Source organism: Snodgrassella sp. B3088 (assembly GCF_026535815.1).
In the GTDB taxonomy this organism is placed as follows: Bacteria; Pseudomonadota; Gammaproteobacteria; order Burkholderiales; family Neisseriaceae; genus Snodgrassella; species Snodgrassella alvi_E.
The window spans coordinates 173,015-280,487 of the sequence record NZ_JAFNPG010000004.1; the positions used below are offsets into that span (position 1 = coordinate 173,015).

The window sequence follows — 107,473 nt, forward strand, 5'->3', positions numbered from 1 at the left end:
ACCATAAAAAAATAAACTCAATTCGAGCATAAAAAACACAAAAACCTACAATCAATACTGTCCGCTCCAGACTATAGGTTTCACCAAACCACAAATAAAATTCAGCTTCAGCACAGTCAGAAATTAGGTAAAATCACCACTCAGATCACAGTCAAGCTTACGGCCAGCTCCAGATAAACCACAGTAATACAGCACATCATGAATAACCAGCCTCATTCCGCAACCCATTCTTCCACAACCCAGAAACGTCCGCGCCAGTTGAAACAGCGCATACTTAAATTAATATTATTCTGTGGTTTCTGTATTCTGTATATCTTTATCCTAGCCACAATAGATAGCCGCACTGCCAGCAACCACAAACCGTGGCATTCTGATTTAACCATTGCTGCATTTAATCCAGATGGTTCATTTCTAGCCTTACCCTATTCCTATATTCAGCAGCACCCATTGGCCGGCACATCTTTTTTGGCCAAAAACACAGAAGGCAGCAAACAGAAAAATGACAACGATACCTTCAAATACACAATCATCGAGCAATCAGCCCAACATCAGCAGATACGCACTAGCCTGCGTACCAACCGCAGCATGACCATTGCAATCTATCAAGCAACAGCACATACCGTTACACCCATCAAATCCATCAGCTACAATATAGAACAGATATCCATGGCAGCCGTAATGGCTCTTATCAGCGTTTTAATTCTTCAATTTGCATACCGCTTGCTAGGCCGCCGTACTGCTAAAAAGCAGACAAGATAAACATACATTTTCTTCATACAAAACAAATTCCATAAAAAAGCCACCTGCAACAGGTGGCTTTTTGCAATTATGGCGAAGTCATTCCGGCTGGATTAAATTATTAGATGGCATAATCTCAGTTACAGCCTCATCTGAATCCTGTAACTCTGCTTGTAATTTATGCCGCGTATCCAGATACCGCTGAATAGTCTGCACTAACTCCTGAGTGCCCTGATGTGCCAAAGCACTGATTTCAAATACCCGCGGCACAGACAGGTCAAATTCATACTCATCATCCGGCTGCGGATAATCCCAGCCAATATCAGCAAGAAATTGCGCCACCCGTGCTGACCGTTCATCTTCAGCCAGCATATCGATTTTATTCAACACCAGCCAGCGCGGCTTATCATGCAATGCTTCATCAAAACGGCGCAGCTCTTCTACAATCGCCAGCGCTTCGGCTGCTGGATTCACTCCATCATCAAATGGAGCCAGATCCACCACGTGCAGCAACAAACCAGTACGCGAGAGATGTTTCAAAAAACGGTGGCCCAGACCAGCCCCCTCAGCCGCACCTTCAATCAAACCTGGAATATCAGCCATCACAAAACTATGATTATCATCACTACGCACCACGCCCAGATTCGGATGTAATGTAGTAAATGGATAATCGGCTACCTTCGGACGCGCTGCTGAAACCGCACTGATTAAAGTGGATTTACCCGCATTGGGCATACCCAGCAAGCCCACATCAGCCAGCACTTTCAATTCCAGCAGCAAACTGCGTGCCTCACCCTCTTCCCCCGGCGTCGCCTGCTTTGGCGCACGGTTAACTGAAGATTTGAAATGAATATTTCCTAAGCCACCTTTACCCCCTTTAGCTAGGCATACCCTTTGGCCATGATGAGTTAAATCAGCCACCACCTGCTCCGTATCCGCATCACGAATCAGCGTTCCCACCGGCATTTTTAGCTCAATATCATCGGCACCACGCCCATAACGGTCAGAACCATGGCCTTTTTCACCATTTTTAGCCTGATAGCGTTTAACAAAACGATATTCAACCAGCGTATTGATATTCTCATCTGCCACAGCCCAGACGCTACCGCCTTTACCGCCATCACCACCATCCGGTCCACCCTTAGGCACAAATTTTTCGCGCCGGAAGCTGGCTGCACCATTGCCGCCACGGCCGGCAACTACCTCAATTTTTGCTTCATCAATAAACTTCATAACGTTCTCAGTCTGCAATATTTATGCTCAGGCCAAAACCACATGTCTCAGGGCTAGCGTCGTCACACGATTATAACCAAACTCCAGCAGAATAGCGCTAGCTGTAAATCCCCTGCTGCGTCCCAACAAAAAAGCCCTGCCAGACAGGCAGGGCTTGATAGCTGTAAAAACTTACTCGTCTGCGCCAGTATAAGGACGCACACTTACGGTTTTACGGTTCAACGCGCCTTTCACAGCAAATTCCACATAACCATCCACTTTCGCGAATAGAGTGTGATCTTTGCCCATACCTACGTTTTCACCGGCGTGAAAACGAGTACCACGCTGACGAACAATAATAGAACCAGCCGGAATCAGCTCATTACCAAAGGCTTTAACGCCCAAGCGTTTGGCTTCTGAATCACGACCGTTGCGGGAGCTACCGCCTGCTTTTTTGTGTGCCATTCTGTTATTCCTTCACTCAATTAGGCAATCGCCACGATTTCAATCTGGGTAAAATTCTGGCGGTGGCCCTGACGTTTCTGATAGTGTTTACGACGACGCATCTTGAAAATGCGTACTTTATCGTGACGGCCATGTGCAACCACTTTAGCGGTTACTTTAGCGCCTTCAATAAAAGGCGTACCCACCTTCACCGCTTCACCGTCAGCAATCATCAAAACTTCATTCAGTTCGATCTGGCTGTCGAGTTCTGCTGGTATCTGTTCTACTTTTAATTTTTCGCCAACGGAAACTTTATACTGTTTACCGCCGGTTTTTACGACCGCGTACATACTCAACTCCAATAGGAATTCAATTAAAAAACAAAAACTAAATTTCCGCACAAAACGGAATTGGCGATTATAACAACCACGGAATTAACTGTCAAAACAATAACAACGTTGTATAAGCGCAGAAGATGGCTACCGCAGCAGGTTTCAGTAAACCATAATACATAGTATTACCAATCATAAAGCAGTGACAAAAACCAGCAACCGTTATTAACTAAAATTTTAAAAGAAATAAACACCAACTGAATAAACAAGCACCTAAAGCAACCGCAAAAAGATTGCTTTTAAAATGAATTATAAGCAATTGAGTAAAACTAAATTCTTTTATTCTTAAAGCCTTGATTAATCACCGCACAGCAAACTATGTTAGCTCAGAATTTCATAGCAAAATGGTCAAAAGAAACGTCAGTTGGCCCTCGTTAAACCTATCGATACCTACAGAAAAACTGCTGTAAGCACAGAAGAAACAAAAAATACATCTTTCCAATCAAAAAGAAAGATGTATTTAAGATTTCAATTTCTAAAAATTTATGCCACCGACAAAATTAATAGGCCACAGGCGGCTGAGGTTCCAGAGGGTCGATAACTTTTGTCGGACCATTTTTGAAAGCACACCAATTAACTCTCAATAAATCACATGGCAGCCACTTTGAAGGCGGTAATTTAACAATCGGATTAGCGATAGAAGGTGATTTAAACAAACTGATATGCACACCACCCTTGTCAGGTGGATTACCTGCATAACAAGAAAAAGAAGCAACACTTAAACTTAAAATACCCAAAACAGTTAACACAGATTTTTTCACAATGATACTCCTTTGGCTAAAGTAAAGAGTTTAAATAAACTCATTGATTACAATACATTTTTTAATATATGTTGTAAACTTTTTATTTAAAGAAACAAAAAAATTGTCTGATTAACACAACCATAAAAAATCCAACCAGCCAGCCCGTAATTTAAAAAAATTTATATATTCCACGTAGCCAACCAATACCAAAAACATAAAATCAATAAAAAGCTTCCTTTCCTTCACGCCAGCATAAAACAAAACCTAATACAAAAACGTTCAAACTACATATACAAAAGATATACAGTCCTATAGCAAGATTGATTTATCTAATCTCACTCACAACCAAAGCCAACAAAAAATATTCAGCGTTGAAATAAATTAATTTTAATCACAACTCACAAATCCTATTACTTTCTTAGGAAAACAGATAGATAAATGAAAACTCTACTCAGAAAATAATTAATAAACATACCCTGATTGATCTAGACAGCATTAGCTGGCTTCAGTTCCAGCCCAATTTATCCGAATTCTCCCTAAGCAAGAAATCATCAGAATTTACCCAATCTAACTTTTCTATCCCCAAAATTAATTTCAAGTATAATACTAAGCAATAGTGCTCAGTAGCAAACAGCACATTTCGATTAAAACACACCACCAAAATACGTTGCAGAAACACATACACATGCTCGAAAACCTGCCCTATTTCCAAAAACACCTACCTGAAGACCTAAGCCGCGTTAACGCTGTCATCAACCGTGCAGTCGAATCCGAAGTCGTACTTATCTCCCAAATTGGCCAGTATATAATTAGCGCCGGCGGCAAACGCTTGCGGCCGATTATCACCATTTTGTCCGGCAAGGCACTGGGCTATGATAAAGACCCACTATTTTCCCTTGCTGCCATGGTGGAATTTATTCACACTTCTACCCTGCTGCACGACGATGTAGTAGATGAAAGCGATCTGCGCCGCGGCCGTGAAACTGCCAACAATCTTTTTGGCAATGCCGCCGCCGTACTGGTAGGCGACTTTCTCTATACCCGCGCCTTTCAGCTGATGGTAGGTTCCGGTAGCCTGCGTATACTGGAAGTCATGGCTGAAGCCACCAACATCATCGCCGAAGGTGAAGTGATGCAGCTGATGAATATCGGCAATATTGACGTCACCGAAGAGCAGTATATTCAAGTAATTGAATACAAAACCGCCAAATTGTTTCAGGCGGCAGCACAAGTGGGCGCCATATTGGCCGGCGCCAGCGCTAAACAAGAATCGGCACTAAAAAACTACGGTACCTATCTGGGCACTGCCTTCCAGATTATTGATGATGTACTGGATTACACCGGTGATGTAGACACCATCGGCAAAAATGTCGGCGATGATCTGGCCGAAGGTAAACCTACCCTACCCCTGATTTACCTGCTCAACCAAGGCAGCCCTGCTGCCGCAGCCGATGTGCGCCACGCACTGGAACATGCCGACCGCAGCTACTTCGACAAAATTCACGACCATGTACTGAATTCAGATGCGCTGGCCTATTGCACTGCGCAAGCCAAAAAAGCGATAGATAAAGCCGTAAGCTGCCTAAATGATTTACCGGCTAATGAAACCACGCAAGCTATGCGCGATTTAGCATTGGCATCTTTAGCCCGAATCTCATAAAATAGCGGGCTATAGCCGCTTTTGACTATAGCCCTTCATTGTACAAGTCTCGCCGTAGTTCAACGGATAGAACACATGCCTCCTAAGCGTGCGATACAGGTTCGATTCCTGTCGGCGGGACCAAATTTATTCAAATTTTATAAATTTATTAAATACTTAGCAAGTAGAATTATATCTTTTACCGTTTTCTATACCGCTAAAAACATTATAAGAAACCCAGCAAAGCAGCAACGTCACTAATTTTTTTAAGCATCAGTTTTCTTCCTGATAATAAATTTTGTAAAATTTACGTCCATCGTCATCTCGTCCTTTTTCAATCATATCCTTACCACCGTGTATATAGATATGAAAGTTTTTATCCAGCTTCACTACACTTTTAAAATATTTCTCCTGCTTTTTTACAGCTTTCGGAGAAATATCAAAGTTTCTGACGGGTTCCAACTGATTTTCCTGCGCATAATTCTGACTAAAATCCTGATATTTTTGAATCAAATCATCTTGCGCAAATACCTCCTGCTCAAATTGCTGCAAATCGAACTGTTCATTATTTTTAAAATAATCAACAGACCTATTCAGCAATCCGATTTTTTCTGATTTACTGGCCTCATCATCAGCATCTATGGTTTGAGCAATAAATTGCTTAGCTGATTCCATAATATGAGTTGTCTGATGATAGTCGTTGTTAATGGGTCTAATACTTAGAAAATCATCAGTCCAGTATTTGGCTTCCGCACGCCGGTTGGTGTTATCCACAATAGCTACCAGATAACCCTGCTCTTTATGCAAATTAAAAATCAGACACCCCTTATCTAGCTTATGAATACTTAACCCCTCAATATCCGCCAAATCATAACCAGTCTGTTTGTCCTCAACCTTCAGAATTTTCTGTTTGTTTTCTGATTTAAAAATACCGATACAATCGACTATTTCATCATCAACCGTACAATCAGCGAGATTAAATACACTCAATTCTCCGGCCTTAATTTGCGGATGGTTACTTTTTTCATACAAATAACGCCCCATATTTTTAGACTGATTAATAAAATCATCAATATCAGTATACTCAAACATGGCTTTGATAATGGTATAAACCGGATTGAGCGCCAAATCGGGAAAAAAATGAAACTGATACAATTCATCAAATTTAAAATTGGAAGTGATTAACTTATTAAGTGTTTCTTCCACATTTTCATAATTACTTAACTCATCACACAGCCGCACACCGTCTGCAGTACTTTTATTGCCTATACTGTGTATTATTAATCTGCTGATATTTCCAAGAACAAATTTCGGCATAGATTTAACCATTTTTATAAGAGCTCATTTGGTATAAGAGCATTTCCATCAATAAATTCAGCAATTAATTTAAAATTCGGTAATTTATCCCAATCACTTGCTAGTGCATGATCAGTCAAAATTATTTGAAACGAATTTTTATTTTCATTAACCATTATATCAATAAAAGAATTAAGTACCTTAAATATTATGTTCAACATTTTTTGATCTTTTTCATAACGTAAAAAAGGAGTGCTAGGTTGATCAATAAATATAATTTGTGGAACATAATGAAGATTCATTTTGGCCATATGCATATGCAATGCCAAAAACATGCATAAATGCAAAAACACATAATTAGCCTGACTTCCTATTTCGCTTATAGGCAAAAATGCTGACATATTTGGTGGAAAAATATCTAACATCAAGTTTTCTTCATTTAAAGCTACACAATATCCTTTGTATTCAGTATCTTTATTAAGCTGATCATACACTTTTTGTGCAGTTTCATTAAATGATTTTATTTTTTCCAATTTTATACATTCAAATTGAACAGTATCAGATTGTGAAGATAATGTTTTTTTCTGTTCATTTAATATTTTTAATCGATTTGAGCTATCAATTAATTCACTTTCAATTTTTTTAATTTCTTCAGCTGTTAAAATAGATTTTAATCTACCTTCTATATTACCAATATTGATATAATTAGTATGATTAAACTGAAATTTATCTGCTGATTCATTTTTTTCTGTAATTTCTTTATTTATTTTGATTAATTGCTCATCAAATTTCTTTAAATCCTCAGAAACATCTAAGGGTGAAATTTGCTGATTTATATTATTTTTAATAGAGTAAAAAGAATCTCGTAAAGTTTGTAAAAATTTTTGTGTTTCATGAGATTGGACTAGTTGATTTGATAAATTCTCATATAAAAACTTAATAGGCTGCAAACTATCTGCTGATTTTTTTAAGTTTTCTTGATACCGATTATATTCACGCTTATATCTTTTCAACTTCGCTATTTCTAGTTCAATATCATTCTTTTGTTGATTAAGCTTTTCATTTTCTTCATTAAATATATACTTACCCTCTGCCATATTTTTGGCGGTACTAATAACTTGCTCAATAAATAATATTGCTTCATCTTCATTTTCAAACGATTGTGACAAATCAATAAAATTATATTTTTTTGATTCTTCTATTAAAAATTTAACTTTAGCTTTAAAATCTATAATTTTTTTCTCCCTTTCTTGAATGTCGGCTTTAATTTGCTTAATTTCTCTTGCTATTCCTTTTCCAGCTTTATTTGTTGCTTTTATTTCAGTGTTATCAGCACCTATGATTAATTCAAATATTTGATTTAACATTTTACCGGTAGTACTGTTTTTAAAATCATCTTTAAAAAAATGTAGATCAAAATATCTATCTGGTTGAGCAATGACTTTTTCTGTTAAAGAGCAGAAAATTAAAAAATGCCTATAACATAATAAATTGTTATAAGCTTGTTTTAATTCACCAGAAAAATTAAATAATTTATTCAAGCGTGATTTAACTTGTGAAATAGTCTGATTACTCGACGGCATTTCAGGCAAAGGGCCTAACCCAAAATATACATCTTGAGAAACTATACTTTTTTCAGGAGAACCTCGAGCTATTGAAATTTCTTGCTCATTGATGATAAAAGTAATACCAAACCATGAGACAGCATTAGCAATTTTATCTGCAATTTGTGTTATACCAGATAGTAAACAATAATCAACAATGCGCCAGATAGTTGATTTACCTGTGCTTGAAGCTCCAGTTATAACATTAACTTTATTTTTTTCAAAAAAATAGCTTTTCGGTTCTGAAGTGTCATTTTTAAACCAAAGTTTAATTTCGAGTAGTATAAAGTTCATAATTGTATTCTAAATATAAAATATAAATCAGAAAGGGAATAATTTTTAATCAATGCAACAAATTTAGGTATAACATGTTCAATTTTTGTGAATCTTAATCCTAATTCATTAACATTAAATTCAAATTCTTTATTGATTGTTATCGAATCTGTTATATTAATGACATTACTTTTTTGAAGAATCATTAACGAATTAACAGTAACAGGCAACAATGAGAGAAATCTGTTATTAAACGAAGTAAAATATAAACGTTTAGATTGGATAAATTGTTCTATATTTTCATAGTTAGCTTCATCTTTTAATAAATGATTAACAATGCGATTATCTAACAAAAATGGTAAAACTAAAGGGGCTGAAGCAATATCCATGCGTTTTAACTTGTTAATAACAGACATTAAAACCGTGGTAGCAATAGCTTCATTATTATAAATGTAATATAATTTTTTCATAAATTTTTATACCTATTTTTCCAGTCATAATGCCAACCTATTTTTAATTCATCTGAAAGTAAATATAAATAACCATTACTTGTATAAATACTAAGAGGAAAAGTATTACCTGGTACAGTCATTTGTTTTTTTCTTAATTCATCAAGAATACCAATCGCTAAAGACTTAATATCTTCTTCTAAATCTTTTATTAAACATCCTTCATTAATCTTTTTTTTAATTTCCCTATATTTTTCTTTAGAGACGTTTCTCCAAGTACCCATAATATTTTCTTCAAACATATCCAAATCAAATTGGTATATTTCTTTATTTTCAATCCAATCTGATAATATATTTATTGTATGAAGTTTTTGGAATGTAAAGTCTCTTATTTCGTCAGAATCATCTTGATAAATATCTCCTATATCCAGTAATTGTTGAATAAATATCTGGCTTTCTAAATTGTCTAGAAGATCCATTTCCAATCTTCTTTCAGGTAATGGACAGTTTTTATACATTATTCTCATACACTGACCAAAATCTTTTAAAAAATCATTAAAACTTATTTCATATTTTCCTTCAGAACAAATTTGACTATATTTTTTCTCTTGAAGTTGAGAACAAAAGGAATTAAAAATAGTTTCAGTATATTTATCATTCATGCATTTTTTTAAGATTTCATCTTTTATTTTTTTTATTACATCATTATTTCCAGTTTCAATATTCAAATTATTAAGAAATAGTCTTAAATTGCTTGATGATAATTTTTTAAATTCCGTAATACAATTTGCTATTTCTGGGTTATTTGTAGAAATAGAACTAATCTTGTTTAAAAATATTTGTGTATCGTTATCTTCTTTTGATTTAAAAGCCTTTAAGGCATCTTGAAATTTATTTTCTTTTTCTTCCTTATTTGTTATCAAAATAAATTTACACTTTTCAAGATTTTCAAAATTTGGTAATTGGATTAGATTTAACCAATTTAATAATGTTTTCCATAAGTCCTTATCAAGGGTAGTAAGATTAACTGAATTTCCTTGTGCCGCTTTTTGTATTGTATGTTTGATTTGAATAAATTCAGTAGTACCATCTGCTTTTTGAATATGTATATCTTCTTTAACTTCGAATCCAATTTTTTCCCCAACTTCCATTCTCAGTAAAAGCAATAAAAAATAGTAAGAATGATAACTCTGGGCTGCATCTTGAGCACCAGCCCCATGATTTTTATAAAATTTTTCAACGTCATTCATGCTAATTTACTCTAATTTTTTTACATTTGAATCATTAATTTACAAAAAAAGTTAGTAAATTTTGAAATTACAAATTTGCTTTTGTTTAATCTTAAAATATTTTATATATTTGTACATAAATATTAATAATAATTTACTGATTATAATATTAGAAATTATTATGATGAAAAAATACAATTGCAAATTAAATACTTACATAAAACTTCAGTAATTCAACCAAATTTAGAGTGGTATTTAAACCACATATTTTTTTCGCGCAAACGTCTTTTAGATTTTATTCAAAATAAATTGCAAAATTTATAACTAAATTTTAATGTAACCTATATTAACTGTTTTACAATTGTATACTTACTATATATTTACATAAATAGCTTATCGTCACGTCAATAAGCATTAATTTAAATTGTTCTCAAATTTTTAGGAATATAAGAATGACTGCATCTCTACTCCCGATTACCGAAGTCGCCCGCAACTGTGGTATCCCCGAACAATACCTGATTCCTTACGGCCGTGAAGTGGCCAAGGTAGATTTGGGGGTGATTCAGCCGCAAGCTAAACAGGGCAAGCTGGTATTGGTGTCGGCAATTACGCCTACGCCGCTGGGAGAAGGTAAAACGGTAACCACCATTGGGTTAAGTCAGGGGCTCAATTTTATCGGGCAGAAAGCAATAGCCTGTATCCGCCAGCCTAGTCTGGGGCCAGTGTTTGGGGTAAAAGGCGGTGCGGCTGGCGGTGGCAAGGCGCAGGTGTTGCCGATGGAAAAGCTGAATCTGCATTTAACCGGTGATATTCACGCGATTACCGCTGCGCATGATCTGGCTTCGGCAGCTTTGGACGCGCGTTTATACCATGAAGAACATCTGGGTGAAGATTTTACGGCACAAACTAAGCTGCCACGGCTGAATATTGATAAAAACCGTATAGTCTGGAAACGGGTGATTGACCATAACGACCGTGCTTTGCGGCGGATTAAGGTTGGCCTAGGTGGCGGCGCCAATGGGGTGGAACGCGAAGACGGATTTGAAATTTCAGCCGCTTCGGAGCTGATGGCGATTCTGGCACTGGCGACAGATTTACAGGATATGCGCCAACGTATCGGCCGCATTATTCTGGCTTATGATACCCAAGGCAAGCCAATTACGGCGGAGCAACTCGAGGTAGCCGGTGCAATGACGGTGCTGCTGAAAGATGCTATTAATCCGAATCTGATGCAGACGGCAGAGCAGACACCGGTGCTGATTCATGCTGGCCCGTTTGCCAATATTGCCCATGGTAATTCTTCGGTACTGGCAGATAAGGTGGGCTTACAGCTAGCTGATTATGTGGTTACCGAGGCAGGGTTTGGTTCGGATATGGGTATGGAGAAATTCTTCAATATCAAATATCGTCAGACGGGTGTAGCCCCATCCTGTGTGGTGCTGGTAGCCACAGTACGCAGTCTGAAATCCAATAGTGGGCGCTTTAATATTAAGCCGGGTCAGCCTTTGCCGGATGAAGTTAGCCAATGCAATGTGGCGCTCTTGGCAGAAGGCAGTGCCAATCTGGGCTGGCATATCCGCAATGCGAAAAGCTATGGTCTGCCGGTAATTGTGGCAATTAATCGTTTCCCTTATGACCATGAAGAAGAGCTGGAATATGTGCGCCAGTATGCACTGGAACAAGGTGCCAGTGCCTGTGAAATCAGTGAAGCATTTACTCAGGGTGGAGCGGGTACGCAAGCTTTAGCCCGCCACGTGGTGGCGGCATGCGCACAGAATAATACAGTTACCCTGCCCTACGCGGACAGTATGCCGCTGGAAGAAAAAATTCAAACTATGGCGAAGAAATATGGAGCACGGCAAGCAAATCTGTCGGAGCGGGCTCAACAGAATATGGCGGAAATCCGTCAACTCGGACTGGATCATTTGCCTTTGTGCATGGTGAAAACGCCGTTGTCTATCAGTGCTGACCCAAATCTAAAAAATGTGCCTATTGATTTTGATATTGATATTGCGCGCTTGCAGGTATCAGCCGGTGCAGGTTTTATTCGTGTATATGCGGGTAATGTGATGACGATGCCGGGTCTGGGTACTTTACCGGCTTACCGTCAGATTGATATTGATGCTGAGGGTAATATAGTTGGTTTGCATTAATGTTGTCTTAGTCGAATAATATTCAGTTGTTTGATTAATGTTATCAAAGCCATAATGGTTACTATGCTGTTGTGGCTTTTTAATTTGCAACTAATAAACAATAGGATGGTATTGTGCAGATAAATCTGAGTGAGGATTTCATCTTTTGTATCAAATAAGTATAAATTTTTAGATGTATTTATATTTAAAGATGGAATAAACATAACAGATACAGTTTGGCCAATGACAAATCTGTCCTGTTATGTTTTCAAATCAATGCTTAAGCCAGTGGTTGTAATAAAGCGTCAAAGGCATCAACAAATTGCTGCAAGCCTTCCTGTTGCAATCTGCTGGCAAGTGATTCGAGGTTGATACCTAGTTGTTCGATTTCAATCAGTACGCTTTTGGCCTGTTGTACTTCCTGAGTAAGGGTAGCTGCTGCGCGGCCGTGGTCAATAAATGCTTTCAGGGTATTGGCTGGTACTGTATTGATGGTATCTGCTCCGATAATGTTCTCTATATAGCAGACATCTGAATAAGCCGGATTTTTGGTGCCAGTAGAGGCCCAGAGCAATCGCAATGGCGCAGCCTGCTGTGCCGCCAGATCGGTAAATTCACGGCTTTGAATAAATTCCTGCCATTCGGCATAAGCGGTTTTAGCCAGTGCAATAGCGGTTTTTCCCTGTAAGGAAGCTGGCAAAGTGATATCCAGTGCACTATCAATGCGTGATAGGAAGAAGCTGGCCACTACTTGAATGCGGTTAACAGGCAAATTCTGTGCCAGTCGCTGGCGCAGGCCTGCTGCGTGTGCCTGCCATGCTTTCTGTAGCTGATCTTTGGAGAAAAGCAGGGTCAGGTTGACATTGATACCTTGTGCCACAAGTGTGGGTAAGGCTTGTATGCCGCTATCAGTAGCAGGTACTTTTATCATGACATTGGGGCGATCAAGCTGCTGCCAGAGGCGTACGGCTTCAGTAATGGTGGCCTGTGCATCATCGGCCAGATCGGGCGCCACTTCCAGACTGACCAATCCAGCTTTGCTATGACTACGTTCATACAGTGGCAGGCAAACATCACAGGTAGCCTGCACATCCGCCACTGCCAGCTGCTCGTAGCGCTGTTTTGGGGTGAGCGCTTGTTGTTTGAGGTGGTCGATGTCGCTCTGATACAGGCGGTCACCCGCGAAAGCTTTCTGAAAAATGGCCGGATTGGAAGTCACGCCACTGATACCGCTTTCCAGCATTTGTGCTAGCTCTCCCGACTGAATCAGACTCCTGGAAAGATTGTCCAGCCAAATCTGCTGTCCCAGTGTGTTGACTTGTGCTAATACGGCCATATTTATTCCTTGTGGTAAATATCTGTTAGATATGTTTTGTTAAGGTTAATCAATTGATTGAACCAGTTACGTTTACGTTGAGGTTTACTCTAACGAGGCTTGGCTATTTTGACAAGTTTCTGATGCAAACAAAATGACCGTTATCAGGTTATAATCAGGTTAAATTTGTTGTGTCTTTGTTTGCGTTTTTCTGCTGCAGATGGTGTTATGAACATTCAGGATAAATATTTGGACTGGGGCAAAGAAGTATTTGCTATTGAAGAACAGGCTGTACGCGAAGTTGCAGCCAGTCTGGATGAGCATTTTACTGCGGCTGTGGCCACGATTCTGGATTGTCGTGGCCGTGTGATTGTCACCGGTATGGGTAAAAGTGGCCATATTGGGCGCAAAATTGCTGCTTCGATGGCATCTACGGGTACGCCTGCTTATTTTGTTCATCCGGCCGAGGCGGGACATGGCGATCTGGGTATGATTGTAGATGGCGATGTGTTGATTGCACTGTCCAACTCTGGTGAAAGTGAAGAAATCCTTGCTTTGATACCGGCAATCAAACGCAAACATGTACAGCTCATTTGCATCACCGGCAGAAATGATTCGAGTATGGCCAGACTTGCTGATATACATGTGTGCGCTCATGTCTCACAGGAGGCTTGTCCATTGGGGCTGGCTCCAACGTCTAGCACAACAGCGGTAATGGTATTAGGGGACGCTTTGACGGTAGCTCTGCTACGGGCGCGCCAGTTTACGCCGGAAGATTTTGCACTGAGCCATCCGGCCGGTAGTCTGGGTAAACGGCTATTGTTGACAGTGGCAGACGTGATGCATGCTGGTTCGGAAATGCCGCTCGTTCAGGAAAATACTCTGTTGCGACAGGCAATCGTAACCATGAGCGAAAAAGGCTTGGGTATGCTGATTGTGGTAGATGGTAACGGGCAACTTAGTGGTTTGTTTACAGATGGCGATTTACGCCGTCTGTTTCAAAGCAATCAGCAATTGCAAGACTGGGTGATGGCCGATGTGATGGGCCACGCACCAAAAACCATTACGGCGGATCGGCTAGCGACGGAAGCTTTAAAAACCATGCAGACAAACAAAGTTAATGGTCTGGTGGTGATTGATGAACTGAATCACCCTGTAGGCGCGCTGAATATGCATGATTTATTGCAGGCACGTATTGTTTAGGCGCGTTGAGGAGTGATATTAAGGGTATGTTGATGAATGCAATGATGTCGGCTACTGCACGATTACAGGCTGCAAAGCAGATCAGGCTGTTTATTATGGATGTAGACGGTGTACTCACTGATGGCCGTATCTTTATCAGAGATAACGGAGAAGAAATCAAAGCATTCCATACTCTAGACGGGCATGGGCTGAAAATGCTGCACCGGCACGGAATTCAGACCGCTATTATAACCGGACGCGATGCCCCCTCGGTGGGCATTCGTGTCCAGCAACTGGGTATTAAGCATTACTTTAAAGGAATTTCTGATAAGCGCAGTTGTTATCAGCAACTGCTGGAACAACTGCAACTTTCAGAACAGCAATGCGCCTACATTGGAGATGATGTAGTGGATTTACCGGTGATGAAACACTGTGGTTTGGCTGTGGCTGTGCCAAATGCACATACACTGGTATTACAGCATGCTGACTATGTCACTGAGGCTGCCGGCGGTGCTGGGGCAGTACGTGAAGTATGTGATTTACTGCTGGATGCACAAGGATTTATGGCAGCGGAAATGGCGGAGTATCTGGCATGAGTGTGCTTCGCAGCCGCGGTAACTGGGCGTTTCCACTGATACTGGCAGTGGCGCTTGGCGGTGTAAGTTTCTGGCTTGACCGCATTACTGAAGTTAAGACAGTGGAAATCCCGCTCAATCCGAAAGAACCGAAATACGTTATCAATACTATCCACGGTGAAAGATTTGATGATAACGGCCAGCTGAGTGAATCCATCCAAGCCTCTGCTGCACGGCAGTTTCCTCAGCAGACGGTGATTTATATCGATAATCCCGATATGAGTCTGTACAAAAATGGTACTGAGTTGTACCGGATTCAAGCCAAGAGCGGCCAATATTACACCGACAGCCGTAAAGTAGATTTGCTTGGTCAAGTAAACTGGCTCAAACACCAAGTGGGTGATGAACCGGAAGGACATCTGCAAACGAGTATTTTACATGTAGATACTCAGACTCAGGTAATTAAAACTGATGCGCCGGTTGCGTACCGGTATGGTATGTCAAGTGGGACATCACAAGGTTTTGAATATGACAAACAGCGTGGTTTTTTAAATCTTCCCGCGCGTGTAAGGGCTATTATTTATGATCCGCATTCACATTAGTGGTAAAGTTCTAGCAGCCATGATGCTGCTGACTGGCAGCATGCCCCTCTGGGCTCTGGACAGTGACCGGCAACAACCAATACAGATTGAGGCTGATCAGGGCTCTCTGGACAAACAGAATCAGACAACGGTATTCACTGGTAATGTTAAGATGCGTCAGGGCACGATGTATATGAATGCTGCCCGTGTTACCGCCCACAAAGATAATGCCGGCAACCAAACCATCATTGCAGACGGCAAACCGGCAACTTTTGGTCAGCAGCTGGAAAAAGATGGCATGGTATTTGGTCACGGCGATAATGTCCATTACGAAAGCCAGAGTGGCATTGTTACTATTACAGGCAACGCTCAGGTAAACCGCGGGGGAGATATGGCTCGTGGTGCTGTGATTGTTTATAACACCAATACCGAGGTTTATACGGTGAAAAGCGCGCCTAAAGGGCGGGTACACGTGATTATCCAACCGCAACAGAAAAAGAAATAAGCCAATCCCATGAATGAAACTCCTACTGCGCCGCAAAGCCAGCTATGTGTCAGCGGCCTGAAAAAAAGTTTTAAACAGCGACAAGTAGTCAACGATGTTGCTTTGGAAGTAAACAGTGGTGAGGTAATCGGCTTACTGGGACCAAATGGTGCCGGTAAAACCACTAGCTTCTATATGATTGTGGGACTGATTGCAGCTGATGGTGGCTGCATCACACTGGATGGTCAGGACATAACTCATCGGCCGATTTACGAGCGTGCCCGTTTGGGTCTGGGTTATCTGCCGCAGGAAGCTTCGATTTTCCGTAAGATGACGGTAGCACAGAATATCAATGCAATTCTGGAAATCAGCTATCCGCCGGAAAAACGTGCAGAACAGCTGGAATTACTACTGGCAGACCTGCACATAGAACATTTACGTAATAATACTGCTCTTTCGCTGTCTGGTGGTGAACGCCGCCGTGCAGAGATTGCACGGGTGTTGGCGATGAATCCGCGCTTTATTCTGCTGGATGAACCATTCGCCGGAGTAGACCCAATTGCACTGATAGATATTCAGAATCTGATTTCTTTCCTGAAACAACGCGGTATCGGCACCCTGATTACCGACCACAATGTACGTGAAACACTACGTATCTGTGACCGAGCTTATATTATCAATCAGGGTAGCGTTCTGGCTTCCGGCGTACCGGAGGAGCTGGTTAATAATGAGCAGGTACGCGCTGTTTATTTAGGTGAGCATTTCGAGTATTAGGTGCGTATGCAAAAGCCTGCCGCTCAACTCAAACTCAATCTTACCAATCGTCTTAGCCCCAGACTGCAACAGTCGTTACAGGTGTTGCAATTATCTGCACTGGAATTACAGGAACTGGTATCAGGCTGGTTGGCTGATAACCCTTTTCTGGAAGAAATTGAAAATTCAGCTGAAGATATTAGCCCTCAGACTCAATATGTACAGCCACCTCAACATGGCTTTATACAAAATGAAAGCGATATCTGGGAAACGCTGGCGGATGAACCCGATATGTATACGCTGCTGCGCCGGCAGGTATGCGAATTTGATTTAGATGTAGACACAGCAGCACAAGTTTATTTTTTGATTGATAATTTAAATGAACAGGGATATCTGGATTGCAGTCTAACTGACCTTGTAGAAAATTCACCACTGGAATGGCGGCTGGATGAAACCGAGCTTGCTCATGCTCTTTCTATTCTGCAACAGTTTGAACCAGCCGGTGTGGGCGCACGTAATTTGCAGGAATCACTACTATTGCAGGTGGATAACCTGCCAGACTCCCACGATGCAAATAAAAAAAACATTCAAAACTGTGCACGGTTACTAATCAGCGACTATTTCGGACAATGGCTAAGTACCCATCAATTCAAACAGCTATGCCGGCAACTACCACAGTTTTCTACCGCCACACTCGAAGCAGCCTGCAAACTGATTGGCTGCCTCAACCCTTTCCCCTGTTATGGTTTACCAGACGGCCACGGTATTCTCGCAATACGCCCAGATATGGAAGTATTTACTGATAACAATGGCTGCTGGCAGATTCGTATTTTGCGTAATGCGTTTCCTCAATTGCGGATTGAGCCAGCTGCGGAAGATTTGTTACAACAGCCGCATCCGGAAATAGATACCATGTGTAAAAACAAGTGGCAGGAAGCTCAAACTTGTCTACATAGTCTGCAGATGCGCAAAAACACCCTGCAACGTCTGGGAGAATGGATTGTGCAGCAACAGCAGGATTTTTTCAGTTTCGGTTCGCTGGCTTTGGTTCCGTTAACCATTAAGGAAACGGCACAGACACTTGAGCTTGCAGAAAGTACCATTTCCCGCGCCATTAATCAGAAATACCTTACTTGCTCTCAGGGTGTTTTTCCTCTGCGGTATTTTTTCAGCCAATCTGTAGCCGCAACGGATGATGGTGCAGGCAACAGCCAAACAGCAATTAAATCTTTGCTGCAAAGCATGATAAACGAAGAAGATGCAAAGCATCCCTATTCTGACGCCTATCTGGTCAGCCAGCTAGCCAAGCAAGGAATTAAACTGGCGCGGCGTACAGTGGCAAAATATCGTGAGGCCTTGAAAATTCCGCCGGCGCACCAACGTAAAGTAAAGTTTAAGAATTACTAATTAACTGTTTACCTTCTTTAAAATTTGTTTGGTCTTCACTAAAACCCTTTTATTAAAAGGAGTCAGGCTATGAATCTTAAATTTGTTGGACAGAATCTGGATGTAACCCCTGCTTTAAAGGATTACACACTAAACAAGCTAGAACGCATTAGCCGCCACGCGGATCAGGTAATCAGTGCCACCGTTACATTTTCAGTACTAAAAGTTCAGAAAAAAGCAGAAATCAATTTACATCTTTCTGGCAAGGACATTCATATTGATTGTGTAGACAATGATATGTATGCAGCTATTGACTGTCTTATGGATAAACTAGATCGCGCCGTGATTAAATATAAGGAGAAAAAGCAGCCTTCCCGTGAGACACCAGAAATCGTGGCTGACACTATTAAAGAAACAGACTAGCTGGACGCCACTTTTTCTATATCAGAAAACTGCATTATTTTTAATAATGCAGTTTTTCCACCAGACTATCTTCTCACTGATATAATTAACACAGTAATAATATATTGTTGACTTTCTATACATTCGCCAGCAATATAGCAATATAATGAAGAGTTAATACACACGATAAATCTATTTTCTTACAAAGAGGCATATATATGAAATCCAAAATGAAGACATTAGCTGTAATAGCCGCAGTAGCAGCATCTCTTTCTGCCTGTGCAGATATGACTCCGGCTCAGCGTCACACTGCCGAAGGTGCAGTAGTGGGTGGTATAGCTGGTAACCTGATGGGTAAAGACACAGGTGCCACCTTAGGTGGTGCTGCATTGGGCGGCGTAATTGGCAGCCAGATTAAATAAGCAAGTACGAAATGAATAAAGCCTGCTGTACTAGCAGGCTTTTTTTATATTCTGATAAATTCAGATTATTCTGATTCAGGAAGTTCAATTTTGCTGATGCGTACTCTTTCCAGCCGATGTCCGTCCTTACTTAAAACCTCAAAACGATAACCAGCATAATCAATGGTATCCCCCACATCCGGAATATCCTGCATTTCTTCCATTATCAGTCCGGCTACTGTGTGATATTCGGCATCTTCCGGCAAAGTTGGCAAATGCAGATGCTGAGCCAATATTGCATATTCAAGGCTGCCATCTACCGTGACACTTTTGTCAGCATTTTGCTGAATACTTGGCGCATCAGCACGCTCATACTCTTCTGGAAAATCACCGGCAATGGTTTCCATTAAATCCTTCATGCTCACAAGTCCGAGTACGGCACCAAATTCATCCACCACCAGTGCAATATCGGCACTGCGTGAGCGGAACAATTCCATGGCATCCAGCACAGTACTGCTGTCTGGTAAAACCAGTGGTTGACGCAGTGCGGCCTGTATATTCAGTGCTTCACCTTTGAGTAGCTGATTCAGAAGATCTTTTTTATTAACAAAACCCAGCGGTTCATCAATACCGGCTTTGCCAACCACCACCAGTCTTGAAAAAGGTGTGTCTTGTAACTGCTGATGCTGCTGCTCACGCGTTTGCGATAAATCCAGCCGCTCGATATCACTGCGCGGCGTCATCACACCCATGATGGGGCGCTCGGCCAGCGTCAGCACACTCCGAATCATGGATTTCTCATTTTCTTCGAAATGCTCATCATCTTCGGTTGGGGTACCATTCTTGGCCAGCTCCTTTTCACGCAGCCCCATCATACCCAGCACACTGTCTGCGGTACGGTAGCGCCACGAACGGCCGATCATATCGTTACGACGGGTATTTCGCGTAGAAATCTGGTTGAAAATCTCAATTAGTATGGAGAAAGCAATGGCTGCATACAAATAGCCTTTGGGAATTTCAAAATGTAGACCTTCTGCAATCAGACTGAAGCCAATCATCAGCAAAAAACCAAGACATAACATCACCACAGTAGGATGGCGGTTTACAAACTCGGTAAGCGGACCACTAGCCCATATCATCATCCCCATCGCGATTATTACAGCCATCATAGCCACAGTGATATGTTGTACCATCGCGACAGCAGTAATCACAGAATCAAGTGAAAAGACTGCGTCCAGTACCACTATTTGTAAAACCACACTCCAGAAACTGGCATAGACAGCCACATTGGTAATCGAAGCCATAGCGGTATGGCCTTCAAGGCGTTCATGTAATTCAGTGGTGGCCTTGTAAAGCAAAAACAATCCACCGCCGAACATAATCAAGTCCTTAACCGATATACCAAAACCTCCGATATGCACAAACGGCTTCGTCAGGGTGATGATAAATGACATCAGTGCCAGCATCACAATCCGTATCAGTACGGCTAGAGTAAGGCCGGCGATACGAGCATGGTCGCGCTGTTTCGGACTGGCTTTATTTGCCAAAATAGCCACAAATACCAGGTTGTCGACACCTAAAACAATTTCCAGAATTACCAGGGTAATTAGTCCCACCCACGTGGCCGGTTCTCCCAACCAGCTAAAATCCATTTTCTTTTCCTATACGTTAAACGGAAACAGGCAGCCTGCTGCACGAGCAAAGCTGCCTGAAAATCAGAGAAAACCAGTCTACACGCACACTCTTGCGGCCCGAGACCCCGTCTTTCATCTGAACATTTCCTAAAAATAAACTTCTTATCAGTTTAGCAGTATGCAACAAAAAATCAAGTACCACACCATTAATCCGGCGTTAACATCTGTTTTCGAAGCCGAATCAGACTTAAAAACATGGTATGCTACAGCCTTATTTTCATATTTTGTTACTCATGAATCTGTTTCGTCACGCCCGTTTCTATACTACTGTTAATCATTTAAAAGACCTGCCAGACACACGTGCAGAAATTGCTTTTGTTGGCCGAAGTAATGCAGGCAAATCCAGCGCCATTAATACCCTCACTAACCACACGCGTCTGGCCTACGTTTCCAAAACGCCAGGGCGTACCCAACACATAAACTTTTTCGAACTGACAAACGGCGGGTATATGGTAGATTTACCCGGCTACGGTTATGCTCAGGTGCCAGAAGCAGTACGCAGACACTGGGTCAGTTTACTGGGAGATTATCTACAGACACGGACTCAGCTTATTGGGCTAATTCTAATTATGGATGCACGCCATCCTCTGAAAGAGCTAGACAAACAGATGCTGGATTTTTTCGCTGTAACCAATCGTCCCTTGCATATTCTTTTATCCAAGGCTGATAAATTATCCAAAAATGAGCAAATTAAAACTTTAGCCTGTGTCAGAAAAGCGTTACAACCATACATTGTTCGCCAGCAAGTTTCGGTACAACTTTTTTCCAGCCTAAAAAAGCAAGGTATGGAGGAAGTTAATCAGATTGCTGCAAGCTGGTTTGCTCAGAATGCTACCCTGCCAGCAATTGAAACCGAAACACCTGCCTCCAAGGCAGGCAAGTAATTGATGTGCTTCAAGACAAACTTACACTAAAGCTAGAAAATTCTTCAGCTCAACCAGAAATATTAAGCAATTAGACACAAAGCCGGATAAAGACTGTTACTTTATCCGGCTTAATTTTTCAGTAATATATTATCAACTCTTATTCTTCTGTCGATTCCGGTTTCTACTTGGTGTAAATTTAGGCAGCAAAAAATGCATACTCAGGCCTTTTGGCTGTTGATTATCTGCGTATATCTTGCCATGGTGGCGATCAATAATATGTTTGGTTAGAGCCAGACCAAGCCCCGTTCCTGGCTTATTGGCACTGCTGTCCGCCCGATAAAAAGCAGTAAAAATATGCGGCAGCTGGTTTTCAGCAACCCCCGGACCATTATCACTAATATCCACCTGCCATTGCTGCTTACCGCCCTCATGCAGATGAATTTTGATTTCACTACCATCTGGGCTGTAATTTATTGCATTACGAACAACATTATCAAAGGCGCGGTACAAATAGCTTTCGTTTGCCTTCACCATTGCCGTATCCGGAATATCACACTGCCAAGATAAAGTCTGTTGATGTTGCATAGCTACCGCCTGATTGTCTTCAACAATCTGCTTGATAACTGGCACCAAGGCTAGCGGTTCCAGCGTTATAGGTAAATCAGACGTTTCCAGTCGAGACAGAGTGAGTAGTTCACCAACCAGCAAATCCATACGTCCAAGTTCACTTTCCAGCCGCTGTAAATGCTGTTCTTGCTTCTGTGGCTGTACCTGTATCAAGCCAATAATTGCCTGCATGCGAGCCAGTGGCGAACGCATTTCATGCGAAACGTGATGCAGCAAATGGCGTTCTTTTTCCACCAGCTTTTGCAATTTATCCGCCATATTGTCAAATTGCACTGCCAATGAATAAAGTTCATCACGTCGTTCTGATAGCTGATGTGACACACGTGTCTGTAGATTGCCATGAGCCAGCCGATCCATACCCCGCCACAACACACGAATTGGCTGGGTAATATTATTGGCCAAAATATATGCCGTAAGCAGACCAACAATAATAATAAAGCTGAGAATTATAAATTCGTGCCAAACCGGTGCAATCGGCAAACCGGGAATAAAAAACGGGCTAGGCGGACGTGGTGTACGCTCATGATTCCAGCCGCGAATCATAAACAGATATTCCTCGCCAAGAGAATTATAGGATATCTGCACCAGTTTTGAATTAGGATGCGACAAGGCAAACTCATGAGCCTTATCAATGTCCTCAGGGTCTATAGGACGGCCAAGAATATCATTTTTGTTATCACCGGTAATAACATAAAGATTTTCACCGCCCGGACTGTTTCCCCATTCCAACAATTGCTCACGAATACCGGCATCACCACGTGCTTGAAAGGCATTCATGGTACTGCTGAGCAAATTTTCTTCAAAATTTCGCTGTTGCTTGAAGCGGGTCTCAGCAAGCGTATTCTGCACCAGCCAAAAAGAAGAGCTGGCCACAAAAATCGCACAAACAATCACTGCGCAGAATGTAGCAAATATACGGGGAAACAGTTTCATAATTTAAAACAGGCTGTTTAACAACAGCCTGTATTCTGGTTCAGTTTTTAACAAACAGATAACCCAGACCACGTACAGTCTGAATCAGACTAGCATTGCCCAGCTTATGCCGGATACTAGAAATATGTACATCAATACTGCGGTCAAATTTGGCCAGTTTTCGATCCAGCGCTTCCAAAGACAAAGTTTCCTTACTTACCACTTGTCCTGCGTGGCGCATTAGTACTTCAAGCAGATTGAATTCTGTGCTGGTCAGCTCTAGTGGTTCTTCATCAATGGTAACCTGACGTTTGGCCGGATACAGCACCACCCCACTGGCTGAAATACTGTTAGGAATTCCATTCTGATCATTGTCTTGACTCTGGTGTGTACGACGTAAAATGGCATTGATTCGAGCCAATAATTCGCGAGGCTGGCAGGGTTTTGGTACATAATCGTCTGCACCCATTTCCAGACCTATAATTCGATCAATATCGTCGCCTTTAGCAGTCAACATAATAATTGGAATCTTACTTTGTACACGTACCGTTTTCAGCACATCCAAACCGTTCATTTTCGGCATCATGGAATCCAATACCACCACATCGTACTGACCGGTTAAAATTTCTTTCACACCTGCTTCGCCATCGGCAACACGACTCACTTCCAGCCCTTCAGCTGTCAAATATTCAGTGAGTAACTCTGTCAACAAATTATCGTCATCTATTAATAACACACGATTCATATCATCCTCCTAAATGGAAGTGCACATTCTGTATTGACTACAGACGTATTTACTATATTTACACTTGATATCTTAACATGTAGGTTGGAATTATCTTTACAATAGCAAGGCTTTTGCTCACTTTTTCATTAAAAACCACAATGTTAAATATCTGTCTGAACACTACATACAATTCATTTTCAGCGCACTTTGCTGCTGATATTTCAGGCAATCCTGCTGCATTTGTTGTATTGCTGCGACGGAATATGGTTGATTTCTGATTCTGCTTATAAAACTAGGAATCATTCCGGGATAGTAATGACTTACCTCTGTAAACCAGTCATGAGCAGCCGTTTTTTGCTGTGCCTGCTCAAGGTAAAGTCCACGTATGAATGTGTTGCTGTAAGGTCGATATCTTCCCGCCAACAATGCCGCTTGTTTACCCCATAATGGTAAAAAAGAATCAGTAACATTCAGTTTTTCGATAACAGCCATGTCAACATAATAACGCATAAAGTACATATGCTTACGCAAATTATGCAATCTGCTCATTTGCTCAGCCTGCGCTATCTGACCATTAGCACGAACTTTTAAAAATTGTTGATACAGCAGCATTTGCCAGATCATCATCAACATGGCGATTAAAGCCAGAATCGCTCCAGCCTGATTGGAGAACTTAGAAACAGGCCGACAGGATTTTGTTAATTGAGCGCTCGTAATCGGTGTCAATGCCATAAATAGAACAAATATAGCAAGAAAATAGCTATACCAAAGCGGATATTCCAACATACTGTGGCATAAAGAAACCAATATCATACTTACTAAAACAATTGAAGCCGGATTAAATCCCTTGCGTAGATGTGGCCAGATCACCAAAGCAAAACAAGCCAACACAATTAACAGACCAGTAATACCGGTTTCTGCCAATAGCTGTAACACCAGATTGTGGCAGTGTGTAAATAGCACCGTGTTTTCATATTGGCGGAAACCATTCGGATACACATCTGCAATTGCAAATCCCTGATAGGCATAGCTACCCCAGCCATAACCAAACCATGGGGCACTTTTAAAAATTAACCATGCCTTATGCCACTCCATATGGCGCCCTGACTGAGCAAACCCACCCTGCTCCAGCCGAGCAGTACCAGACTGAAAACTAATATGAAGAAAAAAATCAAACAGTGGGCTCAATACCAGTTGAAACAGCAATACCAAGCCAATGGCAATAGCCAGTTTCATTAAAAAACGATTAGCAGCAGAACCCGCACGCCAACGCCAGAAAAACAGTGATAACCCGATAACCAGCACATACAGAATAATCGTACGAGAACCAATCAGCCCCATTACACCGGTAAACCAAAATAGCAATGGCCACACCACCCATTTCGGCAGGCGTCGCTGCTGCCACAAAAAACACAAAGCCAGCACGCCCCACATCAGGTAATGTCCTAGATGATTGCGCTGAGCTAGCTGACCATAAATATAATGATTTCCTGGTCCACGCAATATTCCCGGAATCCAGCTATTTACACCCATAAACTGCATTAAACATACTAGAGACTGTAATAGCACCCCCAGTACCAACGCCATAGCCAAAATCGTAACAGCCTGAGTCTGGCCGATGCGAATAACCCATCCACGCGCCGCCCAAGCAAGTATAGCCATTACCACAAAAACTAATGCGGTCAGGTCGGACTGACTAGCATATGTAAGATTCATTACTCGTGCCTGAATCACAAGCAATAGTGCCAACACCAACAGTACAATACTACTGTTGGGCAATGAAAATTTGGTTTTGCGAGTCAGTACCGTCAGCCCAGCAAGACATAGCACAAAAAATAATGTTCCTGTTTCCAGATAAAAACTAGACAGGGTACCCACGCGCCAGCTCGACATAAACGGCACAATGCACAGCGACAACATTCCCAACCACCAGACCCATGTAGCAGAGCGGTAAATATTCGAACACGAATCAATTGGCGACTGATCCATACAATTCTCCATCGAACAACGTCGTTAACTGTCTTGAATTTATTTATAAACAGGCTGCCTGAAAATGTTCAGGCAGCCTGTTTATTTCAGTATAAAAATTAATTTATTGTCTTTGTACCGGATATGATAAAGAGGACTTTTTCTTATCACTGCCAACACAACGACAAACCAAAATCCCGATTTCATAAAGAAAAATTAAAGGGATCGCAAGTAGCGTTTGTGACAGAATATCTGGCGGTGTAACCACTGCCGCCACGACAAATGCACCAACCACAACATAAGGGCGAGCTTTTTTCAACTGAAGCACAGATACTACCCCTATTCTGTTTAACAGAATTACCAGTACCGGAACTTCAAATGTTACTCCAAATGCCACAAACATACCTAATATAAAAGACAGATATTTGTCGATATCGGTAGCCATGCTTACCCCAACAGGTGTAATACCAGTCAGAAAACGGAAAATAACTGGGAAAACCAGATAATAGGCAAATGCCATTCCCAGAGTAAACAAAAAGACACTGGCAATTAATAGAGGCAGTATCAAACGTTTTTCATGACGATAAAGGCCAGGAGCTATAAAGGCCCAGACTTGATATAACGTATGTGGCAATGTTAGTAAAAAAGCAGCCATCATTGTCACCTTCAAAGGTACAAAAAACGGCGCAATCACTTCGGTTGCTATCATATGCTGTCCAGCTGGCAGATTCACCATCAAGGGTTCAGCAACAAAAGTATATATTTTCTGTGCAAAAGGCACCATAATCGCAAAGCATAACAATAGGATAGCCAGAATCCACATCACACGGCGACGTAATTCCAACAGGTGATCTATCAGTGTCAATTCAGTATTTTCATCTACCGGCATTACTATTACTCTGCTCATTTATCCGTGCCGGCGTATACGCAATTTAGGCGTAATACGATGTCGGGGACGCATATCGCGCCGGCGTTGTATCGCCTGCCGATGAAGCGAAACCCGATGCACCAGCGGAGCATCAGACAAATTTATACCACTGTAGTGCAGTGGCTCGGAAAGGTTCATCTTGGTTTCAGTCTCTGCTGCTTCATCAGTAGCGATCTGACGTTTTAATGCATCTACCTCGCCACGTATACTACGTACATTATTATTAACATCAAGCTCAAATGACCGCGCAGCGGCCTCAATACTGTCACGTGCTTGTCTAAATTCTGCTACCCCAGTCTGCTCGCTTAGTTCGGTCTTAACATTATTGATGAAATTCTGAATACGCCCCACCCAGAGACCAGCACTGCGTGCCACCTTAGGTAGACGTTCCGGCCCCAGAACCACCAGAGCCACTACCGCAATCAGCAGAATCTCTCCAAAACCCAAACCAAACATAAATACCTTCTAAACTTTACTATCGTCTTTATTATGTTCGATTACATCATCTTTTTTCTGTGCTTCACGATCACTTTCATTCAGACCCTGTTTGAAATCATGTACAGCACCGCCCAGATCTTTACCAATATTACGTAACTTTTTGGTACCGAAAATCAGTACTACAATCAGCAATACCACTGCCCAGTGCCAAATTGAAAAACTACCCATGATGCTTTTCCTTTACCTCAACTACTTAAAAAACATGCGCCCGCCGTATGAAGACAGCAGCGCATATTCAGAAATTTGGTTGCAATTACTGCGGCTGACGACTGGCTTTTTCAGCCAATCCAGACACATGCTGTCGCTGTTGTAACTCCTGTAAAACTTCTTCTACGCGAATCTGATGATAGGTCAGCAATACCATAGTATGAAACCAGACATCAGCTACTTCCTTAATCAAATGATGCTTGTCACCATCCTTGGAAGCCATCAGCACCTCGCCTGCTTCCTCGATAACTTTCTTCAAAATTTTATCTTCACCACTTTGTAATAACTGAGCTACATAAGAAGTCTGTGGCGAAGCCTCGCGTCTGGAATCCAGCACATCAGCTAATTCAGTTAAAATCATGGCTACATCTGCTGCAACCGGCTTAGTTGTCATCATGTTCTCTTTATTTTATTTATGTTTCTGAGCGCACTCAGACTGGGTATATATTTCATTTTCTGATTTAATAACAGGATCGGTACTTATCCAGTCATTATTCCGATAAATGCGGTAAAAACAGCTAGCATGTCCGGTGTGGCAGGCAATACCACCCTGCTGTTCAACCAGCAGAACTAGCGCGTCACCGTCACAATCCAAACGCAGCTCATATACCTTTTGCGTATGCCCAGACTCTTCACCTTTCATCCACTGCCTCTGTCGTGAGCGGCTGTAATAATGTGCAAAACCAGTAGCAACAGTCTGTCTCAACGCTTCGGCATTCATCCATGCCACCATCAGCACGCGCAAAGTGCGCCTGTCCTGAACCACAGCGCAGACCAATCCCTTATCATTCCACTTTACCGCATCCAAAAGCGTATTGATCACAACTATTGTCCTTATTTTCTAACAGACATTCAACCTATATATAGACAAATTAAATACGCATTTCAATACCAGCCTGCTGCATGGCTAATTTAGCGTCATGAATCCGTACTTCACCAAAATGAAAAATGCTTGCTGCAAGTACCGCATCAGCATACCCCATCTGCACACCTTCAATCAGATGCTCAATATTGCCAACACCGCCCGAAGCGATTACTGGCACACTGACAGCATTACTTACCGATTGGGTAAGTGGTATATTGAAACCAGCTTTAGTCCCATCTCTATCCATGCTGGTTAGCAAAATTTCCCCTGCTCCACGCATGGCCATATTTTTCGCCCATTCCACTGCATCAAGTCTCGTTTGACGCCTGCCACCATGGGTAAAAACTTCCCAGCGTGAATTTTCAGCATCCACTGCTTTAGCATCCACGGCCACAACAATTGCCTGATTGCCAAAAAAAGCACTGGCCTCATTAACAAGGTCTGGATTGCTGACAGCGGCTGTGTTAATTGAAACCTTATCTGCACCGGCATTCAGAAGGCGGCGGATATCTTCAACACTGCGCACACCACCTCCTACAGTCAGCGGAATAAATACCTTACTAGCTACCGCTTCGATAACATGCAAAATCGTATCGCGATTATCTGAGCTAGCAGTGATATCAAGAAAAGTAAGTTCATCCGCCCCCTCATCATTATAGCGCTGGGCAATTTCCACTGGATTACCGGCATCGCGCAGGGAGATAAAATTAATCCCTTTCACAACACGCCCATTGTCCACATCCAGACACGGAATAATGCGTTTGGCTAAAGCCATAATGCCATCTTTCTCAGCTAAACTATATGGTAATTATTTTATCCAGTGCTCAACCAGAGCAGGAATATTTAATTGTAAATAGTAATAGATAACGCCGACTACAATCGAATAAATAAGCGCACTGATGGTACCCAGTGCAACAATATCAAACAGCCAAATTGCGATAAAGACAAAAAACCATTGCACAATCCAGCCTAAAAGCCATGCACTATTCACATCCGGCCATGCATGCTGCATAATACAGTTAATCCCTATCATCGCAATGATATAAATGCTGGTTTCAAAAAAAATCTGCCTTGACCGATTCATGCTAAGAACCAACCACAATGCCAAAATCAGGGAACTTAATATATTAATCATTACTCGGTCTCCATAAGTACTGTAAGGTTATTGTTAAATAAAATATTCAGCTTATCTATCACCTAGCAGCTCTGATCAAAATATACAGATACTTTACAGCTACAGCATAAAACTGAATGCAGATATTTTGATGCACATAAAATGAGAACTAGTGTTCGTACTGATCCGCTATTTTCTGTGCTGTTGCCAAATCGAGCGTACCTTCATAAATAGCACGCCCAACAATGGCTCCGGCAATGCCATCCTTTGCGACAGCACACAGGGCTTCCACATCGGACAAATCAGTTACCCCGCCAGAAGCAATAATGGGTATAGATGTCTGTTGAGCCAATTTGACTGTGGCATCAATGTTGACCCCGCTCATCATGCCATCACGGCCGATATCCGTATAAATAATACTATTTACACCATCATCAGCAAAACGTTTGGCCAGCTCTGTTACCTGAAAATCTGTTATCTTCGCCCAGCCGTCTGTTGCCACCATCCCATTTTTTGCATCAATTCCAACAATAATTTGCCCGGGAAAGGCAGCACAAGCCTGACGCACAAATTGCGGGTTGTTTACCGCAGAAGTACCAATAATGACGTAGCTCAAACCCAGCTGCAAATAGCGTTCTATTGTCTGCAAATCACGAATTCCACCTCCAAGCTGCACCGGCACATTATCTGCCACCTGTTTCAGTATATCTTTGATTGCGGTCATGTTTTCTGGTTTTCCGGCAAACGCCCCATCCAAATCCACCAGATGCAAGCGGCGAGCTCCTTGGGCACACCAGCTCAAAGCCATCTGTGCAGGATCATCAGAAAATACGGTGGCCCGCTCCATCAGGCCTTGTTGTAAGCGCACACACTGTCCGCCCTTTAAATCAATTGCAGGAATCAATAACATATTAAATTCACATAATCTAGACGAGTTGAAAACAGATACTTTAAGGACACTACTGCGTACCATCCCACTTTAAAAAATTACCTAGCAACTGCAAACCCGCCACATGGCTTTTCTCTGTATGAAACTGTGTGGCAAATACATTATCTCTGCCCACGATACAGGCAAAATCTTCACCATAATCTGACATACCCAATACCAGAGATGATTCCTGCGGCGCCAAATAATAGCTATGTACAAAATAAAACCATTCATTCTGCGATATACCGGCAAATAGAGGGTGCTGCTGAGTCTGATGAACACGGTTCCAGCCCATATGCGGTATTTTCAGCGGACGATTATTCACAGCTACAATGGATTGAAACCGCTTAACACAACCAGGAAACCAGCCCAAGCCGGATGTATTACCTTCTTCGCTGTGTTCAAACAGTAGCTGCGCACCAACACAGATACCGAAAAACGGTTTACGCTGCAATCCATCCATTAATGCTTCTGCCAAACCGCTTTTCAGCAAAGCTGCCATACAATCTGGCATGGCACCCTGTCCGGGAAAAATTATTTTGTCTGCTGCATAAACCTCATCCGGTTCAGACGTCAGCATAATTTCAGCCTTAATCTGCTGTAACTGACCAGCCGCCTGAACTGATTTCAGCACCGAATGCAGATTACCCATACCATAATTGACAATAGCTACTTTCATTTTCACATCTTTATCAGAATTTACTGTATTAACTTTAAGCAAGGTAATCCGGAATTTGGTTAAAAATAACGGGCTGTATGCAAATAAACAGCCCGTTATCATACCTTAAACCAAGTTAACTGAAAATCTGAAACCAAACCATTCTCATTATACGTAGCTAAAATTCCAAAGTGGAAAGAAACCACTTTCTTCCTTTAGCATCTCCATAGGTTCGGCTTCCACATTACTTTCTACATTATTATCTTGTCGATAAGCCAATTTTTTCACATCCAGCTCACTGGCTAAAACCAGTCCATCCATCAGCAATGCTTTCATCACTGTCTGCAAATCAACATCCCTGTCTGCTTCAGCATGCTGCTGCATCGCTTTATTCAACAAAATGACTTGTGGCCGCACACATAAACTGCGCGCCACCGCTACTAGAAACTGTTCACCAGCGGATAAATCTGCCGGAAATTTCAATGCCTGACGATATAAACCCACCTGAGACAGATAATTTAATGCTTTACTATGCGCTTCTAAACGATCCAGATGCAATACTTTCATTTGCATCAATGTCAGATTATCGACCACATTCAAATGCGGAAACAGATCAGCATGTTGCCACACTCTCACTATCTTAGTTATAGCATCATGAGACTGTTCAGTTTGCAAATCGACCTGCATTAATTTGTCTAAATAATATTCAGATTCAAAATCAGGCTGAAAACTAGCCTGAGTTTCATACTTCATATTCTCAGCATCGTTGTGCTGCCAATATTGGATAGGCCTTACATCAATTACCATTACATCATCATTCATTTGTCTACCTTGCTCTAAATCAAGGTCATTACATATTCCAATCAGCTTATCCATATCCGAACCTGTCAGACTGGCAATAAAAAAAATTACTAAAACAACCATCAGACCCGACAGATACACACTATCACAAAAAAACAAAAAAATACACAAATAAAAGAATATTCATAAATGTTAATTATAAAAAATTTTATTTACACAACAAATTGAATAAAAACATTATTATACTTATAACGATGTTTACAATAACACCTTATCTGTTCTTTCAAAGCAATAAATCACATAAGCAGGATTAAAAAATAATCCGCTAATGTACACTCATTAACGGATTATTGAAATCAAACTAATATTTATGCAGTCAAAGTACCCTTAGTAGAAGGCATTACTCCAGCCATACGCTCATCCGCAGCTACAGCCATACGCAGAGCACGACCAAACGCTTTGAAAATTGTTTCAGCCTGATGATGCGCATTCACACCACGCAAATTATCAATATGCAGCGTGATCATTGCATGATTGACCAGTCCATGAAAAAATTCACTAAACAAATCAACATCAAAGCGTCCAATTAACGCACGGGTAAATTCAACGTTATACACCAGTCCCGGTCGTCCCGATAAATCAACCACGACACGGCTTAGCGATTCATCCAGCGGCACATAACTGTATCCATAGCGGGCAATTCCACATTTATCGCCTAACGCCTGCTTCAGTGCCTGCCCCAGAGCAATACCAATATCTTCAACAGTATGATGGTCATCAATGTGCACATCGCCGCGACAGCGGATATCCAAATCAATTAAACCATGACGGGCAATCTGATCAAGCATATGCTCCAGAAAAGGCACTCCCGTATCAAACCTGCCTACACCAGTACCATCAAGATTTAAACTTATCTGAATTTTCGTTTCACTGGTATTCCGTGTAATCTTCGCAGTTCGCATGCAATTTTCCATCCGCAGAATCATTGATAAGCTTGCGGGCGTATATTGCCAGCAGCATCCCTCTATTTACCGCCACAATCTATACCAAGTCCTGCCCGCAGGCAAGGCCAATCAGCCATTTTTAAATAGCCAATCAACAATTCAGCCCCTGTAACAGCAAATATTATTATCATCAAGTCACCCTTGCTTTCGACCAGCTTGACTACATATTAAAAATTGTTCAATTGCATTAAGTCTAACCATGAGTCAAACCAGCCATTACCAGCTCGAACCCATAGATAACACTGCCTTGCAACGCCTGTGTGGCGTTCTGGATCAACATATTGCCACTCTGGGCAAAGCACTGAATCTGGAAATTACCCGCCGCTTTGACCATTTCACTTTAACCGGCACTCAAATCACACAAGGAATCAACGCACTGGAGAGTCTAGCCACAATTGCACGCCAACGCGACCTAAATGACAGCGATATCCAGCTGGCTGCTGTAGAGGCCAAAACCACCACCCAGCCTGAAACCAATCATCAAGAACCCAAAACTTGGACCCTGCGTACTCGCCGCGGTAACATTGGCGGCCGTACCCCGCGGCAGAACAGCTACATACAGGCCTTATTAAAACACGATGTAGTATTCGGATTAGGTCCTGCAGGTACAGGTAAAACCTATCTGGCAGTAGCAGCAGCTGTCGATGCCATCGAAAAACATCAAGTAGAACGAATTGTACTGGTACGGCCTGCCGTAGAAGCAGGTGAAAAGCTCGGTTTTCTGCCCGGTGATCTGACACAGAAAGTCGATCCCTATCTTCGTCCCTTGTATGATGCTCTTTACGATCTGATGGGCTTTGACCGCGTCACTAAACTACTTGAAAAAGGCTTGATAGAAATTGCTCCTCTCGCTTATATGCGCGGGCGTACACTAAACGGAGCCTACATCATTCTGGACGAAGCACAAAATACCACACCGGAACAGATGAAAATGTTTCTTACCCGTATTGGATTTGGTGCCAAGGCTGCTATAACCGGTGATACCAGCCAAATTGATTTACCTAAAAATATCAAAAGCGGCCTGAAAGATGCCCGTGAAAAGCTCAGCAACATTGACGGTATTTATTTTCATGTATTCACCAGTGAAGATGTCGTACGCCATCCATTGGTACAGAAAATTGTCGATGCCTACGAAGCCGCTGCGGAAAACGAACTCCGATAAGGTCATCACATGCAAAAAAACATTTTGATTACCGGCTGCTCCAGTGGCATTGGCTACGCCACCGCCAAATTATTACGCCAAGACAACTGGCGAGTTTATACCAGTTGCCGTAGCGCTGAAGATGTTGCACGTTTACGTGCAGAAGGTTTTCACTGCCTCCAGCTGGATATTACCAGTGATGAACAAATACAAACCGCTTTTGATACAGTACTGAGTGAATTCGGCCATCTGGATGCGCTATTCTGCAATGCCGGCTACGGACAAACTGGGGCCGCTGAAGACATCAGCCGCACAGCTTTGCATGAACAGTTTAATACCAATGTATTCGGTACATGGCAATGCATCAATGCTGTCATGAAAATATTTCGGCGTCAGCAATACGGCCGTATACTAGTTAATTCCAGCATACTTGGATATGCCGCTATGCCGTGGCGTAGTGCCTATAACAGCTCTAAATTTGCACTGGAAGGACTATGCGATACTCTACGCTTGGAAACCCATGCGAGCGGTATTTATATCAGTCTTCTCGAACCCGGACCTATAGCCACACATTTTCGACCCAATGCGCTGGTTAAATTCAAACAGTACATTGATGTAGAGAACAGCGTTCATCGTGCTGCCTATCAGGCTCAACTCAGCCGCTTGCAAGCCACAAGCAGCGTCGCTCCCTTTACATTAACGGCTGAACAATGTGCCATCGTTTGTGCGCGCGCCCTGAATGCCCACAAACCTAAAGCTCGCTATCCGGTTACCGTACCGGCACATCTTTTCTGGTATTTAAAAAAAATTTTTCCTATCACGTGGCTGGACTGGCTTTGTCGTAAAGCCGTCAGTAAACAGGGAAAGTAACAGCTCTTCAATCTGCCTGAAACATACCATACCAAAAATTCAGAACAATACAATAGTACGATGACAGAACCAGCTACAATGCCAACGTTATCCCGTAAAGGCCGTAATACCAAAATTGCGCTTATCCGCAGCGGCGTGGAAGCCATGACCACATACGGCTACAACAGTGCAAATATTGAAAGCATACTTAAAAAAGTAGGCGTCCCCAAAGGCTCTTTTTATTATTATTTCAAAAGCAAAGAAGAATTTGGCTATGCCATACTCGATTACTACAACAGTTTTTTCACAAAAAAACTACAACAGCATTTACTCAACGAAAACATATCTTCTGCACTAGCCAGAATCAAGGCATTCTGTACAGATGCCAGAAACAGCATGTCTGAATACCATTTCAACCGCGGCTGCCTAGTTGGTGAGCTAATGCAGGACGAATGCTTGCTTCCGCCGGATTACCCCGCTTTACTCAGCAATATTTTACACAACTGGCAGCACCTCATCGCCAGCTGCTTACGGTTGGCCCAGCAGCAACATGAAATAAACCAGCAAACAGACTGCAACCAACTGGCGTGTTTCTTTTGGCTAGGTTGGGAAGGAGCAGTCAGCCGAGCCAAACTGCTGAAAAATGCCACACCACTAGACACATTTACCCAACAGTTTTTCAATTTAATCAAATCCGCCTAACGCACCCCAGCTGCCAGTCACATTAGCTACTTCAACACGTCTTTTTCGCTTTAACCAAACCAACCGCATTGACCAATTAACCAATTGCTCATTACTGACAACCAGCCTATAATCAAAATTAGACCATCCGTCTAGTTATTCCTAAAAGGCATAATGTCATGTTATCTAAGGCAATATACTTAGTAAAAACTGAAAACGGTTTTTCCTGCAGTATTCAACACATCAAAGAAGAAAATCTGCTACAACAAACAGGCGATACCCTGATACAAATTCAGTTTTCTAGTCTGAACTATAAAGATGCTCTGGCCATCACTAATAGCGGCCCCATAGTAAGGCAATGGCCGATGGTACCCGGCATAGACGGTGCCGGTACCATTATTCGCAGCAGCAGCGAGCACTTTAAAGCTGGAGATGGCGTCATCTTAAACGGCTGGGGCTGTGGCGAAACCCATTGGGGCTGTCTGAGTCAGTATGCCTATCTTAAATCAGACTGGCTTATCCCCTTACCAGCCGGCTTAAGCACCCAGCAAGCCATGATGATCGGTACGGCCGGATATACAGCCGCCCTTTGTGTTCAACGCATCATCAAACATGGCATTACTCCAGAACACGGCAACATTCTTATTACCGGCGCCACAGGAGGTGTCGGTTCCGTTGCCATTATGTTACTGGCTCAATTAGGCTATACCCTCACCGCTGCTACCAGCAAAATCAGTAACACCGATTATTTGCAACAACTAGGCGTACACCACTTCATTGACAGTAAAACACTGGCCAGTGCAGAAAAACCATTACAAAAACAACAATGGGCAGCTGCTATAGATGTACTCGGTTCACACAGCTTGGCTAACATCTGTGCCCAGACCCAATATGGCGGTATCGTCACCGCATGCGGTCTGGCTCAGGGCATGGATTTACCGGCCACAGTAGCCCCTTTCATACTTAGAGGCATTACTCTAGCCGGTATCGACAGCGTTATGGCACCTTACTCTCAACGCATAGCAGCATGGGATTTTCTGGCCAAACATCTGAATACACAGCAACTGCAGCACATTGCCCACACTATCAGCCTGAATGAGTGCCCTGAAACCGCTCAAGACATCATTAAAGGCAAAATCAGAGGTCGGTTTATCGTTGATGTAAATCTCTAACCAGACAAAACCAGCCCGCTGCTCGTAACTGGATCTAGACCAAAATCCAGCCGCACCGATATCCAGAGAAAAAACCATTTTGCGTAAGGCAATGCTAAAATAACCACAATCAACCGATAACATACACACCCAACACACCATTCCTTATCAATGAACCCGCCTACCGTCTACCTTGCTTCCGGCAGCCCCCGTCGGTATGAAATCCTCACCAATCTTGGCTACCGTGTATTGCGGTTGCCCGCAGAGATTGATGAAACGCCCTACTCAGGCGAAAACGCTACTGAATACGTCCAGCGCATGGCGCGTATGAAAAACAGCGCAGCACTCAGTACATGGCACCAGACACAGCAACAGCCACCGGAATTTCCGCTGATCAGCGCCGACACCACCGTTAGCCTGAATAACCTCATTCTGGGCAAACCAGTCAACACCGACGATGCGGCACGCATGCTCAAACTACTTTCAGGCCGCCAGCATCAGGTACATACCGCTGTTTCCATCTACTGGCACAACCAAACCCTGCACAGCCTGCAAACCAGCACTGTACACTTTGCAGCCTTACAGGATGAACAGATTACTGCTTACATTGCCAGCGGCGAACCACTGGACAAAGCCGGAGCCTACGGCATCCAGGGGCTGGGCGGAATGCTGGTTCAGCACATCAGCGGCAGCTTTACCGGTATCATGGGCTTACCCGTTTATGAAACCACCCAGCTACTCAACCAATGCGGCTGCACTCCACTTACCAATCCAGATTAATCCACACAATATCTATATTCATCATGAAAATACTGCCTTTACTACCTATTTTCGCCATTACCAGTCTGGCTGCCTGCTCACACCATGAAAATTATCGCAGCGCCAGTGAAGCCGCAGCCATCACCGCCTCCGATGTACAAAACGCTCACCTTGAAGCTACCACTACCCTCGACCGGATTGCTGATGAAACCGCCTCAGATAGCATTATCCCATCAACCTCTGTTAATTCTTCCCGACCGGCCTCTATACCTCAGCCACCAAACTAGACAACTCCCAGCTATACTTACCACCTAAAATTATCCAAACGCATAGTGACTGCGCAACGATCTCACCCATTCACCTGCAATTAATAACAATGATTCAGAATAATCAAAAAATCACAAAACCGGTTAGCTTACATCAACAGAAGTAATATCCAACCGCATAACCCACATAAAAACAAATCATTATCAGCAAACTACAGCCAGATACAATTGACGCAGAAAAATCACAACTCTACCATTCTTGATTAAATAACTTAATCAAGATGAGCATATTAGTGGTTGATACAACAGCAAAATCCAACACACATGGTGGTAGCAGAACCGGCGCTGGACGCAAAGCCAGAATTGCCGGACCAAAAATAGTCAAACGCATCCCCGTCAGCCTAATACCAACAGTAGAGCACCTGATTGATCAGCTAGCTGACAGTCCATTACAACCAGCACAACATCTACCACTCGACTGCTGGAAAATGGCCAGCGACCTCAGCCAGCTAAGCATTCCACTGGCCACAGAAACCATTCCTGCCGGCTTCCCCAGCCCGGCAGAACCATACATCAGCGACTATCTGGATTTCAACCAGTACCTGATCAAAAATCAGGCCGCTACCATTGCCGTACGCTGCGGCGGAGATTCCATGCACGATGCCGGCATCAGTCGTAACGACCTGCTTATCATCGACCGTTCCCTCACCCCTAAACACCGCGACATTGTCATGGCCGATTTAGGTAACGAATTCACCATCAAACGCCTGCACAGACTCGACAACGGCAACGTCGAACTGCATTCCGAAAACAGCAGTCAATCCTATCCTAACTTCAAATTCAGCGAAGGAGACACCCTTGCCATCGTCGGCGTCGTTACCTATGTCATCAAACACGTCCGCTAACCCATAAACCATGTACTCAGACCAGCAACTAGCCTTTGTCGACATCGAAACCACCGGTGGTCGCACCACCAGCGACCGCATAACCGAAATCGCTGTCGTCTATACTGAAGCCGGCCAACAGCAGCTCTTCCATACCCTGCTTAATCCCGGCACCAGCATTCCGCCTTTTATTCAGGCACTCACCGGCATCAGCAACCAAATGGTAGAACAGGCACCATACTTCAATAACGAAATTGCCAGCCAGCTTGCCGCCATCTTCAAAGATCGCATCTTCGTTGCCCACAACGTACGCTTTGATTACGGCTTCATCAAAGCCGCCTTCAAGCGACTCGGCCACACCTTTAATCCGCAGCAACTGTGTACCGTCAAACTGTCACGCCAGCTCTACCCCGAACACAAACATCACGGCCTAGACAAAATCATCGCCCGCCACAATATCGACATGCACAACCGTCACCGTGCCTTTGCCGATGCCCGTGCCATCTACGACTTCTGGCAGCAACTCAAACACAACTTTTCCGCCGCTACCCTGCAACAGGCCTGCAAAACCATCATGCAGCGCCCCAGTCTGCCCGCCCACCTCAACAGCGACGTCCTGAAAAACATCAGCGACGACTACGGCGTCTACCTCATATACGGCGACAACGACCTGCCCCTGTATATCGGCAAGAGCAAACAAGTTAAAACTCGTTTGCTGAGCCACTTCAACCAGGATGTGCACAACAGCAAAGAAATGAGCCTATCACAACAGGCCAGAAAAATAGATATCATTCCCTGCAGCGGCGAACTGGATGCCCTGCTAACCGAATCAGCACAAATCAAACAGCGCCAACCCATTCTCAACCGCCGCCTGCGTCGCCAGAAAGACCTGTTTAGCTTCAGGGTCGACACCAATGCGCACGGCTACGACACCCTGAGTATCGTCCCCATGCGCCATGTTCTACTTAATCAGCAACAGCGCTACTACGGCCTGTTTCACAGTAAAAGCGATGCCCAGAAAACCATCAGAACCAGCATCAACAACACAGACCTATGCTTGCAAACACTCGGCATCGAAAAAGGTAGCAGCAATCGCCCCTGCTTCCGCCACCAGCTACACCAGTGCAGCGGCGCCTGTGTCCACAAAATCACTGCCGACATGCACAACCTAAAACTGGCATTGGCCTTACAAAAAATCAAACTGGCCGCATGGCCGTTTAACCATTACGCCTACGTCAAAGAAAAACAGAAATATCACCTCTTCCACCACTGGATTTATCTTGGCACTGCCAGCAACAGCGACGAACTGCACACCATCCTCAGCCAACCACAAGGCCAGCTGGATCGCGACATCTATCAGATCATCCAGCAACACAAACACCGCCTACAAGCCCTGAATCCCGCCCATGTTTGCCCTGATTGATGGCAATAACTTCTATTGCTCCTGCGAAAGGGTTTACCGCCCTGAGCTCAGACAACAGCCTATCATCGTACTCAGTAACAACGACGGCTGCGTCATCTCACGTTCCAACGAAGCCAAAGACTTAGGCATCAAAATGGGCGTACCCTACTTCCAGATTCAGCATCTCATACAGCAAGGCAAACTAACCGTTTTTTCATCCAACTACGAACTGTATGCCGACCTATCACGGCGCATGATGAGCACCATCGCTTCCCTTGTGCCCGCCATCGAAATCTACTCCATCGACGAATGCTTTGCCGACCTGCAAGGACTAAGCAACCTGCACCAGATTGGACACAACATCCGCAACCGCATCCAGCAATGGGTTGGCATACCCACCTGCGTCGGCATTGCCCCCACCCGAACACTGGCCAAATTCTGTAACCACCTAGCCAAACGCCACCGCCGCCATTTCAACGGCGTTGTCGTCTGGACAGACTGGAGTCACAACATCCAGCAACGTGCCCTTGCCAGCGAACCCGTCACCGAAATCTGGGGTATCGGCCGCCGAATCGGCCAAAAACTGGCCGCACAAGGCATCCACACCGCCCTCGACTTCATCAACGCCCACACCCACACCCTGCGCAAACAATTTGGCGTCGTACTCGAACGCACCCAGCGCGAAATGCAGGGTATCCCCTGTAGCGAACTCATTATTGAAGAAGCCAACCGCCAGAATATCGTACGCAGCCGCAGCTTCGGCAGAATGGTCACCAGCCTCGAAGGCCTGCAAGCAGCCATCAGCCACCACATCACCGCTGGCGCCGCCAAACTGCGCGAACAGCATAGTCAGGCACATATCATCGGCATATTTATCTACACCAACCGTTTTCGCCACGACCTGCCCCAATACAACGGCTACCAATTCATCAAACTGCCACAGGCCAGCGCCGACACCATCACCCTGAATCAAATCGCCCAAAATTTACTGCGCCGCATCTACCGCCCCGGCTACGAATACAAAAAATGCGGCATCGAACTGGGCGGCATCGAACCAACACATCACTTCCAACAACTGGATTTACTCTGCCCCAGCCAACACAACCACCGCCCCGAACTGATGGCCACATGGGACAACATCACCAACCACTACGGCCGCAGTAGCATCCAGCTGGGTAGCGAACTGCAATCCAACCACTGGCTCATGACCCGTGCCCAACTTAGCCCCTGCTACACCACTCAGATAACTGACTTAGCTGTAATCACCAGTTAAAAATACACATGAATTAAACCATAATAAGTTTTTTATATAAAAATAATTAAATATCAGCTTATCTAGCAATACAGCAATAATTTATCTAAACAAATTCTATAACTGGGAAATCTGTGCAATAAATGCCTTTTAAATTTAGCTAATCTGGAACCTTCTATTTTTTGTTTCACACTCCCTGAGCATCAGAATCCACCATCCCGCATTCTAAAAAATTTCCAAATTTCTTTATTCCGTTAAATATTCATCTCAATTTTCTAGTCCAGAAATCTTGATTCATTAAGAAAAAGAAGAATAAGTACAACATACTAATACCAAAAACATTCAGGTACGAAAAATCACAGTTTTCCCATATCAGAAAACAGTAACCGGTTTACCTGCCAGAACAAATGCATAACACATGAGTCTAGAAGCATTTTCTACAACTATTTACACACCAAATTTTTCAGTTCGGTATTTTGCCCTGATGTGGGAAAAATAAAAGGAGTATTTAACGAGAGAGTGAACAGCCATAGCTAAACAGTATTAATAAAATTTAAATACCCTCACTTAATAACAGAAGCCAACAGACCGTCTTAATTCCTACATTAAAAGATATTGAAACAGTCACAAAAGCTTATAAAATGAGTCTATTTTCTACAGACTTCTTCTAAGCAGAAGAGTTATTATTTGATCTTATGAGATATCATCAAAAACCACAATTTAAACATCATATATGAAAGCACTGATTTCAATCGATTACACCAATGACTTTATCGCAACAGACGGCGCGCTTACAACCGGAAAAGCCGGACAATCAATTGAAAACGCGATGGTGAATTTAACCAAAACCTTTATGGAACAGGGAGATTTCGTAGTATTTGCCATAGATGCACACAAAGCAGATGATAATTATCACCCTGAAAACAAACTTTTCCCGCCACATAATATCATCGGTACTCAGGGGCAAGAATTGTATGGCGTACTCAAACAACTATACAGACAAAATCAAACCAACCCACAAGTATACTGGCTGAATAAACGCCATTATTCCGCTTTCAGCGGCACCGATCTGGATATACGCTTGCGTGAAAGAAATATTACCGAAATACATTTAACCGGTGTATGCACCGAAATTTGCGTCCTACATACCGCCATCGATGCCTATAATCTGAACTATAAAATAGTCATACATCAGAGTGCCGTTGCCAGCTTCGACTCTATTGGTCATGAGTGGGCATTAAATCATTTTCAAAACACTTTGGGTGCAACTATAGTATGATGATTTAATTTTGATAACTGAAATTAAAAGGAATAAACTAATATATTTCTAAAATAAGAGAAAATCATAACAATACTATTAAGTATAAGTGATGAAACTAATAAATCTTTATAATTATATAATGTATTGTTTTATACATATAGACATATATTAATTTTTAACTTAATCTATTATTTATTGGCAAATAGTATTTAATTATTTTAATAACACTAAGATAATAAGGAAAACAGGATTTGAACAAATATAATTTACATTTATTAATTATATCCATATTTTTAATACCATTATCTATCTATTTAGTTTATCCAGGCATAATATATGGCGACACATATAATCAATATTATCAAGCGTTGACCAATAACTATGAAGATTGGCACCCTCCAATATTAAGCCATATATGGCGCATTCTTTTAATTACAACAGGTACTAAATATTCTTTATATGCTATATTAATTATTATCAATAGTCTTTCACTAGTATTATTATTATCAAACTTAAAAAAAAGATACGTTGCACTACTTTATTTAATTTTATATTTTTCACCTTTATTTTTTAGTTATTTTGGCTGGGTTTATAAAGACTTTTTTCTTGCAACATTAATATTATTGATTAGTGGACTATTACCAATATATCTAAAGCATAAAAATATAATATTTAGAATTATATTAATACTTTTGTTAATCTTCACCTCTCTTTTTAGGGCAAATGCAGCTTTCATAACTGCTCCAATAATAATGTATTTAGCTTTTTCCAATTGGAATAAAAAAATCATATGTTATTCTGTTTTATTATCTATTTTATTAGTTTTAGTTCAAAGTCCAATAAACCATACAATACTTAAAGCACATAAAAATTATCCAATAATATCCCTAAAAATATTTGATATCTCAGGCATATCTCATTTTAGCAAAATAAATTACTTTCCTATTGGTCTTTCAGATCATGAGAAAGATATGGTACTAGGAAAATGTTACTCGTCAGAATTATGGGATAACTATGCAGGATGGGGAAAATGTAGTTTTCTTCTCAACAAATTAAGTAGTGGTAATAACAATAATATAAAAGCTGTCAATGAGTTACTGACAAAACAATGGATAGCTTCTATTAAGAAACATCCATATTATTATATTAAGCATCGTATCAGTCATTTTATAATATTTCTCACAAACCATAATTCATATGGATATGGTTTAGATTTGGGCTTTTACGATGCTAGTAAAGATAACGAAATAACTTATGAACCTAAATCCCAAAAATTTGAATCCACTTATAAAAAAATATTTTTGAATAAAAATAGCTTATTCTCCTATACGCTTAGTGGTCTTCCATGGCTATTAGTCTTAATCATATTATTTATAAAAACATTTAAGAAAAATTTTGATTTTAATTCACAACACTATAAATTGATTAATTGTCTTTGCTTTTCCGGTATTTTTTATATAGGAATGTATTTGTTTATTGGTGTTGCCAGTGACTTAAGATATTTATTACCATCTCAGTATTTAGGCATAGCAGCAATAATATATTTTTATACTTATAAAATAAAGGATATAAAGAAATGAATGTGGCAGTCTTAATACCATGTTATAACGAAGCCATTACTATTGAAAAAGTTATAAATGATTTTCGTAAGGCCGTCCCCAACTCAACTATTTATGTTTATGATAACAATTCATCTGATGGGACAAAAGAAATTGCAAAAAATACTGGAGCCTTGGTTAAAGAAGAATATATTCAAGGAAAAGGAGCTGTAATCAGAAAAATGTTCGTAGATATTGATGCGGACTACTATATCATGGTTGACGGTGATGATACATATGATGCCCAAATAGCGCCAAAAATGTTGGAATTAGCTATACAAAACAACTATGATTTAGTTAATGCTATTAGAATAGAAACTGAAAATAATGCTTATAGGTCAGGTCATAAACTTGGTAATAAAGTAATCACGGGAGCAGTAAAAATATTATTTGGTAATCGAGTTCATGATATGCTATCAGGATATAAAATTTTTTCTAAGCGATTTGTAAAGTCATTTCCTGCAAATGAAAAAGGCTTTGCAATTGAAACTGAAATAGCCATACATGCTCTCCAATTGAATGTAGCTATTGGACATATTGAAGCTCCTTATAAAGGAAGACCAGAAGGCTCTACGAGTAAATTAAATACCTACAAAGACGGTATGCGCATCTTAATGCTGATTATCAAATTATGTAAACATGAAAGGCCATTATTATTATTCGGATTTATTTCAATGATATTCATAATAATATCGCTTATATTATTCACTCCAATTTTAATTAATTACTATAATACGGGTTTAGTTCCAAGATTTCCTACATTAATAACATCTATAGGAATTGGAATTGTAGGTATTATTACTTTTTTTTCTGGACTTATTTTAAATACAGTCACCAAAGGTATAAAAGAACTTAAATACTTGTGTTTTTTAAATGTTAAATAAATTATAAAATTTATAAATGAAATAAAAATTCAGGTAGCTTCTTAGCTACCTGAATAATAAGAATACACTTAATATAATTAAAAATTAAATATTATTATTTAAATAAACTTAAAAATTTATTAGAACAAACCTATCTGTTTGCTTATTTTGTAAACATAGATCTAAATAATTATGATAAATGATAAATTTAATACATAAAAAATAAAATTTATTTCTCTCAGTAGTAATACGATTAATTTCAATTAAATGCTTTTTTATCAAGAATCAACCCAATATTTTTATTATTCCGATGCATTGAGTACATTCAAACATTACTTATTCCAATATATTTTAAGAATAGCTGAACAATGAAATAATTATATTTAATGTGTAATTTTTATTATAAAACAATAATTTTTACGTGTTAGGTCAATTAAACCCACATATTTAAAACCAATTAAAATTAACTATATAATTATTTAAATCAATCAATACAATCGAAAATATCTTCCGAAGACAATGGCCAGAAATCAAAGTAAATTTTTTTGTCCTAACGAAATCAGATAACTTTATACAATATTCATAAGTACTCTTCTTTAAAAAATATGAATATTTGCCGAATTACTGGCAACTGATCACAGCATAATTATTGATATACATTAGACAGAATAAATAATAAATAGAATTTGAAAATAAAAAAGCCAACATTAAATATGTTGGCAGTAATTTGGTGGGTCGTGAGCGATTCGAACGCTCGACCAACGGATTAAAAGTCCTAATACTGCGACATAACCCATTGATTTAGTTAAATAGTGATGCTTGCAAACTTAGTCATAATTAGTCACATTACATGACTTTTCGTCACAATTTGGGCACATCAAGAACGATTATCTAAACACTTTACAGAGCGTTTAGATAATCGTTTTTTTATGGAGATTTGAAGAAGCTTGACATCATGGCGATTAATGCACGAGTTGCTCAAAATTAATGCAAAACATACGAATCACGTCTAAATAAACATATTCACTTAAGAGGGTTTCATTCATATGTCTACTGTTAACAAAGTTATCTTAATTGGAAGATTAGGTCGAAAACCTGAAATACGTTATAGCTCTACGAATGACGCTATGGCCACTTTTACATTGGCCACAGAGGAAAAATGGAAAGACCGCACTGGAAATAAACAATCTCAAACAGAATGGCACAATATTACAATGTTTGGAAAATTGGCTGAGATAGCTAACCAGTACCTTGAAAAAGGTAGTTTAGTATTTATTGAGGGCCGCATTCAAAGTAAGAAATATATAGATACAAATCAAATCGAACGTTTGGCTTATAACATTATTGCAAATGAAATGCGAATGTTAACTTATAAAAATAACAATTCAACACCCATACAAAATTCAGCAGCAAATGCTAATAACTTATCACGGAAAACAGAATTATCTTCGAATCCCTCGCCGAATCAAAATGTTTCTCAATTCGCAGATGATGATATTCCGTTTTAATCCTAATAAATAATAATTTGTAATCTTAAAAATAAAGCTGGTCTCAAAAATTTATATCTATAAACAAGGGAGATTTATTTTTATCTTTTGCTACTGTCATTTAGTCACTAACGATCTGGCTTTTATTTATAGGAAGTTATCTTATGAATCAAGTAATAACTAATCTAGAATTGAATTCGACTTGGTATCAACTCCTTATGGATAAAGTGGATGCTTTGCCATGGTATTCAACACTTTTGTATAGTATTCCAGCTTTGACTCTTATCATTCTGTATTTTATTACTATTTTAGTTATATCTCTCACCAATCCCAAATGGATACGGAAACCAACTATTAGCAGTTGCCATATCATTAGTTTAATAATTTTGCTTGTCAGTTTAATCTATGCGTACTCATTATCCAGATTTAATGTATTGAGAACATATGATGAAAATAGCTTTTACTCTGATATGAACGAAATTGAAAATTCCCTAAATGCTAAATTAACAAATGAACAAATCCTTGAGAGTAAAAAACTGTTTATAGAGTGTCAGTTGAATAAAAACCTACAAAATTGTTACGTTGACAGATTAAGATTAGATGTCCTCAAAAAGCTTCAACATAGCTAAAAATTAAAGGGGCCAATTATGAGCCACATTTGTCTTTGACAGTAAAAGCCTTGGTACTTAATTCCAAATATTTCCTTTAATTATCTTTTAATTAATCTAGATGGCCCGCTAAAAGCAGGCTTTTATTTTATCTAAGAAAACATTATGACTAATACTAATATACAATATCCCAGTATGACTTTGTCTTATAATGAAAAAGGTGTATTGCAATTATATTATGGTGCTTATGCTGGAGCTTTCCCCAGCGCCATCATTGATAACATGAATCAAAAAGAGTTTCTTGCATTAAAAGCATTAATTGATATTGAAATAAACGAAAAACGAAGTTGTGAAACACTTAATGCTGCATACAAAGAGAGCAGACTACTTGTAGAAAAACAATCTATAAGCTCTGTTCTTAATGCCTTTATCACAAGTCTTAATATTGATGAGGAACGAATTATTGAACATAATTTACTGCCAGTAATTAGCCGAGCTTATGTCTCAATAGACAGCTCAGGCAAGGCGATTGTTGCCGTTGGCCAATCCCTACAATACGGGGCAGGAGTTAGTTATGATAGAAAGTATTTTGTTCATATTATCTCATTCGTAAAATTCTTTTATGCGAAATGGGGAATAATACACATTAATAATAATAAAAAATTACACGAAGTACTTGAGTTATTTTTCAATCAACTTGCACAGCATATTGGGCATAAAGGACGAATTTATACAAACAAACCACCGTCTGAATACCATTGAAAAGATAAATTATTATGAATCTATCAAAGGTATGGTTGAAAAAAATTTGCGATACGTCCTGATAAAAACATATGTTTTTAAGGTTGAAGCCAGATATGAAACTTTTAATAATCTTATTACTCTTTTTTCCATTCTTAGTTACAGCATCGACAAAACTCCAGAATATCGAAAATCAACAACCCGCTGCTACATCTGTACAGCGGGTTAATTTTAATCAGCTAGCCCAGCAATGCGCTAATAATGTTCATCATGACACATTACAGGCCATTGCCCGCGTTGAAAGCGGCTTTAATCCCTTTGCTATAGGTGTAGTCAGGGGTTCCCTTAAACGGCAGCCTCAGTCCTATACCGAGGCTGTAGCAGCAGCCAAGGCATTGCACAGTGCTGGTAAGAACTTCAGTATGGGACTGGTTCAAGTAAATAAAAATAATCTGGCTCGCTATGGCCTGACCTATGAAACGGTATTTGACCCCTGTAAAAATCTTGCTGCTGGAGCCAAAATCCTTACCGATTGTTATACGCGGGCCAGCCTTAATGATGGTGGCAAACTGAGCCAAACAACTCTACAGAAAGCTTTCAGTTGTTATTACTCTGGAAATTTTAATTTCGGCTTTAAACGTGATTTTCCAGGGCAGCCATCCTATGTTCAAAAAGTGGTTAATAGTGCTGCTCTTAATTCATCAAATACAACTTTACGTGTGCCAGCCATTATCCCTGCAGTGCAAACTGTTAAAACAATTCAACGCAGTATTCCCGTTATACCTTTCTCAAAAGTTCAACAGCAAAATGCTACTCAAGAGAACTCACCGGTGCCTCTTCAACGTACCAGCGCAAGCTGGGATGTTTTTAAAGAATTCTAGGTACTACCCCTATTAATCCAGGCTTTATGCCGTTTTTTAAAGCTCGCCTTGTGCGGGCTTTTTTTGTCGTTTCTGAAAGGAAGTTCATATGAGTTAAATATTCAATCTATATAGCATATTTCAATCGTTATACCGGCTTAAAGCCGGTTTTTTTTCGTCTGCAAAAACATATTTATTTAAGGAAATAATATATGCCTAGTAAATTAAAGCCCAAATTATCATGGCTGATGATTTTATTCTTCGCCGGATTTGCACAATGTGCTATGGCGGCCGGTGGAATGGCTGCACAGGGTGTAAGCATGGCAACCGAAGTACGGACAGCTATTTATACTGTAGTGGGCGTAATAGCTGGTTTATGCCTGTTATGGCAGTTTGTGCAAGGATGGGGTGGCCGCAAAACCTGGACTGATGTATTGGAAACAGGCCTATGGATATTCTGTGCCGGCGGTGCGTTTGCAATTGCTGGCTGGTTCTTTACTGGCGGCTCGAAGATGGTTTTCGGCTGATAAAGGAATTTTATGGCTTATGAACCCTCACATGAAACCATTGATACCGAACAATTAACGTTTAATGGTCTTGCACGTCAGGCAATGGTTATAGGCATACCTATAACTGCATTGGCTATATGTGGATTTGTAGGGGTAATAGCTGTAATGATTGCAATGCCTTTTCTTCAAGGAAAGGCATTTTTATTCATTCTGTTACCTACACCCATAATCGCATTTATGCACACTGCCTGTAAAAACGATGATCAGGCCCTAAGGATAATTCTATATGAATGTAAGTGGTTTTTACGTAGACGTAATGCGAAGTTGTTTAACAATACAACAACAATCCTGTCAACAAAATTTGGGAGACAGATAGATGATTATCAGCGATTTTTTGAGCAATATACTGCGAAATCAACCATCCGGAGTAGACTTTCTACCAAAGATATGCCAACACGTAACCAATAATATTGTCTGGTATAAATCTGGTCATTTATGCTTTGTGATACGTATGGAGGGCTTACCTTTTGATGGTGTAGACGATAAAGTTTTGTACCAACACTTTATTGGTTTGCGTACCATATTGGCTGCATGTGGCAAATCGTTTGGTGACAGGCTTGCGCTATGGTGTACATTACAACGCAAGAAAATCAACTTTAATCGTGACTACGACTTTCATACACCATTCACTAAAGATTTTGCAGCTAAATATTTAAAACGTTTTGAAACTGATGATTACTTTGAAAATGTGTTCCATCTTGCTGTTGTGATTAAGAATAGTGATATGGACGCGGGTATTAGAGAAGCAGAAGAACAAATAACCAGTCTGATGCATTCTCTTCAGCCATATGAACCAACGCTACTGACTGTATATAAAAACAGAGAAAACATAATTTTTTCTGAAGTATATGAATTTTTCAGTAGTTTGATTAATGGTAATAAACAGCAAATACCTTTATCTGACGTTGATGCCTGCCAAACCATACCAGGTGCAGATATACATTTTGGTACAGATGTATTTGAAATCCGCCCCCAGTGTGGCAAACCTAAATTTGCGCAGGCTTTTGATTTAAAGGATTATGGTCTATCTAAACCGAAGATACTTAATGATATTCTTACATTACCGTTTGAGTTCAACTTAATACAAAGTCTGATATACATTAATCCATATACCATGCTGTCTAATGTTCGCAAGCAACTGAACAATATGAAATCAGCTAATGATCAGGCTAGCGAACAACAAAATGAATTATATGTTGCTCAGGGTAAGCTGGTTTCAGGTGAATTGATGTTTGGCGATTATCATGCAGCATTGATTGTCTTCGGGAATAGTGCTAAACAGGCTTCTACTAATGGCTCGCGCGCTTACAGTACATTTCTGAACGCAGGCGGATTTCGATTTACTAAAGCAGGCCTATCCGCTCCATCCACATATTTCAGTCAGATTCCCGGAAGCAATGAACGTCCGCGGTCGTACCCAAAAACCACGACTAATCTAGCCACGACATTTGGTATCCATAATTATTCGCATGGGAAAAAGTATGGCAATCCATTAGGTGATGGTTCTGCAATTATGCCTTTAGCAACTGTATCTAATACTATCTTTGATTTTAACTTTCATTTCTCCAGAGATGGTGAAGATAATATTGGTGAAAAGGTAGCTGGCCATACTCTTATTCTGGGTGCAACTGGTACGGGTAAAACGACGACTCAGTGCGCACTTATGGCTTTTACTGAACGTTTTAATCCTGCTATGTTTATTATGGATTTGGATAGAGGCATGGAAATATTCGTACGTGCTGTAGGTGGAACATATTTCAGTCTGGAAGCTGGTCAGCCAACAGGACTAAATCCATTTCAATTACCAGATACTCCTGCAAACAGAGAATTCCTGTACTCACTGGTTGGCATTTGTGGTGCAGATGAAAACGGCAAGCTTACTGCAACTGAGGAAAAAGAAATTCAGTTCGCTGTTGATACTGTACTAGGCCTTGATTTTGATAACCGCAATTTCAGTCATTTGCTACAAAGTATTCCAATGCACCCAGATGAAAATTCGTTACGTGTGCGTCTGAGTAAATGGTGTAGAAGCGAAGGTGGCAGGTTTGCCTGGTGTCTGGACAATCCGAGCAACCTATTCAACCCTGAAGATTTTTTCAGAATTGGCATTGACCTGACAGATATACTCAAAGTGGATTATCCGCCAACTGCTCCGGTATTGGCCTATCTGTTTCATCTACGTGAAATAATGATGAAAATGATTGCTGAACAAAATGGTATTCTGGCTACCATTATTGAAGAGTTCTGGTACGCAGCTCGCTATGAAGTACTACAGGAAAAAATGCTGAAAATGCTCAAGGCAGACCGAAAACTTGGTGGCTGGCTGATTCTGGTTTCACAATCCCCAGAAGACGCTATTAATTGCCCAATTTTTGCAGCCATTATTCAGCAGACTCCTACCAAAATATTCTTGCCAAATCCAGATGCAGAATATGACGGTAGTTATCAGCGATGTGGTATCACTCGCAAAGAATACGATGAACTCATGGCATTGGGTAAGGAAAGCAGAACTTTTTTGATTAAACAATCAAAACAGTCTGCTTTTGCCAAACTGGATTTATATGGTTTTGAAACTTTAATGCCATTTCTGTCCGGTAGTTCAGATACAGTCGAATTACTGCATAAAATCATGGCCACATACGGTGATGAAACTGAACATTGGTATCAACCATTCTGTAATGCGGTACGTGAACGAAACTCTGAACGCAAACGCAAACAGGCAGAACTGTTAACTGCATAAGAAAGCTTAACCCAACTCACCGCCCATTCGGGCGGTTTTTTTATATCAGGAGATATTATGAAACTTTTAAATAAATGGCATGCCTCAGTTTTGACGCTTATGCTTGCCGTAAGTGCGGTGAATGTTAATGCTACAGGTATTCCTGTCTTTGATGGAGCCGCCGCGGCCAACATGTTGCAGCAAATTGTCCAAAGTAAAACGCAGATTGATAATCAAATTCAACAAATAGTTGAATTGAAAAATCAAGTTTCAGCTCTTAGTGGAACACGTAATATGGGGCAAATACTAAACAATGTTAAGGAACAGCTGCCGAATGAATGGAAAGCAATTTATGGCAATGCTACAGCAACCAATTACAAAGATCTGTTGAAAGGTAAAAAATACACCCAAGAACAGGCAGCTAAAGCTTTATTTGCCAATTTTGACTCAACCCTAAAATCCTTTCAGGATACAAAAAAGCGGCTAGATAATATTCAAAGTTTGATGACCAAAATTAATTCGACTCAGGATATTAAAGCAGCAGCTGACCTGCAAAGTCGTATTACCGCAGAACAGGCCATCATTCAGAACAATCAGACAAAGCTGGACATGATGTCAAAAATGTTCGAACTGGAAGACAAAATGGCTCGCATGCAACGTAGCCAGCGTGATGCGTGCCTAGCACGTCACCTTGTAGATCGCAATTACAGTAGCTGCAACTAATCAACCAACCGGATACCTTTAGGGTATCTGGTTGTATAGGAGATAAATATGGATAGCGGCTATTTTTCAGCTATAGCAGAAACGTTATTGAATGGCATGGGCACTAATCTATTTAGTAAGACAGGTTCATTAATCGCTGCCATTAGTCCTTTTTTTTCTGTGTGTTTTGGTATTTATATCCTACTGGTAATAATAGATGGGTATAACAGAGGGTTTGATGAAAATTTTTTAGATTTGGCTAAACGGGCTTTTGGCTGGCTGATTATTATCAGCTGTGCGTTTAACGCAGGGCAGTACATGAAACTTGCTAATATGGCTTATACCCTACCTGATGAATTAAGCAGCCTGTTTGGTAACGGTACATATACTGTAAGTGCCATTGATACAGGGCTGAATAATGTTATGGAAATGTCTGGCAAGGCTTTTGCCATAGGCAATGAATACAGTATGACGGATTTTGCGGAAAAATTGACAGCTTGGGGTATTGCTTTGGGCATCGTTATTTTCGGAGGGCTTTTTTTTGTAGTAACCGCAGCTTTCTACCTTGTCGCTAAATTATCTTTAGCAATGGTGATTATGGTTGGCCCTCTGTTTATAGGCTGCTTGTTGTTTCCCAGCACAAGACAATGGGGTATGAACTGGATTGGTCAGATTCTAAACTATACAATCACAATTTGTTTTTATACAATATTAGGCGTATTACAACTTGATTATTTTAATAATAATCTGAATAATTTAATTGGAGGTGGTGAAACTTCTCTTGTTTTGCTGTTACCAGTTTTATGCATGTTTTTTATATCAACAGTAATATTTATTATTGTTGCATGGAATGTGCCTAGTATTGCTTCAGCGCTTACAGGTGGTGCAAGTGTGAATGGGTTTTCACGTACCATTATGTCTATAGCAAGATTTTCAAAAACTGTTAGATTACCTGGGGGAAGTGGCAGTGGTGGCAGCATTTCAAAATAATACTTATATGGAGAAGAGATATGGTGGATATGGTTGTAAGAATATTTAATAAACTATGGAAATATTCCTTTTGGGGTTGTGTTTTATGTCCTTTTATATTTGCGCTGCTCCCAATCATACCTATGAAAATTAGCTACACTGTAACAATTTCTTTTGCAGTTGCATTTCTATTTTTGACTATTGTCCGTTTATTATTTGCGATGGCTGCTCCTCCAGTTGTTACCGTTAGAATTGAAAGAGATGACTAAAAATTATATTCAGCCATTTACACAAGCTACCTGATTAGGTGGCTTTTTTATTGCCACGTACAACTTCTTTGCAGCCACTGTCTATTGAGATCAGTGGCTTTTAATTTGTCCGCAATTCAAGGAACTATTATGAAAAATGTATTGTTATGCCTGATTACTGCTCTTGTATTAGTGGGCTGTAATTCTTCAAAAGTCCCTGTACCGCATGGTTCAGAATTTCCTATCAACAATGAAGCAAAGGGAATTAAATGAGTAATTTTAATAACAGTAAGGCGACCTTGAATAAACAGGCTCATGAATTTATACAGTCAGCCGCAGCATTTAACAAATCTGAAATTGATATGGTCAGACGCAACAGTAAAATTGCCTGGCGCATTGCAATAGGCTGTCTGGTCATTACCGGCATGGCAATCGGAGCTGTTGCCGCCCTCACCCCTCTAAAAACGGTTCAGCCTTACGTTATCAGAGTTGATAACAATACAGGTGCTACTGATATCGTTACCACTCTGAAGCAGTCCGAAAAAACCTATGGGGAAGTGATAGATAAATACTGGCTCGCACAATACGTGAAGTACCGCGAAAGCTATGACTGGCAAACCATTCAAAGTACCTATGATGCAACCATGCTATTAAGTGCTGTGCCGATACAAAAAGAATTTGCCAATATCTACAGCGACAATAATCCAAACGCGCCTCACAAAATGCTAAAAGATAACTTCAAGGTTATTGTTACGGTTAAGGCAATATCTTTTGTTGGTCAAATGGCTCAAATACGTTTTGATAAACAACTTATTCCAATATCTGGTGACACAAGTAAGACCACACCACCGCAGCAATTGATTGCCACTGTCGCATATGAATACACCAATCAACCTACGCAGGAGAAAGACCGCTTAATAAACCCGCTAGGTTTCCAAATTACCAGCTATCGTGTAGATCCAGAGACTACGCCTTAACAGAAAGACTCTCCATGAAAATACAACTTAAATTTTGCCTTGCAGCCGTTATGGCTGCTTTTATTTTGCCCGTATTTGCTGAAGCCATACCGGCAGGTTCATCACGTGATAGTCGGATTCAGACTGCGGTATATCACAATAATCAGGTGTACCACATTCGTGGTCAGGTCGGCCGAGCTGTACTGGTACAGCTTGAAGACGGAGAAACGCTTTCAGGTGAAAGCTCAGCTTTAGGTATGGGAGATTCGGACGCATGGAAAGTCGCCGTAAAAGGCAACAACATCATCTTTAAACCTACCGTATTAAAACCAGCTACCAATATGCTGATAGTCACCAACAAAAGGACCTATGCATTCACTTTGTCACTGACCAGCGACCATAAAAAACAGGCTCCGACGTACATTCTTAGATTCACTTATCCAGATACCATCGCATCTAAACAGATTGAAGAGATGGCCAGAAATAGAAAAGTAGCCAGCCTTTTTAATCAAACTTCAGACACTGCACTGCTCCGAAATGAAAACTACTGGGGCTATGGAGATAAAGGATTGGCTCCTACGGCCATGTGGGACAACGGCCTATTTACCTATTTACGCTTTAACAATAACAAAGATCTCCCGACGATATATCGGGTAGCTGCCGATGGTACCGAAGCGTTGGTCAATTCTCATATCGAGAAAGACACGATTGTTGTACATGAGACTGCGCCACGTTTTGTTTTAAGACTAGGACGGTCCGTCCTTGGTATCAATAACCGTGGATACGATGCTGTTGGGAAATTTAATCGTACAGGCACATCCAGCACAGATAGTGTACGAATAGTGAAATAAGGAGTTAGAAATGTTTATTAAGAAGCTAATTAAACGGTTCAAGCCGAACAAATTTGATGGAGACAATCAGATTGAACCAACGGAGCAAGCAACTGAAGAGAGCCTAGCGGAAATCATCCAAGATGATGAGGTGGAACGCGGGGTGCCGTTGAATGAAAAAACCAACAGTAAAAGCAATGTTACTAAAGTGGCCATCGCTGGTATGGGATTGATTGCAGTAGGTGCAATAGTTGCCGGAATCATCTCTTTTTCTTCTTCAAATCAAGAAGAAAATGTCGCCAATACCGCAAGTGCAGCAAGCGATCCAGTAAGCAACCTTAATCCAAAAGATTTTAATAAAGATAAGCAGGATATTGTTTTGTCTCAGGTAATAGCAGCATCCGAAGCATCTGAAACTAGCTCTTTAGCTGATTCAGAAGCCTCTACAGCTTCAGGGACAAACATAGAAGCAGTTGATAGCAGCGCTTCTGTAGCCACAACAAATAATACCAATTCTGGCTCTCCAGATTTTCAGCAACCAGGTAACAGTCCGACTATGACCAATCGCAGTCGCCGTTTAGGTGGTGAAGTGGTTTTAGGACTGGAAGGGAATAACTTTAAAGGTTCATTACAGCCCGTATCGGGTGAAAGTAGTAGTGATTCAGGTTCAACTGTTTCCGGCTCGGATAGTGGCAGCGGATTGGCCAGTAAGCTAAATCCGACTGTAACAGCAAAAACAAGGGCTATACAGCGAGGCAATCAAGCACTAGTCCTGACTAAAGGTACTGGTATCCGTTGTGCACTGGAAACCCGCATTGTGACTACGCAGCCCGGCTTTACGCGATGTCAGGTAACCCGAGATGTTTACTCAGCTGATGGCAAAGTTTTGCTGTTAGAGCGTGGCAGTCGAATTATAGGAGAACAAACAGCTGCACTTTTGCAAGGTCAGGCTCGGGTATTTGTACTATGGAATGAAGTGGAGACACCAAATGGTGTAAAAGTTTCATTAGCCAGCCCTGGAGCCGGACCACTGGGAGAGAGTGGACATGGAGCTAAAGTGAATTACCACTTTTGGCAACGTTTTGGCGGAGCCATCATGATAAGCATGATTAGCGATCTGGGCGATAGCCTGAGTAATAAATCTTCCAGTGGTGATAACAACAATATCACCTATGAAAATACAAGCCAGGCAGCACAGGAAATGGCCACAGAGGCATTAAAGAATAGTATCAACATACCTCCTACGGGCATCGTTAATCAAGGCAGCATTATTAACGTTTTTGTGGCTCGTGATGTTGATTTCAGCAATGTATACGACGTAGTGAAGCGGCCGTTCATTTTTTAAACCCTGCCTGCAAGGGCAGGCGGGTAATTTTAGGACAAATTTATGAACACTATCAGAAATGATACTTCTGCCCGCAATATGCTGGATAAGCTCAAAATAACTGAATATTTGAATATGGACGGGATTACGGAAGTAATGATTAACCGGCCTTATGAAGTGTTCACAGATGGGGCCAATGGTATTAGCCGCTATGAAAATCCACTGCTGGATTATTCTTCACTACTGCAATTGGCCAACATTCTTGCTATCTTAAACAAAAAGCATATCTCGTTTGAAGAGCCCATTCACTCAGTCACTCTACCAGATGGTGAACGCGGACACATCATGATACCGCCATCATGTGAAGACGATACATTAGTATTGTGTCTGCGCAAACCATCTTCCACACGTTTTTCTTTGAATGACTACATTAATACGAGCCGTATTACGGCTTTTAAAGATGTTAGTAAATATGGTAGTTCTTGTCCTGAACGAGCAGAACATTTCATTGACGGTCAGAAATTCCGTGATGTAAGCGATAAGATGAAACTACCAGCCGATGTGCATCTTGCTGATTGGCAATATGAGATGTTGGATGCCAAAGCTAACCGTGACATGAACAGGTTTTTCCAGCTGGCGATTGAACATAAGCTAAATATCTGTATGGTAGGAGGAACCGGTTCAGGTAAAACCACTTTCACCAAAGCCATTGCAGATCTTGTGCCGACTCAGACCCGCCTTATCACACTTGAAGATACGCATGAACTGGATTTACCCAATCATCCCAATCATATCCATCTGTTCTATAAGGCTCATATTACTGCCAAGATGCTTATTGCAGCCTGTATGCGTCTGAAGCCGGACAGAGTATTTCTGACCGAGCTTAGAGGGGATGAAGCGTGGGATTATCTTTCATTGCTTAATACCGGCCATCCAGGCGGACTGACTTCAGTTCATGCCAACGATGCCCGTTCTGTACATTACCGTATTGCTCAGTTGGCGAAAGAATCAGCGACCGGCCAGACCATGGAGTACGACTACATTCTTGGCACAGTCAAATCAACAATTGATGTGATTGCTTTTTTCTCGCATACGCATATGACAGAACTTTATTACGACCCTGTAGAGAAATTTCTTGCCATGCAGGGAAAAAACTAGCACGCCATCCGTGCTTTTTTATTTTACAAAGCCAGGAGACACATTATGAATAACTAATAGTTAATTCAATACCTTAATCTTATCTTCCACCGGTTACTTATTCAGTAACCGGTTTTTTTTATCAAATATATTTACAGGTTTCACATGCAAAAATTCAGAAAACTAATACTTTCTACTTCTTTATCAATTATATTCATCAATTTTTCCTATGCTGAAGGTGGAAGCGATTCAAATGTGCCTTGCGTAAGTACTGGACAGGGACTTACAAATGAAATAGTAAAACCCGCTGTTGGAAATCCCTATTGCATGGTTTCAATTACTGACAAGGTTATGGATAAAATTAACCAAGCTAAAGTAGGTTCAGATACAGCACAAAATACTGCTGATTCAGCTATCAATATCGCTAATGACGCGCTAAGCAAGGCTTCTAAGAACAAAACTACGAATAGTGCCGGTAATAATATTAAAGTAAACAGCACCACCAATGCGGATGGAAGTACAAACTATGAAATTACCACAGCTGACGATGTGAACTTTAATGGTGTGAACAGTAACCATCTCCAGTCAGGATCAGTCACCATTGACAAACAAAGTACGGATATTGATGGCCACACCATTATTCACGGCTTAGGTAATGGAAAAGTTGAAGCGGAATCAAACGATGCCATTAATGGTGGCCAACTGTGGCAGGTACAACAAGCTGCTCAAGAGGCGGCAACCAAAGCCAAAACCACAATCAGCTCAGGCAATAATATCAAAATCAACAGTAGCACTAATGCGGATGGAAGTACCAATTATGAAGTTAGTACAGCTGACGATATCAATCTGAACAGCATAACAAGCAACAATATTCAGGTTGGTTCCGTCTTAGTGGACCGACAGAAAGCTGATACTAATGGCCACACAATTATTCAGGGTGTGGGCAATGGTTTGGTAAGTAACGGATCTACAGAAGTAGTTAATGGGGGCCAGCTGTGGCAGGTACAACAAGCTGCACAAGAGGCGGCAACCAAAGCAAAAACCACAATCAGCTCAGGCAATAATATCAAAATCAACAGCAGTACCAATGCGGATGGCAGCACCAATTATGAAGTTAGTACAGCTGACGATATCAGCCTGAACAGTATAACAAGCAACAATATTCAGGTTGGTTCCATCTTAGTGGACCGACAGAACGCTGATACTAATGGCCACACAATTATTCAGGGTGTGGGCAATGGTTTGGTAAGTAACGGATCAACAGAAGTAGTTAATGGGGGTCAGTTGTGGCAGGTACAACAGGATACTAATAATGAAATCAACAGAATTAAAACTGGCCAAGCCGGACTTGTTTTAACAGATGGTAAAACTACCACAATTGATAAATCAGGTACTTCAACTGTAATCAATATCAGTGGTGCAAATGGTGACCGAGTTCTTACAGGTGTAGCCAATGGGGTAAATCCCAATGATGCTGTTAATGTGTCACAGTTACGTGAATATCAAAATCAAAACAGTACTCACCTAAACGCCCTTAACAACAAAATTGAACGAAACCGTAAAGTTTCATCTCAGGGTATTGCCAGTGTGGCCGCCATGAGCATTGAGTACCCGGAACAGGAGCCGGGACATGTGGCCACAGGTTTCGGATTCGGTACTTATGATGGTGAAAATGCAATCGGCTGGGGCATTAATTATCTAGCCACCACAGGCAAAACAAAACTGTATGGCGGCGTTGCACAGGCCTTTGGCTCCAGTACCCGAGCGGTAGGAAAAATCGGCCTCAGCTTCGTATTTTAAATATCAGTTCACAACCTGCCCTTTGGTAACAAAGGGCTTTCTATTATAAACATGAGAATATGATGAACAGATTTACAATTCCATTGCTTTTACTAATCTGTACCACACCCTCTTTTGCCTCCACGCTCACTTGTAACGTCATCAAAATCAGTGATGGAGACACTGTACGGTGCCTAGATAAAAACAATACGCAACACCGTATCCGATTTGCCGGTATTGATGCTCCTGAAAGTAAACAGGCATTCGGTCAAAAGTCCAAGCAAGCATTAGCAGGTATGATTTTTCGCCAGTCGGTACAAATTGATATCAAAGGTACAGATCGTTACGGCCGCGAAATCGGCACTGTCTATTTGAATGGTCAGGATATCAATCGTCAAATGGTAGAAATTGGCTATGCCTGGTCTTATCGGCGTTATCCACAGAAAGACTATAACGAAGTTGAAAAGGTAGCCCGTAAGCAAAAACTGGGGCTATGGAAAGATGCCCACCCTATTTATCCAGAGGATTATCGCCATCTGTTCAAAGGTAGATATTAAAATGAATACTTCAAAGAAAAATTCTCAACAATCTAGTATTTCAAAAAATACGGCACTTCAGGACAGCTGCAAGCACCGCACTTTAGAGAAACTAGGCAATAACTTTAATTCTGACAGCAAAAATGTGGAAATGATTAAGCGCAATCTGCGAAGCAAATTCAAAGACGGTTGCGACAAAGATTATCAAGCCTAAGCCAGAAATTATCATCATCAAACAATTCACTCAGCTCACTAGCTTCACCCAGTAGATTATCTAAAGACCGTTTTTGTTCTTTTGAAATAGGCTGATCTGGTGAGCTGGCCATAACTGCCAGTAATAATTCTTGCAGTCCCCTTTTCAAATTTTCTTGTTCCTGTCGTAGTTGAGTTATCTGTAATTCCAATTCTTTAATTTTTTCATCAGGTAGAATCATATGAATCCATATTACAATTGCATTGAGATTATAGGCAATCTGGGTAAAAAGCCGATAGTAGCTTACACTAATGACTCCGTTGCAGTCACCCGAATACAAATTGCTGTCAATGAAAAATACACCAATCGTGAGGGAACTGTACAAGAAAATATTTATTGGTTTACAGCCCTCCTTTATGGTGAATTGGCTGAACGAGCCAATCAATATCTTGATAAGGGTGATGCAGTATTTGTTCGAGGTCCATTACGCATGCGATCCTACGAAGTCAATGGAGAAAAACGTTCTGTGTGGGAAATCCACGTTGACAAAATGGTTATGTTGTCTTCAAGCAAGGAGAAGCCATGAAGAAGCTACTCGGATTGCTGATATTTTCTGTCATTTGCAGCCTGATATTTGCTTTAGGTGGCCAATACCTTGCCAGCATGATATTTGTTTTATGGACGCATATTAAGGCTAAACCCTCTATCAGCATGATGTATCACCTCTTTCAACACAGAAGTGAAATAAGTCCCCATTACATTATGCCATTCAGGGTAACAGGCGGTGTTTCCCTTGTACTGCCACTGATACCATTCATTATGATGGTTGCTGTTTTGTTATATAAACCCAAACGAGAGCTGCACGGTTCTGCACGTTTTGCAACAAAAGTAGAAATCAATAAAGCCGGTTTACTAAAAGATAGGTTTGACAAACAAGATCCACCCGACATACTTCTTGCCAAATTAGGCAAGAATTTTTTACGTTGGTCGAGCACCGCTTTTGCATTTGTTACCGCAGAAACCCGCGGGGGTAAAGGTATAGCTGTTGTTATCCCAAATCTATTACATTATTCCCATAGCCTAGTAAATACAGACCCAAAGCTGGAAAATTTTGTCATTACTTCTGGCTTTCGCGAAAAAATACTAAAACAGAAAGTTTACTTGTTTAATCCTGGTGGCAGAACGCCAGAACACGCAATCAAACCACAAGCTCCCCTGGTTTCGCACCGCTATAACCCTTGTACTTATATCCGTCGTGATCCTCGCTATATGTACAAAGATATTCTCATTATGGCAGAAGTACTGATTCCAAAGCCGGTAAAAGACTCCAGTGGCACATCTGGCTTTTTTGCTGATTCAGCCCAAAAGCTATTTACTGGGCTAATGCTATATATGATTGAAACTGAGAACGAACGAGACCTGTCGGACATCACGCAAAAAACAACTTTATCCAACCTTTTCCGCCTGACTGCTCCGAGTAATGGGAAAACATTGGGCGAATGGATTAAGGAAGAAGTTATGCTACGTGAACAACAAGAAACAACCAAACTAAGCAATAACTGTAAAACCCTATTGCATGGATTTGCCAATGGTAATGTTAAAACTGGCGCAGACATTTTGGCCACATTAACGGCACCACTGGGTATTTTTCTGGATCCAGTGGTTGAAGCAACAACCTGTGAAGATGATTTCTATCTGACTGATTTGAGAAAACAGCGCATGACAATTTATTTAGCTGTTTCTCCGGAAGATGTATCACCGCTTTCACGCTTAATAAATCTTTTTTACAGCCAGCTAATAGCCGTCAACCTCCAACAAGGATTACCTGAAAACAATCCGACACTGAAATATCAGTGTTTACTGTTGATGGATGAATTTCCATCTATGGGTTATATGAAAGCTGTTATTAACGGTGTTGCTTATCTAGCTGGTTATGGTCTGCGATTACTAATCATTATGCAATCACCAGCACAGATTGCCGAACTGTATGGAAAAGAAGCAGCAAGGACATTTTTTACTAATTTCAATACACAAATTGCATTTACGTGTTCTGATGAAAGTGATGCAGAAGCACTAAGTAAAATGATAGGTTATGAAACATTTAAGTCCAAATCAAAGTCACACTCTTCTGGACGAGGCAGCAGTAATAGTCAAAGTATATCCGACCAGCGTCGTGCACTCATGATGCCTCAGGAACTTAGAACAATGCCTTATGAAAAATGTGTTATTAAACAATCCGGTCAGCTTCCTATTCTTGCAGATAAAATTATGTACTATAAAGATGATGTGTTCATAAGGAGAGCTAATCTGCATGCACCACATATACCAGTATTAAATGTTACGACCAAAACACCTTTACAGACACACAAAACACCCGTAGCGCAATATATTCCTACGGAAGAACTCTCACAGACAGACTGGCGAGACACAACAAACGCAGAAGATATCGGCAAGACACTGTTAGGTAATCTGATTACGCCGGACAGTACACCTGAATTCATTAACGAACTTAGTAAATATATTGATGCTAATCTTGGCATTGACTCAATGCCGATTTTCAAAGCAGTGCTGAATAATTCGTAGTGATAATCTAACAAATAAAATCCATCCGCCAGCTGGCGGTTTTTTTTGCTTATAAGGAGTTCCTGATGAGTGATATTGATGAAATCAGAATTGCACTCAATCACCTTGATGCACATTCACGCGAAATGTGGGTAAAAATGGGTGCAGCCATCAAAGACGAGCTGGGCGAACAGGGTTTTGACATTTGGGACAAATGGTCACAGAACAGTGACAATTATAGTGCCCGAGCAGCAAAAGACGTATGGAAAAGCCTCAAACGCGGCAATATACATATTAATACCCTGTTCTATGAAGCCCGTAACGCTGGATATAAGCCAAATAAACCTTATATTCCACCCTCAGCTGAAGAAGTGGCCAGACGCAAGGCTGAAGCCGAACAACGTAGACTGGCCGAAGCAGAGGCAACCCGAAAGGCTCACTCAAAGGCAGAAAAGTCCGCACAGCAGATTTGGGCGAAAAACAAACCGGCCTCTGCCAGTCATCCTTACCTGGTAAAAAAAGGCATTACCGATCCTGCAATCATTGGCCAGTTACGTCAGGGTAAATACAAAGGTAATGATAACCTGCTGATACCGGTACTACAGGATAAAAAAATTGTTTCCATGCAGTTTATCAATCAGGATGGTGCAAAACGGTTTCTGGCTGGCGGGCGGATGCAAGGCAGTTATACATTTATCGGTGATACCAGGCGCATGAATCAGGGCGTGGTAATGGCTGAGGGAGTGGCCACAGCAGCCAGCATCTATCAGGCAACAGGTATTCCTGTGATAGTGGCTTTTAATGCAGGCAATCTGCAGCCAGTTGCCAAAAAACTAGTGCAGTCACTACCCCCAGAAACGCCGGTAATCATTGCAGCTGATAACGATGCCAGTAAAACCGGTATCACGCATGCCATGCAGGCTGCTAGCATCTTCGGACCACGGGCCAAAGTTATCTTGCCTGAGTTCAGTAACGAACAAATAGCAACGTATCAGGCACAAAATGGTAAAGACTCCTACCCATCTGACTTTAATGATTTACATGCTCTTGCCGGTCTGGATAGCGTAAAACAGGTATTATTATCTGGTCAGAAAATAGAATCTGAATCTCTATGGCCAAAACCCGCACGTACTGCCTGGAATGATTTTCCCCCAGTAATCCGGAACGGCAATATGGGCGAACTTAAAAATGAGACTGAATACACCGCTGCCAAGAGCGGCGATGAGCAGGCCGCAATGCAGCTGGTGGCCAAACTGATTACCGCTGATACCCTAGCACAGGTTAATGAAATGATAGATGGCCATGAGGTCACTATTGTACCGGTAAGTGCCATTGAAGCCTCCGGCGAAAACCAAATACCACGCGCAATGGCCACAGTATTGGCCAAAGAACTTGATTTACCTGTGGACCACAATATCTTACAGGCCAATAAAGTAAATCGCACCGGTTCAGGTATCGATCATCGGCTGGCATTTCAACCCCTGTTCACTGGTGAAGTTACCGCAGGCAAGGAATACTTGCTAATCGACGATACTTTATCAGTGGGTAGTACGTTGGCTAACCTAAGAGGTTATATTGAAATCAATGGCGGTAAAGTAGTCGGTGCAGCTGTCATGACCGCTCATGAGGGCGCATTGAATATTGCGATTAAACAAGATATGATTAATGCTATTACCCGTAAACACGGGAACAGCATGGACAACTTTTGGAAAAAGGAGTTCGGATTTGGAATTGACAAACTTACACAAGGCGAAGCTGGACACATCAGAAAAGCCCAGAATGTTGAGCAAATCAGAGATAGAATTATTGCAGCAAAGCACGAAGCTAAGCCTGGAATGGATGAGCAACAATTACACAAAGCAATTCGGGTTCAGCAGGAACAGCAAATAAACCCAGAAGCCAGCTCACAGGAGCTGGCTTCAGTTCTTTCTGAACCACCTACTCCACCAGACACAGCAATTAAAACCACCGCCCAACAGGCGGTTTTTTTTCGTCCAGAGGAAGAAGCAACCATGGCCACAACAGCAGAACAAACCATTAACAGTATTGAACTGGATAACCGCCAACAACCTGATATAAAGGTGACAGCAAGCCAGCCTGAACTGATTCATGAACAACGCAATCCTCAGCCCAAAATAAAGCAAGCTGCATCCGAACCAGAACAGGAAACAGCCACAGAACCAAACAGAGAAAGCCCAAAGGCAAAACAGACAGAAAAGAATCAGACGCAAACCAGTTCAGCTTCAGAGAAAAAACAGCCGATTACTGACCTGAAATACAAAGCTCCTCCTGATCATCTTGCTGACCGCTACATTGTGGCCAATGGTCAGTACCTTTCCATGAAAAACGGTACTACCGTGCTGTTCGAAGACAAAGGCAAAAAAATCAGTACTGCGCGTACAGATGCGCAAACTGTTAAAGATATGCTTGAAGTGGCCAAAGTAAAGGGCTGGGACAGCATCAAGCTATCTGGCACGCCTGAATTTAAATCTTTGATGTTCGTAACAGCAGAAAGTCAAGGCATTAAAACACGTGGATATAAACCAACACCTGCTGATCTAGCTATGGTTCAAAAGCTTCGCGGTGAATATTCTCTAAACAGTATTGAACCAGATATGCCTAAGCATAAATTGGCAAAAGAACCGCAGCAACAAACCACAATCAAAGCAGATAACACACCAGGTGAACGTTTAATTGCCCATGGTTCTGCTCCCTACATGCACGTTAGTACCAATCAAGATAGTTATTACGTTACCGTGGAAAAAAATGGCAAAGAACAAACATTTTGGGGTATTGGTCTGGCTGAAGCAATTAAAGAATCTGGCGCAAAAATCGGGGATTTAATCAGACTAGAAAAACAAAAGAAAGAAGCAGTCACAATCCAGGTTCCTGAACGTGACCAGAACGGACAGATAATTGGACAGATTCAAAAAGAAGTTAACCGCAACATATTTTCAATAGAGGTATTGCAACAAGCCAATTTACAACATGGACAGGCTAATGAACCAGCAGCTGTACCACAGCCGGAAATTTCTCCACATATGCAAGATAAACCCGAATTTTCTAATCATACTTCTGAAAACGAGGTGATGAATTCAAACAATGAAAGGGCCAGTTATCAAGGAAACCAAAGTACAGCTGAACAGGAATCGATTCATTACGAACCAATCCAGTCCGATATAGAACCAGAAAGAAATATTGATTTTCAAACAGCCAAACAAGATTATCTTCAAAAAGCTGCCAATCTCAGCCGTGATGCAAAAGCACAGTTAGAATTTTATGAGCGCGCCACCTTGGATGCTTTACGCGGGGTAAAAGAACCAGAATTAAACCAGGCTCTGAAAAATTTTTATGTAAACACAACGAAAGCTATGGCGGGTAATAAGCTAACGTTACCCAAACCTATTCAGATCCCATCGCCAGACTTATTGCAAAAAACACAACCTGAGCAAACAGCCACACCATCTACTGAACCAGAAATTGAAAGGTAAATTATGTCCAGCACATCAACAACAGAACTGATTGACGATGGAAGCGGAGAAAGCACATTAAATCAATTTTTAACACCACTGGAGCAGCAGCTGATGGTTATTTTAAGTGAAGAGGAATTTGATAGATATTTGCAAGCGTCTACCAGCAAAGACAAGCTTGAACAATATCTATTGGATTCGGATATATCAGAATATGCAAAAGCATTGATTAAATCAAAAAATTAAACTTTTTAACTTATCAAGGCCCCACCAGCACAACTGTGTGGGGCTTTTTTTACGTATCTGGAATCTATCTTTATTGCAGATAGTTTTATATTCATTCTGATTTTATTTCCCGTAACCATATAGCCCGCCAGCATTTAACTGAGCGGGCTTTGCTTTTCTCTACACATTGACAGAAAACACATCATGAACGAAAAAAAAACGCCACAGCAAAAGCAACTAGATTACGCTAAAACCATAGCTAATGAACTTATTGAAATGATAAAAGCCGGTACGGCTCCATTTCAGCAACCATGGGAACCAGCATTTGGAACCGATGTGCCTTACAACTATGTGACAGGTAAGCCCTATTCTGGTAGTAATGAAATTTATCTAATGATGCAAAACCGCAGTGATCCCCGCTGGTTGACCTATCGGCAAGCACAATCAATAAATGCCCAGGTTAGAAAAGGAGAACGAGGCATTGGCCTGATTAGATTAATAACCCATTCTGAAAAGATTGAACGCGACGAAAACGGAAAACCAGTCTTAAATGATCATGGTGAACCAGTAATCGTCCGTGGCCTATTAGAAAAACCTTATATTAAGAATTTTACCGTTTTCAATGCTGAACAGATTGACGGCCTGCCACCTTTGATAAAAAAACCGCTACCAGAGTTAACTTGGTCAAGTGACAATGCGGCAGAACGCATTCTAATCGCATCAAAGGCCAAAATTGAGCACAAAATCGGTAACTCAGCTTATTACGAAGTGTATGAGGACAAAATTACATTACCTGAAAAAGCTCAGTTTCCTAGTGCCGGCGCCTACTACGCAACCGCCATGCATGAGCTTGCACACTGGACAGGCCATGAATCACGACTAAACCGACGATACTATACAAGTATCAAAAATGAAGACAAAGCCAGAGAAGAATTACGCGCGGAAATCGCGTCAATGATGATTAATAGGCAACTTGGGATTCCTTACGACCCTAAAAGACATGCTGCATATGTAGGAGGCTGGGTAAAATTCCTCCAAGAGGATCCAATCGAAATTCTGCATGCATGCCGCGATGCTCAAAAAATACAGACATATGTCCTCGATTTTCAGAAACAGCAAGAAATTAATTCTAAGCCAGAACCCAAAAAGCTTACATCAGAAGAAGACTTATTTAATCGAACTAAAGAAATCTATCTGAGACAAAATGATTCACTTTCTACAACTCAGGTACTGGAACGCATGCAGCGATTAAACGCTGTAGAACAATTAATGGCCAACTCACCTAACTCACTAAAAGTAGAAGCATTAACCAATTTCTATAAACAGGAAATCAAAGCCGCAGACATTAGCTCTGAGCGCATTCAGTCAAATGATATTTCCAATGAGTATGAACGCTAAAGGAGCTGATGATGAGCCAACCTAAAATATGGGGACTGAGCAATGATGTCCAGCACAAATTACGAGAAGTTGCAGTCAAAATAGTGCATAAACCAAGTATTTCTGCTCTGGCCAAATACCTCTTACTTAAAGAACTGAATACCCCGACACCAAATATTCAAAACGGAGGAAGTATCAGCCAGACGTGCAAAAAACACCGGCTAGAATTACAGCTTACTCCAATACAGTATAATTATCTTCGCACCTCTGCTGAGCAGCATTCTATGACAGCAAACGCTTATGCCGTCGATATTCTAAACTATCACATCACACATCACCCTACTCTATCCAACAGCGAAGCAGAAGCCCTATATCAATCAAATTACCAGCTGCTAAGGATTGGTCGCAATCTAAATCAGATTGCCCGTCAACTTAATATTGGTGAGTCGTCTAGTATAACTGCTGAAGAGATTCGTCAACTGCTAAGTTTCATAGAAAAGCATACAGAAAAAGTGAATGATGTAATGCTTGCAAGCCAAAAGAGGTTTGAATGAATAATTCAATCGACAAGTGGCTTTTAGGCCACAAAACTAGAGCCGTCAGAACCAAAGATTCTGGCGGTTTTTTTGTTGGTAAAAAAAAATCCGCGCCACCACTCAAACCAGGATACGGATTAGTTAACTTACGCGCAGCAGCAATGAAACAACCAGAAGTCATGGTTAAAATTACTAGGCGTCTAAGTAAAGGCAACAATGGATTAAAAGGAATTCGTAATCATCTTGATTACATTAGCCGTAACGGTGAAGTTGAAGTCGAAAATCAGGATGGCGAAAAATTCCAGAGCAAAAAAGCATTGCGTAATCAGATAAACGACTGGAGGAAACTTGGCATACCAGAACAAAGCAAAAGGCGCGAAGCAATCAATATAGTGCTTTCAATGCCCCCAGGAACGCCCCCACAGGCCGTAAAAAATGCGGCAAGGGAATTTGCCGCGGAACAATTTCAAGGCCACCAGTATGCCTTTGCGTTGCATACTGACAGTGATCGTCCCGATGAACCAGCACACCCACATGTTCATCTCTGTGTATTAATACGTGATGAGTTTGGTCAACGGCTCAATCCACGAAAAAACGATCTGTATGAATGGAGGTTAAGATTTGCGGAAAAGATGCGCGAGCAAGGCGTGCCTTGCGCAGCCACACGCCGACAGCTTCGAGGAGTCACGATTAAAGAAAATAGTACACTTAAAGCCATGGAGAAACGCGGTTACGTGGGAATAGTACATAAACGTCAGGCACAAGAACTTATAGAAGCTATTCGGAAAAACAAAAGGCCTGCCCACCTGTACCTAAAAGAAGCCGTAGAAACTCGTCATGAAATCGTACAAGCATATGCTGAAATATCGAAAGAGCTGTATAAAGCTGGCCATAAAACAGAAGCCAGGTTATTAAGTAAATTTGCCAAAGAAATCATAGACGCTGGTTTTAATACTCAAGCACAAAATGTGTTTGATAAAACTGTTAAGGATATCAAGCACAATATTAATCAAAACACCCATCAAGAACGATAATAATAACCTAGCAGTAGGGGGCAAAGGCATCAGACGGTCCGTTTAAGCAGCTCTGTTGCAAACGGGTTGTTTGATGCCTTTGGGGGCGTGGGGACGTTGTACGCATGTGCAACGGGGCTACTGCGGCAGATTTTCTGTAACGTAATTCATTCTTTCTTTTGATACTGGAGAGGTATAAACACCCTCTCCTATTCTTCCTTATATCCACCACTCCGAAGAAAAAAGTATCACATATCCTTCATTTATCTTCTCTCTTGCCAGCTGAACAAACTTCAGCATATCTAATACCATGTGCTTTTCGTTATCTGGATAGCCATGGAAAAAATATTCCCATACAAACTCATATGGTGACAATCTATCATCATAGATAATACTAAATTCCAGCTTATCCAAATCTTTCAAATTGACAATTACATTCGTATCGTGAAATTGCCCTTGTCCGCCTTTCTTATGATATAAATCAACAAAGAAACCATGCAATGGATTGTATTCGTTCCAATTGGCGATTTTCTTTGCATTTGTTGGTAAAGGTATATCTAGTTTCAAATTCCCAACATATTCTTTCTCTACCGCGTATACAAACATTTCAAGCTGCATTATGATTGCTTTCTAATACTAATAACTATCGAACAAGCGGAAGAAAACTTCCAGTTTGCTATTGTTATGTTTATCAGGAGAGGTTCACCCCTCCTCTCCTAACTTTTTTATCTAGTTACCACCACGAATAATATAAAATTACATAACCTTGAGCTAAAAATTGCCTTGCTTTCTCTATAAAGCGGTACGTTTCTTCTACATCTTGAATCTCTAATTTGTCATCACCCCAAAAAAAGCCTTTCCTTGGTTCAAGCTGATTATTTTTCAACTTTTCTTCCAAGCAATCCAAATCATCAAATTCCACTTGAACAGTTTTACAGTTAAATTCTTGAAATCCACCTTTTTCGTAATATAAATCTTCAAAGAATCCATGCAGGTGGTTAAATTTCCACCAAGAAGCGATTTTTTTGGCATCCTCTGGTATAGGTATATCAACTTTCAGTTCACCTGTTCCTTGGTGTTTAAGCGCGTATGCATACATATCAAGTCCCATAACAATATCCTTTCAATGTTAATTATTATCAGAACATCGGAAGCCAGAGCCGCCGTGTTGTGATGTCGTAAGAAATTGACCGCTAGCCAAAGTCCAGACTGGCTTTGTGCGGATTTCATCTTTGTTCGGTGCTTTAGCAATGAAAAAGGGGAAATACGTGCAAAGACACTTGCTTGGTCTGGACTTTGGCTAGCGGTCAATTTAGACATCAACAAACAACACGGCGGCTCTGGCTTCCGATGTTTAGTAATGCTAGCCGCAGGCGTTTCAGCGTAGCTGAATATGGCTAACCGCCCCGCTTTACCGGTGGTTGCCTATCCCGCGTTTAGTTTAAAAACCGTATCCCTTATTGCAAATCCATTGCTTTACAGGAAAGGCTCACGCGGAATCAACTGCAATACGGAATATATAGGAATAAATCGGAAAATAATAGGAATAATATAGGAATATTTTAGAATTATAGGAATATATAGGAAAATATAGAAATTATTGATATAATATTGGAAATTTTTAATAAATAAATGGTATTTATTGAGAAATTTATAATAAAATATTGGATACTTTAAGCAAGGAAACTACTGGTAATGGCTATCTCAGCTGAAGAATTTTTAAAAATTGCCAAGAGAACTTCCAAACTGGATGCATTTAAGGAAGACATCATTAAATTGAGACAAGCCAAGGTATCCTACAAGGAAATCGTTCGTTTTCTGGAAATGAACGACGTAAAGACAAGCGTTTCTAACCTTGGCCACTTCATCAATAAATTAGAAAGTGAGCAGGCTCAGATCACACCTAAATCTAAAAAGACAGATGCAGTAATGGATACGCTCAAAACAAGTTCGTCAGCTGAGGGCCATCCTAATGCACAAACTAAACCTCCAGCTGCGGGGCATTCTAATGAGCCTGAAAATAGACCCAACTGGGCCACTCAAAGAAGTTTAAAGGATATATGTGGTGGATAAAATTTTGATTCCTTTATATGACTCTAATCATGGCAATCAGCTGATCAATATTCAGCAATATCTGATTGAAAACCAACCTGCGACAATCGCTGTAAAGTGTGGTAACCAATCCATGAACGATGCAGGTATCAGCACAGGAGATATCCTAATAGTTGATAGATCTATTGATGCAGGAAACAATCATATTGTAATGGCTGATATAGGCAATGCTTTTGCCATCAGAAGGCTAGTTACGATTGATGGTACCAGCTGGCTAAATTCTGAAAATTCATCTGCCAGTTTTGATAATTACATCTTTCAACCCGACAAAAACATGGAAATTGTCGGAGTTGTAACATTTGTCATTAAATCACTTAAATAGATTTTATTCAAAATAAATAAAAAAAGATTAACCGCATTGCGTATAACTATATGAAGAGTTCTATGTAGAACTATATGTATATAGCTTGTACCTTGTGTACATTCTTTTTTGCTCGTTTTGTACATTCTTTTTTGTACTAAATGTACAAACATATGATTTATATAGTTTTTATATATTTACTTTATTGATTAAAATTTGAGCAAAAAAGAGAATTTATGCTGTGATTTGTTGATAGCAAAATGCGTTTGGTTTATTAAAAGCATTTATGGTCAGATTTTGGCATTTATGTAAGAAAAAATTTAACCCATAAAGCATATTTTTAATTTAAGACAAAAAAAAGGCCTGACTAAGTAATTAGTCTGAGCCTTTTATATTTAATTTTGACCTTATTTCTTTCCTGATACTTTCAATGTCTTCAGGTGAAATGGTTGAATTGTCAGGCGGTTTGGATTCTGACTTATGTTGGGCCTGTATAGATTTTCTGAAGACAGCTGACTGCGAATTAATTACATCATCCCACTTAACTGATGGATGCACGATAAAGTTAGCCCAGCCATGATTGGCTACATAAGTTATAAATGCTGGTATTTCTGCATACTCTTTAACAAGTTTTTCAAGCTGATTGACCCATTTGCGTTTCATTTGAACTGACTGTTTCAACAGGCCAGTTTTTTTAGTACGAGAATCCAAAAACAAATGCCACTGTTCCAATGGAATTGATTTAGGCAGCCAGAAACCGTCTCTGTCCTGATGAAAATTAGTTTCTACAGGAACAATACTACTTCCGCGTAAACGGCTCAGCTGAGCCTGCAATTTTTCAGCATTGACACGCCAATGCATGCGCCCAAAAAAACCAGCTCGTCGATATTCAATAACGCCGAGCTGCTCGACTAAAATTTTCCGTGCTTTTTCATAGCCTCTACGCCTTAATGTGAATTGCTCTAAAAAATCCTTATGAGTTTGATAAAACCATCCATTCCTCTCAGGATGTTTTCTTTCACATACTTGGGCCCACCAGATAAATTTGGCTAAGACTACAGCCACCTTTGGACACTTGCAAAGCTTTAAAATGTCATTGTGGACTAGGAAGTCTGGAGATAAATAAGAAGCGACTAAATCAGTTACAAACATTTTTTTCAACGACATTCTTATGTAAAGCTATCAATTTATTTCCTAGATCAAAGGACACTGTTTTATTTTTATTAACGCATGTTTGTGAGAATTTAGCTTTGATCTGTGAAATCGCACCTTGTGAACAATTACAATGGTTTGCAATGTCCTTTTGTGAATAACCTGCTTTTTGTAAATCTTCTATAATTGTAGACCAATTCATAATTTTCCCTTTATTTGAATGTTTTTTAAAACGCTAATAAATATTAGCATACTAATTTTAATATATAAGTAAACTAATTGTCCAATGAAATAAACTGCCGATTTTGGGGTCAATTTGTGGAAAGCTTCGGCGATAGACTTAAACAACGAAGAATTGAGTTAAAACTTAGTCAACAAGAACTAGGAAAACGAGCAAAAGTCTCTCAAGGCACTATAGCTCAACTTGAAACCGGATTAACTCAAAGTTCAGCCAGAATTATCGATTTAGCAAATGCTTTGAATGTTAGTCCAGAATGGCTCCTGTATGGTAAAAATCCACCAGCTGATTTCAAAGCTGCGCATTACACACTTGCTGACCATAATTTTCTTACTTCAAAAAAAAGTAACGTAGGATTAAAACTCTCTTATCTTAAAAAAAATAGTTGGGATAAAGAATACATAGACTTTTTTATAGTGCCCGATGAAAGTATGGCACCTACAATCAACATATTTGATGATATAGCCGTAAATCGCTTAGAGACGACATTACATGAAAATGGTGTTTTTGTAATTAAAAGAGTGAGCGGACTCATAATTGTCAGAAGAACAATATTAGATGCTTCCGCAAATTGGGTTTATCGTTGTGATAATTTTGATAAGACACGATTTTCGGATGTATCCACCAATCGAGGAGATGAAATCATTGGAAGAGTAGTATGGCGAGGCGGATCAAATTCTTTTAACTTTTAAGTAAAGTTAAAAAAGTAGACTGGGTCATTCTTTATAGAGATCCAGTTTTTTATTTTGTGTCATATAAAAGATACAAAGGGCAACATTTACAAAAAAATATTAGTTTACTATTTACTTTTGATTATTAGTATACTAATATTAGTTCATCTAATAACGCTCTTTAACAATTCAGTCCGAATAATTCCGTTAAATCATATATATCTAATTTTCATCAATTAGAGTATCAAACTAATATTGAATATTATTATCTAATATTCACGTTAGTTGATTTTTCGGTAATAAGGTAAATAATCACTACCTTTATACGAAGGTGGTGTGGCGCGACATTCTGCACGTTGCGCAATCAGAAAGAAGCCCGACCAGTAGAGACAAAAATCTCCGACGGGGAAGCAGAATCGCCTAACTGCGAAATGCTTGTAACTGATGTTGAGAATATCCACTGTTACAAGAGGCGTGGCGACAATAACGGCAGTCAAGATTTAAAACTAAGCAGCTTGTTTATCAGGCTGCTTGCATTTTAGATTTTATATAACAAGGAGAGTTTGATGATAGTTAATATAATTAATCTGTTTAACCATGTTTCCTGACTAATCAAGACAAAAAATATACTAGAGGTCAAAATATGAATAATTCAAACAAAAAAAAGCCTTCTAAAGAAAAGCTCACCCTGCTCATTAAATATATTAAAATTTTTTTCTTTCTTTTTTTCTTTTTCAGCATTCCGTTTATATTCGGTCTCGTAGTCGTCAATATTATGATGTTGATTTGTTTGCCATTTGATGTATGTACTTCTGATTTATTGACAAACCCAGGACATACAAACAAATTGTTATTTCTAACCTGTAGACCGATGATATTGTTAAATATAAATATTGCATTTATTTTTACTTTATTTGTATCGGTATTTGAATGTGAGTAGACATGAATAAAATCTATATAGTACTAGCTGGATGTTTATTTTCAACTTCTTTAATGGCTAAAACCGAAAGCCAAGATATTTTAACCGGTGATAAACGTCTTTCGTGCGAGGCCATACTTTGTCTATCGTCTGGAGATAGACCCAACGAGTGTAATCCATCCCTTAAAAAATATTTCTCTATTAGCGCGGAGAAAATGAGTGAGACTATTAGAAAACGTAAGGATTTTTTGAGTATTTGCCCCTCCAGTAAAGAAAAAGGCATGCCAGAACTCGTAAATGCAATTGCTAATGGTGCTGGCCGCTGTGATGCGAAAGAATTAAATAGGGTAATGCAAAGAACCAAAACAATCAGAAAATGTGAAAAAACGGGTTTATGGAAAAAAGAAACCACTTGTACCGATATAAAAATAATTTATATCGAGCCAAAGAAACCAAAATACTGTACTGCATATGAACAGCAAGGCTGGACCTACAGAGTTGATCAAGTGAAATATGTTGGAAATCCTGATCAGGGTGGCCGCTGGGTAGACACTAAATAGTTGCTTTTTTACCTCTCTCGAGTTTTCCCCTGCTATCTTTTTTACTCCCCCTTGTGGATAGCAGGGGCTTTTTACAAACAAAAAGTCATTTCTAGAATTGCGCGCAAAGTGGCTTTTTCTTTGTAAACAAGATAATTAGGACGAAATCATGAAAACAGTTCATTTTTTGCTGCAAGGCAAAGGCGGTGTTGGTAAAAGCTTAGTGGCCAGCTGGCTGGCTCAATATTTACGCAAAAATATTGGTAAAAATAAAGTTAGCTGTTTTGATACAGACCCAGTTAACCAGACTTTTTCCCGTTATATGGCACTTAAACCAGAAATCGTTAATATTCTTGATGAACGAAAGAATATCAATTCTCGTGTTTTCGATGGACTTATCGAAAAAATTATTGCCAGTTCAGCAGAAGCAACCGTAATCGATAATGGTGCGGCAACCTTTGTTCCACTGCTCAACTATATGAAAGAAAATAAAATTGCCGAACTTTTAGAAGAATATAAGATTAAAGTTTATTTTCATGTAGTTGTTACAGGTGGGCAGGCAATGAACGATACACTCATCGGATTAACAACAATTCTTGAAGATCTCAATGGCCTAGTTCAAATCTGGAGTAATAAATTTTTTGGGGAAGTTAATTTTGAGGGAAAACAACTTGAAAATTTCTCTATCATAAATGAATTTCAAGATAGAATTGTAGGTATCATCAAGATGGAAAATTATAATCCCGATACGTTTGGTAGGGATATTCAAATGATGACTAAAGCGCATCTGACATTTGATGAGGTACAGAACTCTGAATTATTCTCTTTGATGCCACGTCAGCGGCTGCTTCAAGTTGAGCGCAATATATTTGACCAACTGGACCAGCAAACATTCTCCGGTAATGTTTTACCACAGGAGAAATAGTATATGGATGCGGAAATCAAACACATCATTAACAAGGTGTTTGAGATTACAGGCGTAAAGCTAGAACCAACAGACCCTTTGCTAGCTGTACTGCTGATGCAGTACAGCTATTTTGATGATGCTGTATCCAAACTTAAAGCAGAACGGCAGCAATCTTATGAAGATTATCTAAAACAGTTTATTGCCAAAGCTGATGAGTTAATAAATGCTGTTAATCGTCTAGAAACTAACCGTAAGGTCCTGCTATTGGAATTGCTACAACAGAATGAGGAACAGGCCAGTCAAAACGAAGAACACATTTACGCAAGGCTAAAAGCAAATCTAAACAACATATCAACAAACCGCAAAGAAATTGCTTTTATCTTGCGTCTTTCTATTTTTGTAGCGATATGTTGTGCAGCTAGTATGATTTTTTCAATCTTAAGATTGTTTTTATAAAAATATTGATTCAGAGTCTATAAGGCAAAAACATGGATAGTAATATTCAAAGTGTAATAGACGATATTTATACTGTCACTAAACAACGATTTAATGCTAATGATCCACTTATTATAGTTATATACAGTAGTTTATCTTTAGCTGAGAAAAATAAAAATAATTTTGCAGATATTCTAAAAGAAAATGTAAAGCGTTGTCCTGAATATAAACAATTGGACAATGAACGTCTAAGTATGCTGCCCGATATTCTTTATATGTTGATAGAAAGATTTAATAAAAATGCAGTAAAGTTTATAGAGAACAAAGGAATAAATAAATATAACCCAGAAAATCTTGAATGTATTTCCGACGAAACCACAGATTTATGTGAGTATTTGGATATGATAGGTGGGTTAGTTACAGTATTACTGATGATTAATATTCCATTTATCATATTATTTTATTATATCCTTTAATTTGATACTCCAATTTTTTCTACTTTGTTTATGCAATTTTAGGCTTTAGGTGATTAAATGTTGATTAATGAATTAAGGACTGTGGAAACAGATAAGATATCAAGTTCATATAGTCCAAAAAAATTCCCATGTTACAAACTGATACCAACCATAACAGATACAGGCAAAAAATACTGCCTGTTTTTTTATGTGGATAAGAACAATTACTTAATACTTGCTACTGGTATACCTCGACATAAGGCCATACAGAATCTAAAACGCTTATTAGAAACGGCTAAATATCAAGTATATGAAGTTCGTTATTGAAGATAAAAATCTGGAAGATGTACATATGCAAACCTATACGGTAGCTGAGGTTGCGGAAATTTGCCAATGTCACAGCCAAACCATCCGAGAATATATCAAAAATGGGCAATTGCGTGCCAGTAAACCTGGTCGTGCCTATTGCATTAAACAAAGTGATCTTGACGACTTTTTGCATCGCCTTGAAAATGCACTGTTGCAAGCATCACTCGAACGAGAGAGTGAAAAAAGATGTCATTATATAAACGAGAAAGCGGTATTTGGTACTACGATATTATCCTCCCAAACGGTCAAAGATCTCGAGGCAGTACTCGCACCAAAGACAAAACACAAGCCGAAGAATTGCACGATAAGTTGAAGTATGCATCATGGCGTCAGTTTAGTTTTGGTGAAAAACCAAAAGTTCTTTGGGATGAAGCTGCACTCAAATGGATTAAATCAAACGAAGATAGAAAAAAGAGTATAGATGACGATATAAGCCGTCTTCGTCAATTACCAGAACTAAGAGGAGTTTATTTACATGAAATAAATAAAAAAATGATTATGTCCATAGTTGATGCAAAAAATTGTTCTGATAGTACCAAAAACAGATATTTAGCATTAATCCGTTCAATATTAAACGTCTGTGTAGATAAATGGGAAATACTGGATAAAAAAATTACACTCAAATCATACGCAGAATCTCCGCCACGAGTTAAGTGGATTCGTCCAGAAGAAGCAAACGCGCTGATAACTTATCTTGAGCGATATCCGTATATGGCTGCGATAACTAAGTTTGATCTGGCAACAGGTCTAAGACAAGCGAATGTTTTTGGCTTAAAGTGGCCACAAATAGATTTCAAAAGGCGGATATGTGAATATTATCCTGAAGATATGAAAGCCAATAAACCATTAGTTATTCCTTTGAATGATACTGCTATGAAAGTTCTAACAAGGCAAATGGGTATGCATGAAAAATTTGTTTTTGTGCATTCTCGCCATAAACAAATAAAAAGATTGAATTATAAGTGGTGGGATGAGGCTAAATGTGAAACTAATATTGATGAGGATTTTAACTGGCATGATTTACGCCATACATGGGCAAGTTGGCTAGTCCAGAATGGCGTGTCACTTTACGCATTAAAAGAACTCGGTGGTTGGCAAACTTTGGAGATGGTTCAAAGATATGCACATTTAGCGCCAGAGCATTTAATCAAAGATGCATTAAAGATTGATAATATAATGACAACTTCATGTCACAATTTAGACACACCCTACGATACTGGAAAGGAGGTTGTAACAGTTGAAATGATGCGTAAAATATTGAAAGATTTAGAAGAAAAATGGTGGGTCGTGAGCGATTCGAACGCTCGACCAACGGATTAAAAGTCCTAGAACTATAATATAACTATTTGATTTTTATAAATTGTGACGCTTGCACATTTAGTTATATTTAGTCACATTTAGTCACGATTCGTCACAAATTTGTCACATTAAGAATGATTATCTAAATACTTTTATGAGTTTTTAGATAATCGTTTTTCTATAAATTTCGTATGAACTAGCCAGCTACATAGCTGGCTTTTTTTTAGGGTACTCACCATGTCTTCAGCTAATAAAGTTTTATTGATTGGATATTTAGGAAATAATCCAGAGACAAGATATTTTAATAACAACCGTATGACTACTTTTTCTCTTGCCACGAATGAAAGTTGGATAGATAAAAATATGATACGCCAGAACAGAACAGAGTGGCACAACATTGTGACCTATGGAAAACTTGCAGAAATAGCTAGTAAATATCTTACTCGAGGCAGTCATGTCCTCATCATTGGCAGTATTCAAAGTAACAAATACAAGGATCAAAACGGTATCGAACGCCTTGCATATAACATCAAAACTTCTGAGCTGACCATGCTCAACAATAAATCACAAAGTGTAAATGCAAGCTCTTCACAATCTTCACAAATACCTGCCCCGCCTCAGAGACAACAAACACAGAATTTTGAAGCGGATCCAAACGATATACCTTTTTAAGGTTATAGATTATGACATATTTAGAATTTTATCAGGCTTGGTCTGAATTGGTTATGCAGAATGTTAAAGTTATAACTATAGGTGGAGAATCCTGTAGTAGATCTCTCGTATATACTCTTGTTGCAATTGAATTTATATTAATTATATGGCAAGTTTGTGTCTGGATAAAAAAAGATGAAGATACCATTGCCGTAACGGTTGCAATTTTTATTTATATTTTTTTTATAATGCTTCCTACAATAGCAATTTTTTCCCCTAGTGAAGAATGTAAAAAAAATAATTATTTACCTATACCCAAAAAAATAATTTATGAATACCCTGATAAAGATTATTCAGTCCAAGAATTTCAAGAAAATATGATTAATCTTAGTGAAAATACATCTATACAACAAAAAGAACTAGCTAGATTGGTTATGCATAATTGTATTGAAAAATCAAAAAATGTCAGGGAATGTATTTTCAATAGTAAGCCTACTTTTGAAAAAGCAGAACTAGAGCGTATTAAATTCCAATAAATTAATTTAATTATCCTGAATCAAATAAACGCTAAAAGTCAGCATTAGCTGGCTTTTTAGTATCTATAGCGTCTTGCAAGGAATAAATCATATGACGATTACTGAAAATTTATGGAACAAAATTGTTCCCTACAAAGAAGATATTGCCTGGTTTAAAAAGAATTTCCCAACCGGAATAGCTGATTTACAGACGGTACTTAATGAGTTGGCCAAAATTAATGATGGCTGGCCTCTGATGTGTACTATTTTGGAAAAAATTCCGCCATCAAAAACAGTTATCGAACTTGACAACCTTAATTGCGAAACCAAAGTATTTGCAGGAGATCTCATTGTCAATGGTGACCTTAATTGCGAAGATTCGATTCTGGTTGCAGGAGGCTTGAAAGTTAAAGGAGAGGTAAATACAAAAAACTCCCTGATTGCCAATCTTTATAAAGAGGGATGCGCTTTGAAAAACATTATGGTTGGCGGCAATATCAACATAGGTTGGCGGTTTAAATCTAATGGAGATGTTATCGCCGGCGGGGAAGTTAACACTCCTAAATTTCATCATGAAATTAAAGGTAAAGTTTATAAAAACCATCATATAGAAAGTTGGTAACAACATAAGCCAGCATATGCTGGCTTTTTAGCATCTATAACGTCTTACTCAGCGTATTCTGCAAACAAGATTCAGTTACTAAACTAAACAGTGGAAACGAAATTATATTGAGAAAGGATTTAACAAGTATGGCTAATTTTATAAATGACCATCTAGGTTTTTGTATTTCAATATTACTCACATGGATTTCACTTTTTGTATCAATAGTCTATATGTGTGGATTTAAACCTAAAAAAATAGCTAGAACACTACCTATAATGCTTTTAATCATATTAATTTTATTTGTTCTATATTATTTTATTTGGACTAGAATTATAGACTGATTATTAATATTACTAACTTATTGAATATACAATAAATATGACATATTTAGAATTTTACCAGGCATGGCTAGATTTAGTTTTGCAAAATAATCAGATTTTTACTCATCCTAAAACTTATTGTGCTTTAACGGCTGGTACCATATCTTCATATATAGAGACAGCATTGCTATTCATAACTTTTCCTATTCTCCAATATGCATGTTGTCGACCTAATAAACGCTTAACTACATTTCTAATAATATATTATATATTGATATTTGCATATTGGACTTTCATTAACTATATTGCAGCGAGTGATCCGAGATGTAAAGAAGAGGTGTTAACTGCTCCATCTTATTCTTGGAGTGAATATGCAGAATACGACTATACAAGTAAAGAATTTAATAAAAATATGGCAATTCTTAGACCAGATGCTAGCCCTGAACAAATAGAACTAGCTAAAACAGTTGTAAAAAATTGTTTGAAACATTTGCCATCTGGTTACCAAGCAAATCATTCTTCAATAGTTAGACACTGTATTGATAATGATGATACTAAGAAAGTTTTTGAACAGACAGACACTAAAATTTATATGAATAAAACTCTTAATAAAATAAACCAAATCCGATAAGGGAGATTAACAGATATGGATTTTTTTGTTCATTTTTTTGTTCATTTTTTTGTTCATTTTTTAATTGATCATTGGATTTATCTTTTGGTAATACCATGTATTATCCATTTTAATCAATAGTCTATATGTATGGCGTAAACCCTATGAAAATAGCTATATTGAGTATATAATTATGACATATTTAGTATTTTATCAAACAATGTTAAATATCATTAGAGTAATAATAGAATTAATAATAGCTTTTCTAATAGTAAAATTATTCCTAATACCTTCATCCATAGTAGAAGAGAATAATCTTGATATTTTTGCGATTACTGCAATAGCTATATCTTTAACAATAGCTTTAATTAGTAATTATATAGAAAATAAAAATTTACCTTTAGTAAAAAATTTGTTTTCTTTGTTCATATCTTTTTTATTTATTCCTTGCTTAATTGCTTCGTTGTTTTATGTCGCAAAAGGCTCTTTCGAAATTACGATACGTGAATTTGAATTAAGTAGACAAAAATATCAGGATATGAAACCAATTAAAATTTACAAACAAGATTCAGTTACTAAACTAAATTGTAAAGACTGATTATTCATATTATTAACTCTTTGAATATAAGATATGACATATTTAGAATTTTACCAAGCTTGGGCTGACTTAGTTATGCCAGATAGTCAAACTATTATGGAGACAGCAAACACAATAGACTGTACATATCCCTCAAGCGTTAGTTCATATATTAAAACCGCTTTAGTTTTAACTGGTATTCCTGTATTTTCAATGTGGTTCTCTTATTTATGGCTGCGCAGCAAAAAGCCCAAAAGCGGAACTTGGATAATTTTGATTATTTATAGCCTTTTACTCGCAGGAGTATCAAAATTTGATTCTTCTGATTCTTCTGATTCTGATTCTTATCATCAACTTGAATGTAAATACATATATAACACTGTCGAAGAACCTAGCATTAAATACCATGATAAAGATTATACAGTCGAAGAATTTGAAAAAAATTTAGTAATTCTTAGTCCAGATGCTAGCCCTAAACAAATAGAACTAGCTAAAACAGTTTTTAAGAATTGTTTAAAAAACTTACCATATGATTATCAAGTTAATCATTCTTTAAGAGTTAGACGCTGTATTACTGATGCTGATACAGAGACTATTTTTAGAAGTAAAGATGTTGAAATTTATAAAAATAAAGAGATAAATGAATTAAATAAAATTAATAAATAAGGATAACAAATGTCATATTTAGAATTTTTTCAGGCATGGCAAAATTTAGTGACGCAAAATGCTCAAATTATTGTAGAACCTAAAATCAGCTGTTTTCCCTGGGATTCTGTTCTATTTTGTCTATGTATAATTCCAGCTTTGTTTATATTTTTGTCTTTTTTTGCGGTACTAGCGTGTCATAAACTTAGCAGTAAAAAAGCAAAATTTGCATATATTTTGTTTATTGGATTATTTTTGTGGCCAATGTGCAAAATAACTATTTATATAGATTATCTAAAAGAGCATCAAAATCCTAGATGTGAAAAGAAAAAAAGTGAATCATATTCATGGACTAAATATCCAGACAAAGATTATACGATTGAAGAATTTAAAAGAAACATGGCTAGCATTGGCCAGAAGGCTAGCCCTGATCAAATAGAAGTGGCTCAAACAATACTTCAGAAATGTTTAGAAAATTTATCTGGTGAATATGATGTTAATAACTTCTCTGAAATCAGAAAATGTATTGTTAATAGTTATGATGATTTTAAGATGTATGAAACTGAAATGTATAAAAAAAATACTATTTCTGAACTAAATCATAATTAATTTTATTTTTAAACATAGGTATAAATTTATTATGACAGGCTACGAATTTTTTCAGGTATCGCAAGATTTGATTATACAAAACATCGATTTTTATAAATCATTTATAAATGATTCAAATAAAATTTATGCAATACTAATTTTGGGTGTAATGACAAATATTGGTGCAATACTTGTACAAATCCAGATACTATCTCCTACATATGAAAAACCATTGACAGGAATAATAGTTCTTATAACCACTTTTTTAATTTTTTTCTTGGTACTTACTTTTACTGCTTATTGGACATTTGTTGATCCAGAAATTGAGCACCAATACCCAGCTAAAGATTATTCAATACAAAATCCTGAAAGACATCACTAAATTTAGCAAAAATAGTTGTAAGTCTTTATGAGAATTTAGTTATGAAATTTATATTATTCCTACTTTCATTATTTCCATTTTTGGCTACAGCATCACCAGAACTTCAAAAAGCTGTATTTCAACAACCCGCTGCTACTTCAGTACAGCGGGTTAATTTTAATCAACTAGCTCAGCAATGCGCTAATAATGTTCATCATGACACATTACAGGCCATTGCACGTGTTGAAAGTGGTTTTAATCCCTTTGCGATTGGCGTTGTCAAAGGATCACTCAAACGGCAGCCTCAATCGTATTCAGAGGCTGTGAATGCAGCTAAAGCTCTGCATAGTGCTGGTAAAAATTTCAGTATGGGTCTGGTACAGGTGAATAAATACAATCTGGCACGCTATGGGCTGACATATGAAACAGTATTTGATCCATGCAAGAATCTTGCAGCCGGCGCAAAAATTCTTACAGATTGTTATACCCGAGCTGCTCGAGCAGATGGTGGCAAAGTTTCACAGCTCACGCTTCACAAGGCATTCAGCTGTTATTACTCTGGTAGTTTTAATTTTGGATTCAAGCGAGATTTTGCCGGGCAACCTTCGTATGTTCAAAAAGTTGTAAACAGTGCAGCTTTAAATTCAGCAAATACAAGCGTACGTGTGCCAGCCATAATTCCTGCTGTACAAACCAATAGATCCACTGTACAGAACCAAAAACCTGTTGAACACAGCATACCTGTGATTCCATATACAAATTCACAACCTTCAAATACACCTATAGAAAGTCAGCCAGTACCAATCCAACGTGCCAGACAAAACTGGGATGTGTTTCAGGAGTTTTAGGTACTAATCCCATTAACAATAAGGCTTTATGCCTATTTTTTTTCGCTCGCCTTGTGCGGGCTTTTTTTGTCGTTTCTGAAAGGAAAGTTCATATAAAACAAATATTTTATTTAACTTGTTAGACAGGCTCAAAGTCTATTTTTTTCGCCCGCCATGAGCGGGCTTTTTTTGTCGTTTCTGAAAGGAAAACTAAACCAATTTGTAAATTTTTGACAATTTTAACTCGTTAAACCGGCTCAAAGCCGGTTTTTTTATGCCCGAAATAAATTTTTGAGAAAGGAAATAATTTCATGAATAACAAATTAAGGCCTAAATTATCTTGGCTGACAGTCTTATTTTTTGCTGGATTTGCGCAGTGTGCTATGGCCGCCGGTGGTGGGTTTAGTGCTGAAGGTGTCTCTATGGCAACGGAAGTTCGTAACGCGCTTTATGCCGTAATAGGTGTAATAGCGGGCTTATGTCTTTTATGGCAATTCGTACAAGGTTGGGGTGGCCGTAAAACATGGACTGACGTGTTAGAAACTGGTTTATGGATATTCTGTGCAGGTGGTTCATTTGCAATTGCCACCTGGTTCTTTACTGGTGGAGCAAAGATGATTTTCTAATGATATAGGATATTTTATGGCTTATGAAACCTCTCAAGAAACCATTGATACTGATCAGCTGACATTTAATGGTCTTGCACGTCAAGCAATGGTTATTGGTGTACCTATAACAGCGTTAGCGGTATGCGGATTTGTGGGGGTGATGGCTGTAATGATTGCAATGCCTTTTCTTCAGGGAAAGGCATTGTTATTTATTTTGCTACCCGCACCAATAATTGCATTTATACATACCGCATGTAAAAACGATGACCAGGCACTAAGGATAATCTTATATGAATGTAAATGGTTTTTACGAAGACGCAATTCAAAGTTGTTTAACAATACGACAACAATCCTGTCAACAAAATATGGGAGACAGATAGATGATTATCAGCGATTTTTTGACCAATGTATTAAAAAATCAACCAGCCGGCGCAGATTTTCTACCGAAGATTTGCCAACACGTCACAAATAATATTGTATGGTATAAATCAGGGCATTTATGCTTTGTAATCCGTATGGAAGGCTTACCATTTGATGGCGTTGACGACAAAATTCTTTATCAGCATTTCATAAGCTTAAGAACTTTATTAGCCGCATGTGGTAAGTCGTTTGGCGACAGACTAGCGTTATGGTGTACCTTACAACGCAAGAAAATCGACTTCAGCCAGGACTACAACTTCAACACTCAATTTACTAAAGATTTTAGTAGCAAATATTTGCAACACTTTAACTCAGAGGATTATTTTGAAAATATATTTCATCTTGCTGTAGTAATTAAAAATAGTGATATAGATGCTGGTATTAAGGAAGCGGAAGAGCAAATTGCTACGTTAATGCACTCTCTTCAACCTTATGAGCCAACACTTCTGACTGCATATAAAAATAGAGAGGATATATGCTTTTCAGAAATATATGAATTTTTTGGGAGTCTGATTAATGGTAATAAGCAGCAAATACCTTTATCTGAAATAGATGCTTGTCAAATCATTCCGGACAGTTCATTACATTTTGGAACGGATGTATTTTCCATACGACCACCATGTGGAAAAACGAAATATGCTCAGGCTTATGATTTAAAGGATTATGGTCTATCTAAACCCAAAATACTCAATGCTATTCTTACACTACCGTTTGAGTTCAACTTTGTTCAGAGTTTGATATACGTTAATCCTTATACCATGCTATCGAATATTCGTAAGCAACTTAATAATATGAAATCAGCTAACGACCAGGCTGACGAGCAGCATATTGAATTAAATATAGCTCAAGGAAAACTGGTCTCTGGAGAGCTTATGTTTGGTGATTATCACGCAGCTTTAATCGTATTTGGTGATAATGCTCAACAAGCATCAGTGAATGGCTCACGCGCTTATAGTGCATTTCTGAATTCAGGAGGTTATCGTTTTAGTAAAGCAGGTCTATCTGCTCCGTCAACTTTTTTTAGTCAAATACCAGGCAGCAGTGAACGACCTCGCTCATCACCAAAAACTACGACTAATCTGGCAACAACTTTTGGAATTCACAACTATTCACATGGAAAAAAATATGGTAATCCCCTGGGCGATGGTTCAGCAATAATGCCTTTGGCTACTGTATCAAACACTATTTTCAATTTTAATTTTCATTTTTCTAGAGACGGTGAAGATAATATAGGTGAAAAAGTAGCAGGTCATACTTTAATCTTAGGTGCTACGGGCACAGGTAAAACCACAACACAATGCTCATTGATGGCTTTTACAGAACGATTTAAGCCGGCCATGTTTATCATGGATCTAGACAAAGGTATGGAAATATTTGTTCGAGCATTAGGTGGTACATATTTTAGCCTTGAGGCAGGCATACCTACTGGATTAAATCCTTTTCAGTTGCCTGATACACCTGCTAACAGAGAGTTTCTCTATTCACTGGTTGGAATTTGTGGGGCAAATGAAAACGGCAAAGTAACAGCCTCTGAAGAAAAGGAAATTCAGTTAGCTGTTGATACTGTTTTAGGCCTTGATTTTGAAAATCGAAACTTTAGCCATTTACTACAAAGTATACCTGTACGATCAGATGAAAACTCGCTAAGGGTGCGCTTAAGTAAATGGTGCCGGAGTGAAAATGGTCGGTTTGCATGGTGTCTAGATAATCCAAAAAATTTATTCAATCCGGAACAATATTCTATTGTGGGAATTGACCTGACTGATATTTTGAAAATTAATTATCAGCCTACAGCTCCAGTATTGGCTTATCTATTTCATCTTCGTGAAATGATGATGAAAAAAATTGCAGAACAAAATGGGATTTTGGCCACAATCATTGAAGAATTTTGGTATGCGGCCCGGTATCCAGTGTTACAAGAAAAAATGCTGAAAATGCTTAAAGCTGACCGTAAGCTAGGTGGTTGGCTTATTTTAGTTTCACAGTCTCCGGAAGATGCAATAAATTGTCCAATATTTGCTGCAATCATTCAGCAGACACCTACTAAAATATTTTTGCCGAATCCAGATGCCGAATATGTGGATAGTTATGAAAGATGTGGTATTACCCGTAAGGAATACGATGAGCTCATGGCTTTGCCAAAAGAAAGTAGAACATTTCTGATAAAACAGTCTAAACAGTCTGCTTTTGCTGTATTAAACCTACATGGCTTTGACACCTTGATGCCGTTTCTGTCAGGTAGTTCGGATACTGTAGAGTTATTACATAAAATAATGGATACCTATGGCGAAGAACCTGAACATTGGTATACGCCTTTTTGTGATGCAATATCTAATCGAAATGCTGAGCGCAAGCGTAAGCAGATAGAAATGCAAACTAGTTAATTACTTTTAACCCAACAACCCGCCTCTTCAGGCGGTTTTTTTTATATCAGGAGAATGTATGAAAATCCTAAATAAATGGCTCTCAACAATTATAGGGCTTATTCTATTTGTCAGTTCGATAAATGTTCAGGCATCAGGCATACCAGTTTTTGATGGAGCAGCAGCTGCGAATATGGTGCAGCAGATAATTCAGAGTAAAACTCAGATTGATAATCAGATTGAGCAGATTACTGAGCTGAAGAATCAAGTTGCCGCTCTTAGTGGTTCGAGAAATATGGGCAAGATCCTGAACTCTGTTAAAGAGCAACTACCTAATGAGTGGCAAGCAATCTATGGCAATGCTTCGTCAACCAATTACAAAGATCTATTAAAAGGTAAAGACTACACACCTGAACAGGCAGCAAAAGCCCTTTTTGCAAACTATGATGCCACTCTTAAATCTTTCCAGGATTCAAAAAAGCGTTTGGATAATATTCAGGCATTAATGACCAAAATTAATTCAACCAAGGACATTAAAGCAGCAGCAGATTTGCAAAGCAGAATTTCAGCTGAACAGGCCATTATCCAAAATAATCAAACAAAACTAGATATGATGTCAAAAATGTTTGACCTGGAAGAAAAAATAGCGCGGACGCAGCGTAGCCAGAGGGACGCTTGTCTGGCACGCCATATTGCAGACCGTAATTACAGCAGCTGTAATTAATAAATCAGGCAGACACCTCAAAGGTGTCTGCCTGTCTAGGAGATAAATATGGATGGCGGTTATTTTTCATCTGTGGCTGATGCATTATTAAATGGGATGGGAACTAATTTATTTAGTAAAACTGGTACATTAATAGCTGGTATAAGCCCTCTTTTCTCAGTTTGTTTTGGAATTTATATTTTATTGGTGATACTTGATGGATATAACAGAGGTTTTGATGAAAATTTTCTAGATTTAGCAAAACGAGGTTTTGGATGGTTAATTATTATCAGCTGTGCATTCAATGCTGGCCAATATACAAAACTTGCTAATCTGATGTATACAATGCCTGATGAGTTAAGCAGCTTGTTTGGTAACGGTTCATATACAGCAAGTGCTATTGATACCGGATTAGATAATTTAATGGACACTTTCGGTAAAACTTGGGCGATAGGTAGTAAATATGGGATACAGGATTTTGCCGAAAAAATGGCTGCATATGGTATTGCATTTGGTATATTGTTCTTTGGTGGAATGTTTTTTATTATAACCGGAGCCTTTTATCTGGTGGCTAAGTTATCACTAGCAATGGTTATTATGATTGGCCCGGTATTTATCGGATGTTTATTATTTCCCGGCACCAGACAATGGGGTATGAACTGGATTGGTCAGATTTTTAACTATACTATCACAATTGGATTCTATACAATCTTAGGAGGGTTACAACTTGATTTTTTTAACAATCACTTAAATAATCTACTCACTGGAGAGGAAAAGTCTATTGTTTTGCTTTTACCTGTTTTAGCAATGTTCTTTGTATCTACGTTAATATATATTATTGTTGCATGGAATATTCCTAGTATTGCTTCTGCCTTAACAGGTGGCGCAAGTGTTAATGGTTTTTCACGTACAATTATGTCTATTGCTAGAATGTCCAAAACAGTTAAGTTATCAAGTTTCAATAAAAGTGGTGGTGGGGGCAGTATTTCAAAATAACAAAGATTTGGAGATCACGAAATGGCTAAACTATTCAATAAAATTTGGAAATATTCTTTTTTAGGTGTACTTCTATCCATTTTTATTGTTCCATTCTTGCCTTTATCAAGTGAGTTCTCTAAATATACGGCAATTACTTTTGTTACGATTTTTTTATTTTTGACCATTGTACGATTATTATTTGCGATGGCTGCTCCTCCAATAGTTACTGCTAGAATCGAAAAAGAAGACAGATAATCACTGTCTTATACAAACAAGTCACCTGAAGCGGTGGCTTTTTTATTAAAAATTAGTTCTATTTCTTGGCCACTGAATCATCAAACAGTGGCTTTCCTTTTATCTGTTATCTCAAGGAACATTTATGAACAAAATATTATTGAGCATACTAACAGCCTTTATTATAGCCGGCTGTAGTTCATCCAACGTGCATAAACCGCATGGTGCTGAATTTCCCATCAATAGTTCATTAAAGGTAGTTAAATGAGTATATCTAAAAATACTAAAGCTCCCCTGAATAAACAGGGTAAAGAATTTATTCAGTCTGCTGCTGCTTTTAATCGGTCTGAGATTGATCAGGTTAGACGTAACAGTAAAATAGCCTGGAGAATTTCTATAGCATGTCTTGTCTTAGCCGGCATGTCCATTGGGGCTGTGGCTGCTCTGACGCCTCTTAAAACAGTACAGCCTTTTGTAATCAGAGTAGATAACAATACAGGTGCTACTGACATTGTTACTACTTTGAAACAATCTGAAAAATCCTATGGTGAAGTTATTGATAAATACTGGCTGTCACAGTACATAAAATATCGTGAAAGTTATGACTGGCAAACTATTCAAAGTACGTATGATGCAACTATGCTGCTGAGTGCTAAACCTATACAACAGGAATTTGCCAAAATATACAACGACAACAACCCCAATGCTCCACATAAAATATTAAAAGATAACTATAAGGTTGTAATAAATGTTAAAGCAATTTCTTTTGTAGGCTCAATGGCACAAATACGTTTTGATAAGCAACTTATTCCTTTATCAGGCGACTTATCTAAAACGACATCACCACAACAGTTAATTGCTACCGTGTCCTATGAATATGCAAATCAACCTATGCAAGAAAAAGATCGCCTGGTAAATCCTCTGGGTTTCCAAATTACTAGTTACCGTGTTGACCCGGAAACCACGCCATAATAGAAAGAAGTGCCAAAATGAAGATAAGATATAAATTTTGTATTGCAGCTGTCATGGCTGCTTTTATTTTGCCTGTATTTGCTGAAGCCATACCTGCCGGTTCTTCTAGAGACAGTCGCATTCAAACAGCGGTTTATCATGATAACCAGGTTTATCACATACGCGGACAGGTGGGACGAGCCGTATTGGTTCAGCTGGAAGAAGGTGAAACATTATCAGGTGAAAGTGCAGCTCTGGGTATGGGTGATTCTGATGCGTGGAAAGTTGCTGTGAAGGGTAACAACATTATTTTTAAACCTACAGTTACCAAACCGGCAACCAACATGCTGATAGTAACTAACAAACGTACTTATGCTTTTACTCTTTCCCTAATCAATGAGCAGCACAAAAAACAGGCTCCAACCTATATTTTGAGATTTAGTTATCCCGATACCATTGCAGCAAAACAAACTGAAACCTTGGCCAAAAACCGAAAAGCAGCAGAAATATTCGATAAAACATCAACTGCTATCCAGATCCATAACGACAATTACTGGGGCTATGGCAATCGGTCACTGGCTCCGACAGCTATGTGGGATAACGGCTTGTTTACCTATCTGCGTTTTAACAATAACAAAGACCTGCCAACTGTCTACAAAGTAGCTGAAGACGGAACAGAGGCTTTGGTTAATTCACATATTGAGAATGACACGATTGTTATTCATGAAACAGCACCGCGCTTTGTACTGCGTCTGGGTAAAACGGTACTAGGTATCAATAATCGTGGCTATGACACCGTAGGCCACTTTAACCGAACAGGAACATCAAATATTGATACTGTCCGTATTGTGAAATAAGGAGATGAAATGTTTATCAAAAATTTATTAAATAAACTCAAGAAAAATAATCCTGATGAAATTAATAAAATTGAGCCAACAGAACAGGCAAACGAGGAAAGTCTGGCAGAAATTATTAATGATGATGAGATTGAAAGAGGACTACCATTAAACGAAAAAACCAGTAATAAAAGCAACGTTACTAAAGTTGCTATAGCCGGTATGGGTCTTCTTGCGGTTGGAGCCATTGTAACTGGATTAATTTCATTCTCATCATCAAATAGTAATGAAGATATAGCCGACACCGCCAGTGCAGCCAGTGATACAGTAACTAATGTTAATCCAAAGGATTTTGACAAAGACAAAAAAGATATTGTTTTATCACAGGCAACGGCTCAATCTGATACATCCGCTGCATCGGCAGAACTAAACTCAGAATCTGCATCTGCCCCAGTTGTGGGAGCTGTTGACAGTAGTGCTAATGTAGATTCGACAAATTCTATAACTGCTAATTCAGACATGCAGCAGCAAAGCACTAATCCAGCTATGACTAACCGAATTCGCAGATTAGGTGGTGAAGTGGTACTGGCACTGGATAATAAAGGCAGCAGTGGTTTAGTACAGGCTGTTTCTGGTGACAATAATAGTGATTCTGGCTCTTTTAATACAGATAGTAATGGTAGTGTACTTAACAACAAGCTTAACCCTACAGTAACCACCAGAACACATGCTATTCAACGTGGTAATCAGTCCATGATGCTAACTAAGGGAACAGGTATTCGCTGTACTCTTGAAACTCGAATTGTTACTACACAACCTGGCTTTACCCGTTGCCAGATCACTAGTGATGTTTACTCTGCTGATGGCAAAGTTTTGTTATTAGAACGTGGTAGCAAGATTATAGGTGAACAGACAGCTGCGCTTTTACAGGGTCAGGCTAGAGTATTCGTACTTTGGAATGAAGTAGAAACACCTAACGGTGTAAAAGTATCTCTGGCCAGTCCCGGTGCCGGGGCACTTGGTGAAAGCGGTCATGGAGCCAAGGTGAATTATCACTTTTGGCAACGTTTTGGAGGTGCAATCATGATTAGCATGATAAGTGACTTAGGTGACAGCCTGAGCAATAAATCTTCAAAGGGCGATAATAATAATATTACCTATGAAAATACTAATGAGGCAGCCCAGCAAATGGCTACAGAAGCCCTGAAGAACAGTATTAACATTCCGCCGACCGGAATTGTTAATCAGGGTAGCATTATTAATGTATTTGTGGCTCGTGATGTTGATTTTAGCAATGTATATGACATTGTTAAACGTCCATTCATTTTTTAAAACGTGTCTGAATTCTCAGACATATAATTTCTGGAATATTATTCATGAATGCAATTCAATCAGACACATCAGCCCGTAATATGCTGGATAAACTTGGCATTAGTGAATATTTGAATCGACCTGGCATTACTGAAGTAATGATTAATCGACCTTATGAAGTATTTACAGATGGAACCAATGGTATTACCCGTTATGAAAATGACCGTCTGAATCTATCTTCACTACATCAACTTGCCAATATTCTTGCGATTCTGAATAAAAAGCACATTTCTTTTGAAGAGCCTATTCACTCAGTAACGCTACCAGATGGTGAACGCGGCCATATTATGATACCGCCCTCCTGTGAGGATGAGACCATAGTAATGTGCTTGCGTAAACCATCATCTGTCCGCTTTTCGCTTGATGATTATCTAAGTACAAATCGTATTAGTAATTTCAATGATGTCAGTAAATACGGATCCGCTAGCACCAATGAAACAGAATATGAAATTGATGGCCGGAAATTCAGAGATGTATGCGACAAAATGAAATTACCAGCTGATGTTCATCTTGCAGACTGGCAATATGAAATGCTAGATGCAAAAGCTAATCGTGATATGAACAGGTTTTTCCAACTGGCGGTTGAACATAAACTAAACATCTGTATGGTTGGCGGCACAGGCTCAGGTAAAACTACCTTTACTAAAGCCATAGCCGACCTTGTACCTGAAGACACTCGTTTAATCACATTAGAAGATACTCACGAATTGGACTTACCTAATCATCCCAATCATATCCATCTATTTTACAAAGCACATATTACAGCCAAAATGCTTATTGCTGCCTGTATGCGCTTGAAACCTGATAGAGTTTTTCTGACAGAATTACGTAGTGATGAAGCATGGGATTACCTCTCTTTACTCAACACCGGGCATCCTGGTGGCCTTACATCAGTACATGCCAATGATGCCCGCTCTGTCCATTACCGTATTGCACAACTGGCCAAGGAATCAGCTACCGGCCAGACAATGGAATACGATTACATTCTTGGAACAGTAAAATCGACAATTGATGTAATTGCGTTTTTTTCACATACACACATGACAGAACTGTATTTTGACCCTGTAGAGAAATTCTTATCATTACAGAATAAACACTAAACTCTACAGATCCATATATTCATTTATTAGGAGATTTATCATGAAAATAATTTAGTAGTTTTTACCTTAATTGTATCTTTGCCGGTTACTTCTTCAGTAACCGGCTTTTTTTATACCAAAAAAAACATAGGTTATACATGCACAAAGTTAATAAAGTTCTGATATGTTCTGCCGTATCCATCTTGTTTGCAAATACTGCTTACGCAGCTGATAAAGAAAGCGTATGTAATGCTACAGGAGTGAATGGTATTAAAACTGAATCTATTTTTCCGACCATTGGTAATCCACACTGTGAAGTCTCGCTGACAGAAGATGTTCTGGATAAAATTAATAATTCGGCAAATAATGCCAATAATGCAATTTCCGCAGCTGGCAATGCTCAAACTGTTGCGAATAATGCAAACACAACTGCTAATAACGCACTAAACACAGCCAACGAAGCCAAAGATTTAGCGAATAAATCAAAAAATACTAACAGCGCAGGAAATAACATCAAGGTTAACAGTAGTAATAATTCTGATGGCAGTACCAATTATGAGATTACGACAGCTGACGATGTGAACTTCAACAGTGTTGGCAGTAACAGTATTCAGACTGGCTCTGTCATCATTGACCGGGAAAAGACTGATGCTGATGGCCATACTATCATTCAGGGTGTAGGCCAAGGTTCTGTTAATGCCGGTTCAAACGAAGTCGTTAACGGTGGCCAGCTGTGGCAGGTTCAGCAGGAAGCCAAGAATGATGCCGAAAAAGCCAAAACAACTGTGAGTGCTGGAAACAATATCAAGGTTAACAGCAGTAAAAATGCCAATGGCAGTACCAATTATGAGATTACGACAGCTGACGATGTGAACTTCAACAGTGTTGGCAGTAATAGTATTCAGACTGGCTCTGTCATCATTGACCGGGAAAAGACTGACGCTGATGGCCATACTATCATTCAAGGTGTCGGCCAAGGTTCTGTTAATGCCGGCTCAAACGAAGTCGTTAACGGTGGCCAGCTGTGGCAGGTTCAGCAGGAAGCCAAGAATGAAATCAATAAAATTAAATCTGGGCAATCTGGATTGATTCTCACTGATGGAAAAACCACTACAATTGATAAAGCTGGTACTTCATCTGTAATTGATATAACTGGTGCAAATGGTGACCGAATACTCACAGGTGTAGCTAATGGAGTTAATCCCAATGATGCTGTTAATGTTTCTCAATTGCAAGATTATCAACAACAGAATAGCAATCGTTTAAATACTCTGAACAATAAAATTGACCATAACCGCAAGGTATCTTCGCAAGGGATTGCAAGCGTCGCTGCAATGAGCATTGAGTATCCTCAACAGGAACCAGGCCACGTGGCCACTGGTATCGGTTTTGGTACTTATGATGGTGAAAACGCTATCGGCTGGGGCATTAATTATCTGGCTCCAACCGGAAAAACAAAAATTTATGGCGGTGTTGCCCAAGCATTTGGTTCTGGTACTCATGCTGTGGGTAAGGTCGGAATCAGCTTTGTATTTTAACTATTAATCAAACAAGCCCTTTAGAGATAAAGGGCTTTTTATTATCAAGGGATAATGATGTTTTATAAATCGGGAATGTTATTAATGCTAATGGCCTGTTTTACACCTGCCATTGCAAATACACTTAATTGTAAGGTTATTAAAATCAGCGATGGCGATACTATTCGCTGTCTGGATAAAACTAATACACAGCACCGCATAAGATTTGCAGGTATTGATGCACCAGAAAGCAAGCAGGCGTTTGGCCAAAAATCAAAACAGACGCTGGCCAATCTGATTTTTCAAAAACCGGTTCAGATTGATATTGTGGGCAATGACCGTTATGGTCGTGAATTGGGTATTGTTTACCTCAATGGCACAGACATAAACAGAAGAATGGTAGAAACTGGTTATGCATGGTCGTACAAGCGTTATCCGCAAAAAGATTATTCACAGGTTGAAATGAATGCCCGTAAACAAAAACTGGGGCTGTGGCAAGATCCTCACCCAATTTACCCAGAAGAATACCGGCATCTGTTCAAAGGAAAACATTAATCATGACTAATCCTGACAGCAGTGATCTGGCGACTATCAAGCAGAATATCAGAGAAAAGCTTATACATCAGCCACAAACATGTACTCATCAAGGTAAAACTGAAATAGACACGATTAAACACAATTTACGTTCAAAATTCACTATTACAGACGGTCACGACACAACTCATCCAGTCTGAGCCAGAAAGAATCATCATCAAACAATGTGGCCAGTTCACTTTTTTCAGCCAATAGTATATCCAGAGAATATTTCATTTTTTCCGGAATAGGCTGATCCGAGGAGCTGGCCATAATTGCCAGCAACAATTCTCTACATACACAAATTAACAACTTTTGCTGTTGATTTAGCTTTGTAATCTCCGTTTCTAACTCTTCTAATTTTTTATCAGGCATAAGTATATGAATCCATCTTTTAATAGCATAGAAATAATGGGTAATGTCGGAAAGAAACCCATCATATCTTACCTTAATAATTCAACTCCTGTTGTTCGATTACGTGTCTGTGTCAATGACCGGTACACTGATAAAACGACTGGCCAGATAAAGGAAAACACACAATGGTTCTCTGTATTGCTTTATAACAAATTAGCTGAACTGGCAGGTGAATATCTTCTTCAGGGAGATTCAGTATTTATACGAGGCTCTATGCGCTCACGCAGATATTCATACAATGATGAAGAAAGAGAAGTATGGGAAATTTATGCAGATACGATGAGAATTCTATCAGTTAAAAAGGATAGACCATGAAAAGATTTTTTATATTACTGGTTTTTTGTCTGGTCTTTAGCGTGATATTTGCTATAGGAGGACAATTCCTAGGCAGTCAGATATTTTTAAGCTGGACACATATTAAAGCTACTCCTTCATTAAAAATTTTATTTACCCTATATCAACATAGAACAGAATTGAATCCACATTTTGTCAAGCCATTCTGGATTTGCAGTGTTATCTCTATTATTCCGCCAGTTATACCTTTCATCATGGCAATAGCAGTAGCATTGAGCAAACCTAAACGCGAATTACATGGTTCTGCCCGCTTTGCAAATCTTGTAGAAATCAGAAAAGCTGGATTGTTAAAAGATAAATTTAACAAGAAAGATCCACCAGACATACTTCTGGCCAAAATTGGAAAAAATTTTTTGCGTTGGTCAAACACTGCCTTTGCATATGTAACTTCTGAAACACGAGGTGGTAAAGGTATCGGGATAGTTATTCCAAACTTATTACATTACTCCCATAGTTTGGTAAACACAGATCCCAAGATGGAGAATTATCTAAAAACCGCAGGTTTTCGTGAAAAGGTATTAAAACAGAAAGTTTATCTTTTTAATCCTGGTGGTACTATGCCCGAACATAGCACAGACCAGAGTGCGCCTCTGCAATCTCACCGTTACAACCCTTGTACTTACATTCGCCGAGACCCGCGTTTTATGTACAAAGACATTCTTATCATTGCAGAAGTGCTGATACCAAAACCAGTAAAAGATATCAGCGGGACTTCCGGCTTCTTTGCTGATTCAGCTCAAAAGCTATTTACCGGTTTAATGTTATACATGGTAGAAACTGAACATGAACGTGATTTAACAGATACGAGCCAGAAAACCACAATATCTAACTTATTTCGTCTTACCACTCCTAAAAACGGTAAAACTCTGGCTGAGTGGATAAAAGAAGAAATTGAATTGCGGGAACAACAGAATGAAACCAGATTAAGTGAGAATTGCAAAACACTATTACTAGGCTTTGCCTCTGGTAATGCTAAAACAGGAGCTGATATTGTTGCCACTCTGACTGCACCACTAGGTGTTTTTCTGGATCCAGTCGTTGAAGCAGCAACAAGTAATGATGACTTTTATTTAACTGATCTACGTAAACTACGTATGACAGTTTATGTGGGCATTGCGCCTCAAGATGTAAATCCTCTTTCAAGATTACTTAATCTTTTCTACAGTCAATTAGTAGCCGTCAACCTGCAACAAGGATTACCGGAAAACAACCCATTTCTTAAATACCAGTGCCTAATGCTACTTGATGAGTTTCCAGCCTTGGGATACGTCAAAGCCATTATTGATGGCGTACCCTACATGGCTGGATACAATCTGCGCTTACTTATCATCATGCAGTCTCCGGCACAAATTGCACAAATTTACGGTGCAGAAGCAGCCCGAACATTTTTTACCAACTTTAATACTCAGATATCTTTTACCTGTAGCGATGATAAAGATGCTGAAGAGATAAGTAAAAGGATTGGGTATGAAACTTTCAAAGCTAAATCTAAGTCTCATTCTTCAGGGCGAGGCAGAGGAACTAGTCAAAGTATATCTGATCAGCGTCGTGCTGTTTTACTGCCGCAAGAGCTTACTATTTTGCCATATGAAAAATGTATTATTAAGCAATCTGGTAAGTTACCAATAATGGCAGATAAAATCATGTATTTTCAGGATGAAGTGTTGAAGCCACGTGCTCATTTACCTTTATCACCCATACCGTTATTAAATATACCAGGTAGAAAATCAGTCCGTACTTCCAGCCCACCAGTAGCACGATATATACCATCTGAAGAATTACCAAACACAGACTGGCGCGATACAACCAATGCCGGTGATATTGCTAAAACAATACTAGGCAACCTGGTAACTCCTGACAGTAAACCTGAATTTATCGAAGAGTTGAGTAAATACATTGATGCTAATCTTGGAATTGATTCAATGCCGATTTTTAAGGCTGTACTAAACAATTCATAGCAATACCCATCTCCATAAACCAACCCGCCGAAAGGCGGTTTTTTTATGCTATTAAGGAGGCAGAATGAGTGATATTGACGAAATAAGGCTTGCTTTAAATCATCTGAACTCCCATGACCGCGACTTGTGGGTCAGAATGGGAGCAGCAATTAAAGATGAGCTGGGCGAACAAGGCTTTGAAATTTGGGATACATGGTCACAACAAAGTGACAAATATAATCCGCGTGATGCCCGTGCTACTTGGAAAAGTATTAGAAAAGGCCACGTTCATATTGGTTCTCTATACTATGAAGCTCGCCAAGCCGGTTATGTCCGTTCTGGTTCATATACTCCACCGTCAGCTGAAGAAGTAGCCAGACGCAAGGCTGAAGCTGAAAAGAATCGACAAGCTGAAGAAAAATTGTTCCGGGAAAAACAACAGAACGCTGAACGATCTGCGCAGCAGATATGGCAAAGAAATCTTCCTGCTTCTGCCAATCACCCTTATCTGGTTAAAAAAGGGATTACTGAATCATCAATTATCAGCCAGTTGCGCCAAGGAATGTATAAAGGCAATGATAATCTGATAATACCTGTATTAAATAATCAAAAAATCGTTTCTCTTCAGTTTATTAATCAGAGTGGAGAAAAACGTTTTCTATCAGGTGGCAGAATGCAGGGCAGCTATACAATTATCGGAGATAGCAAACGCATTAATCAGGGGGTTGTATTGGCTGAAGGCGTGGCCACAGCTGCCAGTATTAATCAGGCTACTGGTTATCCTGTGATAGTCGCATTTAACGCCGGTAATCTGCGTCCGGTTGCCGAGCAAATGAAGCAAGTATTAAATGCTGAGACCTCAGTAATCATTGCAGCTGATAATGATGTGAGCAGAACTGGTATTAATCATGCGAAAGAGGCTGCGAGTTTATTCGGTAATCAGGCTAGAGTTATCATGCCAGAATTTACTGAAGAACAGATTGCTATATACCAAGAACAGCACGGCCAAAATAACTACCCGTCAGATTTTAATGATTTACATGCGCTTGCCGGGCTGGACAGAGTAAAGCAGGTACTTTTATCTGAAACTGTAATACAGTCTCAGGTACAAACAGATTGGCCAAAACCTAACCGGACACCGTGGGACGATTTTCCTCCAGTTATCAGAAATGGTTCTCTAGGCGACTTAAAAAAAGAGGCTCAATATAAGTCTGCCAAAAGTGGCGATAAACAGGCAGCTCTTGAGCTTGTAACCAAGTTAATAACTTCTGAAACCATTGCCCAGATTAATGAAATGATTAATGGACATCCGGTTTTAATCGTTCCAGTAAGTGCTATAGAGGCATCAGGTAACAATCAAATTCCACTTGCTATGGCCGCAGTATTGAGTAAAGAATTAGATTCACCTGTTGACCATAATATTTTACAAGCCAATAAGGTAAATCGTACCGACGCAGGTATTGACCACCGTCTGGCATATCAACCTTTATTTACGGGTGAAGTAAAGGCTGGACAGGAGTATTTACTTGTAGATGATACGCTTTCAGTTGGTAGCACAATTGCTAACCTCAGAGGTTATATAGAAACCAATGGTGGTAAGGTAATAGGTGCTGCGGTTATGACTGCACATGAAGGTGCATTGAATATTGCAATTAAACCAGAAATGATTCATGCTATTATCAATAAGCACGGTAATGATATGGATATCTATTTAAATAAGGAGCTTGGTTATGGCGTTGACAAACTTACCCAAGGCGAAGCTGGACACATCAGAAAAGCCCAAGATGTTGAACAAATCAGAAATAGAATCTTTGCAGCAAAGCACAAAAACGAGCTTGGATTGGATGGCGAACAATTACACAAAGCAGCACAGGATCAAGAAGAACAACAAATAATATCAGAAGCCGGCACCCAGCAATCAGTGTCTATTCTTCCTGATCCGCCCTCTCCGTCCGAAACTACATTTAATAATACCGCCTCTGAACAGGCGGTTTTTTTTCGTCATGAGGATACAGAAACCGTGATTACAACTATCAACAGCATTGAGCTGGATTCCAGACAAAAACCAGAAATTACTGTAACTGACCGTCAACCGAAACAGCAAATTAAAAATATAGATGAAGAGAAACAGATTGGAACTTCAACTAAGTATAAACAGACTGAAGCATCAGCTGAGCAGAAACAGGCCGAAGCATCAGCTGAGCAGAAACAGACCGAAGCATCAGCTGAGCAGAAACAGGCCGAAGCATCAGCTGAGCAGAAACAGGCCGAAGCATCAGCTGAGCAGAAACAGTCTGAAGCATCAGCTGTACCTAAAACGAAACAGCCTATAACAGATTTAAAATATAAAGCCCCGCCTGATCATCTAGCTAGTCGCTATATAGTGGCAAATGGACAATATCTGTCTTCAAAAAACGGTACAACTGTTTTATTTGAAGACAAAGGTAAAAAAATCAGTACAGCAAGAACCGATGCACAAACAGTGCGTGATATGCTAGAAGTTGCCAAAGCTAAAAGCTGGGACAGTATCAAGCTTTCTGGCTCACAAGAATTTAAATCAATGATGTATGTTGCAGCAGAAAGCCAAGGCATTCGCACACGAGGTTATAAACCTACAGCAGCAGACTTGGCACTAGTGGAAAAATTGCGTACAGAACAATCTTTGAATAGCATTGAACCTGATTTACTCAATCAGGAGCAAACCAAAAAAACAAGCCTAAATGATGCGCCCAAAAAAGAATTTTTATCTGGTGAGCGTCTAATAGCACACGGTGAAGCACCATATTTGCATGTCAGTAAAAATCAGAACAGTTACTACGTCACACTAGAAAAAGATGGTAAAGAACGTACGATATGGGGCGTTGGATTAGCTGATGCAATTAAACAGGCAAAAGCAAAGATTGGTGACACAATCAAACTGGAAAAGCAAGACAAACAGCCAGTTACTATCCAAATTCCAGAAAAAAACCAAGATGGGCAGATAATTGGCCAAACTGAAAAGCAAGTTGTGAGAAATCTGTTTTTAGTAGAAGTATTACAGCACAATAATCCACAACCTGAACCAGTTCCAACTTCTGAGCCTGGTAAATCTCCTGGTTATTTGCCTGAACAGTCTTCAGATACCGGACCAGGTCAACCTCTTACTAATGAGCCTGGGCAATCTCCTGGTTATGTGCCTGAGCAGTCTCCAGATACCGGACTAGGTCAACCTCTTACTAATGAGCCTGGGCAATCTCCTGGTTATGTGCCTGAGCAGTCTCCAGATACCGGACCAGGTCAACCTCTTACTAATGAGCCTGGGCAATCTCCTGGTTATGTGCCTGAGCAGTCTTCAGATACCGGACCAGGTCAACCTCTTACTAATGAGCACGAGCAATCTCCTGGTTATGTACCTGATTATCCAGACCAGTTATCAAACGGTGAATTAATGAATGCATACGCCGAATGGGAGAACCTCCAAGCCAATGCTGAAACAGATGAGCTAAATTCACCTGATAATAATTCAGATAATAATGTTTCCCTTCAGACAGATAAACAAATTTACATGGATAAAGCCAGTAAATTAAATTCTGAAGCAAAAGCCCAACTGACCTTTTATGAAAAGGCAACAATTGATGCAATACGCGGTCTCGACCCTGAATCTTATGAAAAAGCTTTACAGAATTATTATCAAAATACAGTTAAATATATGGCTGGCTCTCATTTGAATATGCCTAGACCTATGCAAATCCCGTCTCAAGACATAGTGCAACAGCAACAGCAACAGCAACATATTCAGCCTACAAGCTCAGCATCTATGGATCCAGAAATTGAAAGATAAAATATGAATACCTTATTATCTAATACTGAAGAACTGATTGATGATGGAAGTGGTCAAAATACACTTGATCAATATCTCTTACCTGAAGAATTGCAACTTATGGCCATTTTAAATAAAGATGAATTTGATATATATCTTGAGGCATCCTCTTCTTCTGAAAAATTAGAAGCCTATCTGAATAGTCCTGCACTGCCACAACATGTTAAATCACTTGTGAAATCAGTGCACTCTACGATGAATCATTAATACAACCCCCGCCAGATATTCTGTGCGGGGATTTTTATTATATCTGCACTAAATAAAGACTGAGAGTATCCAGTCTATTCAAATTTGTAATTGAAACACCGCCCGCCAGATTGAAGCTGTGCGGGCATTTTATTTTTTTGGAACACATTCTTCATGAGCGAAAAACCAACTCAACAACAAAAGCAGAAAGACTATGCTAAGGAAATGGCTGATGAGCTGATAAATATGATTAAAGCAGGTACCGCGCCTTTTCAAATGCCGTGGAATCCGAGCAAAGGAACAGCTTTACCCTATAACTATATTACTGGTAACCCATACAGCGGGAGTAATAATTTTCGCCTTATTATGGCAGGACGTGATGATCCGCGCTGGCTAACCTATCGGCAAGCTCAATCAGTCAATGCACAAGTCAAAAAAGGGGAACATGGCATAAAACTGCTCAAACTGATTACACACGCAGAACACACAGAACGGGATAAAAACGGAAAACCTATAACTGATGAAAATGGAAAACCTAAAACTATCTTAATACCATTAGAGAAACCATTTGTTAAAAATTTCACTGTTTTCAATGCTGAACAAATTAATGGCTTACCTAAATTAGAGCTAGAGCCATTACCTGAACTCACCTGGTCAAGTGACAATCCGGCTGAACGCATTCTAATTGCTTCTAAGGCAAATATTGAACACAAATTCGGTAACGATGCCTATTACAGCTTGCGCAAGGATAAGATTGTATTACCAGAAAAGGCACAATTTAATAATGCTGGTTCTTATTACGCAGTAGCCTTGCATGAGCTTGGCCACTGGACAGGCCATGAATCAAGATTAAACCGAAAAATGATAAATCAATTCGGTTCTCCGGAATACGCTCGCGAAGAATTGCGCGCTGAAATTGCCTCAATGATGATTAACCGGCAGCTAGGAATGCCCCATAATCCTAAACGTCATGCGAGTTACGTTGAAGGCTGGGTATCCGTTCTAGAGAAAGATCCAAATGAAATTTTACACGCCTGTCGTGATGCACAGAAAATACAAAATTACGTTCTTAGCTTTCAGCAAGAACAAAAAATTTCTAATGAGCCTGTCAAAGAAAAACTGGCACCGGATGAAGAAATACTTCTTCGAGCGAAAGAAGCTTATTTGAGCCAGAATCCTTTACTGTCCAAAAAAGATCAACAACTCAGACAAGTACGGCTATTTGCTGTTGAAAAGGTCATAGAGAATATGCCAGCTCATCTAAAAAATGAAGCTTTGGCCAACTTCTATAAACAGGAAATAAAAGCAGCAGGTATCAATGTTGAACAGTCTCAATCACAGGATATTTTCGAAGAATATAATCGCTAAGGAGTGCATTAATGAGCCAGCCTAAAATATATGGCCTTACTCCAGAAGTAGTGGAAAAGTTGAAACAAATAGCATTGAGTAAAACCGGTAAGCCTAGTATTTCAAAACTGGCAAAAACATTATTATTGGAACAGCTGAATCTTGAGCCAAAGGATAATGTAAATAACTACAGCAATACAGACAGCCAACGAAATAAAAAAAGACTGGAAATACAGATAAACAATGATCAGCTTGAATATTTAAAAGCTGTAGCTGAACTACATTTAATGACATCTAATGCCTTTGTTGTGGATATTATCGAACACTACATTACCGGACACCCTACTCTGTCAAATAATGAAACACAGGCACTGTATCAGTCCAATTATCAGCTGTTACGCATTGGACGCAATCTTAATCAGATAGCTCGTCAGCTGAACATTGGTGAATCAGGCGGAATCACCACAGATGAAATTCAGAAACTTCGTACAATCATTGAGAAACACACAGAAAGTGTAAATGAAGTAATCCAGGCAAGTAGGAAAAAATTTAAATGAACAGATCCATAGACGATTGGTTATACAAAACCCGCGCCGTCAGAACAAAAGATTCTGGCGGTTTTTCTTTATTCAAAAAGAAACCTAAGCCACCGCTTAAAGCTGGCTATGGTCTGGCCAATTTGCGCGCTGCGGCTCTTAAACAACCTGAAGTAATGGTTAAAATTTCCAAGCGCAAAAGTAATACAAGTACCGGATTGAAAGGTATTCGCGGCCATCTCAATTACATAAGCCGGAATGGTGAAATAGATATAGAAAATCAGGATGGTGAGAAACTCAAAGGCAAAAAAGAAGTATATGGCCAGATCAATGACTGGAAGAAACTAGGAATACCGGAGCAGAGTAAAAAGCGGGAAGCAATTAATATTGTGCTTTCTATGCCCGCAGGAACGCCACCAGAGGCCGTAAAGAATGCAGCAAGGGAATTTGCCGCTGAACAGTTTATAGGCCACCAGTACGCATTTGCGTTGCATACAGACGCAGAACGAGCAGGTGAGCCGCCACATCCACATGTACACCTCTGTGTTCTAATGAAAGATGAATTTGGCCAAAGACTTAATCCGCGTAAGAATGATTTATACGAATGGCGTTTACGCTTTGCAGAAAAAATGCGAGAACAAGGTGTTCCTTGTGCTGCTACTCGTCGCCAGCATAGAGGAGTAACCGTTAAAGGAGAAAATTTAATACTGTCTTCCATGCGTAAGCGCGGCTTTGTGGGCAGTGTTCAAAAGCAGCTTGCGAAAGATCTTATTGAGGCGATACAGACCAATAAAAGACCATCTCATGCCTTTATAAAGGAAGCTGTCACAACTCGGACTGAAATTGTCAGTAACTATGCCCAAATATCAAAAGAATTGTATAACAGCGGGTATAAAACTGAAGCCAGACTATTGAGTAAGTTTGCTCAAGAAGTCTCTAACGCAGATTTTTCTACTAGAGCACAGAAAACATACGATAAAACCGTTCAGGACATACAGAAAAACATCAATCCTGATATTCTGCCTGAACGATAATAATAACAATCTAGCAGTAGGGGGCAAAGCCATCAGACAGTCCGTTTAAGCAGCGAGAGTAGCAAACGGGCTGTTTGATGGCTTTGGGGGCGTGGGGACGTTGTAACGTATGTGCAACGGGGCTACTGCGAAAAACATGTGTAAAGCGTTGTTACTCCAGATTTCATAGGAGAGGGTCTCCACCCTCTCCTGCTTTGTACTGATGAATCCCCTAATGATTTTGGTAAAAATCATTAAGTTAAGGTGGATACACATCTTGTCATATGATCAAATGGTTTCGNCGAAAAATCAATAATCAGACAACAAGATGTGCGAACTCGATATTTTACACGACTCTCTTTACCAATTCTGCCCCGAATTACACTTAAAACGACTCAACAGCTTAACGNTTGGCTTGCCACGCATTACTTGACTGTAAAACTCTCACTCTTACCGAACTTGGCCGTAACCTGCCAACCAAAGCGAGAACAAAACATAACATCAAACGAATCGACCGATTGTTAGGTAATCGTCACCTCCACAAAGAGCGACTCGCTGTATACCGTTGGCATGCTAGCTTTATCTGTTCGGGCAATACGATGCCCATTGTACTTGTTGACTGGTCTGATATTCGTGAGCAAAAACGACTTATGGTATTGCGAGCTTCAGTCGCACTACACGGTCGTTCTGTTACTCTTTATGAGAAAGCGTTCCCGCTTTCAGAGCAATGTTCAAAGAAAGCTCATGACCAATTTCTAGCCGACCTTGCGAGCATTCTACCGAGTAACACCACACCGCTCATTGTCAGTGATGCTGGCTTTAAAGTGCCATGGTATAAATCCGTTGAGAAGCTGGGTTGGTACTGGTTAAGTCGAGTAAGAGGAAAAGTACAATATGCAGACCTAGGAGCGGAAAACTGGAAACCTATCAGCAACTTACATGATATGTCATCTAGTCACTCAAAGACTTTAGGCTATAAGAGGCTGACTAAAAGCAATCCAATCTCATGCCAAATTCTATTGTATAAATCTCGCTCTAAAGGCCGAAAAAATCAGCGCTCGACACGGACTCATTGTCACCACCCGTCACCTAAAATCTACTCAGCGTCGGCAAAGGAGCCATGG

At 39.7% G+C, this 107,473-nt stretch carries 113 protein-coding genes, 1 tRNA gene and 2 pseudogenes; 86 read left to right on the plus strand and 30 right to left on the minus strand.

Annotated elements, in window-relative coordinates:
* The first annotated feature begins 198 nt into the window (after window positions 1-198).
* On the plus strand, window positions 199-759 hold the full coding sequence (locus J3U75_RS04015) for a hypothetical protein (protein WP_267390644.1): 561 nt from the start codon (window positions 199-201) through the stop codon (window positions 757-759).
* A 78-nt stretch (window positions 760-837) separates the two neighbouring features.
* Here J3U75_RS04015 and obgE read toward each other — a convergent pair whose 3' ends face one another.
* The 4 genes from obgE to J3U75_RS04035 all read right to left on the minus strand — a co-directional run bounded on the left by obgE (window position 838) and on the right by J3U75_RS04035 (window position 3,547).
* Window positions 838-1,971 (minus strand): GTPase ObgE, encoded by a 1,134-nt coding sequence (gene obgE / locus J3U75_RS04020; RefSeq protein ID WP_267390645.1) that lies wholly within the window; start codon window positions 1,969-1,971, stop codon window positions 838-840.
* 171 nt (window positions 1,972-2,142) lie between these two features.
* Entirely contained in the window at window positions 2,143-2,415 is a 273-nt protein-coding gene (gene rpmA, locus J3U75_RS04025) for a 50S ribosomal protein L27 (RefSeq protein ID WP_025331257.1), read from the minus strand.
* A 20-nt stretch (window positions 2,416-2,435) separates the two neighbouring features.
* Window positions 2,436-2,744: a 50S ribosomal protein L21 gene (rplU, locus tag J3U75_RS04030; protein ID WP_267390650.1), complete on the minus strand. Its 309-nt coding sequence runs from the start codon at window positions 2,742-2,744 to the stop codon at window positions 2,436-2,438.
* A gap of 542 nt (window positions 2,745-3,286) precedes the next feature.
* Entirely contained in the window at window positions 3,287-3,547 is a 261-nt protein-coding gene (locus J3U75_RS04035) for a hypothetical protein (protein ID WP_100140407.1), read from the minus strand.
* A gap of 667 nt (window positions 3,548-4,214) precedes the next feature.
* On the opposite strand from J3U75_RS04035, the gene J3U75_RS04040 reads away from it, so the two are divergent.
* Both J3U75_RS04040 and J3U75_RS04045 read left to right on the plus strand, forming a co-directional pair.
* Window positions 4,215-5,189: a polyprenyl synthetase family protein gene (locus J3U75_RS04040; protein WP_267390652.1), complete on the plus strand. Its 975-nt coding sequence runs from the start codon at window positions 4,215-4,217 to the stop codon at window positions 5,187-5,189.
* A gap of 48 nt (window positions 5,190-5,237) precedes the next feature.
* Window positions 5,238-5,312: transfer RNA gene (locus tag J3U75_RS04045), tRNA-Arg, on the plus strand.
* Window positions 5,313-5,441: 129 nt separating this feature from the next.
* Here J3U75_RS04045 and J3U75_RS04050 read toward each other — a convergent pair.
* Genes J3U75_RS04050 through J3U75_RS04065 form a run of 4 tightly spaced genes read right to left on the minus strand, consistent with a single transcriptional unit; the run spans window position 5,442 to window position 10,040 of the window.
* Window positions 5,442-6,485 carry a nucleoid-associated protein gene (locus J3U75_RS04050; RefSeq protein ID WP_267390653.1) on the minus strand — a complete coding sequence of 348 codons (1,044 nt, stop codon included), beginning with the start codon at window positions 6,483-6,485 and terminating at the stop codon, window positions 5,442-5,444.
* A gap of 14 nt (window positions 6,486-6,499) precedes the next feature.
* On the minus strand, window positions 6,500-8,362 hold the full coding sequence (locus J3U75_RS04055; protein WP_267390654.1) for a DUF3732 domain-containing protein: 1,863 nt from the start codon (window positions 8,360-8,362) through the stop codon (window positions 6,500-6,502).
* Window positions 8,359-8,811: a three component ABC system middle component gene (locus J3U75_RS04060; RefSeq protein ID WP_267390655.1), complete on the minus strand. Its 453-nt coding sequence runs from the start codon at window positions 8,809-8,811 to the stop codon at window positions 8,359-8,361. The genes J3U75_RS04055 and J3U75_RS04060 overlap by 4 nt, the downstream gene beginning before the upstream one ends.
* Window positions 8,808-10,040 (minus strand): ABC-three component system protein, encoded by a 1,233-nt coding sequence (locus tag J3U75_RS04065; protein WP_267390656.1) that lies wholly within the window; start codon window positions 10,038-10,040, stop codon window positions 8,808-8,810. Before J3U75_RS04065 ends, J3U75_RS04060 begins: the two co-directional genes overlap by 4 nt.
* A gap of 431 nt (window positions 10,041-10,471) precedes the next feature.
* Here J3U75_RS04065 and J3U75_RS04070 point away from each other — a divergent pair, with 431 nt between their 5' ends.
* Complete coding sequence (locus J3U75_RS04070; RefSeq protein ID WP_267390657.1) at window positions 10,472-12,172, plus strand: formate--tetrahydrofolate ligase; 1,701 nt, start codon at window positions 10,472-10,474, stop codon at window positions 12,170-12,172.
* 259 nt (window positions 12,173-12,431) lie between these two features.
* On the opposite strand, the gene tal is transcribed toward J3U75_RS04070, so the two are convergent.
* A complete protein-coding gene (gene tal / locus J3U75_RS04075) occupies window positions 12,432-13,487 on the minus strand; it encodes a transaldolase (protein ID WP_267390658.1) in 1,056 nt (351 codons plus the stop codon).
* Window positions 13,488-13,694: 207 nt separating this feature from the next.
* On the opposite strand from tal, the gene J3U75_RS04080 reads away from it, so the two are divergent.
* The 8 genes from J3U75_RS04080 (at window position 13,695) to J3U75_RS04115 (ending at window position 19,251) form a co-directional block, all read left to right on the plus strand.
* On the plus strand, window positions 13,695-14,669 hold the full coding sequence (locus tag J3U75_RS04080; RefSeq protein WP_267390659.1) for a KpsF/GutQ family sugar-phosphate isomerase: 975 nt from the start codon (window positions 13,695-13,697) through the stop codon (window positions 14,667-14,669).
* Between the two features lie 41 nt (window positions 14,670-14,710).
* On the plus strand, window positions 14,711-15,244 hold the full coding sequence (gene kdsC / locus J3U75_RS04085) for a 3-deoxy-manno-octulosonate-8-phosphatase KdsC (RefSeq protein WP_267390778.1): 534 nt from the start codon (window positions 14,711-14,713) through the stop codon (window positions 15,242-15,244).
* Window positions 15,241-15,825: an LPS export ABC transporter periplasmic protein LptC gene (lptC, locus tag J3U75_RS04090; protein ID WP_100151757.1), complete on the plus strand. Its 585-nt coding sequence runs from the start codon at window positions 15,241-15,243 to the stop codon at window positions 15,823-15,825. Before kdsC ends, lptC begins: the two co-directional genes overlap by 4 nt.
* 19 nt (window positions 15,826-15,844) lie before the next feature.
* Window positions 15,845-16,309: a lipopolysaccharide transport periplasmic protein LptA gene (gene lptA, locus J3U75_RS04095; protein WP_370387856.1), complete on the plus strand. Its 465-nt coding sequence runs from the start codon at window positions 15,845-15,847 to the stop codon at window positions 16,307-16,309.
* A gap of 9 nt (window positions 16,310-16,318) precedes the next feature.
* Complete coding sequence (gene lptB, locus J3U75_RS04100; protein WP_100140416.1) at window positions 16,319-17,062, plus strand: LPS export ABC transporter ATP-binding protein; 744 nt, start codon at window positions 16,319-16,321, stop codon at window positions 17,060-17,062.
* 6 nt (window positions 17,063-17,068) lie between these two features.
* Window positions 17,069-18,448, plus strand: coding sequence for an RNA polymerase factor sigma-54 (gene rpoN / locus J3U75_RS04105; protein ID WP_267390662.1), 1,380 nt, complete (start codon window positions 17,069-17,071; stop codon window positions 18,446-18,448).
* A gap of 69 nt (window positions 18,449-18,517) precedes the next feature.
* On the plus strand, window positions 18,518-18,850 hold the full coding sequence (gene hpf, locus J3U75_RS04110; RefSeq protein WP_100140417.1) for a ribosome hibernation-promoting factor, HPF/YfiA family: 333 nt from the start codon (window positions 18,518-18,520) through the stop codon (window positions 18,848-18,850).
* 197 nt (window positions 18,851-19,047) lie between these two features.
* The gene (locus J3U75_RS04115) at window positions 19,048-19,251 is read left to right on the plus strand and encodes a glycine zipper 2TM domain-containing protein (RefSeq protein ID WP_100140418.1); all 204 of its coding nucleotides are present in this window, start codon (window positions 19,048-19,050) and stop codon (window positions 19,249-19,251) included.
* Between the two features lie 65 nt (window positions 19,252-19,316).
* On the opposite strand, the gene J3U75_RS04120 is transcribed toward J3U75_RS04115, so the two are convergent.
* Window positions 19,317-20,882 carry a TerC family protein gene (locus J3U75_RS04120; protein ID WP_267390664.1) on the minus strand — a complete coding sequence of 522 codons (1,566 nt, stop codon included), beginning with the start codon at window positions 20,880-20,882 and terminating at the stop codon, window positions 19,317-19,319.
* 275 nt (window positions 20,883-21,157) lie between these two features.
* On the opposite strand from J3U75_RS04120, the gene yihA reads away from it, so the two are divergent.
* Window positions 21,158-21,808 (plus strand): ribosome biogenesis GTP-binding protein YihA/YsxC, encoded by a 651-nt coding sequence (gene yihA, locus J3U75_RS04125; protein ID WP_267390779.1) that lies wholly within the window; start codon window positions 21,158-21,160, stop codon window positions 21,806-21,808.
* A 132-nt stretch (window positions 21,809-21,940) separates the two neighbouring features.
* Here the strand turns inward: yihA and J3U75_RS04130 are convergent, their stop codons facing one another.
* The 14 genes and pseudogenes from J3U75_RS04130 to hisB all read right to left on the minus strand — a co-directional run.
* On the minus strand, window positions 21,941-23,350 hold the full coding sequence (locus J3U75_RS04130) for a sensor histidine kinase (RefSeq protein ID WP_100140420.1): 1,410 nt from the start codon (window positions 23,348-23,350) through the stop codon (window positions 21,941-21,943).
* A gap of 40 nt (window positions 23,351-23,390) precedes the next feature.
* Window positions 23,391-24,074 (minus strand): response regulator transcription factor, encoded by a 684-nt coding sequence (locus J3U75_RS04135; protein WP_100140421.1) that lies wholly within the window; start codon window positions 24,072-24,074, stop codon window positions 23,391-23,393.
* A 162-nt stretch (window positions 24,075-24,236) separates the two neighbouring features.
* Window positions 24,237-26,045 (minus strand): PglL family O-oligosaccharyltransferase, encoded by a 1,809-nt coding sequence (locus tag J3U75_RS04140; protein ID WP_267390667.1) that lies wholly within the window; start codon window positions 26,043-26,045, stop codon window positions 24,237-24,239.
* A gap of 103 nt (window positions 26,046-26,148) precedes the next feature.
* Window positions 26,149-26,931: a twin-arginine translocase subunit TatC gene (gene tatC, locus J3U75_RS04145; RefSeq protein ID WP_267390668.1), complete on the minus strand. Its 783-nt coding sequence runs from the start codon at window positions 26,929-26,931 to the stop codon at window positions 26,149-26,151.
* Entirely contained in the window at window positions 26,932-27,408 is a 477-nt protein-coding gene (gene tatB / locus J3U75_RS04150; RefSeq protein WP_267390669.1) for a Sec-independent protein translocase protein TatB, read from the minus strand. It lies immediately after the preceding gene.
* Window positions 27,409-27,417: 9 nt separating this feature from the next.
* Entirely contained in the window at window positions 27,418-27,618 is a 201-nt protein-coding gene (tatA, locus tag J3U75_RS04155) for a Sec-independent protein translocase subunit TatA (protein WP_100140424.1), read from the minus strand.
* Between the two features lie 85 nt (window positions 27,619-27,703).
* Window positions 27,704-28,051: a phosphoribosyl-ATP diphosphatase gene (locus J3U75_RS04160; RefSeq protein ID WP_267390670.1), complete on the minus strand. Its 348-nt coding sequence runs from the start codon at window positions 28,049-28,051 to the stop codon at window positions 27,704-27,706.
* Window positions 28,052-28,066: 15 nt separating this feature from the next.
* A complete protein-coding gene (hisI, locus tag J3U75_RS04165; protein ID WP_267390671.1) occupies window positions 28,067-28,480 on the minus strand; it encodes a phosphoribosyl-AMP cyclohydrolase in 414 nt (137 codons plus the stop codon).
* A 49-nt stretch (window positions 28,481-28,529) separates the two neighbouring features.
* Window positions 28,530-29,297 (minus strand): imidazole glycerol phosphate synthase subunit HisF, encoded by a 768-nt coding sequence (gene hisF / locus J3U75_RS04170; RefSeq protein ID WP_267390672.1) that lies wholly within the window; start codon window positions 29,295-29,297, stop codon window positions 28,530-28,532.
* 33 nt (window positions 29,298-29,330) lie between these two features.
* A complete protein-coding gene (locus tag J3U75_RS04175; protein ID WP_267390673.1) occupies window positions 29,331-29,606 on the minus strand; it encodes a hypothetical protein in 276 nt (91 codons plus the stop codon).
* A 199-nt stretch (window positions 29,607-29,805) separates the two neighbouring features.
* The gene (gene hisA, locus J3U75_RS04180; protein ID WP_267390674.1) at window positions 29,806-30,546 is read right to left on the minus strand and encodes a 1-(5-phosphoribosyl)-5-[(5-phosphoribosylamino)methylideneamino]imidazole-4-carboxamide isomerase; all 741 of its coding nucleotides are present in this window, start codon (window positions 30,544-30,546) and stop codon (window positions 29,806-29,808) included.
* A gap of 49 nt (window positions 30,547-30,595) precedes the next feature.
* Window positions 30,596-31,243: an imidazole glycerol phosphate synthase subunit HisH gene (gene hisH / locus J3U75_RS04185; protein ID WP_267390675.1), complete on the minus strand. Its 648-nt coding sequence runs from the start codon at window positions 31,241-31,243 to the stop codon at window positions 30,596-30,598.
* Between the two features lie 147 nt (window positions 31,244-31,390).
* Window positions 31,391-32,098, minus strand: a complete 708-nt coding sequence (locus J3U75_RS04190; protein ID WP_267390676.1) for an ATP-binding cassette domain-containing protein — start codon at window positions 32,096-32,098, stop codon at window positions 31,391-31,393.
* A 293-nt stretch (window positions 32,099-32,391) separates the two neighbouring features.
* A pseudogene (gene hisB, locus J3U75_RS04195) lies at window positions 32,392-32,973 on the minus strand (imidazoleglycerol-phosphate dehydratase HisB); the annotation flags it as partial.
* Between the two features lie 253 nt (window positions 32,974-33,226).
* Between hisB and J3U75_RS04200 the strand changes: the two are divergent.
* The 28 genes from J3U75_RS04200 (at window position 33,227) to J3U75_RS04335 (ending at window position 60,620) form a co-directional block, all read left to right on the plus strand.
* Complete coding sequence (locus tag J3U75_RS04200) at window positions 33,227-34,189, plus strand: PhoH family protein (protein WP_267390678.1); 963 nt, start codon at window positions 33,227-33,229, stop codon at window positions 34,187-34,189.
* 9 nt (window positions 34,190-34,198) lie between these two features.
* On the plus strand, window positions 34,199-35,038 hold the full coding sequence (locus tag J3U75_RS04205) for an SDR family NAD(P)-dependent oxidoreductase (RefSeq protein ID WP_267390679.1): 840 nt from the start codon (window positions 34,199-34,201) through the stop codon (window positions 35,036-35,038).
* Between the two features lie 78 nt (window positions 35,039-35,116).
* Window positions 35,117-35,719 (plus strand): TetR/AcrR family transcriptional regulator, encoded by a 603-nt coding sequence (locus tag J3U75_RS04210; protein WP_267390680.1) that lies wholly within the window; start codon window positions 35,117-35,119, stop codon window positions 35,717-35,719.
* A gap of 158 nt (window positions 35,720-35,877) precedes the next feature.
* Window positions 35,878-36,870: an MDR family oxidoreductase gene (locus J3U75_RS04215; RefSeq protein ID WP_267390681.1), complete on the plus strand. Its 993-nt coding sequence runs from the start codon at window positions 35,878-35,880 to the stop codon at window positions 36,868-36,870.
* A 150-nt stretch (window positions 36,871-37,020) separates the two neighbouring features.
* Window positions 37,021-37,629 (plus strand): Maf family protein, encoded by a 609-nt coding sequence (locus tag J3U75_RS04220; protein WP_267390682.1) that lies wholly within the window; start codon window positions 37,021-37,023, stop codon window positions 37,627-37,629.
* Between the two features lie 23 nt (window positions 37,630-37,652).
* Entirely contained in the window at window positions 37,653-37,895 is a 243-nt protein-coding gene (locus J3U75_RS04225; protein WP_267390683.1) for a hypothetical protein, read from the plus strand.
* 260 nt (window positions 37,896-38,155) lie between these two features.
* A complete protein-coding gene (locus tag J3U75_RS04230; RefSeq protein WP_267390684.1) occupies window positions 38,156-38,779 on the plus strand; it encodes a LexA family protein in 624 nt (207 codons plus the stop codon).
* A 10-nt stretch (window positions 38,780-38,789) separates the two neighbouring features.
* The gene (locus tag J3U75_RS04235) at window positions 38,790-40,181 is read left to right on the plus strand and encodes a 3'-5' exonuclease family protein (protein WP_267390685.1); all 1,392 of its coding nucleotides are present in this window, start codon (window positions 38,790-38,792) and stop codon (window positions 40,179-40,181) included.
* Window positions 40,165-41,433 carry a Y-family DNA polymerase gene (locus tag J3U75_RS04240; protein WP_267390686.1) on the plus strand — a complete coding sequence of 423 codons (1,269 nt, stop codon included), beginning with the start codon at window positions 40,165-40,167 and terminating at the stop codon, window positions 41,431-41,433. The genes J3U75_RS04235 and J3U75_RS04240 overlap by 17 nt, the downstream gene beginning before the upstream one ends.
* A 712-nt stretch (window positions 41,434-42,145) precedes the next feature.
* Window positions 42,146-42,691, plus strand: coding sequence for a cysteine hydrolase family protein (locus J3U75_RS04245; RefSeq protein ID WP_267390687.1), 546 nt, complete (start codon window positions 42,146-42,148; stop codon window positions 42,689-42,691).
* A gap of 233 nt (window positions 42,692-42,924) precedes the next feature.
* Window positions 42,925-44,253: a hypothetical protein gene (locus J3U75_RS04250; RefSeq protein WP_267390688.1), complete on the plus strand. Its 1,329-nt coding sequence runs from the start codon at window positions 42,925-42,927 to the stop codon at window positions 44,251-44,253.
* A complete protein-coding gene (locus tag J3U75_RS04255; protein ID WP_267390689.1) occupies window positions 44,250-45,155 on the plus strand; it encodes a glycosyltransferase family 2 protein in 906 nt (301 codons plus the stop codon). Before J3U75_RS04250 ends, J3U75_RS04255 begins: the two co-directional genes overlap by 4 nt.
* A 1,025-nt stretch (window positions 45,156-46,180) precedes the next feature.
* Window positions 46,181-46,642 (plus strand): single-stranded DNA-binding protein, encoded by a 462-nt coding sequence (locus J3U75_RS04260; protein WP_267390692.1) that lies wholly within the window; start codon window positions 46,181-46,183, stop codon window positions 46,640-46,642.
* A 752-nt stretch (window positions 46,643-47,394) separates the two neighbouring features.
* Window positions 47,395-47,991, plus strand: a complete 597-nt coding sequence (locus tag J3U75_RS04265; RefSeq protein WP_267390693.1) for a hypothetical protein — start codon at window positions 47,395-47,397, stop codon at window positions 47,989-47,991.
* Window positions 47,992-48,086: 95 nt separating this feature from the next.
* Window positions 48,087-48,851, plus strand: a complete 765-nt coding sequence (locus J3U75_RS04270) for a lytic transglycosylase domain-containing protein (RefSeq protein WP_267390694.1) — start codon at window positions 48,087-48,089, stop codon at window positions 48,849-48,851.
* Window positions 48,852-49,042: 191 nt separating this feature from the next.
* Window positions 49,043-49,357 (plus strand): hypothetical protein, encoded by a 315-nt coding sequence (locus tag J3U75_RS04275; protein WP_267390695.1) that lies wholly within the window; start codon window positions 49,043-49,045, stop codon window positions 49,355-49,357.
* A gap of 12 nt (window positions 49,358-49,369) precedes the next feature.
* Window positions 49,370-49,807 carry a VirB3 family type IV secretion system protein gene (locus J3U75_RS04280; RefSeq protein ID WP_267390696.1) on the plus strand — a complete coding sequence of 146 codons (438 nt, stop codon included), beginning with the start codon at window positions 49,370-49,372 and terminating at the stop codon, window positions 49,805-49,807.
* A gap of 43 nt (window positions 49,808-49,850) precedes the next feature.
* Window positions 49,851-52,139, plus strand: a complete 2,289-nt coding sequence (locus tag J3U75_RS04285) for a conjugal transfer protein (protein WP_267390697.1) — start codon at window positions 49,851-49,853, stop codon at window positions 52,137-52,139.
* Window positions 52,140-52,196: 57 nt separating this feature from the next.
* On the plus strand, window positions 52,197-52,841 hold the full coding sequence (locus J3U75_RS04290) for a type IV secretion system protein (RefSeq protein WP_267390698.1): 645 nt from the start codon (window positions 52,197-52,199) through the stop codon (window positions 52,839-52,841).
* Between the two features lie 48 nt (window positions 52,842-52,889).
* Window positions 52,890-53,810: a type IV secretion system protein gene (locus J3U75_RS04295; protein WP_267390699.1), complete on the plus strand. Its 921-nt coding sequence runs from the start codon at window positions 52,890-52,892 to the stop codon at window positions 53,808-53,810.
* Window positions 53,811-53,830: 20 nt separating this feature from the next.
* On the plus strand, window positions 53,831-54,058 hold the full coding sequence (locus tag J3U75_RS04300; protein WP_267390700.1) for a hypothetical protein: 228 nt from the start codon (window positions 53,831-53,833) through the stop codon (window positions 54,056-54,058).
* Window positions 54,059-54,187: 129 nt separating this feature from the next.
* Window positions 54,188-54,310, plus strand: a complete 123-nt coding sequence (locus J3U75_RS04305) for a hypothetical protein (protein ID WP_267390701.1) — start codon at window positions 54,188-54,190, stop codon at window positions 54,308-54,310.
* Window positions 54,307-55,014, plus strand: a complete 708-nt coding sequence (locus J3U75_RS04310) for a virB8 family protein (RefSeq protein ID WP_267390702.1) — start codon at window positions 54,307-54,309, stop codon at window positions 55,012-55,014. Before J3U75_RS04305 ends, J3U75_RS04310 begins: the two co-directional genes overlap by 4 nt.
* A 50-nt stretch (window positions 55,015-55,064) precedes the next feature.
* Window positions 55,065-55,844: a P-type conjugative transfer protein VirB9 gene (gene virB9 / locus J3U75_RS04315; protein WP_370387509.1), complete on the plus strand. Its 780-nt coding sequence runs from the start codon at window positions 55,065-55,067 to the stop codon at window positions 55,842-55,844.
* A 10-nt stretch (window positions 55,845-55,854) separates the two neighbouring features.
* Window positions 55,855-57,168: a type IV secretion system protein VirB10 gene (virB10, locus tag J3U75_RS04320; RefSeq protein WP_267390704.1), complete on the plus strand. Its 1,314-nt coding sequence runs from the start codon at window positions 55,855-55,857 to the stop codon at window positions 57,166-57,168.
* Window positions 57,169-57,210: 42 nt separating this feature from the next.
* Complete coding sequence (locus tag J3U75_RS04325) at window positions 57,211-58,305, plus strand: ATPase, T2SS/T4P/T4SS family (protein ID WP_267390705.1); 1,095 nt, start codon at window positions 57,211-57,213, stop codon at window positions 58,303-58,305.
* A gap of 330 nt (window positions 58,306-58,635) precedes the next feature.
* The gene (locus J3U75_RS04330; protein WP_267390706.1) at window positions 58,636-60,084 is read left to right on the plus strand and encodes a YadA family autotransporter adhesin; all 1,449 of its coding nucleotides are present in this window, start codon (window positions 58,636-58,638) and stop codon (window positions 60,082-60,084) included.
* A 62-nt stretch (window positions 60,085-60,146) separates the two neighbouring features.
* Window positions 60,147-60,620, plus strand: coding sequence for a thermonuclease family protein (locus J3U75_RS04335; protein WP_267390707.1), 474 nt, complete (start codon window positions 60,147-60,149; stop codon window positions 60,618-60,620).
* 158 nt (window positions 60,621-60,778) lie between these two features.
* Here J3U75_RS04335 and J3U75_RS04340 read toward each other — a convergent pair whose 3' ends face one another.
* Window positions 60,779-61,033 carry a hypothetical protein gene (locus tag J3U75_RS04340; protein WP_267390708.1) on the minus strand — a complete coding sequence of 85 codons (255 nt, stop codon included), beginning with the start codon at window positions 61,031-61,033 and terminating at the stop codon, window positions 60,779-60,781.
* On the opposite strand from J3U75_RS04340, the gene J3U75_RS04345 reads away from it, so the two are divergent.
* The 7 genes from J3U75_RS04345 (at window position 61,034) to J3U75_RS04375 (ending at window position 69,996) form a co-directional block, all read left to right on the plus strand.
* Window positions 61,034-61,378, plus strand: coding sequence for a single-stranded DNA-binding protein (locus J3U75_RS04345; protein WP_267390709.1), 345 nt, complete (start codon window positions 61,034-61,036; stop codon window positions 61,376-61,378).
* Window positions 61,375-63,375, plus strand: a complete 2,001-nt coding sequence (locus tag J3U75_RS04350; protein ID WP_267390710.1) for a type IV secretory system conjugative DNA transfer family protein — start codon at window positions 61,375-61,377, stop codon at window positions 63,373-63,375. The genes J3U75_RS04345 and J3U75_RS04350 overlap by 4 nt, the downstream gene beginning before the upstream one ends.
* Window positions 63,376-63,440: 65 nt before the next feature.
* Window positions 63,441-66,845 (plus strand): LPD7 domain-containing protein, encoded by a 3,405-nt coding sequence (locus tag J3U75_RS04355; RefSeq protein WP_267390711.1) that lies wholly within the window; start codon window positions 63,441-63,443, stop codon window positions 66,843-66,845.
* 3 nt (window positions 66,846-66,848) lie between these two features.
* A complete protein-coding gene (locus tag J3U75_RS04360; protein ID WP_267390713.1) occupies window positions 66,849-67,070 on the plus strand; it encodes a hypothetical protein in 222 nt (73 codons plus the stop codon).
* Window positions 67,071-67,253: 183 nt separating this feature from the next.
* On the plus strand, window positions 67,254-68,447 hold the full coding sequence (locus J3U75_RS04365) for an ArdC family protein (RefSeq protein ID WP_267390714.1): 1,194 nt from the start codon (window positions 67,254-67,256) through the stop codon (window positions 68,445-68,447).
* Window positions 68,448-68,458: 11 nt separating this feature from the next.
* Window positions 68,459-68,980 (plus strand): plasmid mobilization relaxosome protein MobC, encoded by a 522-nt coding sequence (mobC, locus tag J3U75_RS04370; protein ID WP_267390715.1) that lies wholly within the window; start codon window positions 68,459-68,461, stop codon window positions 68,978-68,980.
* Window positions 68,977-69,996 carry a relaxase/mobilization nuclease domain-containing protein gene (locus J3U75_RS04375; RefSeq protein WP_267390716.1) on the plus strand — a complete coding sequence of 340 codons (1,020 nt, stop codon included), beginning with the start codon at window positions 68,977-68,979 and terminating at the stop codon, window positions 69,994-69,996. The genes mobC (J3U75_RS04370) and J3U75_RS04375 overlap by 4 nt, the downstream gene beginning before the upstream one ends.
* A gap of 198 nt (window positions 69,997-70,194) precedes the next feature.
* On the opposite strand, the gene J3U75_RS04380 is transcribed toward J3U75_RS04375, so the two are convergent.
* Entirely contained in the window at window positions 70,195-70,593 is a 399-nt protein-coding gene (locus J3U75_RS04380) for a hypothetical protein (RefSeq protein ID WP_267390717.1), read from the minus strand.
* 115 nt (window positions 70,594-70,708) lie between these two features.
* On the minus strand, window positions 70,709-71,086 hold the full coding sequence (locus tag J3U75_RS04385; RefSeq protein WP_267390718.1) for a phosphoglycerate kinase: 378 nt from the start codon (window positions 71,084-71,086) through the stop codon (window positions 70,709-70,711).
* A 584-nt stretch (window positions 71,087-71,670) separates the two neighbouring features.
* On the opposite strand from J3U75_RS04385, the gene J3U75_RS04390 reads away from it, so the two are divergent.
* Together J3U75_RS04390 and J3U75_RS04395 are read left to right on the plus strand one after the other, a co-directional pair.
* Entirely contained in the window at window positions 71,671-72,048 is a 378-nt protein-coding gene (locus J3U75_RS04390; RefSeq protein ID WP_267390719.1) for a hypothetical protein, read from the plus strand.
* Complete coding sequence (locus tag J3U75_RS04395) at window positions 72,038-72,409, plus strand: LexA family protein (protein ID WP_267390725.1); 372 nt, start codon at window positions 72,038-72,040, stop codon at window positions 72,407-72,409. The genes J3U75_RS04390 and J3U75_RS04395 overlap by 11 nt, the downstream gene beginning before the upstream one ends.
* Before the next feature lie 354 nt (window positions 72,410-72,763).
* On the opposite strand, the gene J3U75_RS04400 is transcribed toward J3U75_RS04395, so the two are convergent.
* Both J3U75_RS04400 and J3U75_RS04405 read right to left on the minus strand, forming a co-directional pair.
* Window positions 72,764-73,549 (minus strand): hypothetical protein, encoded by a 786-nt coding sequence (locus tag J3U75_RS04400; protein WP_267390726.1) that lies wholly within the window; start codon window positions 73,547-73,549, stop codon window positions 72,764-72,766.
* Window positions 73,527-73,742, minus strand: a complete 216-nt coding sequence (locus J3U75_RS04405; protein WP_267390727.1) for an XRE family transcriptional regulator — start codon at window positions 73,740-73,742, stop codon at window positions 73,527-73,529. The genes J3U75_RS04400 and J3U75_RS04405 overlap by 23 nt, the downstream gene beginning before the upstream one ends.
* A 116-nt stretch (window positions 73,743-73,858) precedes the next feature.
* On the opposite strand from J3U75_RS04405, the gene J3U75_RS04410 reads away from it, so the two are divergent.
* The 28 genes from J3U75_RS04410 to J3U75_RS04540 all read left to right on the plus strand — a co-directional run bounded on the left by J3U75_RS04410 (window position 73,859) and on the right by J3U75_RS04540 (window position 96,685).
* On the plus strand, window positions 73,859-74,470 hold the full coding sequence (locus tag J3U75_RS04410) for a helix-turn-helix domain-containing protein (RefSeq protein WP_267390728.1): 612 nt from the start codon (window positions 73,859-73,861) through the stop codon (window positions 74,468-74,470).
* Window positions 74,471-75,391: 921 nt separating this feature from the next.
* Entirely contained in the window at window positions 75,392-75,928 is a 537-nt protein-coding gene (locus J3U75_RS04415) for a TrbM/KikA/MpfK family conjugal transfer protein (RefSeq protein WP_267390729.1), read from the plus strand.
* A 148-nt stretch (window positions 75,929-76,076) separates the two neighbouring features.
* Window positions 76,077-76,832, plus strand: a complete 756-nt coding sequence (locus J3U75_RS04420; protein ID WP_267390730.1) for a conjugal transfer protein TraL — start codon at window positions 76,077-76,079, stop codon at window positions 76,830-76,832.
* A 3-nt stretch (window positions 76,833-76,835) separates the two neighbouring features.
* Complete coding sequence (locus tag J3U75_RS04425) at window positions 76,836-77,270, plus strand: hypothetical protein (protein WP_267390731.1); 435 nt, start codon at window positions 76,836-76,838, stop codon at window positions 77,268-77,270.
* 32 nt (window positions 77,271-77,302) lie between these two features.
* Complete coding sequence (locus J3U75_RS04430) at window positions 77,303-77,725, plus strand: hypothetical protein (protein WP_267390733.1); 423 nt, start codon at window positions 77,303-77,305, stop codon at window positions 77,723-77,725.
* Window positions 77,726-78,056: 331 nt separating this feature from the next.
* Window positions 78,057-78,386: a helix-turn-helix domain-containing protein gene (locus J3U75_RS11390; protein ID WP_416384690.1), complete on the plus strand. Its 330-nt coding sequence runs from the start codon at window positions 78,057-78,059 to the stop codon at window positions 78,384-78,386.
* A complete protein-coding gene (locus tag J3U75_RS04435) occupies window positions 78,305-79,393 on the plus strand; it encodes a tyrosine-type recombinase/integrase (protein WP_416384691.1) in 1,089 nt (362 codons plus the stop codon). The genes J3U75_RS11390 and J3U75_RS04435 overlap by 82 nt, the downstream gene beginning before the upstream one ends.
* 216 nt (window positions 79,394-79,609) lie before the next feature.
* Window positions 79,610-80,044, plus strand: a complete 435-nt coding sequence (locus J3U75_RS04440) for a single-stranded DNA-binding protein (protein WP_267390736.1) — start codon at window positions 79,610-79,612, stop codon at window positions 80,042-80,044.
* 11 nt (window positions 80,045-80,055) lie between these two features.
* Complete coding sequence (locus J3U75_RS04445; RefSeq protein WP_267390737.1) at window positions 80,056-80,559, plus strand: hypothetical protein; 504 nt, start codon at window positions 80,056-80,058, stop codon at window positions 80,557-80,559.
* Window positions 80,560-80,650: 91 nt separating this feature from the next.
* Window positions 80,651-81,160, plus strand: a complete 510-nt coding sequence (locus J3U75_RS04450) for a hypothetical protein (RefSeq protein ID WP_267390738.1) — start codon at window positions 80,651-80,653, stop codon at window positions 81,158-81,160.
* Between the two features lie 360 nt (window positions 81,161-81,520).
* Entirely contained in the window at window positions 81,521-82,093 is a 573-nt protein-coding gene (locus tag J3U75_RS04455; RefSeq protein ID WP_267390739.1) for a hypothetical protein, read from the plus strand.
* 172 nt (window positions 82,094-82,265) lie between these two features.
* Window positions 82,266-82,670 carry a hypothetical protein gene (locus J3U75_RS04460; RefSeq protein ID WP_267390740.1) on the plus strand — a complete coding sequence of 135 codons (405 nt, stop codon included), beginning with the start codon at window positions 82,266-82,268 and terminating at the stop codon, window positions 82,668-82,670.
* Between the two features lie 33 nt (window positions 82,671-82,703).
* Entirely contained in the window at window positions 82,704-83,315 is a 612-nt protein-coding gene (locus J3U75_RS04465; RefSeq protein ID WP_267390741.1) for a hypothetical protein, read from the plus strand.
* Between the two features lie 9 nt (window positions 83,316-83,324).
* Complete coding sequence (locus tag J3U75_RS04470; protein WP_267390742.1) at window positions 83,325-83,903, plus strand: hypothetical protein; 579 nt, start codon at window positions 83,325-83,327, stop codon at window positions 83,901-83,903.
* Window positions 83,904-83,934: 31 nt separating this feature from the next.
* Window positions 83,935-84,264 carry a hypothetical protein gene (locus J3U75_RS04475; RefSeq protein ID WP_267390744.1) on the plus strand — a complete coding sequence of 110 codons (330 nt, stop codon included), beginning with the start codon at window positions 83,935-83,937 and terminating at the stop codon, window positions 84,262-84,264.
* Window positions 84,265-84,305: 41 nt separating this feature from the next.
* Entirely contained in the window at window positions 84,306-85,091 is a 786-nt protein-coding gene (locus tag J3U75_RS04480; RefSeq protein WP_267390745.1) for a lytic transglycosylase domain-containing protein, read from the plus strand.
* 290 nt (window positions 85,092-85,381) lie between these two features.
* Window positions 85,382-85,696, plus strand: a complete 315-nt coding sequence (locus J3U75_RS04485) for a hypothetical protein (RefSeq protein ID WP_267390746.1) — start codon at window positions 85,382-85,384, stop codon at window positions 85,694-85,696.
* 16 nt (window positions 85,697-85,712) lie between these two features.
* On the plus strand, window positions 85,713-86,150 hold the full coding sequence (locus tag J3U75_RS04490) for a VirB3 family type IV secretion system protein (RefSeq protein WP_267390747.1): 438 nt from the start codon (window positions 85,713-85,715) through the stop codon (window positions 86,148-86,150).
* The gene (locus J3U75_RS04495) at window positions 86,059-88,482 is read left to right on the plus strand and encodes a conjugal transfer protein (protein ID WP_267390749.1); all 2,424 of its coding nucleotides are present in this window, start codon (window positions 86,059-86,061) and stop codon (window positions 88,480-88,482) included. Before J3U75_RS04490 ends, J3U75_RS04495 begins: the two co-directional genes overlap by 92 nt.
* A gap of 58 nt (window positions 88,483-88,540) precedes the next feature.
* Window positions 88,541-89,185, plus strand: a complete 645-nt coding sequence (locus J3U75_RS04500; protein WP_267390751.1) for a type IV secretion system protein — start codon at window positions 88,541-88,543, stop codon at window positions 89,183-89,185.
* Between the two features lie 48 nt (window positions 89,186-89,233).
* Window positions 89,234-90,160: a type IV secretion system protein gene (locus J3U75_RS04505; RefSeq protein ID WP_267390753.1), complete on the plus strand. Its 927-nt coding sequence runs from the start codon at window positions 89,234-89,236 to the stop codon at window positions 90,158-90,160.
* Between the two features lie 21 nt (window positions 90,161-90,181).
* On the plus strand, window positions 90,182-90,397 hold the full coding sequence (locus tag J3U75_RS04510) for a hypothetical protein (RefSeq protein WP_267390755.1): 216 nt from the start codon (window positions 90,182-90,184) through the stop codon (window positions 90,395-90,397).
* A 243-nt stretch (window positions 90,398-90,640) separates the two neighbouring features.
* Window positions 90,641-91,348 (plus strand): virB8 family protein, encoded by a 708-nt coding sequence (locus J3U75_RS04515; protein WP_267390756.1) that lies wholly within the window; start codon window positions 90,641-90,643, stop codon window positions 91,346-91,348.
* Window positions 91,349-91,365: 17 nt separating this feature from the next.
* On the plus strand, window positions 91,366-92,184 hold the full coding sequence (gene virB9, locus J3U75_RS04520; RefSeq protein ID WP_267390757.1) for a P-type conjugative transfer protein VirB9: 819 nt from the start codon (window positions 91,366-91,368) through the stop codon (window positions 92,182-92,184).
* A gap of 9 nt (window positions 92,185-92,193) precedes the next feature.
* Complete coding sequence (gene virB10 / locus J3U75_RS04525) at window positions 92,194-93,495, plus strand: type IV secretion system protein VirB10 (protein WP_267390759.1); 1,302 nt, start codon at window positions 92,194-92,196, stop codon at window positions 93,493-93,495.
* Window positions 93,496-93,539: 44 nt separating this feature from the next.
* Window positions 93,540-94,634, plus strand: coding sequence for an ATPase, T2SS/T4P/T4SS family (locus J3U75_RS04530; protein ID WP_267390760.1), 1,095 nt, complete (start codon window positions 93,540-93,542; stop codon window positions 94,632-94,634).
* 137 nt (window positions 94,635-94,771) lie between these two features.
* Entirely contained in the window at window positions 94,772-96,151 is a 1,380-nt protein-coding gene (locus J3U75_RS04535; RefSeq protein ID WP_267390762.1) for a YadA-like family protein, read from the plus strand.
* A gap of 84 nt (window positions 96,152-96,235) precedes the next feature.
* Window positions 96,236-96,685: a thermonuclease family protein gene (locus J3U75_RS04540; protein ID WP_267390763.1), complete on the plus strand. Its 450-nt coding sequence runs from the start codon at window positions 96,236-96,238 to the stop codon at window positions 96,683-96,685.
* A gap of 144 nt (window positions 96,686-96,829) precedes the next feature.
* On the opposite strand, the gene J3U75_RS04545 is transcribed toward J3U75_RS04540, so the two are convergent.
* On the minus strand, window positions 96,830-96,976 hold the full coding sequence (locus J3U75_RS04545) for a hypothetical protein (RefSeq protein ID WP_267390764.1): 147 nt from the start codon (window positions 96,974-96,976) through the stop codon (window positions 96,830-96,832).
* A 108-nt stretch (window positions 96,977-97,084) separates the two neighbouring features.
* On the opposite strand from J3U75_RS04545, the gene J3U75_RS04550 reads away from it, so the two are divergent.
* The 8 genes and pseudogenes from J3U75_RS04550 to J3U75_RS04585 all read left to right on the plus strand — a co-directional run.
* Window positions 97,085-97,432 carry a single-stranded DNA-binding protein gene (locus J3U75_RS04550; RefSeq protein WP_267390765.1) on the plus strand — a complete coding sequence of 116 codons (348 nt, stop codon included), beginning with the start codon at window positions 97,085-97,087 and terminating at the stop codon, window positions 97,430-97,432.
* Window positions 97,429-99,429, plus strand: a complete 2,001-nt coding sequence (locus J3U75_RS04555) for a type IV secretory system conjugative DNA transfer family protein (RefSeq protein ID WP_267390766.1) — start codon at window positions 97,429-97,431, stop codon at window positions 99,427-99,429. The genes J3U75_RS04550 and J3U75_RS04555 overlap by 4 nt, the downstream gene beginning before the upstream one ends.
* A gap of 64 nt (window positions 99,430-99,493) precedes the next feature.
* Window positions 99,494-103,228, plus strand: coding sequence for an LPD7 domain-containing protein (locus J3U75_RS04560; RefSeq protein ID WP_267390769.1), 3,735 nt, complete (start codon window positions 99,494-99,496; stop codon window positions 103,226-103,228).
* A 3-nt stretch (window positions 103,229-103,231) separates the two neighbouring features.
* Window positions 103,232-103,474 carry a hypothetical protein gene (locus J3U75_RS04565; RefSeq protein WP_267390770.1) on the plus strand — a complete coding sequence of 81 codons (243 nt, stop codon included), beginning with the start codon at window positions 103,232-103,234 and terminating at the stop codon, window positions 103,472-103,474.
* Between the two features lie 153 nt (window positions 103,475-103,627).
* Window positions 103,628-104,821 carry an ArdC family protein gene (locus J3U75_RS04570; RefSeq protein ID WP_267390771.1) on the plus strand — a complete coding sequence of 398 codons (1,194 nt, stop codon included), beginning with the start codon at window positions 103,628-103,630 and terminating at the stop codon, window positions 104,819-104,821.
* An 11-nt stretch (window positions 104,822-104,832) separates the two neighbouring features.
* Window positions 104,833-105,357 (plus strand): plasmid mobilization relaxosome protein MobC, encoded by a 525-nt coding sequence (gene mobC, locus J3U75_RS04575; protein ID WP_267390772.1) that lies wholly within the window; start codon window positions 104,833-104,835, stop codon window positions 105,355-105,357.
* Entirely contained in the window at window positions 105,354-106,370 is a 1,017-nt protein-coding gene (locus tag J3U75_RS04580) for a relaxase/mobilization nuclease domain-containing protein (protein WP_267390773.1), read from the plus strand. The genes mobC (J3U75_RS04575) and J3U75_RS04580 overlap by 4 nt, the downstream gene beginning before the upstream one ends.
* A 307-nt stretch (window positions 106,371-106,677) precedes the next feature.
* Window positions 106,678-107,473 (plus strand): annotated as a pseudogene (locus J3U75_RS04585) (IS4-like element ISVsa5 family transposase); the annotation flags it as partial.

Coding starts and splice junctions, on each gene's coding strand:
- J3U75_RS04015 (WP_267390644.1), top strand. CDS start 199: ATGAATAACCAGCCTCATTCCGCAACCCATTCTTCCACAACCCAGAAA.
- obgE (WP_267390645.1), bottom strand. CDS start 1,971: ATGAAGTTTATTGATGAAGCAAAAATTGAGGTAGTTGCCGGCCGTGGC.
- rpmA (WP_025331257.1), bottom strand. CDS start 2,415: ATGGCACACAAAAAAGCAGGCGGTAGCTCCCGCAACGGTCGTGATTCA.
- rplU (WP_267390650.1), bottom strand. CDS start 2,744: ATGTACGCGGTCGTAAAAACCGGCGGTAAACAGTATAAAGTTTCCGTT.
- J3U75_RS04040 (WP_267390652.1), top strand. CDS start 4,215: ATGCTCGAAAACCTGCCCTATTTCCAAAAACACCTACCTGAAGACCTA.
- J3U75_RS04050 (WP_267390653.1), bottom strand. CDS start 6,485: ATGCCGAAATTTGTTCTTGGAAATATCAGCAGATTAATAATACACAGT.
- J3U75_RS04055 (WP_267390654.1), bottom strand. CDS start 8,362: ATGAACTTTATACTACTCGAAATTAAACTTTGGTTTAAAAATGACACT.
- J3U75_RS04060 (WP_267390655.1), bottom strand. CDS start 8,811: ATGAAAAAATTATATTACATTTATAATAATGAAGCTATTGCTACCACG.
- J3U75_RS04065 (WP_267390656.1), bottom strand. CDS start 10,040: ATGAATGACGTTGAAAAATTTTATAAAAATCATGGGGCTGGTGCTCAA.
- J3U75_RS04070 (WP_267390657.1), top strand. CDS start 10,472: ATGACTGCATCTCTACTCCCGATTACCGAAGTCGCCCGCAACTGTGGT.
- tal (WP_267390658.1), bottom strand. CDS start 13,487: ATGGCCGTATTAGCACAAGTCAACACACTGGGACAGCAGATTTGGCTG.
- J3U75_RS04080 (WP_267390659.1), top strand. CDS start 13,695: ATGAACATTCAGGATAAATATTTGGACTGGGGCAAAGAAGTATTTGCT.
- kdsC (WP_267390778.1), top strand. CDS start 14,711: ATGATGTCGGCTACTGCACGATTACAGGCTGCAAAGCAGATCAGGCTG.
- lptC (WP_100151757.1), top strand. CDS start 15,241: ATGAGTGTGCTTCGCAGCCGCGGTAACTGGGCGTTTCCACTGATACTG.
- lptA (WP_370387856.1), top strand. CDS start 15,845: ATGATGCTGCTGACTGGCAGCATGCCCCTCTGGGCTCTGGACAGTGAC.
- lptB (WP_100140416.1), top strand. CDS start 16,319: ATGAATGAAACTCCTACTGCGCCGCAAAGCCAGCTATGTGTCAGCGGC.
- rpoN (WP_267390662.1), top strand. CDS start 17,069: ATGCAAAAGCCTGCCGCTCAACTCAAACTCAATCTTACCAATCGTCTT.
- hpf (WP_100140417.1), top strand. CDS start 18,518: ATGAATCTTAAATTTGTTGGACAGAATCTGGATGTAACCCCTGCTTTA.
- J3U75_RS04115 (WP_100140418.1), top strand. CDS start 19,048: ATGAAATCCAAAATGAAGACATTAGCTGTAATAGCCGCAGTAGCAGCA.
- J3U75_RS04120 (WP_267390664.1), bottom strand. CDS start 20,882: ATGGATTTTAGCTGGTTGGGAGAACCGGCCACGTGGGTGGGACTAATT.
- yihA (WP_267390779.1), top strand. CDS start 21,158: ATGAATCTGTTTCGTCACGCCCGTTTCTATACTACTGTTAATCATTTA.
- J3U75_RS04130 (WP_100140420.1), bottom strand. CDS start 23,350: ATGAAACTGTTTCCCCGTATATTTGCTACATTCTGCGCAGTGATTGTT.
- J3U75_RS04135 (WP_100140421.1), bottom strand. CDS start 24,074: ATGAATCGTGTGTTATTAATAGATGACGATAATTTGTTGACAGAGTTA.
- J3U75_RS04140 (WP_267390667.1), bottom strand. CDS start 26,045: ATGGATCAGTCGCCAATTGATTCGTGTTCGAATATTTACCGCTCTGCT.
- tatC (WP_267390668.1), bottom strand. CDS start 26,931: ATGAGCAGAGTAATAGTAATGCCGGTAGATGAAAATACTGAATTGACA.
- tatB (WP_267390669.1), bottom strand. CDS start 27,408: ATGTTTGGTTTGGGTTTTGGAGAGATTCTGCTGATTGCGGTAGTGGCT.
- tatA (WP_100140424.1), bottom strand. CDS start 27,618: ATGGGTAGTTTTTCAATTTGGCACTGGGCAGTGGTATTGCTGATTGTA.
- J3U75_RS04160 (WP_267390670.1), bottom strand. CDS start 28,051: ATGACAACTAAGCCGGTTGCAGCAGATGTAGCCATGATTTTAACTGAA.
- hisF (WP_267390672.1), bottom strand. CDS start 29,297: ATGGCTTTAGCCAAACGCATTATTCCGTGTCTGGATGTGGACAATGGG.
- J3U75_RS04175 (WP_267390673.1), bottom strand. CDS start 29,606: ATGAATCGGTCAAGGCAGATTTTTTTTGAAACCAGCATTTATATCATT.
- hisA (WP_267390674.1), bottom strand. CDS start 30,546: ATGTTATTGATTCCTGCAATTGATTTAAAGGGCGGACAGTGTGTGCGC.
- hisH (WP_267390675.1), bottom strand. CDS start 31,243: ATGAAAGTAGCTATTGTCAATTATGGTATGGGTAATCTGCATTCGGTG.
- J3U75_RS04190 (WP_267390676.1), bottom strand. CDS start 32,098: ATGGATAAGCTGATTGGAATATGTAATGACCTTGATTTAGAGCAAGGT.
- J3U75_RS04200 (WP_267390678.1), top strand. CDS start 33,227: ATGAGTCAAACCAGCCATTACCAGCTCGAACCCATAGATAACACTGCC.
- J3U75_RS04205 (WP_267390679.1), top strand. CDS start 34,199: ATGCAAAAAAACATTTTGATTACCGGCTGCTCCAGTGGCATTGGCTAC.
- J3U75_RS04210 (WP_267390680.1), top strand. CDS start 35,117: ATGCCAACGTTATCCCGTAAAGGCCGTAATACCAAAATTGCGCTTATC.
- J3U75_RS04215 (WP_267390681.1), top strand. CDS start 35,878: ATGTTATCTAAGGCAATATACTTAGTAAAAACTGAAAACGGTTTTTCC.
- J3U75_RS04220 (WP_267390682.1), top strand. CDS start 37,021: ATGAACCCGCCTACCGTCTACCTTGCTTCCGGCAGCCCCCGTCGGTAT.
- J3U75_RS04225 (WP_267390683.1), top strand. CDS start 37,653: ATGAAAATACTGCCTTTACTACCTATTTTCGCCATTACCAGTCTGGCT.
- J3U75_RS04230 (WP_267390684.1), top strand. CDS start 38,156: ATGAGCATATTAGTGGTTGATACAACAGCAAAATCCAACACACATGGT.
- J3U75_RS04235 (WP_267390685.1), top strand. CDS start 38,790: ATGTACTCAGACCAGCAACTAGCCTTTGTCGACATCGAAACCACCGGT.
- J3U75_RS04240 (WP_267390686.1), top strand. CDS start 40,165: ATGTTTGCCCTGATTGATGGCAATAACTTCTATTGCTCCTGCGAAAGG.
- J3U75_RS04245 (WP_267390687.1), top strand. CDS start 42,146: ATGAAAGCACTGATTTCAATCGATTACACCAATGACTTTATCGCAACA.
- J3U75_RS04255 (WP_267390689.1), top strand. CDS start 44,250: ATGAATGTGGCAGTCTTAATACCATGTTATAACGAAGCCATTACTATT.
- J3U75_RS04260 (WP_267390692.1), top strand. CDS start 46,181: ATGTCTACTGTTAACAAAGTTATCTTAATTGGAAGATTAGGTCGAAAA.
- J3U75_RS04265 (WP_267390693.1), top strand. CDS start 47,395: ATGACTAATACTAATATACAATATCCCAGTATGACTTTGTCTTATAAT.
- J3U75_RS04270 (WP_267390694.1), top strand. CDS start 48,087: ATGAAACTTTTAATAATCTTATTACTCTTTTTTCCATTCTTAGTTACA.
- J3U75_RS04275 (WP_267390695.1), top strand. CDS start 49,043: ATGCCTAGTAAATTAAAGCCCAAATTATCATGGCTGATGATTTTATTC.
- J3U75_RS04280 (WP_267390696.1), top strand. CDS start 49,370: ATGGCTTATGAACCCTCACATGAAACCATTGATACCGAACAATTAACG.
- J3U75_RS04285 (WP_267390697.1), top strand. CDS start 49,851: ATGGAGGGCTTACCTTTTGATGGTGTAGACGATAAAGTTTTGTACCAA.
- J3U75_RS04290 (WP_267390698.1), top strand. CDS start 52,197: ATGAAACTTTTAAATAAATGGCATGCCTCAGTTTTGACGCTTATGCTT.
- J3U75_RS04295 (WP_267390699.1), top strand. CDS start 52,890: ATGGATAGCGGCTATTTTTCAGCTATAGCAGAAACGTTATTGAATGGC.
- J3U75_RS04300 (WP_267390700.1), top strand. CDS start 53,831: ATGGTGGATATGGTTGTAAGAATATTTAATAAACTATGGAAATATTCC.
- J3U75_RS04305 (WP_267390701.1), top strand. CDS start 54,188: ATGAAAAATGTATTGTTATGCCTGATTACTGCTCTTGTATTAGTGGGC.
- J3U75_RS04310 (WP_267390702.1), top strand. CDS start 54,307: ATGAGTAATTTTAATAACAGTAAGGCGACCTTGAATAAACAGGCTCAT.
- virB9 (WP_370387509.1), top strand. CDS start 55,065: ATGGCTGCTTTTATTTTGCCCGTATTTGCTGAAGCCATACCGGCAGGT.
- virB10 (WP_267390704.1), top strand. CDS start 55,855: ATGTTTATTAAGAAGCTAATTAAACGGTTCAAGCCGAACAAATTTGAT.
- J3U75_RS04325 (WP_267390705.1), top strand. CDS start 57,211: ATGAACACTATCAGAAATGATACTTCTGCCCGCAATATGCTGGATAAG.
- J3U75_RS04330 (WP_267390706.1), top strand. CDS start 58,636: ATGGATAAAATTAACCAAGCTAAAGTAGGTTCAGATACAGCACAAAAT.
- J3U75_RS04335 (WP_267390707.1), top strand. CDS start 60,147: ATGAACAGATTTACAATTCCATTGCTTTTACTAATCTGTACCACACCC.
- J3U75_RS04340 (WP_267390708.1), bottom strand. CDS start 61,033: ATGATTCTACCTGATGAAAAAATTAAAGAATTGGAATTACAGATAACT.
- J3U75_RS04345 (WP_267390709.1), top strand. CDS start 61,034: ATGAATCCATATTACAATTGCATTGAGATTATAGGCAATCTGGGTAAA.
- J3U75_RS04350 (WP_267390710.1), top strand. CDS start 61,375: ATGAAGAAGCTACTCGGATTGCTGATATTTTCTGTCATTTGCAGCCTG.
- J3U75_RS04355 (WP_267390711.1), top strand. CDS start 63,441: ATGAGTGATATTGATGAAATCAGAATTGCACTCAATCACCTTGATGCA.
- J3U75_RS04360 (WP_267390713.1), top strand. CDS start 66,849: ATGTCCAGCACATCAACAACAGAACTGATTGACGATGGAAGCGGAGAA.
- J3U75_RS04365 (WP_267390714.1), top strand. CDS start 67,254: ATGAACGAAAAAAAAACGCCACAGCAAAAGCAACTAGATTACGCTAAA.
- mobC (WP_267390715.1), top strand. CDS start 68,459: ATGAGCCAACCTAAAATATGGGGACTGAGCAATGATGTCCAGCACAAA.
- J3U75_RS04375 (WP_267390716.1), top strand. CDS start 68,977: ATGAATAATTCAATCGACAAGTGGCTTTTAGGCCACAAAACTAGAGCC.
- J3U75_RS04380 (WP_267390717.1), bottom strand. CDS start 70,593: ATGCAGCTTGAAATGTTTGTATACGCGGTAGAGAAAGAATATGTTGGG.
- J3U75_RS04385 (WP_267390718.1), bottom strand. CDS start 71,086: ATGGGACTTGATATGTATGCATACGCGCTTAAACACCAAGGAACAGGT.
- J3U75_RS04390 (WP_267390719.1), top strand. CDS start 71,671: ATGGCTATCTCAGCTGAAGAATTTTTAAAAATTGCCAAGAGAACTTCC.
- J3U75_RS04405 (WP_267390727.1), bottom strand. CDS start 73,742: ATGAATTGGTCTACAATTATAGAAGATTTACAAAAAGCAGGTTATTCA.
- J3U75_RS04415 (WP_267390729.1), top strand. CDS start 75,392: ATGAATAAAATCTATATAGTACTAGCTGGATGTTTATTTTCAACTTCT.
- J3U75_RS04420 (WP_267390730.1), top strand. CDS start 76,077: ATGAAAACAGTTCATTTTTTGCTGCAAGGCAAAGGCGGTGTTGGTAAA.
- J3U75_RS04425 (WP_267390731.1), top strand. CDS start 76,836: ATGGATGCGGAAATCAAACACATCATTAACAAGGTGTTTGAGATTACA.
- J3U75_RS04430 (WP_267390733.1), top strand. CDS start 77,303: ATGGATAGTAATATTCAAAGTGTAATAGACGATATTTATACTGTCACT.
- J3U75_RS11390 (WP_416384690.1), top strand. CDS start 78,057: ATGCAAACCTATACGGTAGCTGAGGTTGCGGAAATTTGCCAATGTCAC.
- J3U75_RS04440 (WP_267390736.1), top strand. CDS start 79,610: ATGTCTTCAGCTAATAAAGTTTTATTGATTGGATATTTAGGAAATAAT.
- J3U75_RS04445 (WP_267390737.1), top strand. CDS start 80,056: ATGACATATTTAGAATTTTATCAGGCTTGGTCTGAATTGGTTATGCAG.
- J3U75_RS04450 (WP_267390738.1), top strand. CDS start 80,651: ATGACGATTACTGAAAATTTATGGAACAAAATTGTTCCCTACAAAGAA.
- J3U75_RS04455 (WP_267390739.1), top strand. CDS start 81,521: ATGACATATTTAGAATTTTACCAGGCATGGCTAGATTTAGTTTTGCAA.
- J3U75_RS04460 (WP_267390740.1), top strand. CDS start 82,266: ATGACATATTTAGTATTTTATCAAACAATGTTAAATATCATTAGAGTA.
- J3U75_RS04465 (WP_267390741.1), top strand. CDS start 82,704: ATGACATATTTAGAATTTTACCAAGCTTGGGCTGACTTAGTTATGCCA.
- J3U75_RS04470 (WP_267390742.1), top strand. CDS start 83,325: ATGTCATATTTAGAATTTTTTCAGGCATGGCAAAATTTAGTGACGCAA.
- J3U75_RS04475 (WP_267390744.1), top strand. CDS start 83,935: ATGACAGGCTACGAATTTTTTCAGGTATCGCAAGATTTGATTATACAA.
- J3U75_RS04480 (WP_267390745.1), top strand. CDS start 84,306: ATGAAATTTATATTATTCCTACTTTCATTATTTCCATTTTTGGCTACA.
- J3U75_RS04485 (WP_267390746.1), top strand. CDS start 85,382: ATGAATAACAAATTAAGGCCTAAATTATCTTGGCTGACAGTCTTATTT.
- J3U75_RS04490 (WP_267390747.1), top strand. CDS start 85,713: ATGGCTTATGAAACCTCTCAAGAAACCATTGATACTGATCAGCTGACA.
- J3U75_RS04495 (WP_267390749.1), top strand. CDS start 86,059: ATGATTATCAGCGATTTTTTGACCAATGTATTAAAAAATCAACCAGCC.
- J3U75_RS04500 (WP_267390751.1), top strand. CDS start 88,541: ATGAAAATCCTAAATAAATGGCTCTCAACAATTATAGGGCTTATTCTA.
- J3U75_RS04505 (WP_267390753.1), top strand. CDS start 89,234: ATGGATGGCGGTTATTTTTCATCTGTGGCTGATGCATTATTAAATGGG.
- J3U75_RS04510 (WP_267390755.1), top strand. CDS start 90,182: ATGGCTAAACTATTCAATAAAATTTGGAAATATTCTTTTTTAGGTGTA.
- J3U75_RS04515 (WP_267390756.1), top strand. CDS start 90,641: ATGAGTATATCTAAAAATACTAAAGCTCCCCTGAATAAACAGGGTAAA.
- virB9 (WP_267390757.1), top strand. CDS start 91,366: ATGAAGATAAGATATAAATTTTGTATTGCAGCTGTCATGGCTGCTTTT.
- virB10 (WP_267390759.1), top strand. CDS start 92,194: ATGTTTATCAAAAATTTATTAAATAAACTCAAGAAAAATAATCCTGAT.
- J3U75_RS04530 (WP_267390760.1), top strand. CDS start 93,540: ATGAATGCAATTCAATCAGACACATCAGCCCGTAATATGCTGGATAAA.
- J3U75_RS04535 (WP_267390762.1), top strand. CDS start 94,772: ATGCACAAAGTTAATAAAGTTCTGATATGTTCTGCCGTATCCATCTTG.
- J3U75_RS04540 (WP_267390763.1), top strand. CDS start 96,236: ATGCTAATGGCCTGTTTTACACCTGCCATTGCAAATACACTTAATTGT.
- J3U75_RS04545 (WP_267390764.1), bottom strand. CDS start 96,976: ATGGCCAGCTCCTCGGATCAGCCTATTCCGGAAAAAATGAAATATTCT.
- J3U75_RS04550 (WP_267390765.1), top strand. CDS start 97,085: ATGAATCCATCTTTTAATAGCATAGAAATAATGGGTAATGTCGGAAAG.
- J3U75_RS04555 (WP_267390766.1), top strand. CDS start 97,429: ATGAAAAGATTTTTTATATTACTGGTTTTTTGTCTGGTCTTTAGCGTG.
- J3U75_RS04560 (WP_267390769.1), top strand. CDS start 99,494: ATGAGTGATATTGACGAAATAAGGCTTGCTTTAAATCATCTGAACTCC.
- J3U75_RS04565 (WP_267390770.1), top strand. CDS start 103,232: ATGAATACCTTATTATCTAATACTGAAGAACTGATTGATGATGGAAGT.
- J3U75_RS04570 (WP_267390771.1), top strand. CDS start 103,628: ATGAGCGAAAAACCAACTCAACAACAAAAGCAGAAAGACTATGCTAAG.
- mobC (WP_267390772.1), top strand. CDS start 104,833: ATGAGCCAGCCTAAAATATATGGCCTTACTCCAGAAGTAGTGGAAAAG.
- J3U75_RS04580 (WP_267390773.1), top strand. CDS start 105,354: ATGAACAGATCCATAGACGATTGGTTATACAAAACCCGCGCCGTCAGA.